Source organism: Streptomyces sp. TRM49041 (genome assembly GCF_008271805.1).
GTDB lineage: Bacteria > Actinomycetota > Actinomycetes > Streptomycetales > Streptomycetaceae > Streptomyces.
The window spans coordinates 1-86315 of sequence record NZ_VSRY01000133.1; the positions used below are offsets into that span (position 1 = coordinate 1).

The following is an 86315-nucleotide window of genomic DNA, read 5'->3' on the forward strand; positions in this document are numbered from 1 at the left end:
TCGCCGCGGCGGGCGGCGCGCCCGACGGCGGGCTCGGCACCAGCGCCGAACTCATCGCCCAGGCGGCGCAGGACGTGGACGGGGGCTCGGGGGTCGCGGTGCTCGTGGATCTGGGCAGCGCCGTCCTCACCGTGAAGGCGCTGCTGGCGGAGGGCGACGAACTGCCCGCCGGGACACGGCTGGTGGACGCGCCTTTCGTGGAGGGCGCGGTGGCCGCCGTGGTCACGGCGGCGGCGGGCGGCGACCTGGACGCGGTGGAGGCGGCGGCATCGGAGGCGTACCACTATCGCAAACAGTAAGCAGGTGCGGTTGTGATGTAGCTGGTCAACGCACTAGTGTCGCAGGGCCTTGGTGTACGGGAAACCGGTGTGGAACCGGTGCGGCCCTCGCCACTGTGATCGGGAAGTCCGGCTCCGTCCCCCCGGCACCGTCTGGGGAAGCCACTGGACCGCTGTTGGGGCACCACGGCGTCCGGGAAGGCTGGAGTCGAGGCGGTACGACCCGTCAGCCAGGAGACCGGCCGGGGCGCGTTGTCCATCCACGAGGTGCTGGAGAGGGTCTCCCCCACATGCATATAGCCGAGGGGTTCCTGCCCCGGGAGCACGCGGTCGCCTGGACGGTGGCGGCCGCGCCGTTCGTCGTCCACGGCGTCCGGGCGCTGACCCGGGAGGTCAGGGCGAATCCCGAGTCCACGCTGCTGCTCGGTGCGGCCGGGGCGTTCACATTCGTCCTGTCGGCGCTGAAGATCCCGTCGGTGACGGGCAGCTGTTCGCATCCGACCGGTACGGGTCTGGGCGCCGTCCTGTTCCGGCCGCCGATCATGGCGGTGCTCGGCACGATCACGCTGCTGTTCCAGGCGCTGCTGCTGGCGCACGGCGGGCTCACGACGCTCGGCGCGAACGCCTTCTCGATGGCGATCGTCGGCCCGTGGGCCGGGTACGGGATCTACCGGCTGCTGCGCCGGTTCGATGTGCCGCTGATGGTGGCGGTGTTCTTCGGCGCGTTCGTCGCCGACCTGTCCACCTACTGCGTGACGAGTGTGCAGCTGGCGCTGGCGTTCCCCGACCCGGGCAGCGGTTTCCTGGGGGCGCTGGGCAAGTTCGGCGGCATCTTCGCGGTGACGCAGATCCCGCTGGCCGTCAGCGAAGGGCTGCTGACCGTGCTGGTGATGAGGCTGCTGAGCCAGTCCAGCAAGGGTGAGCTGGTCCGCCTCGGTGTACTGGGGACGGACACCGAGAAGGAGGCGCGGGTCCGATGAGCCGCAACACGAGGATCAACCTGCTGCTTCTGCTGGTCGTGGCCGCTCTGGCCGTACTTCCGCTGGCTCTGGGCCTGGGCGACGGCAAGGAGGAGCCGTTCACCGGGGCCGACGCCCAGGCCGAGACGGCCATCGCGGAGAACGCCCCCCAGTACGAGCCGTGGTTCAGCCCCCTGTACGAGCCGCCGTCCGGCGAGATCGAGTCGGCGTTGTTCTCCCTGCAGGCCGCGATCGGCGCCGGTGTCCTGGCGTACTACTTCGGTCTGCGCCGGGGGCGCAGGCAGGGCGAGGAGCGGGCGCGTGCGGCGGCCGCGGCGCCGGAGGCGGGGGGCGCGAACGACGGGGGCGACGCCGCCGACATGACGTCCGGGGTACGTCCGGCGGGCGGGGAGTAGCGCGGGTGCTGCCCATCGATGTGGCGGCGCACGGCAGTCGCTGGCGCCGCCGCCATCCGTGCGAGAAGGCCGTGCTGGGCCTGGGCCTGACGGTGTGCGCGGTGGCGCTGCCGCCTTGGCCGGGTGCGCTGCTGGTGGCGGTGTCCGCCGTCGCGGTGATGCTCGGTCCGGCCGGGGTGGCGCCCCGGCAGCTGTGGCGGGCGTGGCGGATCCCGCTGGGGTTCTGTGTGACGGGGGCCGTGCCGCTGCTGTTCCAGGTGGGCGGGCCCGGCGGGTTCGTGGCGCTGGCGCCGGAGGGGCCCGCGCAGGCGGGTCAGTTGCTGCTGCGGACCTCGGCGGCGTCGCTCGGGGTGCTGCTGTTCGCGTTCACGACGCCGGTGTCGGACGTGCTGCCCCGGCTGGTGCGGGCGGGCGTGCCCGCGCCTGTGGTGGACGTGGCGCTGGTGATGTACCGGATCAGCTTCCTGCTGCTGGACGCGGTGGCGCGCATCCGGCAGGCGCAGGCGGCCCGGCTGGGCCTGACGAGCCGGGCCGCCGCGTGGCGGTCGGTGGCGGGCCTGGGCGCGACGGCGTTCGTACGGGCCTTCGACCGGGCGGCGCGGCTGCAGAACGGTCTCGCGGGGCGCGGCTACGACGGGACGCTCCGGGTGCTGGTACCGGCGGCGCCGGTGGACCGGCGGTTCCTCGCCGCTACGGCGGCGCTGCTGACGGCGGTGGTCGCCCTCACCCTTGTACTCGAAAGGCTGATGTGATGACGGGATCCGCCGTGGTGGAGCTGGTCGGCGCCGGGTTCGCCTACGAGGACGGGCCCGCCGTGCTGAGCGGGGTCGACTTCGCCGTGCCGGAGGGGCGCTCGCTGGCGGTGCTGGGCCGTAACGGCAGCGGCAAGACGACGCTGCTGCGGCTGCTGAGCGGCGGACTGCGGTGTGCGAGCGGGCGGCTGAGGGTGGCCGGTGAGGACGTGCCGTACGACCGGAAGGGCCTGACGCGGCTGCGGACGACGGTGCAGCTGGTGGTGCAGGACCCGGACGACCAGCTGTTCGCGGCGTCGGTCGGGCAGGACGTGTCGTTCGGGCCGATGAATCTGGGGCTGCCGGACGGCGAGGTGCGGGCCCGGGTGCGGGCGGCCCTGGAGGCGCTGGACATCGTGGCGCTGGAGGACCGGCCGACGCATCTGCTGTCGTACGGACAGCGGAAGCGGGCGGCCATCGCGGGGGCCGTGGCGATGCGGCCGCGGGTGCTGATCCTGGACGAGCCGACGGCCGGCCTCGACCCGCACGGGCAGGAGCGGCTCCTGGAGGCGCTGGACGGGTTGCGCGGGTCGGGGACGACGGTGGTGATGGCCACGCACGACGTGGACCTGGCGCTGCGTTGGGCGGACGACGCGGCCGTGCTCACCCCCGGCGGGCTGCGCACGGGGCCGGTCGATGCGCTGCTCGCGGACGCGGAGCTGCTGGACGCGGCGCGGCTGCGGCGGCCGTGGGCGATCTCGGTCGCGCGGCTGCTGCGGGCGCGGGGGCTGCTGGACGGCTCGGCGCCCGGGCCGCGGACGGCGGAGGAGCTGGACGCCTGGACGGCCGCGGTATCGGCGGTGGGGCCGGTGCGGGAGAGCTGACGGTCCCACAGAGGGCGTGTGGGACGCCGTTCTTGCCCGTACGCCCCGGTGGTCGCGATCCGGTCGACGCCCGGGGCGGACGGACCGGCCCGTCACGATAGTGATCACGCCGTGACCTGGGCGTGTTCAGGCCGTCTGAACTGATCACTAGGGTTCTGTCGTGCAGAAGAACGACAAGATACCCGCTGGCCCCGACGAGGATTTCGATCGCGGCGCCGCGTTCCATGAGCCCGCCGCCCCCAAGCGGAAGCGGGTGTGGCCCCGGAACGCCGCACTGGCCCTCTCGGCGGCGGCCGTGACGTTCCTGGCGCTGAAGCTCACCGCCGCGCCGTCCGACGGCGACACCGCCTCGCCCGCCACCGCGGCGTCCGCCTCGACGGCTGCTTCTGCGGCTCCGGCCTCGGCCTCGGCTGCGGACACGTCCCCGGACACGCCCCCGGTGCCGGCCTCCCCGGCAGCGGGCGACCGCCCGGTGATTCCCCTGGACGAGGCGTTCCCGGCAGAGGTTCCGGACGGCTCCGGAGGCGTCTTCACCAAGGTGGGCGCGGCCGTGCTGGACTCCTGCACGGAGCAGGGTGCGGTCGGCCCCCGCCTCGCCGCCCTCATCGCGGAGAGCAAGGGCTGCGTGGGCGAGCAGATCGCGCTCTACAAGGACGCGCAGAACAACCAGTTCAATGTGGCCGTCTTCACGATGAAGGACCCGGTGGACACGTTCAGGCTGGTGACCAGTCTGTCGATGGCCTTCGACGACTACCAGGTGGCCGCCCAGGCGCCGCCGCCCGCCTCCGGCCTGCCGGTCCTGCCGTCCGACAGCGGACTGGTTCAGTCCTTCACGGGGCACGGCCGTGTGATGGTGGTCGGCCTGGGCCAGTGGTCCGACGGCCGCGCGGAGAACTACCAGCAGCTGGTGGACCGCCTGAAGCCCCTGCTGGACGAAGTCTCCCAGAGCGTCGGTCGCCACGAAACGGCGAACTGACCACTGCCCGGGACCGCGCCGGCCTCCAGTCGGCGTCGCGTAGCGCAGCTCACACCGGGCAGGTTATGCAACTTGTTGCACAAGGCTTGGGGGTCGTCTAGAACTGGGGACGACACCCCGTGCGCGAGGAGGCGCCCCCATGACCCCGTCCGCTGCCCCGTCCCCGTACCCTCATCTGCTGAGCCCGCTGGACCTCGGCTTCACGACCCTGCCCAACCGGGTGCTGATGGGCTCCATGCACGTGGGCCTGGAGGAGGCCGAGAACGGCTTCGAGCGGATGGCCGCCTTCTACGCGGCCCGCGCGCGCGGCGGGGCGGGGCTCATCGTGACCGGCGGCATCGCCCCCAACGAGGCGGGACGGCCGTACGACGGCGGGGCCAAGCTGACCACCGAGGAGGAGGCTGCGAAGCACCGCACCGTGACGGACGCGGTGCACGCGGCCGGCGGGCGGATCGCGATGCAGATCCTGCACTTCGGCCGGTACGCGTACCATCCGCAGCTGGTCGCGCCGAGCGCACTCCAGGCGCCGATCAGCCCGTTCGTGCCGAACGCCCTCACCGACGCCGAGGTCGAGCAGACGATCGAGGACTACGTGCGGGCGGCGGAGCTGGCGAAGTCCGCCGGGTACGACGGCGTCGAGATCATGGGCTCCGAGGGCTACCTGATCAACGAGTTCATCGCCGCCGCGACCAACCACCGGGACGACCGGTGGGGCGGGTCGTACGAGAACCGGACGCGCTTCCCGCTGGAGATCGTCCGCCGGACCCGGGAGCGGGTGGGCGAGGACTTCATCCTGATCTACCGGCTCTCGATGCTGGACCTGGTGCCGGGCGGCTCGTCGCTCGACGAGGTCGTCGCGCTGGCGAAGGAGGTCGAGGCGGCCGGGGCGACGATCATCAACACCGGCATCGGCTGGCACGAGGCCCGTATCCCCACCATTGCCACCTCGGTGCCGCGCGCCGCGTACACATGGGTGACGAAGCGGCTGATGGGCGCGGTGTCCGTACCGCTGGTCACCAGCAACCGGATCAACACCCCCGAGGTCGGCGAGCGGGTTCTCGCGGACGGCCGCGCCGACATGGTTTCCATGGCCCGGCCCTTCCTCGCCGACCCCGACTTCGTCGCGAAGGCGGCGGAGGGGCGCCCGGAGACCATCAACACCTGCATCGGCTGCAACCAGGCCTGCCTCGACCACACCTTCAGCGGGAAGATCACGTCCTGTCTGGTCAACCCGCGCGCCTGCCACGAGACCGAGCTGGTCCTGTCCCCCACCCGGCTGCGCAAGCGCGTCGCGGTCGTCGGCGCCGGTCCGGCCGGGCTCGCCTGCGCGGTGTCGGCGGCCGAACGCGGCCACGACGTCACGCTGTTCGACGCGGCCGGGGAGATCGGCGGCCAGCTGAACGTGGCCAAGCGGGTGCCCGGCAAGGAGGAGTTCGGCGAGACGCTCCGCTACTTCCGTACACAGCTGGAGCTGCGCGGCGTGGACGTGCGGCTGAATTCGTACGTCACGGCGGAGCTGCTGGGCGACTACGACGAGGTGGTCGTCGCCACCGGGGTCACCCCGCGCACGCCGGTCATCGAGGGCGTCGACCACCCGAGCGTGGTGGGCTACCTGGACGTGCTGCGGCACGGGGCTCCGGTGGGCGAGCGCGTCGCGATCCTGGGCGCGGGCGGCATCGGCTTCGACGTCGCCGAGTACCTCACGGACGGCGGCGAGGGCGCGAGCCTGGACGCGGAGACGTACTTCCGCCAGTGGGGCGTCGACATGTCGTACGGCGAGCGGGGCGGTCTGCGCGCGCCCGAGCGGCCTCGGCCGCCCCGGCAGGTGACCCTGCTGCAGCGCAAGACCTCGAAGGTCGGCGCGGGGCTGGGCAAGACCACCGGCTGGATCCACCGCACCGAACTGAAGCACCGGGGCGTGTCGATGGTCGCCGGGGCGTCGTACGAGCGGATCGACGACGAGGGCCTGCACATCACCGTCGACGGCGAGGCACGCACGGTACCGGTCGACACGGTCGTACTGTGCACGGGCCAGGAGCCGCGCCGCGACCTGTACGAGGAGCTGACGGCTGCCGGGGTGACGGCACATCTGATCGGCGGCGCCGACGTGGCCGCGGAGCTGGACGCCAAGCGGGCCATCGACCAGGGCACGCGACTCGCCTCGACGCTCTGAGGCCCCGGCCCCGGCCCCGGCGGCGCCGACGTGGCCGCAGGCGGACCCGCTTCAGCGTGGAGTACGTCTGCGGCCGCCGTCGCGGCTCGGGCGGGCAGGCGGTCGGTCGGTCGGCTCCTAGGATGCGGGCATGTCTCTCCCCCACGCGATCCTCACCGCTCTGCTGGAGAAGCCGTCCTCGGGGCTCGAACTGACCCGCCGGTTCGACCGGTCGATCGGCTACTTCTGGTCGGCGACACACCAGCAGATCTACCGCGAGCTGGGGAAGCTGGAGAAGGCCGGGCTCATCCGTGCCCTGCCCGCGCAGGCGCCGGCGCGCGGGCAGAAGAAGGAGTACGAGGTGCTGCCGGCGGGCCGCGCCGAGCTGGCCGACTGGACGGGGCGCGTCGAGGACCCGAAGCCCGTCCGCAGCGCGCTGCTGCTGCGGCTGCGGGCGGCGGCGGTGGTCGGCACGGAGGGGCTGGCCGACGAGCTGCGCCGCCACCTGGAACTCCACCAGGCCCAGTTGGACGACTACCTGGGCATGGAGAAGCGGCAGTTCCCCCCGGAGCGGGACACGGAGGCGGACCGGTTGCGGCATCTGGTGCTGCGGGGCGGCATCGAACTGGAGCGGTTCTGGGTGGCATGGCTGACGGAGGCGCTGGAGGGCTTGGAAGGGCTGGGGGACTGAAGGAACCGAAGGGGCTGGAGGAGAAGAGCGGCTGGAGGGGCTTCCCGACGGGGGCGAATTTGTTAATGGGAATCATTTCCATGTAGCGTTGCGTCATCTTGTCGTCCCCCGATGGAGGTCTCGTCAGTCATGGCCGTGCCCAAGCGGAAGATGTCCCGCTCCAACACCCGCCACCGCCGCGCCCAGTGGAAGGCGGACACCCCGCAGCTGGTGCCGGTCACGGTCGACGGGACCGTGTACCAGGTCCCGCAGCGCCTCGTGAAGGCGTACGAGCGCGGCCTGATCCAGCCGGAGGGCTGAGCTGGACGACGGGCCTGCCGCTCGCCGCCCTGCCGGTCACGGTCCTGTCCGGCTTCCTGGGCGCCGGCAGACGACACTCCTCAACCACGTCCTCTCCAACCGGGACGGCCTGCGCGTCGCCGTCATCGTCAACGGCACCTGGGCGACCTGGCGCGGCTGGACACCATGGTGACGGTGGTCGACGCGGTGAACTTCCTGCCGGAGCCGGAGCGCGGCGACGGCCTCGACGAAGCCGTCCACCACATCGAGCACCTCCGGCTCGGCGCCCGCGATCTGCCCCAACGAACCATGGATACTGGGCGGTCGTAGAACCTTGACGCGAAGGGGCGGACATGGCCGACCAGTTGGGCAGCGGGCCGGGGGCCGGGCGCGGGACACGGCACGCGGTGGTGATCGGCGGCAGTATCGCCGGGCTGCTCGCGGCGAGAGCGCTCGCCGAGCACGCCGAGCAGGTCACCGTCGTCGAGCGTGACCGTTTCCCCGAGGAGGCAGAGCCGCGGGCGGGCGTCCCGCAGGGGCGGCATCTGCACGTACTGCTGGAGGCCGGCCAGCGGGCGGTGGACCAGCTGCTGCCGGGTGTTGTCGACGAGCTGCGGGCCTGCGGCGCCCGGCGTGTGGGAATGCCCGAGGACGTCGTGCAGTGGCAGGCGGGCGCCTGGTACCGGCGGACGGCCGCGACGGCGTACCTCCTGACCGGGTCCCGGCCGCTGGTGGAGCAGGTGATCCGGCACCGTGTGCTGGCCGACCGGCGGATCCGGGCCGTTCCGGGCACGGAGGCGGTGGGGCTGGCCGGGGACGCGACCCGGGTGAGCGGCGTGCTGGTGCGCGAGCGCGGCGCCGGCCGGGTGGAGGAGCCGCGGCTGATCGCCGCCGACCTGGTCGTGGACGCGTCGGGGCGCGGGTCGCGGGCGCCCCAGTGGCTGGCCGCGCTCGGCGCCGAGCCGCCGCGCGAGGAGACCCTGGACACGGGCCTCGCGTACGCGACCCGGGTGTACCGGAACGAGCGCCACGGCGACGACACCGACGGGCTCGGCTACTACATCGTCCCCAACCCGGGGCAGACGTACGGCGGGGTGGCGCTGCCCATCGAGGGCGGCCGGTTCCTCGTCACCCTGTCGGGCCTGCGGGGCGACGAACCTCCCACGGACGAGGCGGCCTTCGAGGAGTACGCGGGGAGGCTGCCCGACCCGGTGCTGCGGAACTGGCTGGCGAAGGCCGAGCCCGTGTCGGCCGTGCACGGTTTCCGCTCCACGGCGAACGTACGCCGACGCTACGACCGTCGTGGGCGCCGCCCGGCCGGCTTCCTCGTCACGGGCGACGCGCTGTGCACGTTCAACCCGATCTACGGTCAGGGCATGGCCGTCGCCGCGATGACCGCGGTGGTGCTGCGCGACGCCCTGGCGGACCGGCGGCGCACGCCTACGACGCTGCGCGTGCAGCGGGCGCTGTTCCGGGCGTCCCGCCAGGCGTGGGACATCTCGGCGGGCGCGGACAAGAAGATGCCCGGCGCGATCGGTGACGCGGCACGCGTCACCGCCGCCGACCGCCCCGCCGACTGGTATCTGTCCCGCGTCCAGGAACGGGCGAACGGCGACCCGGCCGTAGGCGCCGCGTTCCGCTCGGTCCTCTCCCTGATGGAGCCGGTGACAGCCCTGTTCGCCCCACCCGTGGCCCGCGCGGTGCTGTTCGGCCCCGCCCGGGAGGCACCGAAGCGGCCGCCCATGTGGCGCGAGTCGGACGACAGCTGAGGACGGGCAGAAAGGCGCGGGCGCGGGGGCGCTCTCCGGCAGGTCATCAGCGGCCGGAAGTCTCCGGCCTGATGGGGATCAGGAGTGCGGTGATGTTGTCCTGACCGCCGGCGGTGAGGGCGTGGCCGACGAGGGTGCGGGCGTCGTCGAGGAGACCGGTGTCGGGCAGGGGGCGGCGTAGGGCGGCGCGCAGGGTCGCCGGGTCCGGGAGGTGGCGCCAGAGCCCGTCGGTGCACAGGAGGAGTCGGCCGGGGACCGAGGGGCGGTAGCTACGGATGCCGGGCGTCGGGGTGTCCGCGTCGGCGCCCAGCCAGGCGGTGAGGGCGTCATGGGCGCCCGTGTCGTCCTCGGTCAGAGCCATGCCGGGGCCCTCGTCGGGCAGCCAGTAAGCGCGGCTGTCGCCGGTCCAGGCGGCCCAGAGGCCGCCGGGGCCGGTGACGCCGGCGACGTAGGTGCAGGCCGGGGCCGTGCCGTGCGGGGTGGCCAGGGCGGTGACCGCGCGGGCCGCGTGGAGCGTGGCATCGGTGAGGGCCGTCTCGGGCAGGACGCCCGCCCGGAGGCGGGCGGCGCAGGCTGCCGCTCCCGTCTCGGCCGCCAGCCGGGCGGCACGCTCCGCGCGGGGTGCCATGGACACGCCGTCGCAGACCACGCCGATCGTCCAGGGGCCGTCCACGGTCAGGGCCAGGGCGTCCGCGTTGATCTCCCGGCGGGCGCCGCGGTCGCTGACGCCCGCGGCGCCGCAGTCGGCCGCTGTCTCGACATGGGCGCGGAATCCCGGCTGCGCCGTGCCGCAGTCCCAGCAGAATCCGTCGGGGGCGACCGTTCCGCCGCAGGCGGCACAGGTCGGGTTCTCCGTCGTCGTCATGGGTCTCTTCATCGGTGTCGATCTTGTCAGGCCGCCGGTACGACGGCGGGCGACGGTCTTTCTCGCTGATGACGAGCGTGGCGACGATCCTCCCGGTCGGCGGCGCCGCCCGCGCGAGCCGCAGCACCTCCACCTCACGCGGGGTGAGCCCGCCCGGCCGGTGCGGACCCCGCGCCCGGCGGGACGGCCGGTCCCCGCGCGCGTGCTGCGGGGCGACCCTGAGGTGCTCGAAGATCACGCGGGGCCGCACGTCTGCCCCTGGCCGGGCCTGGTGAGGAGCACCAGGTCGGGGTCGCCAACCGGTCGGCGATCCGCGCCGCCTCGGCGAACGCGGCGCGGGCGGCCTCGAAGTCGCGGGCCCCCATCGCCTGGAGGCCGCGCGGGGGTCGACGGCCGCCGCATGCTCCTCGGCCCGGGACGACCGGTCCTCAGTCCACCGTAGGGGCGGTGGGTCACGGGTGCAGGACCACCTTGCTGACGCCGTCCTCCTTGCGCTGGAACATGCGGTAGGCGTGCGGGGCGTCGGCGAGCGGAAGGTGGTGGGTGGCGAAGGTGTCCACGCCGAGGGGGTCGTCGTCGGTGAGGAGCGGCAGGATGTCGTCGGTCCAGCGGCGCACGTTGGCCTGGCCCATGCGGAGCTGTATCTGCTTGTCGAAGAGGGTCATCATGGGCAGCGGGTCGGCGGCGCCGCCATAGACGCCGCTGAGCGAGATGGTGCCGCCGCGCCGTACGAGGTCGATGGCGAGATGGAGGGCCGCGAGCCGGTCGGTGCCGGCCTTCTGGTGGAGGCGGGCGGCCCAGGCCCGGGGCAGCAGCCCGGCGGCCTGCTGCTGGGCGTGGGCGATCGGGCTGCCGTGGGCCTCGGTGCCGACGGCGTCGATGACCGCGTCGGGGCCGCGGCCGCCGGTGCTCTCTCGGACGGCGGCGACCAGGTCGTCCAGGCTGTCGTACGCGGTGAGGTCGAGGATCTCCACGCCGCGCGCGCGGGCGCGGCCGAGGCGTTCGGGTACGAGGTCGATGCCGATGACCTGTTCCACGCCCTGATGGAGGGCTGTACGGCAGCTCATCTCGCCGATCGGGCCGAGTCCGAGGACGGCGAGGGAGCCGCCCCCGGAGGAGCCGTCGCCGGGCGGGACGTCGGCGTACCGGACGGCCTGCCAGGCGGTCGGCAGGACATCGGAGAGGTAGAGGTAGCGGTCGTCGGGCGGGCCCTCGGGCACCTTCAGGGGGCCGAACTGCGCCTGCGGAACGCGCAGGAACTCTGCCTGGGCGCCGGGGACGGAGCCGTAGAGGCGGGAGTAGCCGAACAGGGCGGCGCCGGTGCCCTCCTCCGTCACCTGGGTGGTCTCGCACTGGGTGGGCAGGCCGCGGACGCACATCCAGCAGCGGCCGCAGGCGATCTGGAAGGGCACGACGACGCGGTCGCCCGCCTTGAGGTCCGGTACGTCGGGGCCGGTCTCCTCGACGATGCCGATGGGTTCGTGGCCGAGGATGTCGCCGGGGTTCATGAAGGGGCCCAGCACCTCGTACAGGTGGAGGTCGGATCCGCACAGGCCCGTGGACGTGATGCGGACGACCGCGTCCGTGGGCTGCTCGATGCGCGGGTCTGGGACGGTGTCCACGCGGACGTCCCGCTTTCCGTGCCAGGTGACGGCCCTCATCGCGGCGGTCTCCTCTCCTCGCGGCGTGGCCGCGGGCCGGGTACCCGGCCCGCGGCGCGGCGAATCCGTTTCGGCCAGAGTCCGGGCAGAGTGGTGGGGAATGTCTGACTCCTCTTCCAAATAGGTTTAGACCAATGATAGGGATGTGCTCACCGGCACGGCTCAATTGGCTACGCTGAGCGAAATTTGAGGGTTGAAACATGGCTGAGCCCCACGCCTCCGCGGCGCTTCCGCTCTATCTCCAGGTCGCGGCGGCGCTCCGCGACGATCTCATCCACCGGCGGATAGCGTCGGGCACCCGACTGCCGTCCGAGCGGTCCCTGGTGGACCGCTTCCAGGTCAACCGGCAGACCGTGCGCAGCGCTCTGCGTCTGCTGCGCGACGAGCGGCTCGTGGTCACCGAGCGGCGCGGCACCTTCGCCGCCGCGGCGAACGTGGCGGCGGGCGGGCCGGGGCCCGTGCTGGCGCCGGGGCTGCTGGAGTTCCCGGGCGGTACGGGCGGTACGGACCGGGGAGTGACTGAGGCGGCGCTCTGCTGGGAGGCGGCGCCGCCGGAGACGGCCGAGCGGCTGGGGCTGCTGCCCGGCGAGCCGTCGCTCGTCCACCGGCACCGGGTGCTGGACGCCGACGGCACGGTCGGGCAGCGGGCAGTCTCCCGGTTCTCCCGGTACGCGCTGGCCGAGGTGCCCGAACTCGCCCGCTACCGGCGGCCGGAGGCCCGGCTCGGGCGCCGCCCGGACCTGCGGCTGCTGTACCACTGGATGCACCGGGCCGGGCTGCGGCTCACGCGCCGCGAGTGCATCGGGGTGCGCCTCCCCGACGCGGCGGGCGCGTGCTTGACGGTCCACCGGGAGGTGCAGGACCAGCACGGCCATGTGCTGGAGGTGACCGACATCCGGTTCGCGCCCCGGTCGGCGCCGCTCACCTACGAGTTCACGGGTTAGGAGGAGTCCGGGAGAGAGCGTCGACCGCCCGGCAGGCACCCCGGACGCCGCCGGGCAGGCGGGACTTCGCGGACAGAACCTAGTAGGTACGGATGCCGGCCGCGTGCGCGGCGTCCCGGAGGACGTCGGTCACCATGTCGGGGGTGAGCAGTCCGGTGAACGTGTTGCGCTGGCTGACGTGGTAGCAGCCGAACAGTTCCAGGCCCGGTCCGCCGTCCGAGCGCGCGAGCGTGACGCGGGCGCCGTGCGCGAAGACGGGCCGGGGGCGGGGCACCGTCCAGCCGGCGGCGGCGACCGTCGGCAGGACCGCCCGCCAGCCGAACGCGCCGAGTACGACGAGGGCGCGGACGGTGGGCCGCAGCAGGTCCAGCTCCCGGGTGAGCCAGGGGCGGCAGGTGTCCCGCTCCTCGGGCGAGGGGCGGTTGGCGGGCGGCGCGCAGTGGACCGGGGCGGTGACCCGTACGCCGTACAGGCGCAGCCCGTCGTCCCGGGCGGTCGCCTCGGCCTGGCTGGCGAGGCCCAGGCGGTGCAGCGCGGCGTACAGGACGTCGCCGGAACGGTCGCCCGTGAACATGCGCCCCGTGCGGTTTCCGCCGTGCGCCGCAGGGGCGAGGCCGACCACGAGCAGCGCCGCGTCGTCCGGCCCGAACCCGGGCACGGGGCGGGCCCAGTACTCCCATCCGACGTAGGCGCGACGCCCCTCCCGGCCGACCCGCTCCCGCCACTCGACGAGCCGCGGGCAGGCCCGGCACTCCGCCACGCGCGCGTCGAGGTCACCCAGGGAGCCGACGTGCGGCGCGTTGCGCGCGGGAAAGGCGGGGTGGCCGGGGTTGTGCGGGTCGTGGGGGCTGTCGACGTCGTGGGGGGTGCCTGGATCGTGGGGAGCGCCGGGCTCGTGGGGGCTGTCGGGGTGGTCCTGTCCCATACCGGACGACGGTAGCGCGGCGCGGCGGGGCCGGGCGGGCAGACTGGCGGCATGGTGGTGAAGCGCAGCGCGGGGCTGCTGGTGTTCCGGACGTCCGGCGGGTCGCCGGAGGTGCTGCTGGCGCACATGGGCGGGCCCTACTGGGCGGCGCGCGACGAGGGCGCGTGGTCCGTGCCGAAGGGCGAGTACGCGGACGACGAGACGGCGGAGGCCGCCGCCCGCCGCGAGTTCACGGAGGAGCTGGGGCTGCCCGCGCCGGACGGCCCGTACGTGCCGCTCGGGGAGATCCGGCAGGCGGGCGGCAAGGCCGTGACCGTCTGGGCGGTCGAGGGCGACCTGGACCCGGCGCTGATGGTGCCCGGCACGTTCACCATGGAGTGGCCGCGCGGATCGGGGATGACGCGTACGTTCCCGGAGGTCGACCGGGTCGCCTGGTGCACGCCCCAGGAGGCCGCCGAGCTGCTGGTGGCCGGTCAGCGAGTGTTCGTGGAGCGGCTCTTGGAACACCTGCGCGGAGGCGGCGCTGGGTGAGTGTCAGTGGTGTGCGGGAGAGTGGGGTGACCGATCCGTCGACGCAGGGAGCGAGACATGACCACCACGCTCACGGTGCAGGAGCGCGCCGCCGCACAGGCGTACCTCCGGCTGCTGGAGACCGCGCAGGCGGTCCTCACCGACCCGGGGCTCGCCCCCATGGCGGGGGTGTATTTGTCGTCGCCCATGGCGGAGGCGGACGAGGCGCTGCGGCGCGCGGGGCTCACGGGGAACGAGGCGCGTCTCCTGCGCCTCGTCTCCTCCGTACGCGGCGGCGAGCCCGGCCTCGCGTAGCGGGCTCGCCCCGCGGGGCGAGCCCGCTACGCGAGGCCCCTTCTGCCGTCCCGGGGTCAGCCCTCCACCCAGCCGTGGTGGCGGGAGAGGTCCAGGATGCGGGTGCGGACCCGCTTCAACTGGGCCGCGGTGAGGGTGCCGTCCGCCTCGATGAGTGCTTCCGTCAGTTCCGTCCGGAACTCCGCCGTGGTGAGGACGTCGAGGGTGTCGTCGTCGAGGTCTTCCGGCCCGGCCTCCCGGGACGGGGCGGGAACACGGCGGGCGGGTCGGTCCACGAGGCGGATCTCCGATGCCTTGGGGCCCTTGTCGCCCATCTCCAGGTAGAACTCGACCTCACACCCCGCCTGGTAGAGGTACTTGTCGTCCACCAGGTCGTTCGCGTGCATAAAGACGTCCTCGCCGCCCTCCCGGGGCACGATGAAGCCGTACCCCCGGACCTCGTCGAACCGCAGGATCTTCCCCACCATCAACACAGCCGTTCCTCCACACCTCTGCCACTCCGTGCCGGCCGCCGCTGCCGCGGCCGGGGACACCCTAGTGACCTGCCGTGCCGCGGCTGTTCACGGGGTCGGCCCCTGCGCCCGGCGGCCGAGCAGTTCGGCGAGGCCGCGCCGGGTGGCGGCCACCACGACGCGGTCCTCCGGGCGGAGCACATAGCCGGGGTGGAGGTCCCACACCAGGCCGGTGGGCCGGTCCGCGTCCTCGGGGCGGACGGCGGCCAGGTCGGGGCGCCGGTCGGCCGGCGCCGTGGGGTCCAGGGCGATCACCCGCCAGGCCCCCGGGCGGAACACCTCGCCGACGGTACGGCCCTCGAGCTCCGGGTGGCCCGCGACGACGAGCGCGGCGAAGAGCAGGACGCGGCGCTCGACCGGGATGGCACCCAGGATCTGACGGCCCATCATCGCCCCGGCGAAGGCGGGGGCCGCCAGGTGGGACACGCTGCGGCTGCGGGTGAGCGCCTCGGGGTGCGCGGCGCGCAGGGTGCGGTACACGGCGGTCGCGATGTCGTCGTCGTACAGCCGCAGTGCCACGCGCAGGTCGGGCTTGACGGAGCGGGCGTACAGCACCGCCTCCAGGTTGGTGATGTCGAGGCTGGTCAGGGCCAGCAGGGAGCGCGCCTTGTGGACGCGGGCGGTCTCCAGGACGCCCTCCTCGGTGACGTCGCCGAGGACCACGGGGACGCGCAGGCGCCGCGCCGTCGCGATGCCCCGGGCCTCCGGGTCGGACTCCACGCACACCACCGGGATGTCCAGTTCGCGGAGCCGGGACAGCACGCGTGTGCCGACCTTGCCCAGCCCCAGCAGCACCACATGGCCCGACAGGCCGCGCGGTGGACGGCGCAGGGACGTGGCCGTGCGGAAGGTGCCCAGTGCCTCCAGGAGGGCCGCGACCAGCATGGGCAGCAGGAGCAGTCCGGCGAAGCCGGAAAGGATCTGGAGCACCTGGCGCTCGACGGGGTCGTCCAGGGCGGGGTCGCCGATGGCGAAGATGTCCAGCAGCGTGAGGTACGCGGCGTGGAGAGGGTGGTCGTTCGTGGTGAGCCAGGACGCCACGGCGATGGCGGCGACCACGCCGACGACGCCGGCGAGCGACCAGCGCAGCCGGGGGGAGAACAGCGACGCGAGGGGCACGGAGCCCCCGCCCAGCCGCTGGGTCGGAAGTGTCGGGCCCGCGTAGGTGATGGCTTCCAGGGCGACGGTGCCGCGCCCGGTCGCCTCGGCGACGGCGCGGTCGTCGGGGAGCAGTTGGGGTCCCTGGTCGCCGCTGTTGTCCGAGCCCTCGCTGCCGGCCGGGTCGTTGGCGGTGGAGGAGAGCAGGGCAAGGGTGCACAGGCCGGGGTCGGCGACCTCGCCACTGCCCGGAGGGGTGCGTTCCACGGCGCGCAGCAGCAGCCCGTCCGCGTGCACGATCTTGCTGGTGCCGGCGACGGCGGTGGCGGCGAGCGCGGGGGCCGCGGTGTCGGCGTCGGACAGGACGGTGGTGGAGGCGTCCAGGACCTCCGGGTCGATGCCCGGCGTGGCCACGGCGGCGGCCTGGTCGAGAAGCTCCTCGAGGTGCTGGCCGAGCTTCCGGTTGTACATGCGGATGACCAGGCGCAGGCGCGGGTTGAGGCGGCGCGCGAGCAGCGCGGTGCGGATGTTGGTCTCGTCGTCCTCGTGGACGAGGGCGAGGGCGGCGGCGTTCTCGACACCCGCGTCGACGAGGGCCGTCTCGTCCACCTCGGCGACCTCGGCGATCTGTACGGGGTGCCGGGCGACCCGGCCGCCGGACGTGTCGTACGGCGAGAGCCGGCCCGTGTGGGCCCCTCCGCCGCTCCGCCCTCCGGGCCCGGTGCGGCCGTCCGCGCCGCCGCCGGAGGGGCGGCTCATGGCGGCGGACATCCGGCCGAACAAGGCGAAGGCGCCCCGGCCCGTACGGCTGTCGGTGCGTTGCGGGGTGGTGTCGCGGCGGCCGGGTACGACAAGGGTGACGCGCTCCAGGTACACGTCGTTCAGCTCGTGCGCGAGGCGGTGCGCGAGCGCGTCGTCGCCGCAGACGACCATATGTCCTGCGCCGTGGGCGTGTTGGGGTTGCTGAGGAATCGGAAACACGCCCCAAGCATGCCGTTGTCCTGCCGGGACGTGTCCACGGGGGCGGCCGGCCCCCGCCGGGGCGGCCGCCCCCGATCCGGCGGCGCCCCGGGAGACGGGGCTGCGCGCGCCCGGGAAGCCCGCGGCGCAAGGATCTGGGCAGTACCGATCCTCCTCAGCGTTCCCGGCAGACCCGTAGCGACCACAGCAGCAGCAGTGGGGGCAGCAGCAGTTCGACGCCGATGAAGGCGGTGTGCAGCGCGTGCGGCGGGCCGGCCGCCAGATACGACACGCCGCGCGCCACGCCGCCGAGGAACACGGCGCCGAAGACGGCCCGCAGCGCGAGGGCGTGCCGCTCGACGTCCCGGAGCGCCGTCAGCAGCACGATGCCGACGGCGCACCAGACGCCGGCGAAGAAGCGGTAGTTGCTGTCGAGGGTCGGGCCGGCCTCCGGGCGGCCGGGGAGGACCGACGGTCCGACGGCGATGTCGGCCAGGGCGGTGGCCACCACGACCAGGGCCAGTGCGAACAGCACCCACTGGAAACCATGACGCGACGACATGACGGTTCTCACCACGACTCTCCTCGGTCACCTGCGTGCGGAAGATCCCCGGGTTCCATCGTGGTGCGGGCGGCGGGCCGCGCGGAAGCATCCGCCGATGCGCGTACGGTGCCGATTGATACCGTCCCCGTCATGAGTGACGCGTCGGATCCGAGCCTGCGTCAACTGCGGCTGCTGCTTGTCCTCGCCGAGGAGCTTCACTTCGGGCGCGCGGCCCGCCGTGTGTACATCAGCCAGCCCGCGTTGAGCCGGCAGATCCGGCGGCTGGAGGAGCAGCTGGGCGTCGCGCTCCTGGAGCGTTCGACTCGGCGGGTACGGCTCACGGCCGCCGGGGAGGCGCTGCTGCCGCGCGTGCGTGACCTGGTGGCGGCCGCGGACGGCCTGCGCCGGTCTGTACGGGAGCAGCGGCGGGCGGTGTCCGGGCGGGTCGTGCTGGGCTGCTACGTGACGGCGCTGCCGGTGATCGGCGCGCTCGTGGAGCGGTTCGGGCGGGACCGTCCGGGGCTGGAGGTGGAGTTGCGGGAGGTGGACTTCGTCGAGCAGTTCGGGGCTCTGTTGGACGGCCGCGTGGACGCGGTGCTGTGCTACGGGCCGGTCCCGGAGGGCGTGCAGTCGCTGCACCTGGCCACGGAGCCCGTGGTCGTGTGCGTGGCGGAGGGCCACCCGGTGGCCGGGCGGCCGTCGGTGACTTCGGCCGACCTGGCCGGGGTGCCCGTCGTGGGGCTGTCGCCCGAGGTGCCGCGCGGGTGGCGGGACTTCTGGGCGGCCGACCCCCGCCCGGACGGCTCCCACGTGTCGTACACCGCGCATACGGCGACGACGTTCGAGGGCGGCCTCGCGGCGGTCGCCAGGGGCGAGGGGGTGCGGTTGGTGTCGGCGAGCTGCCGTGAGCTGTTCCCGCGGCCCGGGATCCGGTACGTGGACGTCCGGGACGCGCCGGAGTGCGCGGCGGTGCTGGCGTGGGCGGGGGCGCGGCGGGACTCGCCCGGGGTCGTGGCGCTGCGGCGGGCCGCCGCGGAGCTGGTGGCGGACACCCCGGACGGCGCTCCGGACAGCGCACCGGACGCCCGCTGGTGGGAGCGCCTGCCACCCGGGTGACCGGCCCCGGACGCCTGCCCGGAACGTACGGTCGAACAGGCTGGTCTCCCTGATGTCGTGGGGTTCGTGGCATACGATCGCCGCCGGCGGCTCGCCCGTACCCCACGCCGCCCCGCGCCCTTGGAGGTCCATCGTGTGGGCCTGGAGGGGTGATGCTGTTCGACGAGCCGACCTCGGCGCTGGACCCGGAGCTGATGGGCGATGCGCTCGCCGTGATGCGGGGGCTCGCCGGGGACGGGATGACCATGATGATCGTCACGCACGAGATGAGCTTCGCCCGGGAGGTCGCCGACCGGGTGGTGCGGGCCCGGAGTCGGCGGCGGACCGGGCGGGCAAGGGACGTAGGGGCTGCGGGGCATGATCGCCGCGCGGCAGGATACGCCGCGGACGCGCTGGGTACCCGACGGCCCTCCAGTCCGACGAAGGGGGCGGAGACCTTGAAGAACCACGCGTACGAGGCCGCCCACCGAGCTGGGGCCCCCGTGCCCGGCGAGGTGTCGGGCGGGCTGCCGCTGCCCCCGGACCGCACCCAGGCCATCCTGGAGGCCACCAAGCAGGTGGCGGGGCTCCTGAAGGCGGGCGGGCACCGCTTCGCGCTCGCGGGCAGCGTGGCGGCGTACGCGCACGGCGTGCCGGCCAGCCTCCAGCACGACACCGACTTCGCCGTCCTGCGACAGGACGAGGAGGCGGTGCGGCACGAGCTGGAGCGCGGCGGCATCCAGGTGCGCAGTGCGCCGGAGGACTGGCTGATCAAGGCAACGTGCAGGGGCGAGGAGATCGACCTGATCTTCGAGCTGGCCCGGCACCCCGTCACCGAGGAGTTGCTGGCCCGGGCGCACACCCTGCCCGTCGACTCGGTGCACATGCCGGTGCTGGCGCCCACGGACCTGATGGGCAGCCAGCTGGCGGCGTTCTCGGAGCACCACTGCGACTTCGGGGCGGTCCTGCCGATCGCCCGGGCGCTGCGGGAGAAGATCGACTGGGATGTGCTGCGCCGGGAGAACGAGGGCTCCGCGATGCCCGAGGCGTTCCTGTTCCTGCTGGAGCGCCTGAACGTCATCGAGCCGAGGGAGGCACCCCCATGAGCGCCGCCGACACCGCCGAATACCGCATCGCCCATCTGCGGGACCGGCTGGCGAGCGAGGACATAGCGGAGCTGGGCGTACGGATCGAACAGCGGGGCGCGGGCATCATGCTGTACGGGACGGTCTCCAGCCCCGCGTGCCGCGACGAGATCCTGCGGATCGCACAGGAGGAGCTGGCCGGGCTCCCGCTCCACGAGGACCTGGTCGTGGCCGGTACGGACGCCCCGACGCACCCCGAGGAGCTGTCATGATCCGGGTAGCCGCCGTCGGCGACATCCATCTGTCCCCCGAGAGCGCCGGGGCGCTGCGCCCGGCGTTCGACACGCTCGGCGACAGCGCCGACCTGCTGCTGCTCGCCGGAGACCTGACCCGGCACGGCACGGTCGAGGAGGCCCGGGTGGTGGCCCGGGAGGTGGCCGGGCTGCCGGTGCCGGTGGTGGCGGTGCTGGGCAACCACGACTACCAGAGCGACCGGCAGGACGACGTGACCGCGGTTCTCGAAGAGGTCGGGGTCACCGTCCTGGAGGGCGAGGGCACGGTGGTGCCGGTCGACGGGACGCGGGTCGGCATCGCCGGCACGAAGGGGTTCGGCGGCGGGTTCGCCGGGCGCAGCGGCGGCGAGTTCGGCGAGCCGGAGATGAAGGCGTTCATCCGGTACACGCGGCGCTGCGCGGAGGGGCTGGCCTCGTCGCTGCGGATGCTGAAGGAGGAGGACTGCGCCGTACGGATCGCGCTGACGCACTACTCCCCCGTGGCGGACACGCTGGCCGGGGAGCCGCTGGAGATCTATCCGTTCCTCGGCAGCTATCTGCTGGCGGAGGCGGTCGACGAGGCGGGCGCCGACCTGGTGGTGCACGGCCATGCGCACCTAGGCACCGAGCACGGCATGACCAGCGGCGGGGTGCGGGTGCGCAACGTCGCGCAGCCGGTGCTGGGGCAGGCCTTCGCGGTGTACCACCTGCCGGTGCATGTGACGGCCACGTCGGCCGTCGCGGACACGGCCGAGAAGGCGGGCATTCGCTAGCGGCCTGCGAGGCCCCGAGACGCCCTGCACCGGTGCCGCGTCCACCGTGAGCCGCGGGTCCGCCGACGCGGTGCCGTGCCGTGCCGTTAGGCGCGCGGTCCGGCCGGGTAACGGGGGTAGTGCGACATATCAGATGTATCCGACAGTGCGCTTCCGCAGCCGCGGCCCGCAGCCCGCAGCCCGCAGCCCGAGAGGAACCGGAGATCGTGACTGACGCCCCGGGCCGGGATGCCGCCGCGTCACGGGCGGCGCCAGGCGTCGCTCTCCAGGTGCGACCCGGCCTGCGGACCCATGCGGAGCATGCCGCCGTCCACGGTCCAGGACGCCCCGGTCACGTACGAGGCGTCCTCGCTCGCCAGGAAGGCGATGACGGCCGCGACCTCGCGGGCGTCACCCGGCCGGCCGAGCGGGATGCCGGGCCGGTTCTCGCTGTACACGTCCTCGTCCTCCTGGCCGGTCATCGGCGTGGCGATCTCGCCGGGCGCGACGGCGTTGACGGTGATGCCGTACTCGGCCAGCTCCAGGGCCATCACCTGCGTGAGCAGCCCGAGTCCGCCCTTGGCCGCGCAGTACGGGGCGGCGCCCACGCGCGGCTGGTGCTCGTGCACCGACGTGACGTTCACGATACGGCCGCCCTCGCCCTGCCCGATCATTCGGCGGGCGGCGAACTGACCGCACAGGAACGGTCCGACCAGGTCGACGTCGATCACATCGCGCACGGTCGGGTACTGCAGGTCGAGGAAGGGCGTGGCGGTGCCGGTGCCCGCGTTGTTGACGAGGACGTCGATCCGGCCGAGCTCGCGGGCCAGGTCGTCCACGACCCCGGCGGCCTCCGGGAGCCGGGTGAGGTCCATCTGCGCCACGGCGGCGCGGCGCCCGTGGGCCCGCACCTCGTCGGCGGTCTCCAGTCCGCCGTCCTGGTCGTTGTGCCATGTGATGCCGATGTCCATGCCCTGCTGGGCGAGGCGGACGGCGGTCGCACGGCCGATACCGGAGTCGGAGCCGGTGACGACGGCGACGGCAGTGCCCTGATTCATGCGTGGGCCGGTACCACGCACCGGGGTCGGCAAACACACGGCGCGGGCATGGCGGCGCGACAGGACGGCGGGGCGGAGTGGGCGCAGAGGGCGGAGGAACGGGATGCCGGAAGCAGTGTCAGCGACGCCCGTGATCAAGCTGGTGCGGCGGACGACCGAGCCCGTGGCGGCGCAGACGCTGCGTTCGACCGCGGCGGCGGTCATCTCGTACGTGGTCGCCCTGCAGGTGCTGCCCTCGCAGCCGGCGCCGCTGACCGCGCCGCTGACGGCGCTGCTGGTGGTGCAGGTGACCCTGTACGCGACGCTGACGACCGGGATCCGCAGGGTCAACTCGGTGGTGGCCGGCGTGCTCGTGGCGATCGGGTTCACCGCGCTGGTGGGGCTGACGTGGTGGAGCCTCGGGCTGACGATCTTCGCGTCGCTGATCGTGGGGCATCTGGTCCGGGTGAGCGAGTTCGTCCCCGAGGTGGCGATCAGCGCGATGCTGGTGCTCGGCGTGACGCAGGTGGGCTCCGCCGCCTGGCACCGGGTGCTGGAGACGCTGATCGGGGCGGGGGTCGGGATGCTGTTCAACCTGCTGCTCGCGCCGCCGGTGTGGGTACAGTCGGCCGGGGCCTCCATCGAGGGGCTGGCGGGCGGGATGGGCCGCATGCTGCGCACGATGGGCGACGACATCGCGGGACTCGGCCATGTCCCGGTGGCGCACGCGGCGGCCCGGCTGCACGAGGCGCGGCGGCTGGACCACGCCATCGTGGAGGTGGACGCGTCCCTGCGGCAGGCGGAGGACAGCCTGCGGCTCAACCCGAGGGTGCGGCAGGGGCTGCTGGCCCGGGTGGTGCTGCGGACCGGCCTGGACACGCTGGAGATCTGCGCCGTGGTGCTGCGGGTGCTGTCGCGGACGCTGACGGACCTGGCGAAGTTCCGCACCGACGAGACGCTCTTCCCGACGGACGTGGCGGCCCTGCTGCGGGAGGTGTTCGGGCACATGGCGCGCGCGGTGGAGAGCTTCGCCCGGCTGATCACCACGCAGGTCGCGGCGAGCGCCGAGGACGCGGAGGCCCGCCTCACCGAGGCGCTGGCGGCGGGCCGGGAGGCCCGGAACCGGGTGGCCGACCTGCTGCTGGAGGACGTCCAGGAGCACCCCCGGCAGTGGCAGCTGCACGGGGCGCTGCTCAGCGAGATCGACCGGATCCTCGACGAACTGGACGTCGACCAGCGCACCGAGCGGCTGACCGAGGAGCTGGACCGTCGCGCGGCGGAGCTCGGCGAACGACACCCGCGCCTGGTCGCCCTGTCACGCCGCCTGCGCGGCACCGGGGCCGAGCCGCCGCCGCCGGGCGTGGAGACCTGATGACGGCCGCCGGGTGTCCCGTGCCCGGGGTCAGCCCCCGGGGTGTCCACGTGGAGGCGTACCTGGTCCGCCAGGCGGTGCAGGCTGCGGTCGAGGGCTTCGTTCACCCGCCGCTCGCCGGGGTCGTGCCGCTCGTCGAAGAACGACAGGTGCACGGCGACCTCGCCGGCGCCGCTGTCGACACCGGCGACCTGGAGCCGGCCGGCGTAGTCGGCCTCTTCCCGTGTGCCCCACTCCAGCCGCAGCTGCTCCTGGCGGGCGCGCAGGAGCGCCGGGGTGTCCTCGTCGAAAAGCCCCGGCTGGACGGGGGTACCAGCCGGGGCAGCTCACAGGCGTGTGAAGGCGTCTTCACAACCGCTTAGATGAACGATAAATCATCGAAGGCCGTTCGATCCAGTCGGGGCGGGGTACCCGGGGCCGGTGAAGGCCGACAAGCCCCTGGCCGTGGTGACCGGCGCCTCCAGCGGCATCGGGTGGGAGCTGGCCCGCCAGTTCGCCGGACACGGTTTCGATCTGGTGGTCTGCGCGGAGGACCGGCGGCTGGAGACCACCGCCGACACGCTGCGGCGGGTCGGCGCCGATGTCGCCTTCGTACGGGCCGACCTCGCCCTCTACGACGGTGTGGAGCAGCTGCACCTGGCCGTCGGCGCCACCGGACAGCCCGTCGCGGCCGCCGCGCTCAACGCGGGCGTCAGCACGTGCGGGGCCTTCCTCGCCGCGGACCTCGCCGACGAGGCCCGCATCATCGACCTGAACATCGCTTCCACCGTGCACCTGGCACGCCGCCTGCTGCCCGGCATGGTGGAGGCGGGCGCGGGCCGCCTGCTGATCGTCTCGTCGATCGCCTCGCTGGTACCCGGCCCGTATCAGGCCGTCTACAACGCGTCCAAGGCGTTCCTGCAGTCCTTCACCGAGGCGCTCCGGGACGAGTTGAAGGGCACGGGGGTCACCGTGACGTCGCTGCTGCCGGGCGTCACCGACACGGACTTCTTCCGCCGCGCCGGCCTGGAGGACACACTGCTCGGCAGCCGGCCGGCGAAGGACGACCCGGCGCTGGTCGCCGCGCAGGGCTACGCCGGCCTGATGCGCGGCCGTGGCTCGGTGATCGCCGGGTCGCCGGCGACCCGGGCCGGGGGCCTGGCTGCGCGGCTGCTGCCGCACGCGCTCACCGTCCCGGCGTACCGGCGCAGAGCACGGCCGCTGCGGGGTACCCGTCCCGTTCCCGAGAACATCGCACGACACGTCAGGCACGGCAGGTTCGACAAGGAGGCTTCGGCATGAGCGGGAAGACCTCGTCCAGGGCGGAGAGTGAGCGACGGAAGGCACGGGAGACGGAGCGTGAGCAGAAGGAGGGCCGGCCCGAGGTGCGCGAGTCCGCGTCGTTCCCCGAGCACCGGGACGTGACCCCGACGACGCCTTCCCAGGCGGAGGGTGAGCGGCCCGAGGGCATCCCCGAGCCCGAGGAGCAGACACACGGCTCGTAGCGGCGCGGAAGGCGGCCCGTTCCCGCGCGGCCCACCCCCTTATGCGTGGATCGCCCCTGCGGAACAGGGCGATCCATGCATAAGGTGATCAAATATGGGCACTCCATACGCCTTTGTGACCGGTCCCGGAACGGGAGGCGCCGCCGTATGAGCTCTCCGCCCGCCTCGTACGCCGTGGTCGTCCCGACCCTCGGGCGGCCCTGCCTCGCCGACTGCCTCCGCTCACTCGCCGCGAGCGAGGGACCGGAGCCGCACCGCATCGTCGTCGTCGACGACCGCCCCGGCGAGCCGCCGCCCGACGACCTCTCCCTGGACGCACTGGGGCCCCTCTCAGACCGGGCCGTCCTGCTCCGCAGCGGCGGACACGGACCGGCAGCCGCCCGGAACGCCGGGCTGCGGGAGGTGGAGGAGCCCTGGACGGTCCTCCTGGACGACGACGTACGGGTCGGCCCCACATGGCGGGCGGAGCTGGCCCGCGACCTCGCCGAGGCGTCGCCCGACACCGGCGGCGTCCAGGGCGTCCTGCGTGTTCCGCTGCCCACCCACCGGCCGCCCACCGACTGGGAGCGCAACACGGCGAGCCTGGAGCGGGCCCTGTGGGCCACCGCCGACATGGCGTACCGCACGGAGGCGCTGCGCGCGGTGGGCGGCTTCGACGAACGGTTCCAGCGCGTCCTCCGCGAGGACGCCGACCTGGCCCTGCGGGTGAACGACGCCGGGTGGCTGATCCGGCGCGGCCGACGCCGTACGGACCATCCCGTACGGCCCGCCGACCGGTGGGTGTCCCTGCGGGTGCAGCGCGGCAACGCCGACGACGCGCTGATGGTCCGGCTCCACGGCCCCGACTGGTGGGCCCGCGCCGCCGCGCCACGCGGCCGCATCCGCCGACACGCCGCGATCACCGCGGCGGGCGCCCTCGCCCTGGGCCTGGCGGCCGCCGGACGGCGCAGGGCGGCGGCGTACGCGGCGGGCGGCTGGCTGCTCGGCACGGCCGAGTTCGCCCGCGCACGGATCGCCCCGGGCCCCCGCACCCGCGGCGAGGTCGTCACCATGGCCGTGACCAGCGCGCTCATCCCGGTCCTCGCGACCTGGCACCGACTCGTCGGCGAACTGCGGCACCGGTCGGCCGGCTGCTGGAACGGGGGCGCCACGTGAGCCGGGTGGGCGGAGAGACCTGCGGTGCCCGGGCGGCTCGCCCGCAGGGGCGGCAGCGCCCGAGGGGCATCGCGGCAGGCCACAGCGGGGTGACGCCCGGACAGCCGGTCCGCGCACGCCCGCCTCAGCCGAACGGGTGACCGAAGCGCTTCGCACCGTACTCCCGGTTCGCTGGGATATTTCCGGGTACCCGGCGGCACATGATCACCGTTGGGGTCGAGGAAGAGTACTTCCTCGTCGATCCGGTCACCTGCCTCCCCGTGCCGCTCGCCGACGCGGTGCGCGGGGCCGCCGGACTGGAGCCGATCGTGGACGCCAAGGAGGTCCAGTCGGAGCTCCTGCAGGCCCAGATCGAGGTGGCCACTCCCATCTGCACCGACCTGGACGAGGTGGGCGGCCATCTGCTCCGGCTGCGGCACGCACTCGGCATGGCCGCGGAGAAGAACGGCTGCCGGATCGTGGCGACGGGTACCGCCCCGTACCGCGAGACCGCGCCCGTGCCGGTCACCAAGGACGCCCGTTACCTGGCGATGCGCTCGCAGGCCCCGCAGCTGGTCACCGAACAGCTGGTCAACGGCATGCACGTACACGTCGCGGTACCCGACCGGGCCACCGCGGTCACCGTGCTCAACCGGATCCGGCCCTGGCTGCCGGTCCTGGTGGCGATGTCGGCGAACTCGCCCCTGTGGGACGGCCGGGACACGGGCTTCGCGAGCTGGCGCACGGTGATCTTCGGCAGGTGGGCGGTGAGCGGCCCCCCGCCGGCCTTCGCCGACGTCGAGGACCACGACCGGCGTGTGCAGGTGCTGCTGGACTCCGGAGTGATCTCCGACACCGGCCAGATCTACTGGCAGGCACGGCTCTCCGACCGCTACCCGACCCTTGAGGTGCGCTGCATCGACGTGCAGCTGAGGGCGGACGCCGCGGTCATGTTCGCCGGAATCGTCCGGGCGATGGTGGCCACGGCGATACGTGCGGAGGAGACCGGCGCGCCTTTCCCGCACTGCCCGCCCGAGCAGTTGCTGGCCTCGAACTGGTACGCCGCCCGGCACGGGCTGAGCGACCTGCTCATGGACCCGGAGGGCAGGTGCCGGCGGGCCGGGGACGTGCTGTGCCTGCTGCTCGACGCCGTGACCCCGGCACTCGAGGAGGCCGGGGACGTGCGCGAGGTGACGTCGCTGGTGCACCGGCTGCTCCAGCAGGGCACTCCGGCCGACCAGCAGCGCAGGACGCTCGCCGACGGCGGGATGTCCGCGCTGACGGATCTGCTCATCACCGAGACCGTGTCGCCTTGAGCGACGGCCTGGCCTGACCCGATCTGACGTGACCAGACCTGACCCGACGCTGACCGTACGCCCGAGCGACGACCTGGGAGGCCGGATGAACACCGCGTTTGCGCGCGGTTGGCAGCACGCCGTCGTGACGGGCGGCGCGGGCTTCGTCGGATCCCGCCTGTGCACCGGGCTGCTCTCGGCCGGTACGGCGGTGACCTGCGTGGACGACTTCAGCACCAGGCGCCGCGAGAACGTGTCCGGTCTGCTGGACGACCCCGGGTTCACGCTCCTGCACGGGGTGTGCTGACCGCCGCCGCGCACGGGCTGCGCTGCCCGGTGAACATCGGCAGCCCGGCCGAGCTGAGCGTGCTGGACCCTCGGTTCCGGGCGGGTTCGGCCGGATCACTCACGGGCTCCCCGCCGGGTCCGGAGAGCGGAGGCCGCGTCCGTGGCGGACCCGCACGTACCCGGCAGTCCGTGGGCCGGGCGTGGGTGAGGCGCACGGGCGTGGGTCATGCCGTGGGCTTGAGCGGGTCGTGGCCGATGTCCATCAGGGCGTGCCGCCAGTCCGCTCCGCCGGCCTTCGGGTCCAGCGACGGGTCGCGCCGGCTGCGGACGATCTCGCAGACCCGCCGCATGACGGCGATGTCGTCGGCGGTGAGGTCGGTGCGCCGCTTGCCGAGGATCTCCAGAACGCGGCGGCCGGTGGGCGGTCCGGCGCGGTCGGGGAGCTCCTCGGTCTCCTCGCCCGCCGCCTCGGTGCTCAGCCACTCCTGGAGCTCGCGCGAGGTCATGTTGACGACGGTGTGGAACTCGTCCCACAGCTCGGCGGTGATCTGTTCGGAAGCTGCCATGACGTGCCTCCCGGCGTTCGAGGCCGCGGTTCTCCGGGTTCACCCCTCCGGGTTGCCGACGCCGGGTGGGGCCAAACCCTCACGTCACGGGCGTGGGCAGGGCCTGCTCGGCCCAGATGGTCTTGCCGGTGGCGGTGTAGCGGGTGCCCCAGTGCTGGGTCATCTGCGCGACGAGGAACAGACCGCGGCCGCCCTCGTCGTCGATGGCGGCGCGCCGCAGGTGGGGGGAGGTGTGGCCGGTGTCGGAGACCTCGCAGATGAGGCTGCGGTCGCGGATGAGGCGCAGCTGTACGGGTCCCGCCGCGTAGCGGAGGGCGTTGGTGACGAGTTCGCTGACGACGACCTCGGTGGTGAAGGTGAGTTCTTCCAGGCCCCAGGCGGCGGTCTGGCGGGCGGCGAGGTCGCGGGCGCGGCCGACCTCCTCCGGTCCGATGGCGAGGTCCCAGGTGACGATCCGGGCGCTGTCGAGCATGCGGGTGCGGACGAGGAGCAGTGCCGCGTCGTCCTCGACGGGCCCGGTCAGGAGGGCGGTGACGACCCGGTCGCAGAGTTCGGGCAGGGGGCGGTCACGGTGGTCGGCGAGGAGGGTGCCCAGCTCGTCGAGCTCGGTCTCGGGGTCGCGGTGACGGCCGCGGACCAGGCCATCGGTGAAGAGGGCGACGAGGCTGCCCTCGGGGAGGTGCAGTTCGGTGCTCTCGAAGGGCAGGCCGCCCAGTCCGAGGGGCGGTCCGCCGGGTACGTCGGGCACGGTGACGGTGCCGGTCGCGGCGTCGAGGACGGCGGGGGCGGGGTGCCCGGCGCGGGCCAGCCGGACGACGCCGGTGACGGGGTCGTAGACGGCGTACAGACAGCTGGCGCCGACGGCCTGGTCGTCGGGTACGTCGTCGCCGCGGGCGGCGCCGGCGGCGACACCCCCCGTGACGGAGCCGGGGACGGCGGCCTCCTCGTCGGCGGCCTGGGTGATCAGGTCGTCGAGGCGGGTGAGGAGTTCGTCGGGGGCGAGGTCCTGCCGGGCGAGGACGCGGACGCTGGTGCGGAGCCGGCCCATGGTGGCGGCGGCGCCGAGTCCGTGGCCGACGACGTCGCCGACGACGAGGCCGACGCGAGCGCCGGAGAGGGTGATGACGTCGAACCAGTCGCCGCCGACGCCCGCCTTGCTGTCGGCGGGCAGGTAGCGGTGGGCGACGTCGACGGCGGTGAGCCGGGGCAGGCTGCGGGGCAGCAGGCTGTGCTGGAGGGTCAGGGCGGCCATGTGCTCGCGGGTGAACCGGCGGGCGTTGTCGATGCAGACGGCGGTGCGGGCGACGAGCTCGTCGGCGACCGGCAGATCCTCGACGCCGAACGGGTCGGGATGGCGGTCGCGGCTGAAGGTGACCACGCCGAGCGGCGCGCCCTCCGTGCGCAGCGGTACGACGAGCAGTGAGGGCGCCGACAGGTCGAGGACGGCGCGTCCGGTGGTGAGGCAGCGCATCTGCGGCGAGTCGGGCGGGTACTGGACGGTCTCCCGCCCACCGGCGGAGCGTGTGCCGTCCGTGTGTGCGGCCGCGCCGTCGGCGGAGCCGCTCCACACGCGGACGAGGCGGCCGGTGGCGGCGGTGCCGGGTGCGGGCGGGTCGCCACGCAGGACGGCGTCGGCGAGGTCGACGGTGACGCCGTCGGCGAACTGGGGGACGGCGACGGAGGAGAGCTCGCGGGCGGTGCGGTTCATGTCGAGGGTGGTGCCGACGTGCCCGCCGGCCCGGACGAGGAGATCGAGGCGCTGCTGGGCGAGGTAGCGGTCGGTGACGTCGACGGTCTCCTCGCAGACGCCGAGGAAGGTGCCGTCGGCGTCCTGGAGGCGGTAGTAGGAGCAGGACCAGACGTGGTCGTGGTCGGGGTCGACGGGCGGACGGCCGCGGTAGTGGAGTTCGATGACCGGTTCGCCGGTGGTGAGGACCCGGCGCATGGTCTCCTCCAGCGTGGGCGGGTGCCCGGCGGAGAGGACCTCTCCGGCGGAGACCATGTCGTCGGGGCCGAGTCCGGCGTACTGGGAGGTGCCCATCTCCTGGTACAGGGCGTGGTTGGTCCAGACGACCCGCAGGTCGGTGTCGTAGATGGCGAGCCCGACGGGTGACTGGGTGGCGAGGCCGCGCAGCATGGACTGCAGGGCCTCCCAGCGTTCCGTCTCGTCGGCGTCGGCGACGGCGAGGAGGCGGGCGGGTCCCGTGTCGGTGCGGAAGAGCGGCAGCGTGGCCGTGGTGACCCGGATGATGCGGCCGTCGCGGTGGCGCATGTGGAGGACCTGGCGGCGTGCCCGGGCGGCACCGGGGAGGTCCGCGGCGACCTGGTAGGCACCCGCGCGGTCGACGACGAGGCGGCCGATGGGGCGGCCTATGGCCTCCTCGGGCGGGTGGCCGAGGAGGCGTTCGGCGGCGGGACCCCATCCGATGATCCGCCCCTCGGCGTCCAGGACGGCCGTCGCCGCTCTCGTGACATCCAGGGGGCCTCGGAAGTCGGCACCCTCCGCTGCGTTCACCGCGATCATGGCACCTGCCTCGTCCGTCCTCCTCATGGTCGGTCGCCCGTTCCGCGGGCACAACCGCGGGGCCGCGCGGGCGTCACGTGTCCGCTCCGGTGCGGGGTGCCCGGGGCTCCGGCCGCGGGATGCGGGGCGGGGGCGGCGGTGTCGTACGGGTGGGCCGGTCCGTACGGTCCTCCGCCCTGCCGCGGCCGGGCCAGTCGCCGTCGTCCCAGCGGGCGGCGAGGAGGAGGGCGATGTCGTCGGGCCGGTCCTTGGCCTCGACGACCTCGTCGATGAGCCGGTCGGCGGTGGTGGACAGCGAGGCGGGTCCGACGGCGGCCAGGGCGGCGCGCAGGTGTTCGATGCCCAGGTCGATGTCGGTGCCGGGCTGTTCGACGAGCCCGTCGGTGAACAGGGCGAGTACGGCGCCGCGGGGTATGCGCAGCTCGGTGACCGGGTAGTCGGCGTCCGTGTCGATCCCCAGGACGACGCCGCCGGGCAGGTGGAGGACCTCGGTGCGGCCGTCGGGGTGGCGCAGCAGGGGCGGCAGGTGGCCGGCGCGGGCGGTCTGGAGGAGGCCGGTGTGCGGGTCGAGGACGCCGTAGCAGCAGCTGGCGAACTGGCCGGGGTCGAGGTCGATGAGGAGCCGGTTGGTGCCGCTCATCACCTCGCTCGGGTCGTGCCCGGCGAGGGCGAAGGCGCGTACGGCGCTGCGGAGCTGGCCCATGGTGGCGGCGGCGGAGACGCCGTGGCCCTGGACGTCGCCGATGACCAGGGCGAGTCCGCGCGAGGTCTCGACGACGTCGTACCAGTCGCCTCCGACGTCCATGCCCTGGGTCCCGGGCAGGTAGCGGCCGACGGTGTCGATGTGGCGGTGGCGGGGCAGCCGGTGCGGCAGGAGGGCGGACTGGAGGCCGCGGGCGAGGGCGGCCTCGGTGTCGTAGCGCTGGGCCCGCTGGAGGGCCTGGGCGATGAGTCCGGCGAGAGCGGTGAGGACGGTGCGCTCCTCGGGGGTGAAGCCGCGGGGCTGGTCGAAGCCGAGGATGCAGGAGCCGACGGGGCGTCCGGAGGCGATGAGCGGGAGGAAGGCGCGGGCGCCGACGTGGGCGTCGAGGGGGATGCCGGGGTAGGCGGCGGCGAGGCGCTGCATGGACTCGAAGAAGATCGGCCGGCCGGAGGTGAGGGTCTCCACGCCGGGCAGCCGGGCGTCGAGGCCGACGCCGTCGAAGCGGTCGAGGAAGCCCTGAGGGAAGCCGGTCTCCCAGGCCAGGTGGAGATGGCGTTCGGTGAGCAGGTAGATGGCGAGCTGGCGGCCGCCGAAGGCGGGGAGGAGCTCCTCGGTGACCACTTCGGAGACCTGGCGGGCGGTGACGGCCTCGGTGAGGGCGATGGCGAGGGCGACAGGCCGGTAGAGGACGGCGGCGCGGTCGGCCTCGGAGCCGAGTCCGTCCCCGGGCCCGGCGGCGGTGCGGGGGGCGTGGGACGGTTCGTCGACGGCGGAGAGGGTGACGGTCAGTCCGTCGTGGCCGGGGTGGAGGGACATCGACAGCCAGGACGACGCGGCGCGGTGGGCGAGGAAGTGGACGGGTTCGGCCGATATGAGGGCGGCGCGGAAGTGGTCCTCGTAGGCGGGGCGGCCGGTCCAGGGCACGGCGTCCCACAGGACGCGCCCGACGAGGGTGGGACGGGCGAGGCCGAGGAGGGTCTCGGCGCGGCGGCTGACGTAGGTGACGCGGCCGAGGCGGTCGAGGGAGAGGACGCCGGTGGAGAGCCGGTCGGCGGCGGCCGCGACGATCGGGCCGGTGCCGGGGTCGACGAGGACGCCGGTGACGTGGGTGTGGTGGGGTTCCGGCCCGTGGGCGGGCGGTGGGACGCCGCGGCGGGCGAGTTCGAGGAGGTGGGGGCGGCCGTCGCGGCCGCTCAGCCAGATGCGGCGGGCGGGCGCCCGGTTGGGGCCGGTGGAGTCGGTGACCTGGCGGACGAGGGCCCAGAGCCCGTACACGTCCTCCGGGGCGAAAAGCGCCTCGAGCCCGGCGATGGTGCCGGGGAAGTCCTCGGGTTCGCCGCCGAGGATGCGGCACAGCTCGGGGTCGGCGGTGACGGTGCCGGTGTCGACGCGCCAGTCGAGGTGGCCGATGCGTACGGGGGGTGTGGCGCTCGCCGGCAGTTGGACGGGGGCGGGTTCGCGGTCCCAGGCGACGGGGGTGCCGGCCGCGTCGAGGCGGGCGAGGACGGCGCCGAGGCGGTCGGCGGCGTTCTGGATGCGCTGCCGGTCGGCGGCGTCGACGGGCCGGCCGGGGGTGGCGGTGCGCAGGGCGACGAGGACGCCGTACCGGTCCTGGCCGGCGGAGACCGGGACGTAGAGGGAGCCGAAGGGGAACGGCAGGCCCGCCATCAGCTGAGGGAAGCGGCGCATGGCCTCCTCGGCGTCGGCGAGGTGGACCGGGCTGCCCGAGCGGAAGGACTCGGCGACCGGGAAGGGCCGGTTGATGTGCATCCGCCACCAGGGCTTGAAGAGGTCTACGGGCAGCCCCGCGAGGACGGCGAGCCGCAGCAGGCCCTTCGTGCGGGAGCGCAGGTAGACACCGCCGGCGTAGCCGCCGACGGACTCGATGGCGTCGACGGCCGCGGGCGCGAGCGTCATCGCCAGCGCGTCGGTGACGCGGCCGTCTTCCGTCCGGCTCCCCGGCACCTCCCCGGAGGCCCGGGGCGGGACGTGCCCGGGAGCGCCGTACCAGGTCACACAGTAAGGATGCGCCCGGTGGAGGGCTCCGCGCACGCCGGTGGGCGGTGGTCGCCGGGCGGGGCCGGGGGCCCGAGGTGAGCTATGTTGTGCGCAATTCGGACGAGAAGGAGGCGGATCGTGCCATCAGTGCCATCGGGGCAGCAGGCACGCGCGCAGGCGGCCGCGATCACGCCGGGGCGGCAGTCCCCGGAGCCGGAGCCGACGCCCGCGGAACGGGTGCGGGCGCTGTTCACGGGTCATCGGCTGTCCCCGGGACAGCGGCGCATCGCGCAGTACCTGGTGGACCATCTGACCGAGGCCGCGTTTCTGTCGATCACGGATCTGGCGGAGCGGGTGGGCGTGAGCCAGCCGTCGGTGACACGGTTCGCCACGTCGCTGGGTTACAGCGGCTTTCCGGCGCTGCGGGAGGCGTTGCAGCCGATCGCGCTGAGCGCGGTGGCGGGTACGCCGGACTCGCGGGAGGAGATCCGGGGCAACGAGCTGCAGGCGGCGATCGACGCGGAGATCGAGAACCTGGAGAGTCTGCGGCGGGTTCTCGCCGATCCCGGGCAGGTGCTGGAGGTGGGCCGGCAGCTGGCGCAATCGGTGCCCTTGACGGTGCTGGGGCTGCGGATCTCGGTGTCGCTCGCGGAGTACTTCGCGTACGCGGCGCGGCGGATCCATCCGGATGTGCGGCTGGTGACGCGGGGCGGCAGCGTCGCCTACGACACGCTGTTGCAGGCGCGGGAGGCGGGCGGTTCGTGGGTACTGGCGTTCGCGATGCCGCGGCACGCGAACGAGACGCTGGCGGCGGTCCGGGCGGCGCGCCGCACCGGGCTCCGTGTGGTGCTGATCACTGATCTGACCATGGGACCGCTGGTGGAGGAGGCCGATGTGGCGCTCACCGCACCGACCGGGTCGCGGCTCGTGTTCGACTCGTACGCGGCGCCCGGGGTGATGTCGGCGGCGCTGCTCCAGGCGATCGCGGATGCCGAACCGGAGCGCACACAGGCCCGGTTGGAGGGATACGAACAGGTCGCGACGGAGCACGACTTCTTCGTGGACGACTGACGGACGGCCGCCCGGACGGCTGTCGTCCGGCGTTCCTGCGGATGTCTCGGTGGGCCCGGTACGGTCGGGTGGCACCGGATTTTTTCGGCCATCGGCGAGCATGAAATTTTTCATGCCCTTGCTTACTCAACGGTATATATATTTACTGCTCGCACGGCACTGCGGCACCGATAGGTGCGACGCGGTGCCCGGAGAACGGACACAGATGGGCGGCGCTCCCTCCTCGCGCCGCCCTGCGTGTTCGCTGCCGGGTGTACTCCGCTCTCCCCTGCGGGCACCCGTGGCGGCCCTGGTCTACCCCTGGGCCGGGGCCGCCGAACTCCCTCCTCAGCCGGTGGTCGTGGCCGCCAGCCTGGCCTTGGCGGCCGCGAGCGCGTGCTCCAGCTGACGGGTCCCGGTGGTCACGCAGAGCGTGTACGTCACATCGTCCAGGCGGCGTTTCAGATCCGGCGCGAGGGCTCGCTCCTGCGCGACGGCGCAGAGGGATTCGTACCGGGCCACGAGTTCGCGAAGCACAGCGGGATGCGCCAACAGCATGGGCGTACCTGCCTTTCCGACGCCATGAGGTGAGGAGGGGAGGACAGCGACGGCCGTCTCCCTTGTGGTCTGCGATAAGGCCGGGCGACACGGCGGCGCCCGCAGCGGGCGCCACCCCCGCGCGGGGATATGCCCGCGATTTCCGGCCTTCACACGACATTGTGATGCAACCGTGATGAGTTCGCCCCACGGAACAGGACCGGTGTGGTCGCACATGCCGGTGGTACTCGATGGCCATGGCTGTGAACCCGATCGAGATGCAGAAGAACCTGGGTGGCGTCAGCTACCCCGCCTCCAAGGAGGAGATCGTCCGGCAGGCGGAGGAGCACGGCGCCAACAAGAAGATCATGGACGCGCTGAAGTCCATGTCCGACAAGGAGTACGACTCCCCGGCGGCGGTGAACAAGGAGGTCGGCAAGGGGTCCTGACACGACGGGTCCATCCCCTCACGTCGCCGCCCCGCCCTCACCCGGGGCGGCGCGCCACGACCAGTCGGCAGCGCGGCGCCCCGTCCGGGCGCCGGCCGAGCGCGTCGAGCGGGACCAGCTCCACGGTGAGGCCCGCCCGGCCGAGGTCGGCGACCACGTCGCGAAGCCGGAAGGTGCGGTAGTACATGACGAACGGCGGCCGCCACAGGGTGTTGCGGACCCGCATCGCCGTGTCGAAGCCCCACAGAGCCCAGTAGGCCGGGGAGCCCACCCGGGGCGGCGCCGCGACCGGGAACGCGAACCGCCCACCGGGCCGCAGCACACTACGGACCCGGGCGAAGAGACCCGGGCGCTCGGCGGGCAGGAAGTGCCCGAACGCGCCGAAGCTCACGGCCAGATCGAACTCCGCGCGGAAGGGCAGCGCCCGTACGTCGGCCCGCACCCACTCCGGGTCGGGACGGCCCGGCTCGTGCGGGTGGGCGGCGCGGGCACGGGCGAGCATCCCGGCGCTGAAGTCCATGCCGGTGACCCGCTCCCGGCACAGCTCCCGCAGGACGCCCGTACCGGCCCCGGTGCCGCAGCAGACGTCCAGGCCCGCCCGGAACGGGCCGAGGGGCCGCAGCCCGTCGGCCACCGCGTCCAGCACCGGCTCCGGCGTGCGGAACGGGGTCTCGTCGAACTTGGGGGCGAGCAGGTCGTAGCCGCGCTCGATGGAGGAGAGGGCCTGGACGGCCAGCTCCCGGAAGGTCGGTCCGTCGGGGGTGAACATGGCTGCCGAGCGTAGTCAGGGATCCGTCGGGGCGGCGTCAGATCGGGTCCGCGTCGAGGGCGTCGAGGCCGTCGAAGAGGAACTCCGCGCCGCGCCCCGCGTCGTACGCGGGCGATCCCGGCAGCTGCTGCTCGGCCCAGATGACCTTGCCCTGGGCGGTGTAGCGGGTGCCCCACCTCTCGGACAGCTGGGACACGAGGAACAGGCCCCGGCCGCCCTCGTCGGTCGTCGCCGCGTACCGCAGATGAGGTGAGGTGCTGCTGCCGTCGGCGACCTCACAGGTCAGGACGCGGTCGTGGATCAGCCGTACATGGACCGGGGCGGAGCCGTAGCGGATCGCGTTGGTGATCAGTTCGCTCAGGACCAGCTCGGTCGTGAACGCCATGTCGGACAGCCCCCACGCGTCGAGCCGCTCCGTGGCGGCGGCCCGGATGCCGGCGACGGCACCGGGGTGGAAGGGCACGTCCCAGTCGGCGATCTGTCCCGGACCGAGGGACCGGGTGCGGGCGATGAGCAGCGCCACGTCGTCCTTGGGGTGGGCGGGCAGCAGCGCTTCGAGCACGGCGCGGCAGCTCTCCTCGGGGGTGCGGTCCGGGTACGCCAGGGACTGCCGCAGCAGCTCCAGGCCCACGTCGATGTCCCGGGTCCGCTCCTCGATCAGGCCGTCGGTGTAGAAGACCAGCTGGCTGCCCTCGGCCAGCTCCAGCTCGGTGGTCTCGAACGGTATGCCGCCCAGGCCCAGCGGCGGCCCGGCGGGCAGGTCGGGGAACTCGACGTGCCCGCCGGGGTGGACGAGCGCCGGCATGGGGTGCCCGGCCCGGGCCATGGCACAGCGCCGTGTCACCGGGTCATAGACGGCGTAGAGGCAGGTGGCGCCGGTCATTCCGGCGCCGGCACCGCCCGGGACGCCGGCACCGCCGTCGGATGCGGCCTCGTCCTGGTCGACCCGGCCCACCAGGTCGTCCAGGCGGCCGAGCAGCTCGTCGGGCGGCAGGTCGAGGGTGGAGAAGTTGTGCACGGCGGTGCGCAGGCGCCCCATGCTGGCGGCGGCGTGCAGGCCGTGGCCGACGACGTCGCCGACGACGAGGGCGACCCTGCTGCCGGGCAGCGGGATGACGTCGAACCAGTCGCCGCCGACGCCGGACTGGGCCGGCAGATACCGGTGGGCGACCTCCACGGCGCTCTGCTCGGGCAGGGCACGGGGCAGCAGGCTGCGCTGGAGGGTGACGGCCATGGCGTGCTCGCGGGTGTAGCGGCGGGCGTTGTCGATGGCCACGGCCGCGCGGGCGACGAGCTCCTCGGCGAGCGCGACGTCCTCCTCCTCGAACGGCTCGGGCTTCTCGGAGCGCCAGAAGTTGGCGACGCCGAGGACGACCCCGCGGGCCTGGAGCGGGACGGTGATGAGCGAGTGGATGCCGTACGCCACGATCGCCGCGGTCGTCTCCCGGTCCTGGGCGTGCCAGCCGGGCGCGTGCGACAGGTCGGGCACGAGCTCGGCCCGGCCGGAGCCGAAGCCGCGCGCCTGCGGGCTGGACGACACGAAGGCGATCATGCGGCCGACCGGGTAGAGGGGATGGTCGTCGCGGATGCCGCGGGAGGCGGTGCGGCGCATGTCGGTGCTGGTGCCGCTGGGCTCCTCGCCGCGCAGCACGGGGTCCGCGAGGTCGACGGTGACGTAGTCGGCGAAGCGCGGCACGGCGACATCGGCGAGCTCTTCGGCGGTCCGTACGACATCGAGGGTGGTGCCGATGCCGACGCCCGCGTCGTACAGCAGATTGAGGCGCTTGCGGGCCACCTGGGCACGCCCGGAGAGGGCGCGCAGCTCGGTGGTGTCACGGATGGTGACGACAGTGCCGCCCGGGCCGCCGAACGGGTCGGTGGGGCGCTGGTTGCAGGCGAGGAGCCGCCCGGCCGCCGGCACCACCTCGTCCGTGGCGACACGGCCGGAGGCCAGCAGGTCGGCCATACGGGGGTCCAGGCCCGGCAGCTCCTCGATGTGCTGCCCCTCCGCGTCGGGCGGCAGCTTCAGGAGCCGTTCGGCCTCGTCGTTGGCGAGGACGAGCCGGCCGTCGCCGCCCACGATGACGACGCCCTCACGGACGGCGTGCAGGACGGCGTCGTGATGTTCGTACACACGGGTCATCTCGGCCGGGCCGAGACCGTGTGTCTGGCGGCGTAGACGGCGGGTGACGAGCGCCGTTCCCGCGGTGGCCGCCGCCAGCCCGGCGGCACTGATGCCGAGGATGAGCGGCAGCTGCTGGTTGACCACGCCGGTCACGTTCTGCACCTTGAGCCCGGCGGAGACGAGGGCGACGACCTCCCCCTCCGGGTTGGTCACAGGGACGACGGCCTGCACCTCGTCGCCGAGGGGGCCGCCCTCGATCCGTTCGGTGATGACCTGCCCGGCGAGGGACGGCTCGATGGTGCCGACGAAGCGCTGGCCGATCCGCTCGGGCAGGGGGTGGCTGTAGCGGATGCCGTTGGTGTCCATGATCACGATGAAGTCGACGCCGGCTTTCTTCCTGGCGGCCTCGGCCAGCGGCTGCAGCACCTCCGCCGGGTCGGGCTGCTCCAGGACTTCGAGCAGGCCGGGGGCGTGCGCGAAGGACTGCGCGACGGCGACCGACCGGTTGCGCGCCTCGCGGTCGCTGTCGTACCGCGACTGGAGGAGCAGCGCGAGGACGGCGCCCAGCACCAGCAGCACGACGAGCGCCACCTGCAGGACGAACACCTGTCCGGCGACGCTGCGTGGACGCCTTTCGGTCAGTGACCGGACCGAGGTGCCCCGGAACCGGTCGAAAAAGTTGACCACGCTCATTTGTAACACTGCTGCCCTCGTGCGGCGCCAGACCGGGACGCCGATCAGCGGCCCCCGGGCGCCCGGATGCGGGCCTCCTCCTCGTGGAACAGACCTGCGCGAGCCGCTGGGGGTCCGCGTCGAGGTCGCCGGCGCGTTCTCGTCCTTTCCGTCGTCACCTGGGCTCTGCCGGATGCGGGGCGCGGGGCCTGACGGCGTGCGGGAGGGGGCATTTCCCGCCGTCCCGGCGCGGGTATGGTCCCCGGAGGGCCGGCGTGTGGGTGACTGGGGGCGCAGCGTGGCCAAGCGGGAGTTCGAGGAACGGGGTGTGCTCATCCGGCGGGGGTGGCGCCAGTTGACGACGGCCGGCCGGGTGCGGGTGGCGGAGGGCCGACTGACACTGCTGAACAGCCGCGGTAGTGAGATCGACAGTGCCCCGCTGTCGGAGGTGCGGGTGGCGGAGCCCTGGTACGTGCCGCGCGGCTGTGTCCGCGCGGTGCTGGGCGGCACCGTGTATCTGCTGCGGCTGGCCCCGTCACGGGCCCGGTATGTGGCGGAGGCCGCGCACCGGGCCCGTAGTTAGGAGCCGGCCGTGCGGGTGCCGGTGGGGCCGCGGATCAGTAACACCACCAGGTGCCGTCGGGGGGCTGCGGGATCCAGGTGTAGAGGCCGCCGTCGGCGGGTCCGCGGCGGTAGACCGCGGTGACCGCGTCGGCCCGGTAGGTCCGCACCCGTTCGGGCTTGCCGTGCTGGTCGGTGCGTTCCAGCACGATCTCGCCCGTGGCGGTGCGCCCGGCGGCGTCGGCCTCGACGACGGTGTCCTCGCCGTGGGCCAGCCGCAGCATGAAGACGGCCATGTTCCTTGTCGCTCCGTACTCTCGTGTTCTCGTGCTGTCGTGCTGCCGTGCGCTCGTCGCGGTCTCAGACACCTGAGGGGATCGGGGGCAGGTCCTCCCACACCTGCCGGAGGTCGGTGTAGCGCCGGTCGGGCAGCCGCTCAAGGACCTGGCGTACCTCGGTGCGGGCGCCGGCGCCGGCGGCGGCGATCAGCAGATCGCTTCTGCTCATCGCTCCATTGGCGAAGACGGTTGCCAGATGGTCGGCGATCTCGGTGCGGGTGACGTCGTCAGCCATGGCTCTCCAAGCGTGTGAGCGCGCGTGAACGGTTGGCGGCGTTGGTGGTGCGGTGTGATGGTCGATGCGGCCGCCACGGGCGGCTCCTTCGCCGCCCCTGGACATGCGCGGGCGGGGTCGGCGAGCGGCTCCAATCTAACGCAGGCGCAGAGTCCGAAGGCAAGTCAGAGACCCGCCGGACGGGCCGAGTTGCCTGAATTTCGCGCACAGGGACGAGCCCGACGGTCACCGCCCTCCGGGCGTTAACCCGTACATCATGTGAGAGTCCCGGACCGCCCGCGAAGCGTGAAGGTACGATCGCGGTGAGTGACGGCGCGTATGCAGCGGGAGGACGGAAGCCATGTCGACGGTGACGCGGCAGGAGATCGCCGCCAGTACCCGGGGGGCGTTCGGTTCGGGCTGGGTCGGCAGGGACGACCTGTGCGCGGCCGCGCGTTCGGCGGGTGCCCGGCCGGAGGTCGTCGCGCTGCTGGCGAGGCTGTCCGGGCATGTACGGGTCTGCGGCGTGCCGGATCTTCTTCTGCTGCTGCCCGGACTTCCTGACGCGGACGACGCGGAGGTGGCGGAGGTGGCGGAAGGGCCGGACGGCGGGGAGTCGGCGGGCGGCGAGTGACCGGCTCCGTGGGCCGGCACCCGTTCAGGTACGGAAGGCCACGGCGGCGGGCATCCCTGCCGGCGGCAGCTGGTCGCTCCCGGAGTCGGCGGGCTGCATGAGCACCGCGGTGAGGACGAGGCCCACCACGGCGACCACGACCGCCACGACGGCCACGACCTTCCGCCAGTCCCGCCGCCTTCCGCGGCCACGCCGTACGCCGCCGGTGTCCGCGTGGCCGGACGGTTCGGGGGGTTCGCCGGTGAACTGCCGGCCGAGCGCGGACATGCGGGCGTCGAGGTCGGGGTCCTCGCGTGCGAGAAGCCGCTCGATCTCGGCGAGCAGGCGGTCCTCGTCCATTCCGGATGCCATGTAGACCACCTCCGGTGCGACGTGCTGGTGACTGCGTGCGGTTGCGTCGGGGGCTACGCCTGGGTGACCGGGCGTTCCTCGTGGGGGCGGAACATGTCGACGAGGCGCAGCACCTCCATGGGGAGTGGGAAGATCAGTGTGGAGCTCCGCTCCGAGGAGATCTCCGCCATGGTCGACAGGATCCGCGGATGCATGGCGGCCGGGTGGCCCTCCAGCCGACGGGCCGCGTCCGCCGGTGTCTCGGCGGCCTCGAACTCGCCCTTGGCGTGGGTGGCCCTGGCCCGCCGGTCTCGTTCGGCCTCCGCCTGCCGTGCCATGGCGCGGCGCATGGCCTCGGGCAGTTCGCCGTCCTCGACCTCGACGAGGGTGACCTTCGCGCCCCAGGGGTTGGTCACGTCGTCGATGATCCTCTGGAGCTTCTGGTTGATCTCGTCACGGTTGACGAGCAGTTCGTCGAGGTCGACCTGGCCGAGAATGCTGCGGAGCGTGGTCCGGGCGATCTGCGAGGTGCCCTGGACGTGGTTCTCGATCGCGACGACCGACCTGTTCGTATCGACGACGTGGAAGTAGGTCACCGCGTTCACCCGCACCGTCACATTGTCCTTCGTGATGACGTCCTGTGGTGGTATGTCCATGGTGACCGTGCGCAGCGAGACGCGCATCATGCGGCCGACGACCGGGATGATGAAGAAGAGACCTGGGCCTTTCGCCCCGATGATCCGGCCGAGCCGGAAGATGACACCCCGCTCGTACTCGGGCACGACCTTCACCGACATCGACAGCAGCAGGAGCAGGACGGCTGCGCCGAATATGAGACCGACGAGTGAGTTCATGGGGCTTCCTCCTCGGGTTCGGCGGCCTCGGCCACGAGTTCCAGACCGTCGCGGTCGACGACACGTACCCGTAGTCCTTCGTGTACCCGCCCGTCCCGAAGCCGCACGGTCCACCGGGCCCCGTCGAGGAAGACCTGCCCTCTGTCGCCGTCCCCGCCGCTCACCACGGCCGTACGACCGGCGAGGGAGGCGCGGCCGATGGATGTACGCCACCGCGGACGCGGTGCGCGCTCCGGCGGGCCCGACGTAGACGATCACCGGTACATCGGCGGACAGGAAGTCCTGGACGATGTCCCGGGTCGACTGGAGAAGTCCGCCGGGCGTGTCCATCTCCAGGAGGAATGCCTGGTGGCCGTTGCGTTCGGCCAGGTCGACGCCCTCCTTGAGGTGCTCGGCGACGACCGGGGTGACCGTGCCGTCCAGGCGGGCGGCCGACACCGTCGGGCGCTGCGCGGGCTGCGCACCGGCCAGTGCCTCGCCCGCGACCGGGACGACGGCCAGGCAGACGAGAACGGCGAGGCATGCCCGGGCGAGCGTCTGGACAGGCGTCTGGGCCACGGCATGTGCGGTCCCCCTTCGTACGGCGGGAGGCGATGCCCGTGTGCCCGGCGATTACCCCCGGGCGGTGCGGCCATGCGCGGCGCGGACCGCCGACGCGCCGGGCAGGGCACCGTGCCGGTTCGCCGACACCGAGCGGGCCCGGCGCCTCACGGGCGGGTAGCGGCCTCCAGACGGGCGTGCCGGGAGAGGTACGCGTCGGCGGACCAGGCGCCCGCGCCGACGGCCAGCAGGAACAGCGTGCCGCACAGCTGGGCCAGGTCCGTGCGGGACGCGTGGGTGAAGTCCCACCAGCCGGACGCGTCGGCGAACAGCGGCGCGCCGCCCCAAAGGATCGGCAGCTTGGTGATCGCCAGCGCGCCCACCATGTCGACCACCATGGGCAGGGCGGCGAGCCGGGTGAGCAGCCCGGCCAGGACGAGGAGACCGCAGACGGTCTCCAGAAGGCCGTCGAGGGGCGCGAAGAATCCAGGCATCGGGATCCCCGCCCGGTCGAAACGGCCGGCGCCCAGCTCGTCCGGGCGCAGGAGCTTCAGGACGCCCTCGGAGGCGAACACCACCCCGACGTAGAACCGGACGAGCACCACCGCGCCGGGGGCCTCGGTGTGGACCAGGCGGGTGCGCCACGAGCTGGTCGACGTCAGGAGGGAGGTCATGCGGGGCCACGTCCTTCAGGCGGTTGGTCGTCGTCCGACCCGGACATCGTGCGCCGCCGGAGCCGTACGCAGAACACGGCATCGGGCCGTTCCCGCGTACGGGTGAACACGGTCCCGTGCCGGATCGCGGGCCGTCCGGCCCCTCCCGCGCGGGCCCAGGGCCCCTGCACGGCGCCCCCGCGCGGCGGCACCCTGGGAGGGAGACCGACGGAGGGCGGTGAGGCTGTGACCCACGACGTGCGGCTCATCGGGACTGCCCGGGCGCCGGTGTGGCGGCGGCGGTGGCGGGAGCACCCGCTGCGACGGCCCGTCGATGTGGCCGAGGCGTGGCTGCTCCTCGTGCTCGGCGCGGTCCTCTGGTCCGGCGCGCTGCTGGCCGGAGTGGCCGCCGGCGGATGGGCGTACGGCCGTACGGCGGCCGCCGCGGCGGAGCAGGCGGCGACCCGGCACCAGGTCACCGCCGAGATCGTCCAGGACGTGTCCGGGGCCGGTCCGGCGACGACGGACGGACGGACACAGGCGCAGAAGGTCCGCGCGGACGTCCGCTGGACGGGCCCCGACGGGCGGGTCGGCACCGGTGTGGCGTCCGTCCCGGCGGACGCGGCACGGGGCGACCGTACGGCTGTGTGGCTGGACGCCGACGGCCGGGTCACCGAGCCGCCGATGAGCGGCGGGGACGTGTGGAGCGGGGCCGTCGTGGTCGGGGCGACCGTCACGGCCTTGGGCGTGAGCGCCGCGGCGGTGGCCGGCGCGGCCGTGCGTGGCGCGGCCCGCAGGTACCGGGCGGCGGAGTGGGAACACGAGTGGCGCCGCGTCGAGCCGCAGTGGACCCGGCGCGGAGTGTGAGGGCGGTGTGCGAGGGCACGCCGCGAGGAATGTGTCGTAGTCGACCGTACGGAAGAGGAGGTGGGCGCGATGCTCGCGTCACCGCGCACCGTGAGTGATGTCATGACCCATACGGCCGTCGCGGTGGGACGGCACGCGTCGTACAAGGAGATCGTCGCGCTGATGGAGCAGTGGGAAGTCAGCGCGCTGCCGGTGCTGGAGGGTGAGGGCCGGGTGATCGGCGTCGTTTCCGAGGCGGATCTGCTGCCGAAGGAGGGGTTCCAGGAGGGGGACGGGCAGGGCTTCCCGGCGGGCGCGGCCGAGGCGGCCAAGGCGGGTGCCGTGTACGCGGAGGACCTGATGTCCGCCCCGGCGGTCACCGTGCACGCGGACGCCACCCTGGCCGAGGCGGCGCGGATCATGGCGCGGCGGCGGGTCAAGCGGCTGCCGGTGGTGGACGGGGTGGGGCTTCTGGAGGGGGTGGTGAGCCGCAGTGACCTGCTGAAGGTGTTCCTGCGTCCGGACGAGGAGATCGAGGAGGAGATCCGGGGGTCCGTCCTTCCCGATGTGCCCGCCGCGGCCGGGGTGCGGGTGTTCGTGGAGGACGGCGTGGTGATCCTGAGCGGGCTGCTGCCCGACCGGTCGCTGGTTCCGCTGCTGGCCCGCGCGGTGCGGGCGGTGGAGGGCGTCGTGGACATCCGGGTGGACCTGGCCTGACGCCCCCCACGGCGTGACGGCAGCCCGTCACGCCGTGGACGCTTGCCCATGGGTCACCGGCGGCTACTTGTGCGGGTGCCTCGTTCCGGTCAGATGCCGGACATGGGCGTCGGGGCCCGGGAAGAAGAGCGACACACGTCCGGTGTCCGACCACCGCACGTCGTACGGCGGGGTGCCGTCCGCGTGCCGGAGTCCCACGACCTCTCCGTCGCGGCGTGGCACTCCGACGACCGGTCCGTCTACCAGGATCTGGTCACCGAGCACGGCGTGCATGGCGCCGCCGTGCTCCTCACGTGCTCCGACGTCACGGACGTCACGGACGTCACGTGCGTGGCCGCCTCCGCCGCCGCCCCGGCTCTCCGTGGTGTTCATGACGTGCTCCCGTGGTTCGAGTGGCTTCGCGTGGTCTCGGGGGTCTCGGGGGTCTCGTTCGGTCCCGTGCGGCCACCGTCTGCTCCCCTGCCTTCCGGCTGTTCAGTCGCCCGGGGCGGGGACGGTGACGATCGGGCACTCCGCTCGGTGCAGCAGGCCGTGGACGACCGAACCGAGCCGCATGCCGGCGTAGCCGCCGTGGCCACGCCGTCCGACGACGAGCGCGACGGCGTCGTGGGAGGCCAGCGCCAGTTCCTCGACCGGGTGGCCGCGCAGGACGTGCTCGGTGACGGACACGTCCGGGTACTTCTCCGGCCAGCCCGCGACGGCCGCGGTCAGCAGTCGGTGCCGTTCGCGGGCCGCCGCCGGCTCGTCGCCCACGGGCTCACCGGTGAGGGCACCGGCGGTGTCGGCGAACGCACCCGACAGAGCCAGGCGGGGCTGGGGCCAGACCCACATGGCGCGTACGGAAGCGCCGCGCAGGCTCGCCTCCTCCAGCGCGAAGGCGAGCGCGGCCCTGGACGCGTCGCTTCCGTCGACGCCGACGACCAGGTGCGCGGGGCCCCGGGGTTCGCGCGGCGGTTCGGCGACCACGGCGACGGGGCAGGCGGCCCGGGCGCTCACCGGGACGGTCACGGAGCTCTGGCTGAAGAGCTCCGCTGACCGGCCGAGGCGGCGGGAGCCGAGCACCAGCAGCCTCGCCTGTGCGGAGCGCCCGCACAGTACGGCCGCGGGCCCTCCGTCGAGCAGCTCCGTCGCCACGGTGACGTCGGCGTGGGTGTCGGTGACCCAGGCGGCCGCCTCGGCCAGCGCACGGGCGCCATCGGTGCGCAGCTCGGCGCGGTGCGCGGAGTCGCTGACCCGGTGCCGGCGGCTGCCGTGCGGCAGGTCGTGCAGCGCGGGTACGGAGAGCACGAGCCGCAGCGGAAGTCCCCTGACGCGTGCCTCGTCGGCCGCCCAGGCGAGCGCCGGTCCGACGCCGTCGCCGGGGTCGATGCCGACGGTGATCTCGTGCCGCTCCTCCGGTCGGTTGATCTCCGGTGCGTGCGTCTCCGGTGTGCTCATCGTTCCTCCTCCGTGCTCTCCGCCGCGCCGGTCACTTCTGGTCTTGCGGCTCCTCGTCGCTCCCCGTGCGGGGGACGATCTCGACGGGGCAGTGCGCGTGGTGCAGCAGCGCGTGGGTGACGTGCCCGATGGCCCGGCCGATGCCGAGCGGCGGGCGGTGTGCGCCCACCACGACGAGGTCCGCCTCGTGCGTGGCCTGGACGAGCAGCTCGGCGGTGGAACGCCCGCCCTCCACCTCGGTGGTCACGGTCAGCTCGGGGAACTCCGCGCGGAGACCGTCGGCGAGCACGCTCATCTCGTGGACGTGCTGCCGGGCGATGCCGTCGATGTCGTCCAGAAGGGTGCGGGCGGTACCGACGTGGGACAGCGGGTTCCAGACGGTGAGCAGCCGCAGGGCCGCCTTGCGCAGCTCGGCCTCGTGGGCGGCGTGGCGGACCCAGCCGTGGTCGTGCTCGTCGCGTACGGCGGCGATGACGACGCCCGTGCCCGGCCGCTCCTCCGGCTCGCCGCGGACGACGACCACGGGCACCTTGGCGTGGGCGGCGACGCCCAGACCGACCGAGCCGAGCAGCAGCTCGGCGAAACCGCCGACGCCCCGGTGGCCGACGACGATGGTGCCGTCGGTGCCGGCCGCCTCACGGAGCGCGGCGACGGCCTCGCGGCCGCTGAACTGCTTCGCGACGGTCAGCTCCGGGAACCGCTCCGCCACAAGGTCGCCGGTCTCGGTCAACAGGTCGTGCCCGGCGTCACGGACCTTCTCGGCGGCCTCGGCCGACGAGTAGAGGACGCGGTTGTCGGTACCCGACGCGTACACGATGCGCAGCGGCTGCCGACGCCGGTCCGCCTCGGCGGCCGCCCACAGAACGGCGGCCCTGGCCTGGACGGAGCCGTCGACGCCGGCGATGACCGGCCCCGTGATCGTCGTACCTGAGGTCGTGGGGTGGTTCATGGCTCCTCCTGAGCTCGTGTCGGTCGCATTCCCACGCTGGCACCGGGGAATCCGCACCGGGAGGGCCCGCAGGGCCGGGGACCGGGCCAAAGGTCCCTGCGGGGCGCGAGTACCCCGTCCGTCCCTCTCACGCCCGTACCCGAGACGCGGAAAGCGGCGAGCCCCATGTCGGACGTCACCAGCACCGACCTCTACGAGGTGACGATGGCCCTGTCCTACCTCGAGGAGCGCATGGACGCGCCGGCGACCTTCAGCCTCTTCGTACGGAGACTCCCTCCCGGTCGCGGGTTCCTCGTCGCCGCCGGGCTGGAGTCGGCGCTCGACCAGCTGGCCGGCTACCGGATCACCCCGACGGACGTACGGCGGTTCGCGGTGGCACTGGGCAGGGAGCAGGCAGAGCTGGAGCCGCTGCGCGGGCTCGCGTTCACCGGAGAGGTGCGGGCCGTGCCCGAAGGGCGGGTGGTGCACGCCGGGGAGCCGCTGCTGGAGGTGACGGCGCCGCTGCCGGAGGCTCAGCTGGTGGAGACCCATCTGCTCAACCTGGTGAGCCACCAGACGGCCGTGGCGTCCAAGGCGGCCCGGTGCGTGCTCGCGGCGGCCGGGCATCCGGTGGTGGACTTCTCGCTGCGCCGTACGCACGGGCCGCAGGCCGGGTTCCAGGCGGCGCGACTCGGGGGGCTGGTGGGCTTCGCGGGGACCAGCAACGTGGCCGCGGCGACGCGCCTGGGGATGACGGCGTCCGGGACGATGGCGCACTCGTACGTCGAGGCGTTCCCGGACGAGGAGGCCGCGTTCCGCGCCTTCGCCCGGACTCACCCGGGGCCGGTGACGTTCCTCGTCGACACGTACGACACCGAGCGCGGCGTGGCGACGGCCGCCCGGGTGCTGCGAGACCTCCGGCGCGGTCCGGGCTGCGGGATCCGGCTGGACAGCGGCGACCTGGAGGCCCTGGCCGGGCGGGCACGGGAGATCCTGGACGCGGCCGGGCTGCCCGAGGTACGCGTCATCGTCAGCGGCGGGCTCGACGAGTACGACATCGACGCGCTGGTCCGGGCCGGGGCGCCGGTCGACGTCTACGCGGTCGGCACGAAGGTCGGCACGTCCGCCGACGCGCCGTACCTGGACTCGGCGTACAAGCTCGTCGAGTACGACGGCCGCCCGGTGATGAAGCTGTCCGCGGCGAAGGCGACCGCCCCGGGCCGCAAACAGGTCTGGCGGTCGCCGGGCGGCCCCGACGTCCTGGCCCTGGTGGACGAGCCGGGCCCCGAGGGCGCGGAGCCACTGCTGCGCACGGTCATGCGCGGCGGCCGCCGCATCGGCCCGCCCGACGACCTCGCCACCGCCCACGCCCGCTTCACCGCGGACGTGACGGCCCTCCCGGCCACCGCCCGCCGGACCCACGGCCCGGAGCCCCTCGCCCCCGAGATCTCCCCCGGCCTGGAGGCGCTCACGGCCGCGGTGCGCGAACACCTGGAGGCGAAGTGGACCGCGGCCCGGGGTAGCTGAGGGCGGCCGGGGCGGGGGGCGGGCCGGGTCCGGGGCAGGGCAGGGGCCGGGCAGGGCAGGGGCCGGGCAGGCCGGCGGCGGCTGTCTCCCCCGGCATCGTCGTGCGGCCGACGAGGGCCGTTCGGGCGGGACACGGACCTGTCGGCCCTGCCTCGGGGCGGCCGCGGGTGTGATTCTTGAGGCAGGAGGCCCACCATGACCGACACCCGCGTACGCACCGTCACGGCCGGTGTGGACGGCTCACCGGAGAGTCTCGCCGCCGTCTCGTGGGCAGCCGGTGAGGCGGTCCTGCGGTGTGTGCCGCTGCGGCTGGTGCACGTCCGGGACTGGCCGGACACGCCCGAGATCCCGGCCGCCCACGCCGCGCTGATCGCCGAGCGCACCGACACGCTGCTGCAGGACGCGGCCACGCGGGCGCGCGAGGCGAACCCCGGGCTGGTCGTGGCGGCCGAGACGGTCACCGGGCGGGCGGCCGCCGCGCTGGTCGCGGAGACCGCGGAGAGCGGCCCCACGGAGCTGCTGGTCCTCGGTTCGCGGGGGCTCGGCGGGCTGACCGGGTTCCTCGCCGGGTCCGTGGGGATGGCCGTCGTCGCGGCGGCGCACCGGCCGGTCGTCCTCGTACGGGCCTCCGGCGGCGGCCGGCCGGGGCGGGAGCACGGGCAGGCCGGCGACGTGGTCGTGGGTGAGGACATCTTCCAGGAGTGCGACGCGCTGCTCGGCTTCGCGTTCGAGGAGGCGGCCCGGCGGGACCGCACGCTGCGCGTCGTGCACTGCTGGTCGCTGCCCACGGCGTACGGGTACGTGGCGGCGGTCGACCCGGACATCACCGACGAGGTCGGCCGGGAGATCGCGGAGAGCCTCACCGACACGCTGCTGCCGTGGCGGCTGAAGTACCCGGCGGTACGGGTCGCCGAGAGGGCCGTCACCGGCTCTGCCGGAGCCGAACTCGTGCGCGCCGCCGCCGATGCCGGTGTACTGGTCATCGGGCGGCGCAGGACGCGGCTGCCGCTGGGGCCCCGCCTCGGCCAGGTCGCCCACGCCGTGATCCACCACTCGGACGCGCCCGTCGCCGTGGTCCCGCACGGCTAGGAACGGAGAAGTGCCATGACCGCTCGTAGCCTCGACATCCCCGTCGTGACGCGGCTCGTCGCGGACGCGACGACCGCACCGTCCATGCACAACGCGCAGCCGTGGATCTTCCGCCACGTGCGGGGCAGCGGCACGCTGGAGCTGCGCATGGACCCGGCGCGCACCATGCCGCGCGAGGACCCGGCGCACCGGGCGCTGCACATCGGCTGCGGCGCCGCGCTGTTCAACCTGCGGGTGGCCGCCGCCCACGAGGGCTGGGACCCGCGGATCGACCTGCTGCCCGACCCGGCGGAGCCGACGCTGCTGGCGGAGGCCGCGTTCACCCGGCCGACCGGGCCGGACGACGAGCTCGCCGCCCTGTACCCGGCGCTCCGCAAGCGCCACTCGAACCGGTTCCCGTTCACCGACGAAATCGTGCCGCAGGCGGTTCGCGACGAGCTCTCCGGCGTCGCCGTGGCCGAGGGTGCCCGGCTGGTGTTTCTCGGCGCGTGGCAGACGGAGGAGGTCCTGACCCTGGTGCGGGACGCGGAGGCCGAGGAGTCCATGGACCCGGAGGTACGGGCGGAGGTCGCGCGCTGGGCCTGGCGGAAGGAGGACGACGCGCTGGCCGCAGCACAGGACCCGGCGCACGCCGCCAGGACGTCGGGGATCCCGACGTACGCGTTCGGGCCGCGCCGCTACGACGGGCGGGCCCCGGTACGGGACTTCGCGGCCCACGAGCGGCCCGCGGGGCGCGGGGCGGCCACCTTCGAGCAGAGGCCGTGCCTGGCGGTGCTGGGCACGCGGGACGACGGGCCGGCGGACTGGCTGCGGGCCGGGCAGGCTCTGGAGCGGGTGCTGCTGCAGGCGACCCTGGACGGGCTGGCCACGTCGCTGAACTCGCACGTCCTGGAGTGGCCGGAACTGCGCTGGGCGGTGCGCGATCCGCGGTCGGCGATGGGTCACGCCCAGATGCTGATCCGCCTCGGGTACGGCCCGACGGCCCCGGCGACGCCCCGGCGGCCGGTGGACGAGGTCCTGGACATCCGCGACCCGGGGGCGTGACATCCGTGGGGCGCCCGTCGCGGCACCACCCGTCGACACGCGGCGTGTGACCTCGCGCGTCGCCCCGTGTCAGGCGTGGTGCGGCGTGTCAGGAGTGGTGCTGCCCGCGCGGCTCGTGCGTATGGCGTACCAGGATCCGGCGGCCCGTGACCCGGTCCGGCGCGATGGCCATCCACATGTCCCGTTCGCCGCCCGCCCACGGCGCGGAGTACGCCTGCTGCTCCAGGGCCCGCACGTCGTCGGGCTCGGTGACGGTACGGCCGGCGCCGACGAGCAGGACGCTCCAGCCCTGGCTGAACGCGTCGTCGATGTGGTCCACCTCGAAGGCGACCTCGCCGCTGGTGGCCTTGGCGGGGATGGATTCGGGCGACGTACGGAACGCCACCTCACGCCCGGACACCAGGTAGTTGACCGGGAGGATGGCGGGGCCCTCGTGGGTGGTCACGGCGACGCGGCCCACGCCGTGCGAGCCGAGCAGCCGCCAGCACTCCTCGGGGCCCAGCTCGACCAGCTCGGGGTGGTAAGCGGCGTGCCCCGCGCCGGGCGGGGTGCCCTCCATGCCACCGGTGAGGGCGACGACGGTGGTCTCCAGAGCGTCCGCGAGGCGCAGCATGAAGCCCATGCCCGGCGCGGCGGTCTGTTCCTCCAGATACTGGATGTAGCCGGGTGCCGAGCCCGCCCGCAGGGCGACGTCCTCGCGGGACAGCCCGAGCTGCTCGCGACGAGCGGCCACACGGCGGCCGATGTCACCTTTCAGGTGCTCTGGTCCGGGCATGGCAACACGGTAGTCGCGCCTGCGGGGCTCCGCACGGCGGCGCCCGGCGGACCCGTCCCCGGGCCGGGCACACGGCGACGGCAGCGCCGTTTCCGGCCGGGCTGAGTACGCTCGAATTCATGGGCGCACCTGGTCTGGACAGCCGGGTCCGGGCGCGTCCGGTCGGGGGCACATGGAGCGGGGCCGGAAGGCCCCCACCCGTGCCCCGGGCGGCCCCTGCGGCCCCGCACCGTGTCGGCCGACGCTGGGAGTGCGCGGTTCACCGGGAGGTTCACATGATCACCACCGCAGCACCGAAGATCAAGGCCCTGCCGTCTCCCCACCGGGAACGGCTCATGGCGCTCGCCAGGGATGTGATGTTCGAGCCGGGCGAGCGACTGTTCGACGAAGGCAAGCCGGCGGACCGGTTCTGGATCATCCGGACCGGCGCCGTCAACCTGGATTCACGGCTGCCGGGCCAACGCCGTCCCGCCGTGATCGAGATGCTCGGCCATGGTGAGCTGGTGGGTCTGTCCTGGCTCTTTCCGCCGTACGAGTGGGAGCTGGGCTCCGAGGCGATGAGCCTGGTGCGCGCCGACGAGTTCGACGCGGCCGCCGTACAGTCGCTGTGCGAGGCGGAGCCCGCGTTCGGGCTGGCGCTGACACAGTGGGTCGGACAGGTGCTGGCCCACCGGCTGCATGCCACCCGGTCACGGCTGCTCGACCTGTACGCGCCGCCCGCGACCAGCGTGGTGTGACGTCCACGGAGGCGCGAAGTGGACACAGAAAGGCGGAAAGGGCCATCCGCTTCTCGCGGATCCTGATTGCGAGGTGCACGGCCGGTGCCGCTTCTCCTCGTCTCTTCATATGCCCTTTCCGTCACTTTCATGGTGACACCGTCCTGTGACGGGCGCCAGGGCCGAGGGTCCCGCATCCTCGAATGTGGGCGACTGAGGCGACTGAAGGGACGGGCGAGAGCGATGAGGCACCGCAGCGTTGCCGATCTGATGACACCCGAGGCCGTCGCGGTCCAGCGCGGTACCTCGTTCAAGGAGATCGCGCGGCTGCTCGACGAGTACGGCATCACGGCCGTGCCCGTGGTGGACGAGGACGAGCGGCCGGTCGGTGTCGTGTCCGAGGCCGACCTGCTGCGCCGCAGGTCCGCCGAGGGGCAGGGGCCGGCCACCGCCGAGGGACTGATGTCCAGCCCGGCCATCGTGGCGCGGCAGGAGTGGAGCGCGGTGGAGGCCGCCCGGGTGATGGAGAAGCAACGGATCAAGCGGCTGCCCGTGGTGGACGCGCCCGGCCGGCTCATCGGGGTGCTCAGCCGCAGTGATCTGCTGCAGCTGTTCCTGCGGCGCGACCGGGCGATCCAGGAGGAGATCCTGGAGGACGTCGTCACCCGCACGATGGGACTGCCGCCGTCCGCCGTGACCGTCGACGTCGCCGACGGCTCCGTGACGCTGAGCGGCACGCTGGAGCGCAGGAGCCTGGTACCGATCCTGGTCCGTCTCTGCGAGACCGTCGACGGAGTCGTGAACGTGGACGAGCGGCTCGCCTACGAGCGGGACGACACCGTGGCCGTGACGACCTGACGGACGACGGCCCACGGCCCCGCCCGCACGGACCGGCAGCCTGTACGGGCCGCTTGACGGTCCGGCAGCGGAGCGGCCGTGCATGCGGCGAGGCCGCCCGTGCGGCGTGGGTACGCCCCTGGGCGGCCTCCTCCAGTCGGCTCCAGTCGGCTCCTCTCGGGTCCTCTCGGGTCCTCGGGCGAGGTGCGCCGGAATCGGCGTGCTGATGTCAGCGGGCCGGTGTCGACCAGCCGTAGGGGGCCTCCTCCTCGCGTTCGCCGGTCATCCCCGCGCCCGCCTCGCCGATGTCCTTGTACGCGAGCCTCATCAACTGCCGGGCCAGGTCGCTCATCGCCCGGCTGGCGGCCAACTCGTCGCCGATCAGAGGGACGTCGTCGTCCTCCGGATTGCGCCGCGCTGTGCCGTGGCCGGTGATGGTCGACTTGCCGGTGTCCAGGACGGCACGCGCCTCGGTGGTGCCCTCGTCCTCCAGCAGATCCATGTTGATCTTCCATGCCAGCGTCCGGGTCATGATGTGCCTCCTCGACGCGTCGGACGGCGGTGGACCGATGCGGCACCGGTCCTGACTACAGGATCCACCCGGTACCCCCGGTTGGACGAGCCGAGTCCGGTCCCTGCCGCGTGCGCCGCACGGCCCGTGTCCGCCCGGGCTGGACGGGCGGGGCGGGACGGGGTCGGCCGGGGTCGGCCGGGGTCGGCCGGGTGGCCGCCGGTTTGGGGCCGGACGGGCGGGGAAGTCGGGCCTCCCGGCCCTCCGTCGGCGCCGGGCGCCCGTCCATGCTGGGACGCAGGACCCCGCGAATCCCGACGTACGGAGGAATTCCCATGGCGCACGCCCCGACGACCCGCACGATCGCAGCAGGAGTGGACGGCTCCCCTGAGAGCCTGGCCGCGGCCGACTGGGCGGCCCGGGAGGCCGGGCTCCGCACGCTCCCCCTGCGTCTCGTCCACGCCTGGCTCTGGCAGCCCTTGGACGTGCCGCTCGCCCAGGACCGGGAGGCGGAGGAGCGGCGGGCGCAGGGCGTTCTGGACGAGGCCGTGGCGGAACTCCGCAGTCGGCACCCGGAGGTGGAGGTGACAGCCGAGGTGGTGTCGGACACCCCGGTCCCAGCGCTGCTGGCGGCCGCCGACGGGGCGGAGATGCTCGTGATCGGCTCGCGCGGGCACGGCGCGCTCGTCGGATTCCTGCTCGGCTCGTACGGGCAGCAGGTGATCGCCGCCGCGACCCGTCCGGTGGTGTCGGTGCGCGCCCCCCAGGAGGCCGCCCCGAAGGAGGCCGGCCCGGCAGCGGGCGGGGGAGAGATCGTCGTCGGGCAGCAGGGCGGCAGGGACGAGAGCGCCGCGGTGCTGGAGTTCGCGTTCAGGACGGCGGCGGCCCGGGGCGTGGGAGTCCGTGCGGTACGGGCCTGGAGCCTGCCGCCGCTGTACGCGTACAGCCCGGGGTCGCTGCGGCTGGCCGACGAGGCGGGCGGTCTCGAGCCGTACGAGCGCAAGGCCCTGGCGGAGGCGCTGGCGCCCTGGCGGGAGCGGTACCCGGACGTGCCGGTGACCGAGCACGTCGAGATCGGGAGCGGCGGCCAGGTGCTGCTCTCGGTGGCCGGCGGGGCGGGGCTGATGGTGGTGGGCCGCCGGGTGCGGCACGCGCCGCTGGGGCCGCGCATCGGGTCGGTGGCGCACGCGGTCCTGCACCACGCGCCGTGCCCGGTCGCGGTGGTCCCCCACGAGTGAACCCGGGCTCGGGCACGAGTGAACCCGGGCTCCGGTGAGCCCGGGTGGTCGACGGACGGGCCGTCAGCGCGGGCCGTCAGCGCGGGCCGTCAGCGCGGGCGGCCCCCGTCGTGCGGCGGCCGTCCGGAGAGCGCCTGGGTGGCGATGACGGCGGCCTGCACCCGGCGTTCCACGCCCAGTTTGGCCAGCAGCCGGGAGATGTTGTTCTTGACGGTCTTCTCGGCGAGGTAGAGCCGCTTGCCGATCTCACGGTTGGTCAGCCCCTCCCCCACCAGGGCGAGGATCTCCCGTTCGCGCTCGGTGAGCCCCGGCAGGCCCTGCGCCTCCTCCTCCTGCGGGGTGCCGCCGCGCAGCCGGGCCATGACCCGGGCCGTGGCGCCGGGGTCGAGCATGGACTGGCCGGAGGCCACGGTACGGACGGCGTTCACCAGGTCCGTGCCGGTGATCTGCTTGAGGACGTAGCCGGAGGCACCCGCCATGATCGCGTCGAGGAGCGCCTCCTCGTCGTCGAAGGAGGTGAGCATCAGGCAGGCCAGGTCCGGCATGCGGGAGCGCAGCTCACGGCAGACACTCACACCGTCGCCGTCCGGCAGCCGCACGTCGAGCACGGCCACGTCGGGCCGGAGCGCGGGCACGCGTACGAGCGCCTGTTCGGCGGTGGCTGCCTCACCGACCACGGTCAGGTCGGATTCGTCGTTCAGCAGGTCGTGGACGCCACGACGTACCACCTCGTGGTCGTCGAGAAGGAAGACCCGGACGGGTGCCTTCGTGCCCTGGCCGGTGCTGCTGTCCGTCATGTCGCATTCATTCCCGTCATTCGGCATGTACCACTCGCCATCCTCACCCCGGACGGCACTGTCCACCAGGGCCGTATGGCCCTGTCACGGGGACAGGCGCGGGGGAGACGCTGGATGTCCGACCGAGCAGAGGGATGAACGAGCATGAAGGACCAGGCCGTGCGCCGACCGGTGGGCGGCGACCGCGACGCCGTGGCTCCCCGCCGCCTGCGGCAGCTGAGCCGTGGCGAGGCACTGCGCCTGCTCCGCTCCGTGTCGCTGGGCCGGATCGTCTTCACCCAGCAGGCGCTGCCCGCGATCCGGCCGGTCAACCACGTCATGGACGGCGAGGACATCGTCGTACGGCTGCACGACAGCGCCACTCTGGCCTCGATCGCGGCGCCCGAGGGTACGCCCGGCATCGTCGTGGCGTACGAGGCGGACGTCATCGACCAGGACACCCATCTGGGGTGGAGCGTGGTGGTCACCGGGTATGCCGGGCTGGTCCGCGACCCGGCCGAGCTGCGGCGGTACGAGACGATGCTGCGGCCCTGGGTGACGCAGATGTCGATGAACCACGCGCTGCGCATCCGGCCCGATCTGGTCACCGGCTTCCAGCTGGTGGCCGCCGACCCTCAGGCCCCGTCAGCCGCGTCCGCCACGGAGTGACGGCCGGCGCACCTCGCGGCGCCCCCTCAGAGCGTCGCGTTCAGCGGAGCGCGCCACACGATCTGCGTGCCGCCCTCGGGCGGTGCGCCGATGTCCAGGCCCCCGCCGACGCTCCGCGCGCGCTCCTCGAGGTTGCGCAGTCCGCTGCGGCGGCCGCCCTCCGGGATACCGCGGCCGTTGTCCTTCACGGCGAGTACGACCTCCGAGGGCGTGGCCTGCAGGGACACCTCCACGCGTGTGGCGTGGGCGTGCCGGGCGGCGTTGCTGAGCAGCTCGGTGAGGGCGGCCACCACATGGTCGGCGACGGTCGGGGGCACGTCGGTGTCGAGCAGGCCCTCCATGCTGAGCCGGGGCGGATGGCCCAGGGTGCCGGCGGCCTCGCCGACGGCGCGGGCGACGCGGGCACGGAGGCTCGGTCCGGTGTCCTCGGCGCGGCTGCGCAGCCCGAAGATGGTCGAACGGATGATCTTGATGGTTTCGTCGAGGTCGGCGACGGCCCGGGAGACGCGCTCGGCCGCGCCCGCGTGCTCGACGAGGCGGGCGGCGCTCTGGAGGGTCATGCCGGTGGCGAAGAGGCGCTGGATGGCCAGGTCGTGGAGGTCGCGGGCGATACGGTCGCGGTCCTCCAGCAGGGCGAGCTGCTCGGCGTCGCGCCGCCGCTCGGCCAGCTCCAGGGCGACCGCGGCCTGCCCGGCGAAGGCGAGGAGCGGGTCCAGTTCGCCGTCGGTGAAGACGGGTTCGCCCTCGGCGCGGGCCAGGAGGAGGACGCCGCGGGTGCCCTCGGCGCCGGTGCCGAGGGGGACGGCCGCGGCGGGCCCGAGGCCGTCGAAGCGGCGGGGGCCCGCGTCGTAGCGGTCGTCCTTGGGCAGGTCGGCCGTCGTGACCGGGGTGCCCTGGGTGTAGGCGGCACCGGAGAGGGTGCCCTCGACGGGGACGACGAGGCCCTGGCGCATCTCCCCCTCACCGCCGATGGCCAGCTCGACGACCAGGTCGTCGGAGCCGGGTACCGGGACGGAGACGTCGGCGAGCCGGGCGCCGGTGATGTCCTGCGCGCGGCGGGCGATCAGTTCGAGGACGTCGAGGCGGGAGCTGCCGGACAGCAGGCTGCGGGTGATCTCGGCGTTGGCCGCCAGCCAGCGCTGCTGGCGCTGGGAGGACTCGTACAGGCGAGCGTTGTCGATGGCCACACCCGCGGCGACCGACAGGGTGGTGATGACGCCCTCGTCCTCGGCGTCGAAGTCCAGCCCGCCGCGCTTGTCGGTGAGGTAGAGATTGCCGAACACCTCGTCACGGACACGGATGGGCACGCCGAGGAAGGTCCGCATCGGCGGGTGGTGGGCCGGGAAGCCGTACGACGAGGGGTGGGAGTGGATCTCGCCTATCCGGAGCGGCTCGGGGCGCCGGATGATCTCGCCGAGCAGGCCGTGCCCCTCCGGCGGGGGGCCGATCCGGGCGACCTCCTCGTCGCTCAGCCCCACGGTGATGAACCGGGACAGGGTGCGCCCGTCCGGGCCGATCACCCCGAGGGCCCCGTACTGGGCGTCCACCAGCAGCGCGGCCGCCTCGACGATACGCCGCAGCACCTGCGTGAGATCCAGCTCGCGGCCCACGGAGACGACCGCCTCCAGCAGGCTGTGCACACGGTCGCGGGTGCCACGGGCCGCGTCGATGCGCGCCTGCAGCTCCTCCAGCAGCTCATCGAGCCGCATCTGAGGCATCCTCGACAACGGCTCCTCTGCACCCACCGGTCCTCCTCCGCGCTGTTCCGCAGCCAGCGTATCGGGGGCCGGTCGGGCGGCGGGAGCGGGACGGCCGGTCCCTGCCCGTCGGTCCGGTCCGGGCGGGACGCTGGGGGTGCCCGGGCGCCGTTCCGGGTGTCGCGGTGGCACGCTGGTCGTGGTGGTACCGCCGGCCGGCCGATCCCTGGAGGATGCACTGCCATGGACCGCTACGTGTACGACTTCGCCGAGGGTGGCCGGGACCGGGCCGACCTGCTCGGCGGCAAGGGCGCGAATCTGGCCGAGATGGTACGGATGGGTCTGCCCGTGCCGCCCGGGTTCACCGTCACCACCGAGGCGTGCCGGGTCTTCCTCGCGACCGGTGCCCCGCCTCCGGAGCTCGACCAGGAGATCGCCGAGCACCTGGAGCGACTGGAGCGAGCGGCCGGACGGCGGCTCGGTCAGGTGGACGACCCGCTGCTGCTCTCCGTGCGCTCGGGGGCCCGGTTCTCCATGCCCGGCATGATGGAGACGATCCTGGACATCGGGCTGAACGACTACGCCGTGCTGGGCCTGGCCAAGACCCCGGCGCGGGAGCGGTTCGCCTGGGACTCCTACCGTCGCCTCGTCCAGATGTTCGGTACCACGGTGATGGGTGTGGACGGCGCGCTCTTCGAGGACGTCCTCACCCGGATCGAGCACCAGCACCATGTCGTCGACGACGCCCATCTCGACACCTGCGACCTGATCCGGATCGTCGAGACGTACAAGGACATCATCAGGGAGCGGACGGGCGAGGATTTCCCGCAGGACCCGCACGAGCAGCTGCGACGGGCGGTGCTGGCGGTCTTCGGGTCGTGGAACGCGGAGCGCGCCCGCGTCTACCGGCGCCGCGAGCACATCCCGGACGATCTGGGCACCGCCGTGAACATCCAGACCATGGTGTTCGGCAACCGGGGCGCCGACTCGGGCAGCGGCGTCGCCTTCACCCGCGACCCGGCCACCGGCAGGCCGGGCGTGTACGGCGACTACCTGCCCGACGCGCAGGGCGAGGACGTCGTCTCCGGCACCCGGGACGCGGTGCCGCTACAGGAGCTGGAGCGGCTCGACCCGGCCTCGTACGAGAAGCTGTGCGGGCATCTGCAGCGGCTGGAGGAGCACTACCGGGACCTGTGCGACATCGAGTTCACGATCGAGCAGGGCAGGCTGTGGATGCTCCAGACGCGGGTCGGCAAGCGCACCGCCCAGGCCGCGTTCGGGATCGCCGGGCAGCTCGTCGACGAGGGCCTCATCTCCCTGGACGAGGCGCTGGAGCGGGTGAGCGGCGAGGGGCTGGCGCGGCTGATGTTCCCGAGTTTCGACACGTCGGACGCCGAAGAGCCGCTGACGCGCGGGGTGCCCGCCTCGCCGGGGGCGGCCGTGGGCGCGGCGGTGTTCGACTCGGCGGAGGCCGGCCGGCGCGCCGCGGCGGGTGAGCGGGTGGTGCTGGTGCGGCCGGAGACCACGCCGGACGACCTGCCGGGCATGGTCGCCGCGCAGGCCGTGCTGACCAGCCGGGGCGGCAAGACCAGCCACGCGGCCGTGGTGGCGCGCGGTATGGGCAAGGTCTGCGTGTGCGGCGCCGAGGGACTCGTGGTGGACCCGCGCGGACGCCGCTGCACCGCGGGCGGGGTCACCGTCGAGGAGGGCACGGTGCTGTCCGTGGACGGCACCGAGGGGCGGGTGTACCTGGGTGAGGTGCCGCTGGTCGACTCGGTGGTGATGCGGTACTTCGAGGGCGGCGGCCGGCTGCCGGAGGAGGCCGGCGAGGAGGATGTGGAGCAGGTCGTACGGGACGTGCACCGGCTCATGGAACGGGCCGACGCGGTACGGCGGCTGGAGGTGCGGGCGAACGCGGACACGCCGGAGGACGCGGCGCGGGCCCGCCGGTTCGGCGCGCGGGGTATCGGGCTGTGCCGGACGGAGCACATGTTCCTCGGCGAGCGGCGCGGTTACGTGGAGACGATGATCCTCGCGGCGGGCGACGCCGAGCGCGAGGCGGCTCTGGCGGAGCTGCTGCCGCTCCAGCGGCGGGACTTCGTGGGGATCCTGGAGGCGATGGACGGGCTGCCGGTGACGATCCGGCTGCTGGACCCGCCGCTGCACGAGTTCCTCCCGGACGCCGTGGAGCTGGCCGTGCGGGTTGCGCGCGAGGAGGCCGTCGGGCGGGAGCCGGACGCGCGGGACACCGCGCTGCTGGCGGCGGTCACGCGGATGCACGAGGAGAACCCGATGCTGGGGCTGCGCGGTGTGCGTCTGGGCCTCGTGGTGCCCGGTCTGGTGGCCATGCAGGTGAGGGCGGTGGCGGAGGCCGTCGTGGAGCGGGTGCGGGCCGGGGGCTCCCCACGCGCGCAGATCATGGTGCCGCTCGTGGGCGCGGCGGCGGAGCTGCATCTCGTACGGGACGAGGTGGAGCGGGTGCTGGCCCAGGTGTCGGAGGAGAGCGGCGTCGCCGTGGACTGCCCGGTGGGCACGATGATCGAGCTTCCCAGGGCGGCGCTGACGGCGGGGCGGATCGCGCGGGACGCGGACTTCTTCTCGTTCGGCACCAACGACCTGACGCAGACGACGTGGGGGTTCTCGCGGGACGACGTGGAGGCGGCCTTCTTCCCGGCGTATCTGGAGAAGGGCGTCTTCGAGACGTCGCCGTTCGAGACGATCGACCGGGACGGCGTGGGGCGGCTGGTGGAGCTGGCCGTCGCCGAGGGCCGGGCGGCACGCCCGGACCTGGAGGTCGGGGTGTGCGGGGAGCACGGCGGCGACCCGGAGTCGGTGCGCTTCTTCCACGGGGCCGGACTCGACTATGTGTCGTGCTCGCCGTTCCGGTTGCCGGTGGCGCGGCTGGAGGCGGGGCGGGCGGCACTGCGCGGGGTCTCGGGCAGCGACACCCGCTGACGGGCGTGGCACACCCGGCGGCCGCGCGGCAGGGCCGGCGGCCCCGGGTCCGACGGAGGATCGGAGGGCCGGGCGTCCTCGGTCCAGGGACCTTCGGCCCCGATCCGCCTCATCCGGCGGATCGGCCAACATTTGGCTGATAGACAGAAGAAGCCTGCGTATCCGCAGTGTTCAGTACCAACTGCCTCGGCTTCTTAGGAGTCTCATGCTGTCCGCCGAATCAGCCTCGGTGATCCGGGCCACCCTCCCCGCCGTGGGCGGGGCGCTGGACGACATCACCACACGCTTCTACGCGACGATGTTCAGCGAGCGCCCCGAGCTGCTGGACGGGATGTTCAACCGGGGCAACCAGGCGAGCGGCGCCCAGCGCCGGGCCCTGGCCGGCTCCATCGCCGCCTTCGCCGGCGCGCTGCTCGCCGAGCCGGACACCCGCCCCGACGCCCTGCTGGCGCGGATCGCGCACAAGCACGTCGCGGTCGGGGTGACCGACGACCAGTACACGATCGTGCACAAGTACCTCTTCGGCGCGATAGCGGAGGTCCTCGGTGAGGCGGTGACGCCCGAGGTGGCGGCCGCGTGGGACGAGGTGTACTGGCTCATGGCAGGCGCTCTCATCGCCCAGGAGGCCCGCCTCTACCTTGAGGCCCAGGTGCGGCCGGGGCACCCGTGGCGGGAGTGGACCGTCGTGGGCCGCCGGGACGAGACCGCCGACACGGTGTCGTTCCTGCTGCGCCCCGCCGACGGTGGTCCCGCGCCGCGCGCCCGGGCCGGCCAGTATGTGAGCGTGCGCGTGCGGATGACGGACGGGGTGCACCAGCTGCGCCAGTACAGCCTGTCCTCCGCGCCCGGCGAAGACGTCCGCCGGATCACCGTCAAGCGCGTCGAGGGTACCGGCGGCACCCCCGACGGCGAGGTGTCGAGCCTGCTCCACCGCACAGTCCGGGAGGGCGACACGCTGACGCTCTCCGCGCCGTTCGGCGACGTCGTGCTGGACGAGACGGACGAGCCGCTGGTCCTGGTCTCCGCCGGGATCGGCTGCACGCCCATGGTGGCCATGCTGGAGCACCTCGCGGCCACCGGCTCCACCCGCCAGGTCACCGTCCTGCACGCCGACCGCTCCCCCGCCGCCCACGCGCTGCGCGCCGACACCCGCCGCCTGGTGGACGGGCTCCCCGACGCGCGCGCCGTGTTCTGGTACGAGCTGGGTGCCGACGAGGTGCCCGGGGCGCGCTCCGGGCGGCTGGACATCGCCGGCGTCGACCGGATGGACGTGCCGGCCGACGCGAGCGTCTACCTGTGCGGGCCGCTGCCGTTCATGCGGGCGGCGCGGGAGCAGCTGCTGCGCGCCGGGGTCCCCGCGCGGAACATCCGGTACGAGGTGTTCGGCCCCGACCTGTGGCTCGCCGACGACACGGCCGCCTGACGGGAGGTCCCCCCTCCCGCCTGCCGGGCGTCGGGGTCGCCGTCGTCCGGACCGATGCCCTCCTCGTCGGCCTGTGCCGGACCACCTGGGCCGCCGTCGTCGGGCGTCGACGTCGTCCGTCAGGCGGTGCGGCGCCTCGACGGACTCCAGGAGGATCACCCGCGATCGCACGGACGGTACGAACGGTCTCCTCGTCGGTCACAGCGCTCATCGGGGGCTCCCGCCTCCTCTCGGTCTCGTCCGGGAAGAGGAGGCGCGGAGCCCCGAGGTCACGCGTCGGGGCCGGTGTGTGACAAGTGCCGCACCCGGCACCGTACGGGGGCGGTCGCGCGCAGGGTGATGCCGGCGGTGACGGGCACGTCGACGTCCACGGCCTCCAGTTCGTACGCCTGCAGGATCATCGCCAGGGCGAGGACCGACTCCAGCATCGAGAAGTGCTGGCCGATGCAGGCGCGCGGCCCGCCGCCGAACGGGAACCAGGCGTAGCGGGGGCGCTCCTTCTCCCGCTCGGGCGTGAACCGCCGGGGGTCGAAGCGCTCCGGGTCGTCCCAGTAGCGAGTGTGACGGTGGGTCACCCACGGTGCGACCACGACATCGGCGCCGGCCGGGATCGTGTGCTCGCCGATCCGGGTCCCGGTGACGGCGCGGCGGCCGATGACCGGCCCGGCCGGGTAGAGCCGCATGGCCTCCTTGATGACCTGGTTGAGGTACGGCAGCGCGTCCAGGTCGGCGGCCTGCGGCGTCCGTCCGGCCAGGACACGGACGGCCTCCTCGCGGGCGAGGCGCTGCTCCTCGGGGTGGCCGGCCAGCAGGTGCAGGGCGAACGCGAGCGACGTGGCGGTCGTCTCGTGGCCCGCCAGGAGGAAGATCAGCACCTGATCGCGTATCTCGGCGGCGTCGAGGCTGCCGTCCTCGTCGCTGCCGGCCCTGGTGAGGAGGCTGAGGAGGTCCTCGCCGGTGGCGACGGAGCCGTCGGCGCGCCGCTCTTCGATGATGCGGTCGCACACGCCGTACAGCTCGGCGACAGCGCCGGCCGCCCGGCGGTTGGCGGGGGTGGGCCAGTCGCGGGGCACGGTGACGGGCGAGAAGGCGCGACCCAGGACGTAGTCGCCGATGACCGGGAAGCAGCGTTCGACGACGTCGACGGCGGACTCGACGTCGGTGCCGAAGAGGATGCGGGCGACGGCGCGGAGCGTCAGACCGGTCATCTCGGCGGCAACGTCGACGGTGGCGTCCGGGGTGTGCCGCCAGGCGGCGGTGAGGGCGGCCGTCTCGCCGGTGACTGCCTCGGCGTAGCTGTCGACACGGCGGCGGGTGAACAGCGGCTGCACCAGTCTGCGCTGCCGCAGGTACTCCTCGTCCTGGCTGGTGAGCAGGCCGTTGCCGAACGACTCGCGCACCTCCTGGTAGAAGAGGTTGTCCTTGCGGAAGTTGGCGGACTCGGTGGCCAGGACCTGCTGGGCGCCCTCCGCGGAGAACACCGCATACAGCTCGGTGCGCAGCCCGGGCGGGCCCGCGGTGATCCGGACGACGTCGCCGTGCTCGCGGTACGCCGCCAGGAACGTGCCGAGCGAGTCCCGCTTGAGGTCGAGCATCGAGCCGACGAGCGGAAGGCCCGCCGGGCCGGGAATCTGCCTACCGGTGGTGGTCATCGAAAGTCTCCCCAGCCGGTCCGGCCGTGCTGGACCGGGCTCCGTAGCGGCGGCCGTGCGGTGGTGGCGATTCTGCCGCAGAAGCTCCGGCGGCGGGACAGCCTTCACGTCACGGATGGCTCTCTTTCCGGCCGTTGTCCCCCGGCCGGCCGTCCCCGAGCCGGGCGAGCGCGGCGTCGAGGTCCGCCGGGCGCGGGCGGTTGTGCGGCAGCCTGCCCAGGACCACGGCCATGCCGCTGGTGTCGGTGACGGCGGAGAACACCAGGCTGCCCGCGACACCGGCGGCGATCAGCTGGAACGCCGGGTGGAGCAGGCCCAGGGCGAGGCCGAGCTGCACGAGCGTCCCGGCGGCGAACCGGACCTGACGCTCCATGGCCCGGGTGGCGCGCGGGGCGCCCTGCGGACGGTGCAGGTCGTGGCCCTCGGCGGCCCACGTCCCGGTGCCGCCGACCAGTGTCGCCGCGGTGACACCGCTCTCGGCGAGGAGGCGGCAGGCGTTCTCGGAGCGCGCCCCCGAGGCGCACACCACGAGGACGTCGCGGCGCTCGGCGGCCCGTCGAATGCCGGGGAGCGCCCGCGGCAGCCGGTCCGGCGGGATGTTGAGCGCGCCGGGGAGGTGCCCGGAGGCGTACTCGCCCGGGGTCCGGACGTCTATCAGGTGAGCTGGTCGAGCCGGCCGTGGACCTGGTCGGTGTGGAGGCTCGGAGGGGTGTTGGGCATGTCAGGTGACATCCTTGGTCTTCGACGGGCCCCGAAGCGGGGAGTACATTACCCCCTAGGGGTATCGGTGAGGAGTGGTTGTGGAGCTGGATCTCGCGGGAGCCGAACTCAAGTCGGTGCTGAACCGCCTGCGGCGGGCACAGGGCCAGATCTCCGGTGTGATCCGGATGATCGAGGAGGGGCGCGACTGCGAGGAGGTCGTGACACAGCTGGCCGCCGCGTCCCGCGCGCTGGACCGGGCGGGCTTCGCGATCATCGCCACGAGCCTCCAGCAGTGCCTGACGGACATAGGCGACGGCGCGGGCGCCCAGGGTGACCGCGAGGAGATGCGCACCCGCCTGGAGAAGCTGTTCCTCTCCCTGGCCTGACCGGCCCGCCCCCAGGCGTCACAGCGCCCTGACCGCTGTGTCGACGGCCATCAGCACGGCGACCGCGAGCAGCGCGTACCCGAACACCCGGCGCAGGGTGGCGGCCCGCACCCGAGCCGCCAGTCGCTTCCCGTCCCAGGCGCCCAGGACGGCCGCGCCCATGAAGGGGGCGACCACGGCCCAGTCGAGGGAGCCCGCCGTGCCGGCACGGGCGATCAGCGCGGTGAACGCGTTGACGGCGATGACCAGCAGGCTGGTCCCGACCGCCACCCGCATCCGGAGTCCCACCGCACCGACCAGCGCGGGCACGGCGAGAAACCCTCCCCCGACCCCCAGGAACCCGGTCACCGCCCCGACTCCGGCACCGACGCCGGCCGCGCGCAGCGGGCGGGCGGGGCGGGTGGCGCCGCTGCCGATCGGCGGCTCGGCGTCATCCGCGGGCACGGCGTCGTCCGGCCGTGGCGGTTCCCCGGAACGATCGGTGCCGGCCGACGGCCGGCAGTCGCCCGGCGGCGGGCCGAGGCGGCGCGCGGGGTCGGCCGAAGGCGCGGAGTCGGCCGAAGGCGCGGAGTCGTCCAGCGGCGCGGCACCGGCTTCGGCGTCGGCGTCGGCGTCGGCCGAGCGCGGGCGAAGCATCCTCACGGCCGCGAGTGCCGCGACGGCGGCGAACGCGACCGTCAGGACGGGACGCGGCACCCCGTCCGCGAGAGTGGCGGCGAGGGCTGCCGGGACGGCCCCCGCCGCGGCGAAGGAGGCGCCGGCCGACCAGCGGACCCGGCCGTCCCGGGCGTGGGCGTACAGCGCCGTGGCGGAGGTCACGGCGACGATGACCAGGCTCGCGGTGGTGGCTTCGACCGGGTCGAGGCCGAGCAGGTAGATCAGTGCGGGTACGGCGAGCACGCCGCCGCCCCCGCCGAGCGCCCCCAGGGCGAGCCCGACGACGGCGCCGGCGGTGAGGGCCAGGACGAGTACGGTCACGCGATCGAGCCGTTGTGTCCGCGCTCGTCGACGACCGGGAATCCGGCACCCGCCCACGCGTGCATACCGCCCTCCACGTCCACGGCGTGTGCCCCGCGCTCAGCGAGGAGCTGGGCGGCCTGCTGGGAGCGCCGCCCGGAGCGGCAGATCACCACGACGGGCCGGTCCCGCACGGCCGCCGGGACGCCGTCGGCCGCGAGGAGCCCGGACAGCGGGATGTGCACCGCCCCGGGCGCGTGCCCGGCCAGCCACTCGCCCTTCTCCCGTACGTCGAGGAGGACCGCGCCCTGCTCGGCCCGCGTCCGGTGGCGGGCCTGCTCGGCGGTGACGCGCGCACAGGCGGGGCGTACGAGACGGAGCCCGGCGCCCGCCGCGGCGTCGAACGCGTCGTCGACGGCGACGACGTCCCGGCCCGCGGCGTCCAGCAGCGACGCGGCGATCGCGGCGCGCATCCCGCCCGCGCAGTGCACCCACACGGTGCCGGCGGGCACCTCGGCCGTGCGCCGGCGCAGCTGGTGCAGCGGGATGTGGAGGGAGCCGTCGATGTGGGCAGCGGCCCGTTCGGTGTCGCGCCGTACGTCGAGGACGACGACGCCCCGCGGGTCCCGTCCGGCGGCCTCCGCGAGATCGGCGAAGGTGGCGCGGGGGAAGGACTTCAGAGCCTCGCCGTCCCGGACCCAGCCGGCGGGATCACCGGTCGCCGCGGCGGCGGGGCGGTCGATGCCGACGCGTGCGAGCTCGCGCTGGGCGGCGGCGAGCTGCTCCGGGGACTCGGCGAGCAGCGTCACCGGCCTGCCCCACGGGATCAGCCAGGCCAGGTACGTGGCGAGCTGCCCGTCGGCCTCGAAGTTGAACGACCCGGCGACATGCCCCCGGGCGAAGGCCACGCGCCCGCGCAGGTCCACGACCCACTCCCCCGCCGCCAGCCGCGCGGCGATCTCGTCGGCGTCGGCCACGACGGGCGGCGTCAGGTCGAGCGGCGCGGGTCCGGCGGCGTTGGCCGGGCCCATGTGCGCGTAGTACGCGGGGATGTCGTCGAGCCCGGCCAGCAGGTCGGCGACGAAGGTGTCGACGTCCTTGGCGAAGGCGTCGTTGCCGGTCTTCTCCGCGCCGATGGTCGACGGCCCGCCGGCGGCGCCGTGCCGCGCGGAGGAGCAGAAGCTGCCGAAGCCGTGCGTGGGCAGGACGGCGGCGTCGTCCGGCAGTTCGGCGGCGAGCCGGTGCGCGGAGGCGTACTGGGCGCGGGCCAGCCGCTCGGTGAGGCGGGGCTCGACCAGGTCGGGGCGGCCGACGGCGCCGATGAGGAGTGACCCGCCGGTGAAAGCGGCCACCGCGGCGCCGGCGTCCTCGAGGACGTACGAGGTGTGGTGCGGCGTGTGACCGGGCGTGGCCAGTGCCCGCAGGGTGAGTCCGGTCTCTACGGCGGTCCGGTCGCCGTCGTGGACGGGGACGTGCGGGAAGGAGACCCGCGCCCCGGCGGGGACGAGGTACACGGCGCCGGTGACACGGGCGAGTTCGAGGCCCCCGGTGACGTAGTCGTTGTGGACATGCGTCTCGACGACATGCGTGAGCCGCACGCCGCGCGCGGCGGCCGCGGCGATCACTCGGTCGATGTCGCGCGGCGGATCGACGGCGACGGCATGGTCGGCGCCGCCCGCCAGGTAGCTGCGGTTGCCGAGCCCTTCGGTCTCGATGGTGTCGACGAAGAACACCAGCACGCTCCTTTCGGTGTTTCCGGGTCACGGAAAGTACCCCTGGGGGTATAGGCAAGGTTAGCACAGGTACCCCCGGGGGTATTTTTCGCGACACGGGAAGCCCCGCGCAAGGAGGTAATGAGCCGTCTCGGCCGCGAGGCCGCCGCGCGCGTGAGAACGGCCCGGCCGAGCCCTGGGAAAGGGGCTCGGCCGGGCCGTCAGCGAAGAAGGTCAGGCGTCGCGCGGTACGACGGTCATCGGTACGCGGTCGGGATGGGCCACCGCGGAGGGCACCTCCTTGGGGGTGTGGCCGGGAACGGGCCGCAGCTGCCACTTCGCGAGGATCGTGGCCAGGGCGATCGTCGCCTCGGTCCAGACGAACGCGTCGCCGATGCACTTGCGGTTCCCCGCACCAAACGGGATGTACGCCTGCCGCTCGATGGACGCCCGCCGCTCCGGCAGCCACCGGTCCGGGTCGAACGCGTCGGGCTCCGGGTAGAGCTTCGGGTCCCGGTGCATCGCGTAGAGACTGAAGGCGACTTCCGCGCCCTCAGGGAGGCGATAGCCGCCCACCTCGACCGGGGCGGTGGCACGGCGCATGAGCATCGTGACGCCGTGGAGCCGGATCACCTCGTCGAGTACCCGGCGGACCGCCAAGAGCCGGGGGACGTCCCCGATCTCCACCGGACGGTCGCCGACGACCTCGCGAATCTCGGCCACCAGCTCCGTCTCGACATCCGGACGGTGGGCCAGCTCATGGAAGGCCCAGGCGAGGGACGAGGCCGTGGTCTCCGCTCCGGCGAACAGGATGGTGCTGAGCTCGTCGCGGACCTCGGTGTCGGTGAGCGACTCACCGGTCTCGTCGTCCCGCGCGGCCAACAGGACCGACAGCAGGTCGTTGTGTTCGGACCGCCCGGACCTGCGGGTCGTCGTGACCACCTCGTCGATGACCCGGCGCAGCCGGGCCGACGCGGCGTCGAAGTCACGGTTGGCGCGGATCGGTAGCCGGTCGAGGAACTTGGGGGACGCCGCGCGCATCAGCATGTTCTTCAGGACGACGGGGAGGTTCTCGCGGACCGCCTCCACGGCCGGGAGCCCGATATCCGTGGAGAACAAGCTCTTGGCCAGGGTCTCGACGGCGTACCCGGCCATCGCCCGTTCCATCTCGATCTCCTGGCCCGGCGTCCAGGAGTCGGCGAGCTCCCGTGCGTTCTCGCTCATCACCGCGGCGTACATCTCGATGCGCTGCGGGTGGAACATGGGCTGGATCAGCCGACGGTGCCTTCGGTGCACCTCGCCGTTGGCGGTCGCCAGGCCGTTTCCGGCGAGGGGGCGCAGACGGTCGAAGAGCCTGCCCTTCTCGAAGCTGCGCGCCTGCCGGACCGTCACCTCGTTGACGAGCTCGGCGGACGTCACGACGTAGACGGGCATGGTGCCCAGGTTCACCTGGACGATGTCTCCGGTATTACGCAGGGACTTGAGGAAGCCGAGCGGGTCGCGCCACAGTTTCCAGGCGTGCCCGAGCAGCGGTAGGGCCCCGGGGGCGCGGGGAACGGACTCCAACCCACCAACTGACACCAGTGATGACATCGAAGAATCCTTTACTCTAGCTGTGCGCGGCCCTGTGCACCGGACGTCCGGGGGCGGAGTCCCTGCCGCCGCCACTGGGAAGAAGGTTCCACCACCAGGAGATCGCAGGAATGTCAAGCGGCTCCGTGCTGTCGTCGATCGGGGTGTCCCGGAAGAACGAGGGCATGTTGGCCGGGTCATCGGGAGTCGTGTACCTGACAGAACTGATGCCCCAGTCCTGGGCTCCGCGGATGAAGCTGCCGAGGGTGCGCAGATACTGGCGCAGCTGTGGGCTGCCGTGCTCGGCCAGATGGTCCGTCAGCCGCACATAGAGGGACATCACCCGGTCGCGCTGGGAGATCGCGGTCATGAGCGCCTGCTCCGGGGTGAGCCCTTCGCGCTGCTCCAGGACCCGCAGCACATTGAGGTAGTAGCCGGTGGCGCTCTTCTCCTTCTTCTCCTTGTGGTAAGAGAAGATGTCGTTGTCCCAGGTGATGATGTAGGACGCCATCTCGGCCGCGGCGCGCACCGCCGTCCTGTCCCGTTCATGGGACTGGAGTTCGTAGCCGTAGCCCATCTCCAGCAGGGGCAGCACGACCGAAGTGGCCCCGTCGTACAGCCGCATCAGGGTGTAGTCATTGAGGTCGGGCACGGTACCGGCACGGCGGTGGGACGCCTCCCACACCACGGAGAAGAAGTACTCGCGCAGGGCGTCCACCCAGCGCGCGGCCTGGCCTGAGGTGCCGTACCGGTCGACCCTCAGCCGCAGGTCGCGCAGCCCGGCGGCCAGCGGGTCGTCCTGCAGTACCGGCACCTCGGGGTTCTGCGCGATCCGCAGCAGACGGTGCAGCTCGGCGGCGAGCTCGCCGGGGCGGCGGCCGAGTTCACCTTCTTCGCAGTGGCCGTCGTCGACGCCGAAGAGCCAGAGAATGAAGTCCGCGAGGAGGGAGACGACCTCCTCGCGGCCCTCGGGCAGGATGCGGGCGGAGAACGTGCCGATGGCCTGGGTGACGAGCCGCCCGCGTAGCTCTTCGGAGCCGATGCGAAACGTCTCCGCCCATGCGGCCGTCTGGACGTCCGTGTCCGCATGACACGGATGGATCGCCGGCGGGATGGGGGAGAAGATCGGCGGCACTATCAGACCGGGCCCCACTGCGGCCTCCCTCTCGTCGCGGTGCGACGCGCTCTTCGGCGCAAAATACGTCAACAAACGTCACTTGCGCCACGGAAATGATCAACTATGGCGCATAGTAGCCACCCGCCAACGCCGTTCCAACAGGACAATCTCCCCGCTATACGACACTCCGCCGGGTTCAGCGGCTGGATCCGAACAGCACACTCCACCAGGTCCTGCGGACTGGGGCCGGCTCGGACGGCGAGGGCGAGCTGCCCGTGCCCGCCACCGGAATCTGCTCGGGCAGCGGCCCGGGCGCGGTCGACGCGAAGTCCTTCGGCGCGCCCTGGCCGGTCGGCGCCGCCGCCGAGGCGGGCGGCGTGAACTGGACGGGCAGCGCGTCGAGCCGCTTGGACAGCCAGGCTGCCGAAGACCGCAGTTCGCCCTCGGGCACGGCCAGCCGCATGTCCGGGAGCCGGGCCATCAGGGTGTCGATGCCGGTGTCCGCGATAGCCCGGCCGATGTCCTGGCCGGGGCACTCGTGCGGCCCGCTGCTGAACGCGAGATGGGCCCGGTTGCCGAGCAGCGGCCGGGAGAGATCGGGGCGGATGTCCGGGTCGACGTTTCCGGCGGCCAGCCCCAGCAGCAGCATGTCGCCGGACCTGATCTGCTGACCGCCGAGGACGGTGTCCCCGGTGGCCCACCGGCCGGTGATCGCGGACAGCGGGGGGTCGTCCCACAGCACCTGCTCAAGCGCGTCCGGCAGCGTCATGTGTCCACCGGCCAGGTTGGCCCGGAAGCGGCGGTCCGTCAGCACCAGGCGCAGGGTGTTGGCAATCAGGTTGACCGTGGTCTCGTTCGCGGCGACGAGCACGAGCCTCAGATGCTCCATGACCTCATCGTCGGTCAGGTCCGCCGCGTGTCCGATGAGTCGGCTCGCGAAGTCGTGGCCCGGTCGCTCCTTCTTGCGCTCGGCGAGCGTACGGAGCGTCCGTGCGACGAAGTCGTTGCTGGCGAGTGCTGTCTCGCTGCCCTTCATCAGGTCCAGCGCGGCGTCGACAAGGTGCGGGCCGTACTCCTCTGGCATGCCGAACAGCTGGGTCATCACCAGCATCGGCAGCTTCTCGGCGAACTCCTCGATGAGGTCGGCCTGACCGTTCGCGGCGAAGGAGTCCACGAGCTGGTTGGTGTACCGGATGACGTAGCGGCGGATGCCCCGCCGGTCGAACTGGTCCAGACCGTCCCGCACGGCCGACCGCAGCCGCTCATGGTCGGCCCCGTCGGTGAACACGCAGATGGGCTGCCACTCAACCATCGGACGCAGCGGCGAATCAGCGGGAACGCGCCCCTCCTTGAACATCCGCCACAGGCGGGAGTCGTTGGAGAAACGCGACGGCGACCGCATCACCTCCAGGTTCTCCCGGTGCCCCAGCACCAGCCAGGCCGGAAGGTCGCCGTGGAGGAGGACCGGTGCCACCGGGCCGTGGGCGCGGCGCAGCTCCTCGTACAGGGCCTGCGGGTCGCTTTCGGCCTCGGGGCCGTAGATGCGGCGCAGCGCGGCCGCGCCGATGCCGTGGGCGGGGCAGCCGGGGGGCGGGGTGAGACCGGGGGCGGCGGACCCGGTGTCGTGGGCGGTCATGACGCCTCCTGGTTCGTGGCGAGGGTCTGGAGGTAGCGCATCAGCGTCATCAGGACGTCCCGGCTGGAGCCGCGGTCCCGGGCGTCGCACGGCACGATCGGTACGGACGCGGGCAGGTCGAGCGCGGTACGCAGCTCCTCGACCGGGTAACCGGGCGCGTCCGGGAAGGTGTTGACCGCCACCACGAACGGCACACGGCGTTCCTCGAGCCGGCCCAGCACGTCGAAGCTGACCTCCAGGCGGCGGGTGTCGACCAGCACCACCGCGCCGAGGGCGCCTTCGAACAGGCCGCGCCACAGGAACCAGAAGCGCTCCTGGCCGGGTGTGCCGAAGAGGTACAGCACGAGCTCTTCGTTGACGCTGATCCGGCCGAAGTCCATCGCGACCGTGGTCGACGTCTTGCCGTCGACGCCGGATGTGTCGTCGACGCCGACCCCGGCCTGGGTCATCGTCTCCTCGGTGGTGAGCGGACGGATCTCGCTGACGGAGCCGACGAAGGTGGTCTTGCCCACGCCGAACCCGCCCACGATCACCACCTTGACGGCCGTCGTGGCCGTCTCCGGCAGCACATCCTCGGTGCGCGGCCCCCGAACCGCGCCGTTTCCGTGCTGCTCGGAGCCGTTCTGCTCAGAGCTTCTGAAGTCCATCGATCACTGCCTCAATCAACGCGCGGTCGGGGAGTCGGGCGGGTGGGACAGGTGCGCGGGCGACGATCCGGTTGTCGGCGAGCAGGTCGCCGAGCAGCACCGTGACGACGCTGACCGGGAGGCTCAGATACGCGGAGATCTCGGCCACGGACAGCGGTGACTGACACAGCTGCACGATCGCCGCGTGTTCCGGCTGCATCCCGGGCTTCGCACCGGACCTCGCCACGATCAGCGTGACGAGGTCGAGTTCGGCGGGTGCGGACCCGCCACTGCGTCCCCCCGTGATGACGTAGAGCCGCTCGGGACTGGCGTTCTCCCAGTCCCCGCTGCCCGCGTCACTCACCTGGCGCCCTGCCCGTCCTGGCGCGGCGGGCTGCTGAGGTGCTCCCCGATGCGCAGAACCAGGTCGCGCATGCGCTGACCCATCAGCCCGGCGTCGACACCCTCGCCGGCGAGTACGGCCAGGTAGGCGCCGGCGCCCGCGGCCATCAGATAGAAGAAGCCACCGTCCATCTCGATCACGACCAGCCGCATCCGCCCGTCGCTCTGCGGCAGTTCGGTGGCGACCGCGCCGGCCAGGGACTGCAGCCCGGCGCAGGCGGCGGCGAGCCGGTCGGCGGTGTCGTTGTCGGTGCCGTGCTGGGCCATGCGCAAGCCGTCGGCGGAGAGCACGACCACGTGTCGGGTTTGCGGCACGCCTTCCGCGAGGTCCTTGAGCATCCAGTCCATATTGGCCTGCTGCTTGATCATTGCTGAGAGTTCCCCTTGCTTGCGTCGTTGGGTTCCCCGGACAGGCCGCTCTGGAAGGCGGCCAGCCACATTCCGGGCTGCACCTGAGGTGACGGCTCCTGGTCGGGAGCCGGGGTGGCGGGCGCCGGCGACGCCTGCCCCGTGGATGCGGCCGGTCCGACGGCTGCGGCCTGCGGCGGCTCGGCGAGCGGTTGCCTGCGGCGTCGTTGCGGCAGGCCGTTCGCGGTCCGCTCGACCACCGGCGGGACCTCGGCGTCCACCGCCGGGCCGGTGGCGGGACGCACCGCGCGGGCCGGGGAGGAGGGGGCGGGGACGGCGGAGGCGGCCGGGACGGTGGTGCGGGGTACGGAGGACGCGCCGATGCCGTGGGCGAGGCCGGAGGCGGCGGCGACGGTGGTGATCAGTTCCTGCGGTACGACGACGACGGCACGGACACCGCCGTACGCGGAGGAGCGCAGCGAGACCTGGAAGCCGTACGCCTGCGCCAGCCGGCCGACGACGGCGAGGCCGAGGCGCGGGGTCTCCCCCAGGTCGTTGAGGTCGATGCCCTGCTGGGCCTGGCGAAGCATGCGCTCGGCCCGCTTGCGGGCCTCCTCGCTCATGGAGACACCGCCGTCCTCGATCTCCACGGCGATGCCCGACTGCACGTCGACAGCGGTCAGATGGACCTTGGTCTGCGGCGGCGAGTAGCGGGTGGCGTTGTCGAGGAGCTCGGCCAGTGTGTGGATGAGAGGCTCCACCGCGGGGCCGGTGAGCGCGACCTCGGTGACCGAGTGCAGCTCGACGCGCTGGTAGTCGATGATCCGCGACATGGCACCGCGCAGCACGCTGTAGAGCGGGACCGCCCTGCTCCACTGGCGGCCCGGGCGGGCGCCGCCGAGGACGGCGATGGAGTCGGCGAGACGGCCGATCAGGGCGGTGCCGTGGTCGATACGGAGCAGGTCGCCGAAGACCTCGGGGCGGTGACCGTGGCGGTCCTCCATCTCCCGGAGCTCCTGTGCCTGCTGGTGCACGATGGCTTGAACTCGACGGGCGATGTTCACGAAGGCCCGCTGGGCGGACTCGCGGAGGTCCTCCTCGGCGGTGACCGCGTCGACGACGACGCGCACGACGGCCTGGTGCTCCTCCGGGGCGGTGAGCGATGCGAGGACGTCCTCGGGGAACTCGCCCTGGCGCAGCCGCTCGACGGCGTCCGGCAGCAGTGTTCCGGCCAGGTGGGCGGTCTCGGCGTGACGGCGGGCCAGGGCGGTGTCACGGGCGGCGACCGTCCTGCGCAGCTCCTCGATCACCCGCCCCCGGCGTGCCGTCTCGGCGCCCAGCACGGCCAGGACGAGGGCGGACACCGCCCCGCAGACCCCCACGGGTCCCCGTGCGGAAGCCGGCACCAGGGCCACCGTGACTCCGGTGGCGACAGCGATCAGAGCGGCGGGCAGCAGCCACACGAAAGATGCCGCGGACCGCGGGCTTCCACTTCCGGGCGACGATTCCTCACGGACCATCAGCACCCTCAAACCCATCGACGAGAAAGATCATATGACGACGGCACGGAGCATAGCCCGTTCGTGTGAGGCAGATTGACGCTGGGTCATGGGATGGCCCGATGTTTGCGGCAGATTCCGTTTCTGGTCGACCAGGCACAAAGGGAGGGACTTGATCCCGTTGACGAAGTTCGACACGAGACGTCGGGCCGGTGCGGCGACCCGCCCGTCGGGGTTGGCCGAGGCGTGACAGACGACGGCCTCGCGACGCGGCCGGCGCGCAGCGCCGCGTGCGCGTCGGGGGGCGTTCGGCGCGGAGGAGCAGTCCGCCGGGGGCGGCCCTGCGGACGGTGCCGTCGCCGACGACGGCCGGCAGGAAGAAGAACGTGCCGGGTCCCACCGGGCGTGAGCCCGGCCCCCGTGCCGTGATCGCTCTCGGTGGCCAGCGCGATCATGACATCGTCGCCGGGGGGGTGGTTCCGCTTGTGCGCGGCGAACTGCTCGGTGTACGCGAACATGTCCTGCAGCCGGCCCGGCGAGCGGGGTTCGAGCGGCTTCCCGCCGTGTCCGGTGGCGGGCGTGCCGGCTCCGTCGGGGTCCTGGTAGCCGATGACGCGACGCGTCCAGTGCAGGAGGAGTCGCCCGCGGCCGCTGTCGGGGAGCACCGACAGCGCGGCACGCGGTAGCGGTCGTTGGGACGCCGCCGGCGTACTGGCCGGCGTCGAAGGCGTCCGGGACGGGCGGGACGCTCATACCGGGCGCCGTGCCGGGGCCGTGCCGGGGCCGTTCACCATGTCCGGGTATCCATGGGCCGGTGCAGGGTGACGCCCTGGTCGGCGAGAGTCTCGGGGAGGCCGGACAGGGCGTGGAGCTGTTCGATGTGGTGCACGCCGGTGGGCAGGCCGCCGTCGAGTGCCGCGCGGGTGGCGTGGGCGGCGACCAGGGCCGTGACCCGGCTCTGAGCGCGACCGGTCAGGGCGTACGCGGCGTGCCGGTCGCCGTGCCACGCGTCGGCCCGCAGCGCGAAGCCGTCGCCGCCGACATGGACGCGACGGAAGCAGGCCGTCAGGGCGCGGCGTACTCGCGGGTGGCGCGCCGCACGCGAGAGTCCCGTGCGGCGGGCTCCGAACAGGACGGCGGTCAGTGCCCCGGAATCCAGACGGAGGCGGGTGGTGACGTCCGGTACGCCGAGGGTGGCGCGCAGGGTGTGCTGGTCGGAGAAGGGGAACGGGTGGGCGGTGCGCGTGCCGTGCCCGGGCAGGGCGTACCGGGCCGGGCGGGCGCCGCTCGTAGGGGCGGCCAGGCCGTCGACGGTCCAGCGGACGGCGTCGCCGCCGTGCCGTTCGCCGGAGCCCAGGAGCACGGTGATGTCGATGCGGTCCGCGCCGCCGACGGCGTCGTGGGCCCGCGCGGCCAGGAGGTTGGTGAGGCCCGGGGCCACGCCGACACTCAGGACGGCCGTCGCGCCCGAGCCGACGGCCACGTCGTGGAGCGCGGCCACGCCGTCCAGCAGCCGGGGCGTGGCGCCGATGTCGACCAGGTGGATGCCGCGTTCGAGGCAGACGCGGGCGGCCCTGCCGTCCGGGGGCTCGACGCAGAGCACGACGGCGGCCACGTCGCCGAGCGCGTCCAGCGCCGTGCCGAAGCCTGCCGGGTCGGTCACGTCGACCCTTACACCGCTGTGCCGCCCGCCGGGCACGGCCCGCCCGGGGAACCAGTCGCCCAGCGTGGCCGTCACCGTCGCGCCGACGGCCCCGAAGCCGCCCACCACCAGGACGCGCCCACCGCTCTTTTTCACTGTAGTCATACTCCAGTGAATAGCACTGTAGTGTCACTACAGTCAAAGTCGAGACCGAGTGAAGGAGTCGCCGTGGCCGCCCCCCTGTCCCGCGCCGAAAAGGCCCGTCGCACCCGGCAGCGGATGCTCGACGCGGCCGCCCGGCTGTTCGCCGAGCGCGGCTGGGCCGGGACGACCGTCGAGGACATCGCCCGTACGGCAGAAGTCGGCGTCCAGACCGTGTACTTCACGTTCGGGAACAAGCGCGCCCTCCTCAAGGAGCTCCTCGACACGGCGGTCGCCGGGGACACCGACCCGATCGCCACCCTGGACCGCCCCTGGGCCCGCGAGGTCCTCGGCACCCCTGACCCGGCCCGCCAGCTGGCCCTCCAGGCAGCCGGAGCGCGCCGCATCCTGGAGCGGGCCGCGCCGGTCCTGGAGGCCGTACGCGGCGCGGCGGCCGCCGACCCGGAGATCGCCGCGCTTTGGCGGGCCAACCACGAGCAGCGCCACACCGTCCAGCTGGAGTTCGCGCGGGCCCTGGCGGCCAAGGCGGGCGGGGCGCTGCGCGACGGCCACGACGCAGCGTCGGCCGCGGACATCGCGATGACGGTGCTGGGCCCGGAGACATACGGACTCCTGGTCACCGGCCGCGGCTGGACAGCGGCCCGCTGGGAGCGGTGGGCGGCCGACGCACTGGTGCGCCAGTTGCTCCCGTGAACGCTGCCCAACTGTGGGAGGCTCTGCGCCAGGACCACGTCCGTACGGGCCCCGGACGGCGCGCTCGCCCCGGGCGGCGCTCGTCGCGGGGTCGTGCGGCGGGCGGTCAGGGCGCACCGCTCGTGGGCCTGGTGGAAGGGACGGCGGTCGTGGCAAACCGCAGATACCCCACCCCGAAGCACGCCAAAGCCGGCAAGAGTGCTGGGTGGGACTTCGCGTGGGACCGCGAGATCACCAGGGCGGCGCAGAAGGCGGCGCTGTTGGTGGAGACACCGGCAGGACGCTGGTGAACACCCTCGCAGATGCCCTGACCGATCACTGGTGCGCAGGCCCGGTACGCCAAGAGCCAGGAACGTACGGTGGGCTCGAGGTCCGCCACCCGATCACCGTTCGTCGCCCTCCGGGGGGCGGAGGGCGTGGGCCTCCGTGCCGAGCCGGACGCAGTCGCCGCCGAGGCCGTGCGCCGTCAGGCTCCATGGGGCGTCGTGTCCCGGGTAGAAGCGCAAGGTGAGGGCTTCACCGGCGTCCGTGAAGACTTCGGCGACGGAGCGGTCGATCAGGATGCGAAGCCGGCAGTTGCCGCCCGGTACGGCGCCCGGGAGTGGCAGGCTGTACGCGCCGCCGTGGGCGCGGGGGTCGTGTGCGCTGCGGGAACGGTCGACCTGGACTTCGCCGTACCGCACGGCGAAGCCCAGGTATTCGCTGTTGTCAGGGGAGGTGTTGAGCCTCAGCCCGCAGACCGGGGCGCCGTCGAACGCGAGTTCCACGTATACCTCCGCGACGCTGTCCAGTTCGGCCAGGACAGCCGATTCGCCGGGGGCGACGGTTCGTACCGTACGGCTGGGCGGCCCCGAGCGCAGAGCGGCCAGTTCGCGGGCCGGAGCCTGCTGGACGCGGCCGTCGGGGGTGAGGCTCACTTCCCGGGGCAGGGTGAGCAGACCGGCCCAGCCCGCTTCCAGCGTCCAGGCGTCATCGCGGGCCTCGCGGGACCAGCCCCACAGGAGCCACCGCCCGTCAGGCGCGTGCAGCAGTGCAGGTGCGTAGAAGTCGGGGCCGTGGTCAAGCCGGCGAGGTGCGTCGAAGTGGTGACCGGTGCCGTCGCGTGCACCGGCCCAGCCGACCGTGTGGCCGGGGCCTGAGTGCCGGTACCAGGCGCTTGTGACCAGCAGAAGGCCGCCGTCGGCGTAGGTGGCGAGCTGGGGACATTCCCAGGCGTCTCCCGTGGGGAGGCCGTCGGCGGCATCGCTGCGGGAATGGAGCGGCCCGCGGTACGTCCAGGACGCGAGGTCGTGGGACGTGTACAGGAGGGCGGCTGCGCGACCGTCGCCGAAACCCGCGCCGACGATCATGTTCCAGTGCTCACCTTCCCGCCACACGTACGGGTCACGGAAGGTGGTGACGCCTTGCGGGGGCCGAGAGACCAGCAGCTCGGGCCGCTTGGTGAAGACGGTTCCGGACGGATCGGAGTCGGCCGCGGCGACGGGCTGCCACCAGCGGTCGGCGCGGTGGGTGGAATAGAAGGCGATGATCTTGCCGCGGTGGGAGACGGCGTTGCCGGAGAAGCAACCGTCGGCGTCGGGCCGACCGGGGGTGGGGGTCAGGGCGATGGGCTGGCGTTGCCAGCGCACCAGGTCGGCGCTGCGGTAGTGCCCCCAGTGGACCCTCTCGTGGGTGGGAGCTTGCGGGTTGTACTGGAAGAAGACGTGGTAATGGCCGCGGTGGTGGACGAGTCCGTTGGGATCGTTGATCCAGTTGGCCGGCGGGCGCAGGTGGATGGCCGGGTGGTGGCGGTCGCGTGCGCGGCTCCGGTGAGGGCTGATGGTCTCACCCCTTGCCCGGTCCGCTCCGCTCGACGCCCGTCACGACGGGTGATCGACACGGAACCGTGGTCACAGGAGGTCAGGATAGGGCGCGTCCACGGTGTGCCACGCTGCCGACACCGTCCGTGTCGCGGCTCTCCTGACGCGCTGCTGGTCCATGGCGGTCAGTGGTGGGTCCGCGTGGCGAGTGAGGCCCGCATACGCAGTGGCATGGGGATCCGGTGCTCCACCGCTTCGAGGTGACCGGCGATGAGCAGTTCCACCGCTGTCCTGCCCAGTTGGTAGTGGGGCAGTGCGATGCTGGTGAGTTGCGGACGCATCCATGACGCGAGCTCGCTGTCGTCGAAGGACACCACCGACACGTCGCCGGGTACGTCGAGTCCTGCCTCCTGCAATGCCTGGCACGCGCCGAAGGAAACCCGGTCGTTGCAGCCGATGATCACCTGGGGGCGGTGACCCCCGGTGAGCAGGGCCCGGACCTCGTCGTATCCGTTTTCGACTTCCCATGCGCATTCGATGACGCCCGCCGCTCCAACGCCCGCACGGCGCAGGACGTGCTCGATCCCCGACATGCGCTCCCGCCCGGCGAAGATCCCGTCGAGCGTCTGGGGGGTCACGTGGTGACCTCCCGTCGGCGGGCAGCGCTCGGGTGCTCGTGTGCCGCCGGCCGGATGCGGCCGCCGAAGGCCCGGTACCCCGCCGGCCGTGTGCCGCCGCCGGCCACGGTGACGCCTGTGGACCCGTTCGGACGATGCTGCGTCGTGTGACGGCGACCCATGAGTCTCGGCAGCGGCCGGCATCGCGCCGATTGAACGACAGGGGGAGCGGGATCACGGCCGCGGAGCCGGAGTCGCCGCTGCAGGCGGACGGCAGGCTCCGGCGATCCGCGACACACCACCGGTTGCCCGGTTTCGGTGCCCGCGGCTCGGCTCAACGTGAACAAACGTTTGCGTAACCAGACTGACAGAGGTCTTGTTTCTCGAAACAGAAAACTACGCAAACGCTTGTGTCCACTCCTTGACAAGCCTAGGCTTTGCCCACCTCCGCCAAGGACGAACCCGCCGCCGGCACCATCACTGGGAGACCGCTCATGCCCACCGGACACAGACGCCGGGCCAGATGTCTGACCGTTTTCCTCGCTCTCGGCCTCCTGCTGAGCGCCTGCGCGTCGAGCGGCCGCGGAAAGGTCCGGAGTGAGCCGGGGGGCGGAACGGGAAGTATCACCATCTGGGCCCACGAGGGCCAGGACAGCGAGAACCGGGCCCTGCGGCGCGCCGTTGAGGCGTTCAACGCCTCGCAGAGCGATGTGAAGGCCGACCTGGAACTCATCCCGGGCGAGGACTACACCGAGATGGTGGCCCGGACCGACGTCTCCGACCTCCCCGACGTCCTGGAGTTCGACGGGCCGACCCTCGCGAACTTCGTGCACAGCCAGAAGCTCGCCCCGCTGTCCTGGTACGTGTCCGTCTCTACGGTCGCCAATGCCACGAAGGCCGTCCAACTCCAGGGCACGGTCGGCCACCAGTTGTACGGACTCGCCATGTACGACTCCGGCCTCGGCATATACGGCAACAGAAAGATCCTCGATGCTGCGGGTGTCGCCTACCCCACGACCCTCGAAGACGCCTGGAGCGCGGGCGACTTCACTCGGGCGCTGGAGGACCTGGCCGCTGACGACGCCGATGGCAAGGTCCTCGACCTCCGGGAAGCGAGCGGACTGGCGACGGAATGGGGGACCTACGGTTTCTCACCCATTCTCTGGTCCGCGGGGGGCGGACTGCTCGACGGAAGCGGCAAGGCGAGCGGCGCGCTCGACAGCGCATCGGTCGTGGCAGCTTTCAAGACCTTCCAGTCGTGGAAGCCGTACGCCACCCCTGACCCCGACGCGTTCGCCCGTGGTGGCGCGGCGCTGAGCTGGGCGGGCCACTGGATGTATCCGGCCTTCCACAAGGCCCTCGGAGACGATCTGGTCGTCATGCCGCTACCCGACTTCGGCAACGGCCCCAAGACCGGACAGGGCTCATGGTCGTGGGGTATCGGCGCCGCCACCAAGAACGGAAGGGCAGCGGGCAAGTTCCTCGACTTCCTGCTGAACGACGAAAACGTCACGGCCATGACCGAGGCCAACGGAGCACCGCCCGCCACCGTGACCGGTCTTGACAAGAGTCGGCTGTACGGGGGCAAGGGGCCTCTGAGGCTGTTCAGCGAGCAGCTCTCCGCCCCGTGCGGAAGTGTGATCACCTACGTCGACACGTCCTGCGTGGCCACCACCCGGCCTGCGGTCGTCGGCTACCCGGTGGTGACACGGGAGTTCGGCAAGGCCCTTGAGGCGATCCACACAGGCACGGAACCCGGCATCGCACTTGCCGGCGCAGCCCGCGCCATCGACCGTGCCCTGGCGGAACAGGATCAGACCGACCGGTGAACTGACCGGATCGGCCCTGCCGGCCTTGCGGACACCTTGGCCGGCAGGCCGGGCCGGGGGCCGTTGCCCCGGCCCGATGCTGCCTGAAGGCGTTCACGCAAAGCCTCCTCCCACCGGGTACATACTGGGAGACGTGACTGATCACACCCACGAAAACGCCTGCGAGCCGGTCGTCGTCACCGCTACTGTCGGCCTGCGAGACCACAGGTATTGAGGGAGGCTGCTGTGACGACGAGCATCACCGATGTCGCGAAGGCGTCGGGTGTTTCGGCGTCCACTGTCTCGCGCGCGCTGCGCGGGCAGCCAGGGGTCTCCGAGGAGGTCCGGGCGAAGATCGTCCACATTGCCGCCTCGCTCGGCTACACGGCGTCACGCAATGCCTCGGGGCTGGCCAGTCGTCGGACCCTGACTGTCGGCGTCCTCACCCCCTTTGTGGGTCGCTGGTTCTTCGGCCGCGTCATCGAATCCGTGGAGAAGAAGCTCAGCGCCTCCGGATACGACCTGCTCCTCTACAACGTCGGTTCGGCGGAGGCAAGGGAGCGTTTCTTCACCGCCATGCCCGCCCGCAAGCGGGTCGACGCACTGCTGTCGCTGCTGGTTCTCACAGAGGATGAGGCAACGTCTTTGAGGTCGCTGGGCGTTCCCCTCGTCTCTGTCGTGGGTGGGCCCAGGCCAGGGTTCGCCACGGTCGGCATCAATGACCGGGCCGGGGCGAGGATGGCGGTGCGACACCTTGTCAACCTGGGACACCGGCGCATCGCTCTCATCGGCACCGGGCCCACGGCGCCCATGCACTGGACCACTCCGATCGAGCGGCGCCGGGCCTACATGGAGACTTTGGAGGAAGCCGGCATCCCCTTCGATCCGGAGCTCGAGGTCGATGGGGAGTACACGGTGGCGGGTGGAGAGCGTGCGATGATCCGGCTGCTCACGGCGGTGCGTCCGCCGACCGCCGTGTTCGCCCAGTCCGACGAGATGGCCATGGGTGCCCTTCGAGCCCTGCGTCGCCTTGGGCTGCGTGTTCCGGAGGACATGAGTCTTGTCGGGTTCGACGACCACGAACTCGCCGAGGTGGTGGGCCTGACCACGGTGGCACAGCCTGTCGCCGCGCAGGGGGCCGCTGCCGCCCGCATCCTTTTGGACCGGATAAGCAACCCCGACGCCGACGAGCCGGAGTTCGTAGAGCTGCCCGTGGAGCTCGTGGCGCGGGAAACCACCGGCCCGCTGCCCTCCTCTTCAGACCGGTAGGTGACCGGCCGGTCCGGGATCACAGAGAAAGATCGAAGCCCGGGGCGAGCGTGTACCCGGCCTACCGCACACGGCGCTGCGGCCGAGGCGGTGTGGTGCGCAGCGCCTCGCGCGAGCCGCTTCCCGGATTCGCGACGACCGGATTGATCGCGGCGGACCGGGCCGGGGCAGTCGCCTCGGGCATCGGCGCCCCTGCGCGCCGCGCGCTCGCCCAGGAGCCTGGCGAGGGCGACGGCGGTGCTGGAGTCCGGCGAGCAGGATGACCATCTGGAAGCCGACGCCCTGCCAGATGGACAGGACGATGATGGAGGCCAGGGCGGTGGCGGAGTCGCCGAGCCAGTCGAAGGCGCCCCAGTTGCCGAAGGTGAGGTGGGACAGGACGGAGTTGATCATGCCCTGGTCGCTGCGGGCGAGGATGAGCCGCCAGATGACGGCTACCAGGGCCATGGGGAAGACGACCGGCATGAAGAACAGGGACCGGAACAGGCCGATGGCCTTGAGTTTGCGGTTGAGCAGGATGGCCAGGGCGAGGGCGAGGCCGGTCTGCAGGGGGACGACGACGGCGGCGAAGGTGAGGTTGTTGAGCAGGGCCCGCAGGAACGGGCCGGACAGGTCGGGGTCGGTGAACAGCCGCCGGTAGTGCTCCAGTCCGAAGAAGCTGGGCTCGAGGGGGGAGCCGAGGCGGACGTTGTAGAAGGACAGCACGACGGCGTGGATGAAGGGCACGCCGACGAATGCGATCAGTCCGGCCAGGGCAGGGGCTGCCATCAGCAGCCCGTGCACCCGGTCGCGGTTCTCTCTTTTGGTGGCCGCGGAACGCATGGAAGGTGTCAGGCCCCTTATTCGACCGGGTAGCCGGCGTTGTCGGCGAAGTCCTGGTCGATGGCGCGGGCGGCCTTCGACAGGGCGGTCTTGGGGTCCGTACCGCCGTAGACGGCGCTGAGGGCCTTGCTGAACTCGGAGGTGACCACGGGGTAGCCGGCGGTCACCGGCCGGGTGACGGCGACGCAGGTGTCGGTGACGGGGGCCTGGCCGCAGGGCTTGGCGAGCTGGTCGGCGAAGAGCTGCAGCGGGCCGCCCTTCTTGTACAGCTCGCTCTTGGCCAGGGCGGTCACGGTGGCGGGCGGGGCGCCGTTGGCCCTGGTCATGGCGCCGACGTTGGTGTCGTTGAGGAGGTGGTCCAGGAACGCCCCGGCCGCCTTGCCGTTCTTCGACCCAGCGCCGATACCCCAGGCCCAGGAGCCCTGGCCGGTCTTGGGCCCGTTGCCGAAGTCGGGCAGCGGCAGCACGACGAGATCGTCACCCAGTGCCTGGCTGTAGGTCGGGTACTGCCAGTGGCCGACCCAGCTGAGCGCGACCCGGCCCTGGGCGAAGGCATTGCCGTCGGTGTTGGGGTCGACGTACGGCTTCCAGGACTGGACGGTCTTCATGGCCGAGACCACCTTCGGCGAATCGAGCGCGCCGGACGCCTTCCCGCCGTCGGTCAGAGTGCCGCCGGCCGACCAGACGACGGGTGAGAAACCGTAAGTGCCCCACTCGGTGGCCAGGCCGTAGTTCTCCGAGATGTCCAGGGTCCTGCCGTCGGCGTCCCTGGCCTTCAGCGCCGCGAGCGCTGCGGTGAACTCCCCCGCCGTCCAGGTGTCGCCCGGCTCGGCCGGGTACTTCACACCCGCGGCGTCCAGCAGCTTCCTGTTGCCGTAGACACCCAGACCCGAGTCGTACATGCCCAGCCCGTACAGCCGGTCACCCACGGTGCCCTGCGCCTTGATCGCGTCGGTGGCGTTGGCGACAGTCCTGCCCGAGACATACGCATCGAGCGGGGCCAGCTTCTTGTTGTAGACGAAGTTCGCCATGGTCGGCCCGTCGAACTCCAGCACGTCCGGGAGATCGGCGGCGGCCGTGGCGGTGACGGTCTTGGTGTAGTCGTTGCCGGGTATCAGCTTCAGCTCGACCTTCACATCGTTCTGCGAGCTGTTGAACGCCTTGACCGCCGCCTGGACAGCCGCGTCCTCGCTCTTCTGGCCCTGATGGGCCCAGACACTGATCGTGCCCTTACCGCTGCCCGCTTCCGCGGCAGCGGGACCGGTGGCACCGCCCCCGCCTCCCCCACACGCGGCCAGCGCCGCCAGCGGAAGACTGAGAGCCAGGCCCGTACGGACCGCGTGACGGTAGTGAGTTCTTCTGCGGGTCATGATCTCCGTCCGTGCATCGGTTCTGTCCCGGGGTGCGGGGGATGAGGGGTCGGGAGGGGATGAGAGAGTCGGCGTCGGGAAGGGGTTGGGAGGAGTGAGGGGGCAAGGGCGCCTTCCGGCTGCGGGACACGGGTGCGAGTGCGGTGCCGGGAGGAAAACGCGGTCACTGGGGGCCGCGCGGGCTGGGCGGGGCCGTGGTCTCGCGCAGCGCGAGGCGGATCGGGATCTGCTGGTAGGCGGGCGGCTCGGCGTTCGGGTCCGCCAGCTGCCGCAGCAGCAGCCGGGCGGCCTGCGCGCCCTGTTCGGCCACGGGCTGCGCGACGGTGGTGAGCCCTAACACCTCGGCCAGTTCGTGGTCGTCGAAGCCGATGACCGACACGTCGTCCGGTGCCGTCAGCCGGTGCATCCGCAGCGCGCGCAGGGCGCCCATCGCCATCTCGTCGGACTGGGCGAACACCGCGGTGGGCGGCCGGACGGCAGCGAGCAGCTCGGTCATGGCCCGTTCGCCGCCCCTGACGGTGAAGTCACCGTCGGCCTCCAGGGCTGGATCATGTTCGATGCCCGCCTCGGCGAGCACGTCCAGGTAGGCCTGACGCCGCTCCCCCGGTGTCGTCCACTGCTGCGGTCCGCCGGCACCGGAGATCATGCCGATCCTGCGGTGGCCGAGGTTGACCAGATGCCGCACCGCCTGGGTGGCGCCCGACCGGTCGTCGATACCGACCACAGTGAACCCGGGCCGGGCGCCGCCGACCGTCGTGGCGAGCGGGACGCCGAGCGAACGCAGCGCGGCGGACTCCTCGCCGTCCGGGATGAGCAGCGACAGGACGGCGTCCACCCGCTTGCGGGCCGGCATCCTGGCGAAGAACCGCTTGCGGGCCTCGCGCGAGCCGAGGTTGTACAGCAGTACGTCGTACCCGGCGGCGCTCAGCACCTGCTCCGCGCCGTCGAGCACCTTGCCGAAGAACCAGCGGCCCACGTAAGGCGCCACCACGCCGATGGTGAACGTACGGCCGCTCGCCAGGGTCGACGCCGACCGGGAGGCCGTGTAGCCGAGCGAGGCGGCGACGATCTCGATCCGCGCCCGTACCTCCTCCGACACGCCCTCCCGGCCGCGCAGGGCGCGCGACACCGTGGACGCCGAGACACCGGCGGCACGGGCGACATCGGTGATGCTGACCGTCACGACAGCTCCTCCACGACTGGCCTCCTTCATCCCCGATCACGGTGATGTGAGCGGGGGGTGTCCAGACCGTAAACCCGACCCCTCGGTTGCGCAAGCGTTTGCGTACTTATTTACTTCGCCTCCCTTTCGATCAGGGGGCCCTTCGCAGCTCATCAGCGCACGCGTTTGAGTAGACATGCCCCGACACCCGCAGGGGTAGTCCATGCGTTACGCCCCGCCCGGCCTCTGTGTGAACGACTTGCTGGGGGCGGAGGACGGCGCGTACACCGTGCTGCATCTGCAGGGACCGTGGACGGACGACTTCGACCATCTGCGGATGGAGACCTCGTACGGCAGGGCCACCTCCACCGACCTGG

At 73.1% G+C, this 86315-nt stretch carries 85 protein-coding genes, 4 pseudogenes and 1 riboswitch; of the genes and pseudogenes, 46 read left to right on the forward strand and 43 right to left on the reverse strand.

Going from position 1 to position 86315, the window contains the following annotated elements; translation table 11 throughout:
* The 11 genes and pseudogenes from FVS66_RS16230 to FVS66_RS16280 form a co-directional block, all read left to right on the forward strand.
* A partial coding sequence (locus FVS66_RS16230) for a PTS fructose transporter subunit IIA (protein WP_149181897.1) occupies window positions 1–299 on the forward strand: 299 nt, incomplete at its 5' end.
* Window positions 300–304: 5 nt separating this feature from the next.
* Window positions 305–540, forward strand: a riboswitch (cobalamin riboswitch).
* 28 nt (window positions 541–568) lie between these two features.
* Window positions 569–1258, forward strand: a complete 690-nt coding sequence (locus tag FVS66_RS16235; RefSeq protein WP_149181898.1) for an energy-coupling factor ABC transporter permease — start codon at window positions 569–571, stop codon at window positions 1256–1258.
* A complete protein-coding gene (locus tag FVS66_RS16240) occupies window positions 1255–1653 on the forward strand; it encodes an energy-coupling factor ABC transporter substrate-binding protein (protein WP_149181899.1) in 399 nt (132 codons plus the stop codon). The genes FVS66_RS16235 and FVS66_RS16240 overlap by 4 nt, the downstream gene beginning before the upstream one ends.
* 5 nt (window positions 1654–1658) lie before the next feature.
* Window positions 1659–2405 carry a cobalt ECF transporter T component CbiQ gene (gene cbiQ, locus FVS66_RS16245; RefSeq protein WP_149181900.1) on the forward strand — a complete coding sequence of 249 codons (747 nt, stop codon included), beginning with the start codon at window positions 1659–1661 and terminating at the stop codon, window positions 2403–2405.
* A complete protein-coding gene (locus tag FVS66_RS16250; protein ID WP_149181901.1) occupies window positions 2405–3268 on the forward strand; it encodes an energy-coupling factor ABC transporter ATP-binding protein in 864 nt (287 codons plus the stop codon). The genes cbiQ and FVS66_RS16250 overlap by 1 nt, the downstream gene beginning before the upstream one ends.
* A gap of 160 nt (window positions 3269–3428) precedes the next feature.
* Window positions 3429–4244 (forward strand): hypothetical protein, encoded by an 816-nt coding sequence (locus tag FVS66_RS16255; protein WP_149181902.1) that lies wholly within the window; start codon window positions 3429–3431, stop codon window positions 4242–4244.
* A 139-nt stretch (window positions 4245–4383) separates the two neighbouring features.
* Entirely contained in the window at window positions 4384–6417 is a 2034-nt protein-coding gene (locus FVS66_RS16260) for an NADPH-dependent 2,4-dienoyl-CoA reductase (RefSeq protein ID WP_149181903.1), read from the forward strand.
* Between the two features lie 130 nt (window positions 6418–6547).
* Window positions 6548–7087, forward strand: a complete 540-nt coding sequence (locus tag FVS66_RS16265) for a PadR family transcriptional regulator (RefSeq protein WP_149181904.1) — start codon at window positions 6548–6550, stop codon at window positions 7085–7087.
* A gap of 129 nt (window positions 7088–7216) precedes the next feature.
* Window positions 7217–7387, forward strand: a complete 171-nt coding sequence (gene rpmF / locus FVS66_RS16270) for a 50S ribosomal protein L32 (protein WP_149181905.1) — start codon at window positions 7217–7219, stop codon at window positions 7385–7387.
* 14 nt (window positions 7388–7401) lie between these two features.
* A pseudogene (locus FVS66_RS16275) lies at window positions 7402–7618 on the forward strand (GTP-binding protein); the annotation flags it as partial.
* 101 nt (window positions 7619–7719) lie between these two features.
* Entirely contained in the window at window positions 7720–9135 is a 1416-nt protein-coding gene (locus FVS66_RS16280; RefSeq protein ID WP_149181906.1) for an FAD-dependent monooxygenase, read from the forward strand.
* A 46-nt stretch (window positions 9136–9181) separates the two neighbouring features.
* Here FVS66_RS16280 and FVS66_RS16285 read toward each other — a convergent pair whose 3' ends face one another.
* Window positions 9182–10000, reverse strand: coding sequence for a protein phosphatase 2C domain-containing protein (locus tag FVS66_RS16285; RefSeq protein ID WP_149181907.1), 819 nt, complete (start codon window positions 9998–10000; stop codon window positions 9182–9184).
* Between the two features lie 452 nt (window positions 10001–10452).
* Window positions 10453–11661: a zinc-dependent alcohol dehydrogenase gene (locus FVS66_RS16290; RefSeq protein ID WP_149181908.1), complete on the reverse strand. Its 1209-nt coding sequence runs from the start codon at window positions 11659–11661 to the stop codon at window positions 10453–10455.
* 200 nt (window positions 11662–11861) lie between these two features.
* Here FVS66_RS16290 and FVS66_RS16295 point away from each other — a divergent pair, with 200 nt between their 5' ends.
* Window positions 11862–12605 (forward strand): GntR family transcriptional regulator, encoded by a 744-nt coding sequence (locus tag FVS66_RS16295; RefSeq protein ID WP_149181909.1) that lies wholly within the window; start codon window positions 11862–11864, stop codon window positions 12603–12605.
* Between the two features lie 79 nt (window positions 12606–12684).
* On the opposite strand, the gene FVS66_RS16300 is transcribed toward FVS66_RS16295, so the two are convergent.
* Window positions 12685–13530, reverse strand: a complete 846-nt coding sequence (locus tag FVS66_RS16300) for a uracil-DNA glycosylase (protein ID WP_149181910.1) — start codon at window positions 13528–13530, stop codon at window positions 12685–12687.
* Between the two features lie 51 nt (window positions 13531–13581).
* Between FVS66_RS16300 and FVS66_RS16305 the strand changes: the two genes are divergently transcribed.
* Together FVS66_RS16305 and FVS66_RS16310 are read left to right on the forward strand one after the other, a co-directional pair.
* Window positions 13582–14061, forward strand: coding sequence for an NUDIX domain-containing protein (locus tag FVS66_RS16305; protein ID WP_149181911.1), 480 nt, complete (start codon window positions 13582–13584; stop codon window positions 14059–14061).
* 57 nt (window positions 14062–14118) lie between these two features.
* Window positions 14119–14355 carry a hypothetical protein gene (locus FVS66_RS16310; RefSeq protein ID WP_149181912.1) on the forward strand — a complete coding sequence of 79 codons (237 nt, stop codon included), beginning with the start codon at window positions 14119–14121 and terminating at the stop codon, window positions 14353–14355.
* 56 nt (window positions 14356–14411) lie between these two features.
* On the opposite strand, the gene FVS66_RS16315 is transcribed toward FVS66_RS16310, so the two are convergent.
* The 3 genes from FVS66_RS16315 to FVS66_RS16325 all read right to left on the reverse strand — a co-directional run bounded on the left by FVS66_RS16315 (window position 14412) and on the right by FVS66_RS16325 (window position 17502).
* The gene (locus FVS66_RS16315; RefSeq protein ID WP_149181913.1) at window positions 14412–14828 is read right to left on the reverse strand and encodes a cold shock domain-containing protein; all 417 of its coding nucleotides are present in this window, start codon (window positions 14826–14828) and stop codon (window positions 14412–14414) included.
* Between the two features lie 87 nt (window positions 14829–14915).
* Window positions 14916–16898, reverse strand: a complete 1983-nt coding sequence (locus tag FVS66_RS16320) for an NAD(P)-binding protein (RefSeq protein ID WP_149181972.1) — start codon at window positions 16896–16898, stop codon at window positions 14916–14918.
* 202 nt (window positions 16899–17100) lie between these two features.
* Window positions 17101–17502, reverse strand: coding sequence for a DUF4345 domain-containing protein (locus FVS66_RS16325; RefSeq protein WP_149181914.1), 402 nt, complete (start codon window positions 17500–17502; stop codon window positions 17101–17103).
* Window positions 17503–17619: 117 nt separating this feature from the next.
* On the opposite strand from FVS66_RS16325, the gene FVS66_RS16330 reads away from it, so the two are divergent.
* The 5 genes and pseudogenes from FVS66_RS16330 to FVS66_RS16350 all read left to right on the forward strand — a co-directional run bounded on the left by FVS66_RS16330 (window position 17620) and on the right by FVS66_RS16350 (window position 20694).
* Window positions 17620–18585 carry a LysR substrate-binding domain-containing protein gene (locus tag FVS66_RS16330; protein WP_149181915.1) on the forward strand — a complete coding sequence of 322 codons (966 nt, stop codon included), beginning with the start codon at window positions 17620–17622 and terminating at the stop codon, window positions 18583–18585.
* 146 nt (window positions 18586–18731) lie between these two features.
* Window positions 18732–18887: pseudogene (locus FVS66_RS16335) on the forward strand (amino acid ABC transporter ATP-binding protein); the annotation flags it as partial.
* A 135-nt stretch (window positions 18888–19022) separates the two neighbouring features.
* A complete protein-coding gene (locus FVS66_RS16340) occupies window positions 19023–19670 on the forward strand; it encodes a hypothetical protein (RefSeq protein ID WP_399225699.1) in 648 nt (215 codons plus the stop codon).
* A complete protein-coding gene (locus tag FVS66_RS16345) occupies window positions 19667–19921 on the forward strand; it encodes a hypothetical protein (protein ID WP_149181916.1) in 255 nt (84 codons plus the stop codon). Before FVS66_RS16340 ends, FVS66_RS16345 begins: the two co-directional genes overlap by 4 nt.
* Complete coding sequence (locus tag FVS66_RS16350) at window positions 19918–20694, forward strand: metallophosphoesterase (protein ID WP_149181917.1); 777 nt, start codon at window positions 19918–19920, stop codon at window positions 20692–20694. Before FVS66_RS16345 ends, FVS66_RS16350 begins: the two co-directional genes overlap by 4 nt.
* Window positions 20695–20933: 239 nt before the next feature.
* Here FVS66_RS16350 and FVS66_RS16355 read toward each other — a convergent pair whose 3' ends face one another.
* Entirely contained in the window at window positions 20934–21731 is a 798-nt protein-coding gene (locus FVS66_RS16355; RefSeq protein ID WP_149181918.1) for an SDR family oxidoreductase, read from the reverse strand.
* A gap of 103 nt (window positions 21732–21834) precedes the next feature.
* On the opposite strand from FVS66_RS16355, the gene FVS66_RS16360 reads away from it, so the two are divergent.
* The 7 genes and pseudogenes from FVS66_RS16360 to FVS66_RS16390 form a co-directional block, all read left to right on the forward strand.
* Window positions 21835–23082 carry an aromatic acid exporter family protein gene (locus FVS66_RS16360; protein ID WP_149181919.1) on the forward strand — a complete coding sequence of 416 codons (1248 nt, stop codon included), beginning with the start codon at window positions 21835–21837 and terminating at the stop codon, window positions 23080–23082.
* Entirely contained in the window at window positions 23082–23444 is a 363-nt protein-coding gene (locus FVS66_RS35045) for a hypothetical protein (RefSeq protein WP_187645548.1), read from the forward strand. Before FVS66_RS16360 ends, FVS66_RS35045 begins: the two co-directional genes overlap by 1 nt.
* Before the next feature lie 58 nt (window positions 23445–23502).
* A complete protein-coding gene (locus FVS66_RS16370) occupies window positions 23503–24363 on the forward strand; it encodes an SDR family oxidoreductase (RefSeq protein ID WP_149181920.1) in 861 nt (286 codons plus the stop codon).
* Window positions 24360–24566 carry a hypothetical protein gene (locus FVS66_RS16375; RefSeq protein ID WP_149181921.1) on the forward strand — a complete coding sequence of 69 codons (207 nt, stop codon included), beginning with the start codon at window positions 24360–24362 and terminating at the stop codon, window positions 24564–24566. Before FVS66_RS16370 ends, FVS66_RS16375 begins: the two co-directional genes overlap by 4 nt.
* A 147-nt stretch (window positions 24567–24713) precedes the next feature.
* Window positions 24714–25721, forward strand: a complete 1008-nt coding sequence (locus FVS66_RS16380) for a glycosyltransferase (RefSeq protein ID WP_149181922.1) — start codon at window positions 24714–24716, stop codon at window positions 25719–25721.
* Window positions 25722–25921: 200 nt separating this feature from the next.
* Complete coding sequence (locus tag FVS66_RS16385) at window positions 25922–27016, forward strand: glutamate--cysteine ligase (RefSeq protein ID WP_149181923.1); 1095 nt, start codon at window positions 25922–25924, stop codon at window positions 27014–27016.
* Window positions 27017–27101: 85 nt separating this feature from the next.
* Window positions 27102–27287, forward strand: a pseudogene (locus FVS66_RS16390) (NAD-dependent epimerase/dehydratase family protein); the annotation flags it as partial.
* A gap of 220 nt (window positions 27288–27507) precedes the next feature.
* On the opposite strand, the gene FVS66_RS16395 reads toward FVS66_RS16390, so the two are convergent.
* The 3 genes from FVS66_RS16395 to FVS66_RS16405 form a co-directional block, all read right to left on the reverse strand.
* A complete protein-coding gene (locus tag FVS66_RS16395) occupies window positions 27508–27849 on the reverse strand; it encodes a DUF3140 domain-containing protein (protein WP_149181924.1) in 342 nt (113 codons plus the stop codon).
* Between the two features lie 79 nt (window positions 27850–27928).
* Entirely contained in the window at window positions 27929–30373 is a 2445-nt protein-coding gene (locus FVS66_RS16400; RefSeq protein ID WP_149181925.1) for a SpoIIE family protein phosphatase, read from the reverse strand.
* Window positions 30374–30446: 73 nt separating this feature from the next.
* Window positions 30447–33092, reverse strand: a complete 2646-nt coding sequence (locus FVS66_RS16405; RefSeq protein ID WP_399225677.1) for a SpoIIE family protein phosphatase — start codon at window positions 33090–33092, stop codon at window positions 30447–30449.
* A 129-nt stretch (window positions 33093–33221) separates the two neighbouring features.
* On the opposite strand from FVS66_RS16405, the gene FVS66_RS16410 reads away from it, so the two are divergent.
* On the forward strand, window positions 33222–34145 hold the full coding sequence (locus FVS66_RS16410; protein WP_187645551.1) for a MurR/RpiR family transcriptional regulator: 924 nt from the start codon (window positions 33222–33224) through the stop codon (window positions 34143–34145).
* Window positions 34146–34472: 327 nt separating this feature from the next.
* On the opposite strand, the gene FVS66_RS16415 is transcribed toward FVS66_RS16410, so the two are convergent.
* Complete coding sequence (locus FVS66_RS16415; protein ID WP_149181927.1) at window positions 34473–34682, reverse strand: DUF5133 domain-containing protein; 210 nt, start codon at window positions 34680–34682, stop codon at window positions 34473–34475.
* A gap of 236 nt (window positions 34683–34918) precedes the next feature.
* Between FVS66_RS16415 and FVS66_RS16420 the strand changes: the two genes are divergently transcribed.
* A complete protein-coding gene (locus FVS66_RS16420) occupies window positions 34919–35110 on the forward strand; it encodes a DUF2795 domain-containing protein (RefSeq protein WP_149181928.1) in 192 nt (63 codons plus the stop codon).
* Window positions 35111–35147: 37 nt separating this feature from the next.
* Here the strand turns inward: FVS66_RS16420 and FVS66_RS16425 are convergent, their stop codons facing one another.
* Both FVS66_RS16425 and FVS66_RS16430 read right to left on the reverse strand, forming a co-directional pair.
* A complete protein-coding gene (locus tag FVS66_RS16425; protein WP_149181929.1) occupies window positions 35148–35879 on the reverse strand; it encodes a class I SAM-dependent methyltransferase in 732 nt (243 codons plus the stop codon).
* Window positions 35880–35916: 37 nt separating this feature from the next.
* Window positions 35917–38697, reverse strand: coding sequence for a SpoIIE family protein phosphatase/ATP-binding protein (locus FVS66_RS16430; protein WP_149181930.1), 2781 nt, complete (start codon window positions 38695–38697; stop codon window positions 35917–35919).
* A 256-nt stretch (window positions 38698–38953) separates the two neighbouring features.
* On the opposite strand from FVS66_RS16430, the gene FVS66_RS16435 reads away from it, so the two are divergent.
* Complete coding sequence (locus tag FVS66_RS16435) at window positions 38954–39259, forward strand: hypothetical protein (protein WP_149181931.1); 306 nt, start codon at window positions 38954–38956, stop codon at window positions 39257–39259.
* A gap of 34 nt (window positions 39260–39293) precedes the next feature.
* Here FVS66_RS16435 and FVS66_RS16440 read toward each other — a convergent pair whose 3' ends face one another.
* Complete coding sequence (locus FVS66_RS16440) at window positions 39294–39533, reverse strand: hypothetical protein (protein WP_149181932.1); 240 nt, start codon at window positions 39531–39533, stop codon at window positions 39294–39296.
* Between the two features lie 64 nt (window positions 39534–39597).
* Window positions 39598–39810 (reverse strand): DUF2795 domain-containing protein, encoded by a 213-nt coding sequence (locus tag FVS66_RS16445; protein WP_149181933.1) that lies wholly within the window; start codon window positions 39808–39810, stop codon window positions 39598–39600.
* 340 nt (window positions 39811–40150) lie between these two features.
* Between FVS66_RS16445 and FVS66_RS16450 the strand changes: the two genes are divergently transcribed.
* On the forward strand, window positions 40151–40423 hold the full coding sequence (locus FVS66_RS16450; RefSeq protein ID WP_149181934.1) for a hypothetical protein: 273 nt from the start codon (window positions 40151–40153) through the stop codon (window positions 40421–40423).
* 24 nt (window positions 40424–40447) lie between these two features.
* On the opposite strand, the gene FVS66_RS16455 is transcribed toward FVS66_RS16450, so the two are convergent.
* The 4 genes from FVS66_RS16455 to FVS66_RS16475 form a co-directional block, all read right to left on the reverse strand.
* Complete coding sequence (locus FVS66_RS16455) at window positions 40448–40774, reverse strand: DUF3040 domain-containing protein (RefSeq protein ID WP_149181935.1); 327 nt, start codon at window positions 40772–40774, stop codon at window positions 40448–40450.
* 53 nt (window positions 40775–40827) lie between these two features.
* Entirely contained in the window at window positions 40828–41607 is a 780-nt protein-coding gene (locus tag FVS66_RS36855; RefSeq protein WP_149181976.1) for a slipin family protein, read from the reverse strand.
* Entirely contained in the window at window positions 41604–41774 is a 171-nt protein-coding gene (locus FVS66_RS36860) for an NfeD family protein (RefSeq protein ID WP_399225682.1), read from the reverse strand. The genes FVS66_RS36855 and FVS66_RS36860 overlap by 4 nt, the downstream gene beginning before the upstream one ends.
* Before the next feature lie 540 nt (window positions 41775–42314).
* Window positions 42315–42821 carry a DoxX family protein gene (locus FVS66_RS16475; protein WP_149181936.1) on the reverse strand — a complete coding sequence of 169 codons (507 nt, stop codon included), beginning with the start codon at window positions 42819–42821 and terminating at the stop codon, window positions 42315–42317.
* 225 nt (window positions 42822–43046) lie between these two features.
* Between FVS66_RS16475 and FVS66_RS16480 the strand changes: the two genes are divergently transcribed.
* Both FVS66_RS16480 and FVS66_RS16485 read left to right on the forward strand, forming a co-directional pair.
* Window positions 43047–43667, forward strand: a complete 621-nt coding sequence (locus tag FVS66_RS16480) for a hypothetical protein (protein WP_149181937.1) — start codon at window positions 43047–43049, stop codon at window positions 43665–43667.
* Window positions 43668–43736: 69 nt separating this feature from the next.
* Window positions 43737–44363 carry a CBS domain-containing protein gene (locus FVS66_RS16485; protein WP_149181938.1) on the forward strand — a complete coding sequence of 209 codons (627 nt, stop codon included), beginning with the start codon at window positions 43737–43739 and terminating at the stop codon, window positions 44361–44363.
* 63 nt (window positions 44364–44426) lie between these two features.
* Here FVS66_RS16485 and FVS66_RS16490 read toward each other — a convergent pair whose 3' ends face one another.
* The 3 genes from FVS66_RS16490 to FVS66_RS16500 all read right to left on the reverse strand — a co-directional run bounded on the left by FVS66_RS16490 (window position 44427) and on the right by FVS66_RS16500 (window position 46749).
* Window positions 44427–44735, reverse strand: coding sequence for a DUF1918 domain-containing protein (locus tag FVS66_RS16490; RefSeq protein ID WP_262387030.1), 309 nt, complete (start codon window positions 44733–44735; stop codon window positions 44427–44429).
* A 102-nt stretch (window positions 44736–44837) separates the two neighbouring features.
* Window positions 44838–45800 carry a universal stress protein gene (locus tag FVS66_RS16495; RefSeq protein WP_149181939.1) on the reverse strand — a complete coding sequence of 321 codons (963 nt, stop codon included), beginning with the start codon at window positions 45798–45800 and terminating at the stop codon, window positions 44838–44840.
* Between the two features lie 31 nt (window positions 45801–45831).
* Window positions 45832–46749, reverse strand: a complete 918-nt coding sequence (locus FVS66_RS16500; protein ID WP_149181940.1) for a universal stress protein — start codon at window positions 46747–46749, stop codon at window positions 45832–45834.
* Between the two features lie 165 nt (window positions 46750–46914).
* Here FVS66_RS16500 and FVS66_RS16505 point away from each other — a divergent pair, with 165 nt between their 5' ends.
* The 3 genes from FVS66_RS16505 to FVS66_RS16515 all read left to right on the forward strand — a co-directional run bounded on the left by FVS66_RS16505 (window position 46915) and on the right by FVS66_RS16515 (window position 50388).
* The gene (locus tag FVS66_RS16505) at window positions 46915–48255 is read left to right on the forward strand and encodes a nicotinate phosphoribosyltransferase (protein WP_149181941.1); all 1341 of its coding nucleotides are present in this window, start codon (window positions 46915–46917) and stop codon (window positions 48253–48255) included.
* 195 nt (window positions 48256–48450) lie between these two features.
* The gene (locus FVS66_RS16510; RefSeq protein WP_149181942.1) at window positions 48451–49344 is read left to right on the forward strand and encodes a universal stress protein; all 894 of its coding nucleotides are present in this window, start codon (window positions 48451–48453) and stop codon (window positions 49342–49344) included.
* Window positions 49345–49359: 15 nt separating this feature from the next.
* Window positions 49360–50388: an Acg family FMN-binding oxidoreductase gene (locus FVS66_RS16515; RefSeq protein WP_149181943.1), complete on the forward strand. Its 1029-nt coding sequence runs from the start codon at window positions 49360–49362 to the stop codon at window positions 50386–50388.
* A gap of 88 nt (window positions 50389–50476) precedes the next feature.
* Here the strand turns inward: FVS66_RS16515 and FVS66_RS16520 are convergent, their stop codons facing one another.
* Window positions 50477–51163, reverse strand: coding sequence for a pyridoxamine 5'-phosphate oxidase family protein (locus FVS66_RS16520; RefSeq protein ID WP_149181944.1), 687 nt, complete (start codon window positions 51161–51163; stop codon window positions 50477–50479).
* Between the two features lie 275 nt (window positions 51164–51438).
* Between FVS66_RS16520 and FVS66_RS16525 the strand changes: the two genes are divergently transcribed.
* Window positions 51439–51900, forward strand: a complete 462-nt coding sequence (locus tag FVS66_RS16525) for a cyclic nucleotide-binding domain-containing protein (protein WP_149181945.1) — start codon at window positions 51439–51441, stop codon at window positions 51898–51900.
* 222 nt (window positions 51901–52122) lie between these two features.
* Complete coding sequence (locus FVS66_RS16530) at window positions 52123–52737, forward strand: CBS domain-containing protein (RefSeq protein WP_149181946.1); 615 nt, start codon at window positions 52123–52125, stop codon at window positions 52735–52737.
* A 208-nt stretch (window positions 52738–52945) separates the two neighbouring features.
* On the opposite strand, the gene FVS66_RS16535 is transcribed toward FVS66_RS16530, so the two are convergent.
* A complete protein-coding gene (locus tag FVS66_RS16535) occupies window positions 52946–53248 on the reverse strand; it encodes a DUF1876 domain-containing protein (RefSeq protein WP_149181947.1) in 303 nt (100 codons plus the stop codon).
* A gap of 314 nt (window positions 53249–53562) precedes the next feature.
* Here FVS66_RS16535 and FVS66_RS16540 point away from each other — a divergent pair, with 314 nt between their 5' ends.
* Complete coding sequence (locus FVS66_RS16540) at window positions 53563–54465, forward strand: universal stress protein (RefSeq protein ID WP_149181948.1); 903 nt, start codon at window positions 53563–53565, stop codon at window positions 54463–54465.
* 89 nt (window positions 54466–54554) lie between these two features.
* Here the strand turns inward: FVS66_RS16540 and FVS66_RS16545 are convergent, their stop codons facing one another.
* Window positions 54555–55262: a response regulator transcription factor gene (locus tag FVS66_RS16545; RefSeq protein ID WP_149181949.1), complete on the reverse strand. Its 708-nt coding sequence runs from the start codon at window positions 55260–55262 to the stop codon at window positions 54555–54557.
* A 144-nt stretch (window positions 55263–55406) separates the two neighbouring features.
* Here FVS66_RS16545 and FVS66_RS16550 point away from each other — a divergent pair, with 144 nt between their 5' ends.
* Window positions 55407–55910 carry a pyridoxamine 5'-phosphate oxidase family protein gene (locus tag FVS66_RS16550; RefSeq protein WP_149181950.1) on the forward strand — a complete coding sequence of 168 codons (504 nt, stop codon included), beginning with the start codon at window positions 55407–55409 and terminating at the stop codon, window positions 55908–55910.
* A 26-nt stretch (window positions 55911–55936) separates the two neighbouring features.
* On the opposite strand, the gene FVS66_RS16555 is transcribed toward FVS66_RS16550, so the two are convergent.
* Window positions 55937–57619, reverse strand: a complete 1683-nt coding sequence (locus FVS66_RS16555) for a GAF domain-containing sensor histidine kinase (RefSeq protein WP_149181951.1) — start codon at window positions 57617–57619, stop codon at window positions 55937–55939.
* A gap of 231 nt (window positions 57620–57850) precedes the next feature.
* Here FVS66_RS16555 and ppdK point away from each other — a divergent pair, with 231 nt between their 5' ends.
* Window positions 57851–60562, forward strand: a complete 2712-nt coding sequence (ppdK, locus tag FVS66_RS16560; RefSeq protein ID WP_149181952.1) for a pyruvate, phosphate dikinase — start codon at window positions 57851–57853, stop codon at window positions 60560–60562.
* 205 nt (window positions 60563–60767) lie between these two features.
* Window positions 60768–61985 carry a globin domain-containing protein gene (locus tag FVS66_RS16565; RefSeq protein WP_149181953.1) on the forward strand — a complete coding sequence of 406 codons (1218 nt, stop codon included), beginning with the start codon at window positions 60768–60770 and terminating at the stop codon, window positions 61983–61985.
* A 269-nt stretch (window positions 61986–62254) separates the two neighbouring features.
* On the opposite strand, the gene FVS66_RS16570 is transcribed toward FVS66_RS16565, so the two are convergent.
* Window positions 62255–63637: a cytochrome P450 gene (locus tag FVS66_RS16570; RefSeq protein ID WP_149181954.1), complete on the reverse strand. Its 1383-nt coding sequence runs from the start codon at window positions 63635–63637 to the stop codon at window positions 62255–62257.
* Between the two features lie 109 nt (window positions 63638–63746).
* A pseudogene (locus FVS66_RS16575) lies at window positions 63747–64357 on the reverse strand (rhodanese-like domain-containing protein).
* A gap of 80 nt (window positions 64358–64437) precedes the next feature.
* Here FVS66_RS16575 and FVS66_RS16580 point away from each other — a divergent pair.
* Window positions 64438–64725, forward strand: coding sequence for a metal-sensitive transcriptional regulator (locus FVS66_RS16580; protein WP_149181955.1), 288 nt, complete (start codon window positions 64438–64440; stop codon window positions 64723–64725).
* A gap of 18 nt (window positions 64726–64743) precedes the next feature.
* Here the strand turns inward: FVS66_RS16580 and FVS66_RS16585 are convergent, their stop codons facing one another.
* From FVS66_RS16585 to FVS66_RS16630, 10 genes are all read right to left on the reverse strand, one after another.
* The gene (locus tag FVS66_RS16585; protein ID WP_149181956.1) at window positions 64744–65703 is read right to left on the reverse strand and encodes a sulfite exporter TauE/SafE family protein; all 960 of its coding nucleotides are present in this window, start codon (window positions 65701–65703) and stop codon (window positions 64744–64746) included.
* Window positions 65700–67415 carry an MBL fold metallo-hydrolase gene (locus FVS66_RS16590; RefSeq protein ID WP_149181957.1) on the reverse strand — a complete coding sequence of 572 codons (1716 nt, stop codon included), beginning with the start codon at window positions 67413–67415 and terminating at the stop codon, window positions 65700–65702. Before FVS66_RS16590 ends, FVS66_RS16585 begins: the two co-directional genes overlap by 4 nt.
* Window positions 67416–67628: 213 nt before the next feature.
* Complete coding sequence (locus FVS66_RS16595; protein ID WP_149181958.1) at window positions 67629–68987, reverse strand: cytochrome P450; 1359 nt, start codon at window positions 68985–68987, stop codon at window positions 67629–67631.
* Window positions 68988–69003: 16 nt separating this feature from the next.
* The gene (locus tag FVS66_RS16600) at window positions 69004–70119 is read right to left on the reverse strand and encodes a selina-4(15),7(11)-diene synthase (RefSeq protein WP_149181959.1); all 1116 of its coding nucleotides are present in this window, start codon (window positions 70117–70119) and stop codon (window positions 69004–69006) included.
* Window positions 70120–70279: 160 nt separating this feature from the next.
* On the reverse strand, window positions 70280–71719 hold the full coding sequence (locus tag FVS66_RS16605; RefSeq protein WP_149181960.1) for a cytochrome P450: 1440 nt from the start codon (window positions 71717–71719) through the stop codon (window positions 70280–70282).
* Window positions 71716–72366, reverse strand: coding sequence for an ATP/GTP-binding protein (locus tag FVS66_RS16610; RefSeq protein WP_149181961.1), 651 nt, complete (start codon window positions 72364–72366; stop codon window positions 71716–71718). The genes FVS66_RS16605 and FVS66_RS16610 overlap by 4 nt, the downstream gene beginning before the upstream one ends.
* Window positions 72347–72709 carry a DUF742 domain-containing protein gene (locus FVS66_RS16615; protein WP_149181962.1) on the reverse strand — a complete coding sequence of 121 codons (363 nt, stop codon included), beginning with the start codon at window positions 72707–72709 and terminating at the stop codon, window positions 72347–72349. The genes FVS66_RS16610 and FVS66_RS16615 overlap by 20 nt, the downstream gene beginning before the upstream one ends.
* The gene (locus tag FVS66_RS16620) at window positions 72706–73116 is read right to left on the reverse strand and encodes a roadblock/LC7 domain-containing protein (protein WP_149181963.1); all 411 of its coding nucleotides are present in this window, start codon (window positions 73114–73116) and stop codon (window positions 72706–72708) included. The genes FVS66_RS16615 and FVS66_RS16620 overlap by 4 nt, the downstream gene beginning before the upstream one ends.
* Window positions 73113–74615, reverse strand: coding sequence for a sensor histidine kinase KdpD (locus FVS66_RS16625; protein ID WP_187645550.1), 1503 nt, complete (start codon window positions 74613–74615; stop codon window positions 73113–73115). The genes FVS66_RS16620 and FVS66_RS16625 overlap by 4 nt, the downstream gene beginning before the upstream one ends.
* Window positions 74616–75381: 766 nt before the next feature.
* Window positions 75382–76401 (reverse strand): saccharopine dehydrogenase, encoded by a 1020-nt coding sequence (locus FVS66_RS16630; protein ID WP_149181964.1) that lies wholly within the window; start codon window positions 76399–76401, stop codon window positions 75382–75384.
* A 63-nt stretch (window positions 76402–76464) separates the two neighbouring features.
* Here FVS66_RS16630 and FVS66_RS16635 point away from each other — a divergent pair, with 63 nt between their 5' ends.
* Both FVS66_RS16635 and FVS66_RS16640 read left to right on the forward strand, forming a co-directional pair.
* Window positions 76465–77091, forward strand: a complete 627-nt coding sequence (locus FVS66_RS16635) for a TetR/AcrR family transcriptional regulator (protein ID WP_262387031.1) — start codon at window positions 76465–76467, stop codon at window positions 77089–77091.
* Window positions 77088–77381 (forward strand): hypothetical protein, encoded by a 294-nt coding sequence (locus FVS66_RS16640; RefSeq protein ID WP_149181965.1) that lies wholly within the window; start codon window positions 77088–77090, stop codon window positions 77379–77381. Before FVS66_RS16635 ends, FVS66_RS16640 begins: the two co-directional genes overlap by 4 nt.
* Window positions 77382–77474: 93 nt before the next feature.
* Here the strand turns inward: FVS66_RS16640 and FVS66_RS16645 are convergent, their stop codons facing one another.
* The gene (locus FVS66_RS16645; protein ID WP_316248189.1) at window positions 77475–78911 is read right to left on the reverse strand and encodes a glycoside hydrolase family 32 protein; all 1437 of its coding nucleotides are present in this window, start codon (window positions 78909–78911) and stop codon (window positions 77475–77477) included.
* A 164-nt stretch (window positions 78912–79075) separates the two neighbouring features.
* The gene (locus FVS66_RS16650) at window positions 79076–79528 is read right to left on the reverse strand and encodes a substrate-binding domain-containing protein (RefSeq protein ID WP_262387032.1); all 453 of its coding nucleotides are present in this window, start codon (window positions 79526–79528) and stop codon (window positions 79076–79078) included.
* Window positions 79529–80001: 473 nt separating this feature from the next.
* Between FVS66_RS16650 and FVS66_RS16655 the strand changes: the two genes are divergently transcribed.
* Both FVS66_RS16655 and FVS66_RS16660 read left to right on the forward strand, forming a co-directional pair.
* Window positions 80002–81336 carry an extracellular solute-binding protein gene (locus FVS66_RS16655; protein ID WP_149181968.1) on the forward strand — a complete coding sequence of 445 codons (1335 nt, stop codon included), beginning with the start codon at window positions 80002–80004 and terminating at the stop codon, window positions 81334–81336.
* Window positions 81337–81561: 225 nt separating this feature from the next.
* Window positions 81562–82584, forward strand: coding sequence for a LacI family DNA-binding transcriptional regulator (locus FVS66_RS16660; RefSeq protein WP_149181969.1), 1023 nt, complete (start codon window positions 81562–81564; stop codon window positions 82582–82584).
* On the opposite strand, the gene FVS66_RS16665 is transcribed toward FVS66_RS16660, so the two are convergent.
* From FVS66_RS16665 to FVS66_RS16675, 3 genes are all read right to left on the reverse strand, one after another.
* Complete coding sequence (locus FVS66_RS16665) at window positions 82573–83406, reverse strand: carbohydrate ABC transporter permease (RefSeq protein ID WP_262387033.1); 834 nt, start codon at window positions 83404–83406, stop codon at window positions 82573–82575. The genes FVS66_RS16660 and FVS66_RS16665 overlap by 12 nt on opposite strands.
* A gap of 17 nt (window positions 83407–83423) precedes the next feature.
* A complete protein-coding gene (locus FVS66_RS16670; RefSeq protein ID WP_149181970.1) occupies window positions 83424–84776 on the reverse strand; it encodes a sugar ABC transporter substrate-binding protein in 1353 nt (450 codons plus the stop codon).
* Window positions 84777–84939: 163 nt separating this feature from the next.
* Window positions 84940–85959 carry a LacI family DNA-binding transcriptional regulator gene (locus FVS66_RS16675; protein ID WP_149181971.1) on the reverse strand — a complete coding sequence of 340 codons (1020 nt, stop codon included), beginning with the start codon at window positions 85957–85959 and terminating at the stop codon, window positions 84940–84942.
* Window positions 85960–86315 lie beyond the last annotated feature (356 nt).

Excerpts from the sequence above, each read along its gene's own strand:
- FVS66_RS16235 (WP_149181898.1), top strand. The coding sequence starts at position 569 with ATGCATATAGCCGAGGGGTTCCTGCCCCGGGAGCACGCGGTCGCCTGG.
- FVS66_RS16240 (WP_149181899.1), top strand. The coding sequence starts at position 1,255 with ATGAGCCGCAACACGAGGATCAACCTGCTGCTTCTGCTGGTCGTGGCC.
- FVS66_RS16250 (WP_149181901.1), top strand. The coding sequence starts at position 2,405 with ATGACGGGATCCGCCGTGGTGGAGCTGGTCGGCGCCGGGTTCGCCTAC.
- FVS66_RS16260 (WP_149181903.1), top strand. The coding sequence starts at position 4,384 with ATGACCCCGTCCGCTGCCCCGTCCCCGTACCCTCATCTGCTGAGCCCG.
- FVS66_RS16265 (WP_149181904.1), top strand. The coding sequence starts at position 6,548 with ATGTCTCTCCCCCACGCGATCCTCACCGCTCTGCTGGAGAAGCCGTCC.
- rpmF (WP_149181905.1), top strand. The coding sequence starts at position 7,217 with ATGGCCGTGCCCAAGCGGAAGATGTCCCGCTCCAACACCCGCCACCGC.
- FVS66_RS16280 (WP_149181906.1), top strand. The coding sequence starts at position 7,720 with ATGGCCGACCAGTTGGGCAGCGGGCCGGGGGCCGGGCGCGGGACACGG.
- FVS66_RS16285 (WP_149181907.1), bottom strand. The coding sequence starts at position 10,000 with ATGACGACGACGGAGAACCCGACCTGTGCCGCCTGCGGCGGAACGGTC.
- FVS66_RS16290 (WP_149181908.1), bottom strand. The coding sequence starts at position 11,661 with ATGAGGGCCGTCACCTGGCACGGAAAGCGGGACGTCCGCGTGGACACC.
- FVS66_RS16295 (WP_149181909.1), top strand. The coding sequence starts at position 11,862 with ATGGCTGAGCCCCACGCCTCCGCGGCGCTTCCGCTCTATCTCCAGGTC.
- FVS66_RS16300 (WP_149181910.1), bottom strand. The coding sequence starts at position 13,530 with ATGGGACAGGACCACCCCGACAGCCCCCACGAGCCCGGCGCTCCCCAC.
- FVS66_RS16305 (WP_149181911.1), top strand. The coding sequence starts at position 13,582 with ATGGTGGTGAAGCGCAGCGCGGGGCTGCTGGTGTTCCGGACGTCCGGC.
- FVS66_RS16310 (WP_149181912.1), top strand. The coding sequence starts at position 14,119 with ATGACCACCACGCTCACGGTGCAGGAGCGCGCCGCCGCACAGGCGTAC.
- FVS66_RS16320 (WP_149181972.1), bottom strand. The coding sequence starts at position 16,898 with ATGGTCGTCTGCGGCGACGACGCGCTCGCGCACCGCCTCGCGCACGAG.
- FVS66_RS16330 (WP_149181915.1), top strand. The coding sequence starts at position 17,620 with ATGAGTGACGCGTCGGATCCGAGCCTGCGTCAACTGCGGCTGCTGCTT.
- FVS66_RS16345 (WP_149181916.1), top strand. The coding sequence starts at position 19,667 with ATGAGCGCCGCCGACACCGCCGAATACCGCATCGCCCATCTGCGGGAC.
- FVS66_RS16350 (WP_149181917.1), top strand. The coding sequence starts at position 19,918 with ATGATCCGGGTAGCCGCCGTCGGCGACATCCATCTGTCCCCCGAGAGC.
- FVS66_RS16355 (WP_149181918.1), bottom strand. The coding sequence starts at position 21,731 with ATGAATCAGGGCACTGCCGTCGCCGTCGTCACCGGCTCCGACTCCGGT.
- FVS66_RS16360 (WP_149181919.1), top strand. The coding sequence starts at position 21,835 with ATGCCGGAAGCAGTGTCAGCGACGCCCGTGATCAAGCTGGTGCGGCGG.
- FVS66_RS35045 (WP_187645548.1), top strand. The coding sequence starts at position 23,082 with ATGACGGCCGCCGGGTGTCCCGTGCCCGGGGTCAGCCCCCGGGGTGTC.
- FVS66_RS16375 (WP_149181921.1), top strand. The coding sequence starts at position 24,360 with ATGAGCGGGAAGACCTCGTCCAGGGCGGAGAGTGAGCGACGGAAGGCA.
- FVS66_RS16380 (WP_149181922.1), top strand. The coding sequence starts at position 24,714 with ATGAGCTCTCCGCCCGCCTCGTACGCCGTGGTCGTCCCGACCCTCGGG.
- FVS66_RS16385 (WP_149181923.1), top strand. The coding sequence starts at position 25,922 with ATGATCACCGTTGGGGTCGAGGAAGAGTACTTCCTCGTCGATCCGGTC.
- FVS66_RS16395 (WP_149181924.1), bottom strand. The coding sequence starts at position 27,849 with ATGGCAGCTTCCGAACAGATCACCGCCGAGCTGTGGGACGAGTTCCAC.
- FVS66_RS16400 (WP_149181925.1), bottom strand. The coding sequence starts at position 30,373 with ATGATCGCGGTGAACGCAGCGGAGGGTGCCGACTTCCGAGGCCCCCTG.
- FVS66_RS16415 (WP_149181927.1), bottom strand. The coding sequence starts at position 34,682 with ATGCTGTTGGCGCATCCCGCTGTGCTTCGCGAACTCGTGGCCCGGTAC.
- FVS66_RS16420 (WP_149181928.1), top strand. The coding sequence starts at position 34,919 with ATGGCTGTGAACCCGATCGAGATGCAGAAGAACCTGGGTGGCGTCAGC.
- FVS66_RS16425 (WP_149181929.1), bottom strand. The coding sequence starts at position 35,879 with ATGTTCACCCCCGACGGACCGACCTTCCGGGAGCTGGCCGTCCAGGCC.
- FVS66_RS16430 (WP_149181930.1), bottom strand. The coding sequence starts at position 38,697 with ATGAGCGTGGTCAACTTTTTCGACCGGTTCCGGGGCACCTCGGTCCGG.
- FVS66_RS16440 (WP_149181932.1), bottom strand. The coding sequence starts at position 39,533 with ATGGCCGTCTTCATGCTGCGGCTGGCCCACGGCGAGGACACCGTCGTC.
- FVS66_RS16445 (WP_149181933.1), bottom strand. The coding sequence starts at position 39,810 with ATGGCTGACGACGTCACCCGCACCGAGATCGCCGACCATCTGGCAACC.
- FVS66_RS16450 (WP_149181934.1), top strand. The coding sequence starts at position 40,151 with ATGTCGACGGTGACGCGGCAGGAGATCGCCGCCAGTACCCGGGGGGCG.
- FVS66_RS16455 (WP_149181935.1), bottom strand. The coding sequence starts at position 40,774 with ATGGCATCCGGAATGGACGAGGACCGCCTGCTCGCCGAGATCGAGCGG.
- FVS66_RS36855 (WP_149181976.1), bottom strand. The coding sequence starts at position 41,607 with ATGAACTCACTCGTCGGTCTCATATTCGGCGCAGCCGTCCTGCTCCTG.
- FVS66_RS16475 (WP_149181936.1), bottom strand. The coding sequence starts at position 42,821 with ATGACCTCCCTCCTGACGTCGACCAGCTCGTGGCGCACCCGCCTGGTC.
- FVS66_RS16485 (WP_149181938.1), top strand. The coding sequence starts at position 43,737 with ATGCTCGCGTCACCGCGCACCGTGAGTGATGTCATGACCCATACGGCC.
- FVS66_RS16490 (WP_262387030.1), bottom strand. The coding sequence starts at position 44,735 with ATGAACACCACGGAGAGCCGGGGCGGCGGCGGAGGCGGCCACGCACGT.
- FVS66_RS16495 (WP_149181939.1), bottom strand. The coding sequence starts at position 45,800 with ATGAGCACACCGGAGACGCACGCACCGGAGATCAACCGACCGGAGGAG.
- FVS66_RS16500 (WP_149181940.1), bottom strand. The coding sequence starts at position 46,749 with ATGAACCACCCCACGACCTCAGGTACGACGATCACGGGGCCGGTCATC.
- FVS66_RS16505 (WP_149181941.1), top strand. The coding sequence starts at position 46,915 with ATGTCGGACGTCACCAGCACCGACCTCTACGAGGTGACGATGGCCCTG.
- FVS66_RS16510 (WP_149181942.1), top strand. The coding sequence starts at position 48,451 with ATGACCGACACCCGCGTACGCACCGTCACGGCCGGTGTGGACGGCTCA.
- FVS66_RS16515 (WP_149181943.1), top strand. The coding sequence starts at position 49,360 with ATGACCGCTCGTAGCCTCGACATCCCCGTCGTGACGCGGCTCGTCGCG.
- FVS66_RS16520 (WP_149181944.1), bottom strand. The coding sequence starts at position 51,163 with ATGCCCGGACCAGAGCACCTGAAAGGTGACATCGGCCGCCGTGTGGCC.
- FVS66_RS16525 (WP_149181945.1), top strand. The coding sequence starts at position 51,439 with ATGATCACCACCGCAGCACCGAAGATCAAGGCCCTGCCGTCTCCCCAC.
- FVS66_RS16530 (WP_149181946.1), top strand. The coding sequence starts at position 52,123 with ATGAGGCACCGCAGCGTTGCCGATCTGATGACACCCGAGGCCGTCGCG.
- FVS66_RS16535 (WP_149181947.1), bottom strand. The coding sequence starts at position 53,248 with ATGACCCGGACGCTGGCATGGAAGATCAACATGGATCTGCTGGAGGAC.
- FVS66_RS16540 (WP_149181948.1), top strand. The coding sequence starts at position 53,563 with ATGGCGCACGCCCCGACGACCCGCACGATCGCAGCAGGAGTGGACGGC.
- FVS66_RS16545 (WP_149181949.1), bottom strand. The coding sequence starts at position 55,262 with ATGACGGACAGCAGCACCGGCCAGGGCACGAAGGCACCCGTCCGGGTC.
- FVS66_RS16550 (WP_149181950.1), top strand. The coding sequence starts at position 55,407 with ATGAAGGACCAGGCCGTGCGCCGACCGGTGGGCGGCGACCGCGACGCC.
- FVS66_RS16555 (WP_149181951.1), bottom strand. The coding sequence starts at position 57,619 with ATGCGGCTCGATGAGCTGCTGGAGGAGCTGCAGGCGCGCATCGACGCG.
- ppdK (WP_149181952.1), top strand. The coding sequence starts at position 57,851 with ATGGACCGCTACGTGTACGACTTCGCCGAGGGTGGCCGGGACCGGGCC.
- FVS66_RS16565 (WP_149181953.1), top strand. The coding sequence starts at position 60,768 with ATGCTGTCCGCCGAATCAGCCTCGGTGATCCGGGCCACCCTCCCCGCC.
- FVS66_RS16570 (WP_149181954.1), bottom strand. The coding sequence starts at position 63,637 with ATGACCACCACCGGTAGGCAGATTCCCGGCCCGGCGGGCCTTCCGCTC.
- FVS66_RS16595 (WP_149181958.1), bottom strand. The coding sequence starts at position 68,987 with ATGTCATCACTGGTGTCAGTTGGTGGGTTGGAGTCCGTTCCCCGCGCC.
- FVS66_RS16605 (WP_149181960.1), bottom strand. The coding sequence starts at position 71,719 with ATGACCGCCCACGACACCGGGTCCGCCGCCCCCGGTCTCACCCCGCCC.
- FVS66_RS16610 (WP_149181961.1), bottom strand. The coding sequence starts at position 72,366 with ATGGACTTCAGAAGCTCTGAGCAGAACGGCTCCGAGCAGCACGGAAAC.
- FVS66_RS16620 (WP_149181963.1), bottom strand. The coding sequence starts at position 73,116 with ATGATCAAGCAGCAGGCCAATATGGACTGGATGCTCAAGGACCTCGCG.
- FVS66_RS16625 (WP_187645550.1), bottom strand. The coding sequence starts at position 74,615 with ATGGTCCGTGAGGAATCGTCGCCCGGAAGTGGAAGCCCGCGGTCCGCG.
- FVS66_RS16630 (WP_149181964.1), bottom strand. The coding sequence starts at position 76,401 with ATGACTACAGTGAAAAAGAGCGGTGGGCGCGTCCTGGTGGTGGGCGGC.
- FVS66_RS16655 (WP_149181968.1), top strand. The coding sequence starts at position 80,002 with ATGCCCACCGGACACAGACGCCGGGCCAGATGTCTGACCGTTTTCCTC.
- FVS66_RS16665 (WP_262387033.1), bottom strand. The coding sequence starts at position 83,406 with ATGCGTTCCGCGGCCACCAAAAGAGAGAACCGCGACCGGGTGCACGGG.
- FVS66_RS16670 (WP_149181970.1), bottom strand. The coding sequence starts at position 84,776 with ATGACCCGCAGAAGAACTCACTACCGTCACGCGGTCCGTACGGGCCTG.